116 protein-coding genes, 1 other RNA gene, 1 pseudogene and 1 other annotated feature (2 of these 119 only partly in view) are annotated in these 113,280 nt (G+C 53.6%); of the genes and pseudogenes, 70 read left to right on the top strand and 48 right to left on the bottom strand.

The window, feature by feature from the left end:
* The 5 genes in view from purB to rluE are tightly spaced (at most 54 nt apart) and all read right to left on the bottom strand, a layout consistent with a single transcriptional unit that may run on beyond the window.
* Nucleotides 1-203, bottom strand: partial view of an adenylosuccinate lyase gene (purB, locus tag OGX81_RS15845; RefSeq protein ID WP_012132704.1) — the beginning only. Its footprint begins 1,168 nt before the window's first position; only the first 203 of its 1,371 coding nucleotides appear in the window; its start codon is at nt 201-203; its stop codon lies beyond the left edge, outside the window.
* A 3-nt stretch (nt 204-206) separates the two neighbouring features.
* Nucleotides 207-848 carry a high frequency lysogenization protein HflD gene (hflD, locus tag OGX81_RS15840; RefSeq protein ID WP_286487583.1) on the bottom strand — a complete coding sequence of 214 codons (642 nt, stop codon included), beginning with the start codon at nt 846-848 and terminating at the stop codon, nt 207-209.
* A gap of 35 nt (nt 849-883) precedes the next feature.
* Complete coding sequence (mnmA, locus tag OGX81_RS15835; RefSeq protein WP_024130406.1) at nt 884-1,990, bottom strand: tRNA 2-thiouridine(34) synthase MnmA; 1,107 nt, start codon at nt 1,988-1,990, stop codon at nt 884-886.
* 54 nt (nt 1,991-2,044) lie between these two features.
* A complete protein-coding gene (locus OGX81_RS15830; protein WP_012132701.1) occupies nt 2,045-2,506 on the bottom strand; it encodes an NUDIX hydrolase in 462 nt (153 codons plus the stop codon).
* Nucleotides 2,507-2,515: 9 nt separating this feature from the next.
* The gene (gene rluE, locus OGX81_RS15825; protein WP_081353176.1) at nt 2,516-3,169 is read right to left on the bottom strand and encodes a 23S rRNA pseudouridine(2457) synthase RluE; all 654 of its coding nucleotides are present in this window, start codon (nt 3,167-3,169) and stop codon (nt 2,516-2,518) included.
* A gap of 172 nt (nt 3,170-3,341) precedes the next feature.
* Between rluE and icd the strand changes: the two genes are divergently transcribed.
* The 3 genes from icd (at nt 3,342) to OGX81_RS15810 (ending at nt 6,511) form a co-directional block, all read left to right on the top strand.
* Nucleotides 3,342-4,592, top strand: coding sequence for an NADP-dependent isocitrate dehydrogenase (icd, locus tag OGX81_RS15820; RefSeq protein WP_047457457.1), 1,251 nt, complete (start codon nt 3,342-3,344; stop codon nt 4,590-4,592).
* A gap of 704 nt (nt 4,593-5,296) precedes the next feature.
* The gene (locus OGX81_RS15815) at nt 5,297-6,256 is read left to right on the top strand and encodes a Kdo(2)-lipid IV(A) acyltransferase (RefSeq protein WP_049011760.1); all 960 of its coding nucleotides are present in this window, start codon (nt 5,297-5,299) and stop codon (nt 6,254-6,256) included.
* A 123-nt stretch (nt 6,257-6,379) separates the two neighbouring features.
* A complete protein-coding gene (locus OGX81_RS15810; protein ID WP_012132696.1) occupies nt 6,380-6,511 on the top strand; it encodes a hypothetical protein in 132 nt (43 codons plus the stop codon).
* A 666-nt stretch (nt 6,512-7,177) separates the two neighbouring features.
* Here OGX81_RS15810 and uspF read toward each other — a convergent pair.
* A complete protein-coding gene (gene uspF, locus OGX81_RS15805; protein ID WP_012132695.1) occupies nt 7,178-7,606 on the bottom strand; it encodes a universal stress protein UspF in 429 nt (142 codons plus the stop codon).
* A gap of 531 nt (nt 7,607-8,137) precedes the next feature.
* Here uspF and OGX81_RS15800 point away from each other — a divergent pair.
* From OGX81_RS15800 to OGX81_RS15770, 7 genes are all read left to right on the top strand, one after another.
* Nucleotides 8,138-9,232, top strand: coding sequence for a NapC/NirT family cytochrome c (locus tag OGX81_RS15800; protein ID WP_104868749.1), 1,095 nt, complete (start codon nt 8,138-8,140; stop codon nt 9,230-9,232).
* Between the two features lie 20 nt (nt 9,233-9,252).
* Nucleotides 9,253-11,697 carry a trimethylamine-N-oxide reductase 2 gene (locus tag OGX81_RS15795; RefSeq protein ID WP_047457451.1) on the top strand — a complete coding sequence of 815 codons (2,445 nt, stop codon included), beginning with the start codon at nt 9,253-9,255 and terminating at the stop codon, nt 11,695-11,697.
* Nucleotides 11,698-11,833: 136 nt separating this feature from the next.
* The gene (gene zinT / locus OGX81_RS15790) at nt 11,834-12,484 is read left to right on the top strand and encodes a metal-binding protein ZinT (RefSeq protein ID WP_104868748.1); all 651 of its coding nucleotides are present in this window, start codon (nt 11,834-11,836) and stop codon (nt 12,482-12,484) included.
* A 209-nt stretch (nt 12,485-12,693) separates the two neighbouring features.
* Nucleotides 12,694-13,332, top strand: a complete 639-nt coding sequence (gene leuE, locus OGX81_RS15785) for a leucine efflux protein LeuE (RefSeq protein WP_012132690.1) — start codon at nt 12,694-12,696, stop codon at nt 13,330-13,332.
* A gap of 185 nt (nt 13,333-13,517) precedes the next feature.
* Nucleotides 13,518-13,880: a DUF1971 domain-containing protein YeaR gene (yeaR, locus tag OGX81_RS15780; protein ID WP_024130400.1), complete on the top strand. Its 363-nt coding sequence runs from the start codon at nt 13,518-13,520 to the stop codon at nt 13,878-13,880.
* A 3-nt stretch (nt 13,881-13,883) separates the two neighbouring features.
* On the top strand, nt 13,884-14,066 hold the full coding sequence (locus tag OGX81_RS15775; protein ID WP_012132688.1) for a DUF1869 domain-containing protein: 183 nt from the start codon (nt 13,884-13,886) through the stop codon (nt 14,064-14,066).
* A gap of 231 nt (nt 14,067-14,297) precedes the next feature.
* The gene (locus OGX81_RS15770; protein ID WP_058669016.1) at nt 14,298-14,945 is read left to right on the top strand and encodes a hypothetical protein; all 648 of its coding nucleotides are present in this window, start codon (nt 14,298-14,300) and stop codon (nt 14,943-14,945) included.
* Between the two features lie 63 nt (nt 14,946-15,008).
* On the opposite strand, the gene fdhF is transcribed toward OGX81_RS15770, so the two are convergent.
* Nucleotides 15,009-17,156 carry a formate dehydrogenase subunit alpha gene (gene fdhF, locus OGX81_RS15765; protein WP_104868747.1) on the bottom strand — a complete coding sequence of 716 codons (2,148 nt, stop codon included), beginning with the start codon at nt 17,154-17,156 and terminating at the stop codon, nt 15,009-15,011.
* A gap of 466 nt (nt 17,157-17,622) precedes the next feature.
* Here fdhF and OGX81_RS15760 point away from each other — a divergent pair, with 466 nt between their 5' ends.
* Nucleotides 17,623-17,871: a GlsB/YeaQ/YmgE family stress response membrane protein gene (locus OGX81_RS15760; protein ID WP_012132684.1), complete on the top strand. Its 249-nt coding sequence runs from the start codon at nt 17,623-17,625 to the stop codon at nt 17,869-17,871.
* A 139-nt stretch (nt 17,872-18,010) separates the two neighbouring features.
* Here the strand turns inward: OGX81_RS15760 and OGX81_RS15755 are convergent, their stop codons facing one another.
* A complete protein-coding gene (locus OGX81_RS15755) occupies nt 18,011-18,109 on the bottom strand; it encodes a YoaK family small membrane protein (protein ID WP_024130398.1) in 99 nt (32 codons plus the stop codon).
* A gap of 170 nt (nt 18,110-18,279) precedes the next feature.
* Here OGX81_RS15755 and OGX81_RS15750 point away from each other — a divergent pair, with 170 nt between their 5' ends.
* The gene (locus tag OGX81_RS15750) at nt 18,280-18,534 is read left to right on the top strand and encodes a putative hemolysin (protein WP_024130397.1); all 255 of its coding nucleotides are present in this window, start codon (nt 18,280-18,282) and stop codon (nt 18,532-18,534) included.
* Between the two features lie 55 nt (nt 18,535-18,589).
* On the opposite strand, the gene OGX81_RS15745 is transcribed toward OGX81_RS15750, so the two are convergent.
* Nucleotides 18,590-18,937, bottom strand: coding sequence for a DUF488 domain-containing protein (locus OGX81_RS15745; protein ID WP_104868746.1), 348 nt, complete (start codon nt 18,935-18,937; stop codon nt 18,590-18,592).
* Nucleotides 18,938-19,154: 217 nt separating this feature from the next.
* Between OGX81_RS15745 and OGX81_RS15740 the strand changes: the two genes are divergently transcribed.
* A complete protein-coding gene (locus OGX81_RS15740; protein WP_012132680.1) occupies nt 19,155-19,862 on the top strand; it encodes a CTP synthase C-terminal region-related (seleno)protein in 708 nt (235 codons plus the stop codon).
* Nucleotides 19,863-19,894: 32 nt separating this feature from the next.
* Here OGX81_RS15740 and OGX81_RS15735 read toward each other — a convergent pair whose 3' ends face one another.
* Entirely contained in the window at nt 19,895-21,082 is a 1,188-nt protein-coding gene (locus OGX81_RS15735; protein WP_012132679.1) for a CynX/NimT family MFS transporter, read from the bottom strand.
* Nucleotides 21,083-21,181: 99 nt separating this feature from the next.
* On the opposite strand from OGX81_RS15735, the pseudogene OGX81_RS15730 reads away from it, so the two are divergent.
* Nucleotides 21,182-21,971: pseudogene (locus OGX81_RS15730) on the top strand (AraC family transcriptional regulator); the annotation flags it as partial.
* On the opposite strand, the gene OGX81_RS15725 reads toward OGX81_RS15730, so the two are convergent.
* Nucleotides 21,954-22,400, bottom strand: a complete 447-nt coding sequence (locus tag OGX81_RS15725; protein ID WP_012132677.1) for a DUF441 domain-containing protein — start codon at nt 22,398-22,400, stop codon at nt 21,954-21,956. The pseudogene OGX81_RS15730 and the gene OGX81_RS15725 sit on opposite strands and share 18 nt — an antisense overlap.
* A gap of 209 nt (nt 22,401-22,609) precedes the next feature.
* Here OGX81_RS15725 and yoaI point away from each other — a divergent pair, with 209 nt between their 5' ends.
* Entirely contained in the window at nt 22,610-22,714 is a 105-nt protein-coding gene (gene yoaI, locus OGX81_RS15720; protein WP_096753847.1) for a small membrane protein YoaI, read from the top strand.
* 4 nt (nt 22,715-22,718) lie between these two features.
* Here yoaI and OGX81_RS15715 read toward each other — a convergent pair whose 3' ends face one another.
* Together OGX81_RS15715 and dgcJ are read right to left on the bottom strand one after the other, a co-directional pair.
* Nucleotides 22,719-23,222, bottom strand: a complete 504-nt coding sequence (locus OGX81_RS15715) for a YbaK/prolyl-tRNA synthetase associated domain-containing protein (RefSeq protein WP_104869138.1) — start codon at nt 23,220-23,222, stop codon at nt 22,719-22,721.
* A 45-nt stretch (nt 23,223-23,267) separates the two neighbouring features.
* Nucleotides 23,268-24,755 (bottom strand): diguanylate cyclase DgcJ, encoded by a 1,488-nt coding sequence (gene dgcJ / locus OGX81_RS15710; RefSeq protein WP_104868745.1) that lies wholly within the window; start codon nt 24,753-24,755, stop codon nt 23,268-23,270.
* Nucleotides 24,756-24,925: 170 nt separating this feature from the next.
* Between dgcJ and OGX81_RS15705 the strand changes: the two genes are divergently transcribed.
* Nucleotides 24,926-25,696, top strand: coding sequence for a class I SAM-dependent methyltransferase (locus OGX81_RS15705; protein WP_104868744.1), 771 nt, complete (start codon nt 24,926-24,928; stop codon nt 25,694-25,696).
* Nucleotides 25,697-25,747: 51 nt separating this feature from the next.
* Here the strand turns inward: OGX81_RS15705 and OGX81_RS15700 are convergent, their stop codons facing one another.
* Entirely contained in the window at nt 25,748-27,031 is a 1,284-nt protein-coding gene (locus OGX81_RS15700; RefSeq protein WP_058669020.1) for a YeaH/YhbH family protein, read from the bottom strand.
* A gap of 204 nt (nt 27,032-27,235) precedes the next feature.
* Nucleotides 27,236-29,170 carry a protein kinase YeaG gene (yeaG, locus tag OGX81_RS15695; protein WP_012132672.1) on the bottom strand — a complete coding sequence of 645 codons (1,935 nt, stop codon included), beginning with the start codon at nt 29,168-29,170 and terminating at the stop codon, nt 27,236-27,238.
* A 432-nt stretch (nt 29,171-29,602) separates the two neighbouring features.
* Between yeaG and OGX81_RS15690 the strand changes: the two genes are divergently transcribed.
* Complete coding sequence (locus OGX81_RS15690) at nt 29,603-30,349, top strand: MipA/OmpV family protein (protein ID WP_012132670.1); 747 nt, start codon at nt 29,603-29,605, stop codon at nt 30,347-30,349.
* A gap of 209 nt (nt 30,350-30,558) precedes the next feature.
* Here the strand turns inward: OGX81_RS15690 and OGX81_RS15685 are convergent, their stop codons facing one another.
* Nucleotides 30,559-31,443, bottom strand: a complete 885-nt coding sequence (locus OGX81_RS15685; RefSeq protein WP_047457434.1) for a D-hexose-6-phosphate mutarotase — start codon at nt 31,441-31,443, stop codon at nt 30,559-30,561.
* 84 nt (nt 31,444-31,527) lie between these two features.
* Nucleotides 31,528-32,523 carry a glyceraldehyde-3-phosphate dehydrogenase gene (gapA, locus tag OGX81_RS15680; RefSeq protein WP_012132666.1) on the bottom strand — a complete coding sequence of 332 codons (996 nt, stop codon included), beginning with the start codon at nt 32,521-32,523 and terminating at the stop codon, nt 31,528-31,530.
* A 341-nt stretch (nt 32,524-32,864) separates the two neighbouring features.
* Here gapA and msrB point away from each other — a divergent pair, with 341 nt between their 5' ends.
* Both msrB and OGX81_RS15670 read left to right on the top strand, forming a co-directional pair.
* Nucleotides 32,865-33,278 carry a peptide-methionine (R)-S-oxide reductase MsrB gene (gene msrB / locus OGX81_RS15675; RefSeq protein ID WP_047457431.1) on the top strand — a complete coding sequence of 138 codons (414 nt, stop codon included), beginning with the start codon at nt 32,865-32,867 and terminating at the stop codon, nt 33,276-33,278.
* Nucleotides 33,279-33,319: 41 nt separating this feature from the next.
* The gene (locus OGX81_RS15670; RefSeq protein ID WP_012132664.1) at nt 33,320-33,595 is read left to right on the top strand and encodes a YeaC family protein; all 276 of its coding nucleotides are present in this window, start codon (nt 33,320-33,322) and stop codon (nt 33,593-33,595) included.
* A gap of 104 nt (nt 33,596-33,699) precedes the next feature.
* On the opposite strand, the gene pncA is transcribed toward OGX81_RS15670, so the two are convergent.
* From pncA to sppA, 3 genes are all read right to left on the bottom strand, one after another.
* On the bottom strand, nt 33,700-34,341 hold the full coding sequence (pncA, locus tag OGX81_RS15665) for a bifunctional nicotinamidase/pyrazinamidase (protein ID WP_047457428.1): 642 nt from the start codon (nt 34,339-34,341) through the stop codon (nt 33,700-33,702).
* Between the two features lie 10 nt (nt 34,342-34,351).
* A complete protein-coding gene (gene ansA, locus OGX81_RS15660; RefSeq protein ID WP_049008792.1) occupies nt 34,352-35,368 on the bottom strand; it encodes an asparaginase in 1,017 nt (338 codons plus the stop codon).
* A gap of 127 nt (nt 35,369-35,495) precedes the next feature.
* Nucleotides 35,496-37,352, bottom strand: a complete 1,857-nt coding sequence (gene sppA / locus OGX81_RS15655) for a signal peptide peptidase SppA (RefSeq protein WP_058669023.1) — start codon at nt 37,350-37,352, stop codon at nt 35,496-35,498.
* Nucleotides 37,353-37,532: 180 nt separating this feature from the next.
* On the opposite strand from sppA, the gene OGX81_RS15650 reads away from it, so the two are divergent.
* The 3 genes from OGX81_RS15650 to topB all read left to right on the top strand — a co-directional run bounded on the left by OGX81_RS15650 (nt 37,533) and on the right by topB (nt 41,236).
* Nucleotides 37,533-38,084, top strand: coding sequence for an NAD(P)H nitroreductase (locus OGX81_RS15650; RefSeq protein WP_104868743.1), 552 nt, complete (start codon nt 37,533-37,535; stop codon nt 38,082-38,084).
* Between the two features lie 160 nt (nt 38,085-38,244).
* Nucleotides 38,245-39,288 (top strand): selenide, water dikinase SelD, encoded by a 1,044-nt coding sequence (gene selD / locus OGX81_RS15645; protein WP_024130393.1) that lies wholly within the window; start codon nt 38,245-38,247, stop codon nt 39,286-39,288.
* Nucleotides 39,289-39,292: 4 nt separating this feature from the next.
* Entirely contained in the window at nt 39,293-41,236 is a 1,944-nt protein-coding gene (gene topB / locus OGX81_RS15640; RefSeq protein ID WP_012132656.1) for a DNA topoisomerase III, read from the top strand.
* Nucleotides 41,237-41,338: 102 nt separating this feature from the next.
* Here topB and gdhA read toward each other — a convergent pair whose 3' ends face one another.
* On the bottom strand, nt 41,339-42,682 hold the full coding sequence (gdhA, locus tag OGX81_RS15635) for an NADP-specific glutamate dehydrogenase (RefSeq protein WP_012132655.1): 1,344 nt from the start codon (nt 42,680-42,682) through the stop codon (nt 41,339-41,341).
* A gap of 268 nt (nt 42,683-42,950) precedes the next feature.
* On the opposite strand from gdhA, the gene OGX81_RS15630 reads away from it, so the two are divergent.
* On the top strand, nt 42,951-43,193 hold the full coding sequence (locus tag OGX81_RS15630) for a YnjH family protein (protein WP_172773950.1): 243 nt from the start codon (nt 42,951-42,953) through the stop codon (nt 43,191-43,193).
* Here OGX81_RS15630 and OGX81_RS15625 read toward each other — a convergent pair.
* The gene (locus OGX81_RS15625; protein ID WP_181397036.1) at nt 43,153-43,566 is read right to left on the bottom strand and encodes a pyrimidine (deoxy)nucleoside triphosphate diphosphatase; all 414 of its coding nucleotides are present in this window, start codon (nt 43,564-43,566) and stop codon (nt 43,153-43,155) included. The genes OGX81_RS15630 and OGX81_RS15625 overlap by 41 nt on opposite strands.
* 79 nt (nt 43,567-43,645) lie before the next feature.
* Here OGX81_RS15625 and OGX81_RS15620 point away from each other — a divergent pair, with 79 nt between their 5' ends.
* Nucleotides 43,646-44,215 (top strand): carboxymuconolactone decarboxylase family protein, encoded by a 570-nt coding sequence (locus OGX81_RS15620; RefSeq protein WP_104868742.1) that lies wholly within the window; start codon nt 43,646-43,648, stop codon nt 44,213-44,215.
* A complete protein-coding gene (locus tag OGX81_RS15615; RefSeq protein WP_104868741.1) occupies nt 44,208-44,843 on the top strand; it encodes a CDP-alcohol phosphatidyltransferase family protein in 636 nt (211 codons plus the stop codon). Before OGX81_RS15620 ends, OGX81_RS15615 begins: the two co-directional genes overlap by 8 nt.
* A gap of 35 nt (nt 44,844-44,878) precedes the next feature.
* Here the strand turns inward: OGX81_RS15615 and OGX81_RS15610 are convergent, their stop codons facing one another.
* The 6 genes from OGX81_RS15610 to xthA form a co-directional block, all read right to left on the bottom strand.
* The gene (locus OGX81_RS15610; protein ID WP_104868740.1) at nt 44,879-46,186 is read right to left on the bottom strand and encodes a sulfurtransferase; all 1,308 of its coding nucleotides are present in this window, start codon (nt 46,184-46,186) and stop codon (nt 44,879-44,881) included.
* 87 nt (nt 46,187-46,273) lie between these two features.
* On the bottom strand, nt 46,274-46,906 hold the full coding sequence (locus OGX81_RS15605) for an ATP-binding cassette domain-containing protein (protein ID WP_104868739.1): 633 nt from the start codon (nt 46,904-46,906) through the stop codon (nt 46,274-46,276).
* Nucleotides 46,906-48,441, bottom strand: coding sequence for an ABC transporter permease family protein (locus OGX81_RS15600; RefSeq protein ID WP_104868738.1), 1,536 nt, complete (start codon nt 48,439-48,441; stop codon nt 46,906-46,908). The genes OGX81_RS15605 and OGX81_RS15600 overlap by 1 nt, the downstream gene beginning before the upstream one ends.
* Nucleotides 48,414-49,577: an ABC transporter substrate-binding protein gene (locus tag OGX81_RS15595; protein ID WP_104868737.1), complete on the bottom strand. Its 1,164-nt coding sequence runs from the start codon at nt 49,575-49,577 to the stop codon at nt 48,414-48,416. Before OGX81_RS15595 ends, OGX81_RS15600 begins: the two co-directional genes overlap by 28 nt.
* A gap of 14 nt (nt 49,578-49,591) precedes the next feature.
* Nucleotides 49,592-50,266: a TVP38/TMEM64 family protein gene (locus OGX81_RS15590; protein WP_012132644.1), complete on the bottom strand. Its 675-nt coding sequence runs from the start codon at nt 50,264-50,266 to the stop codon at nt 49,592-49,594.
* A 9-nt stretch (nt 50,267-50,275) separates the two neighbouring features.
* Entirely contained in the window at nt 50,276-51,082 is an 807-nt protein-coding gene (gene xthA / locus OGX81_RS15585) for an exodeoxyribonuclease III (protein WP_012132643.1), read from the bottom strand.
* A 445-nt stretch (nt 51,083-51,527) separates the two neighbouring features.
* Here xthA and astC point away from each other — a divergent pair, with 445 nt between their 5' ends.
* The 7 genes from astC (at nt 51,528) to ves (ending at nt 59,116) form a co-directional block, all read left to right on the top strand.
* Complete coding sequence (gene astC, locus OGX81_RS15580; RefSeq protein ID WP_071258197.1) at nt 51,528-52,748, top strand: succinylornithine/acetylornithine transaminase; 1,221 nt, start codon at nt 51,528-51,530, stop codon at nt 52,746-52,748.
* A complete protein-coding gene (gene astA / locus OGX81_RS15575; protein WP_104868736.1) occupies nt 52,745-53,779 on the top strand; it encodes an arginine N-succinyltransferase in 1,035 nt (344 codons plus the stop codon). The genes astC and astA overlap by 4 nt, the downstream gene beginning before the upstream one ends.
* Nucleotides 53,776-55,254 (top strand): succinylglutamate-semialdehyde dehydrogenase, encoded by a 1,479-nt coding sequence (astD, locus tag OGX81_RS15570; protein ID WP_104868735.1) that lies wholly within the window; start codon nt 53,776-53,778, stop codon nt 55,252-55,254. Before astA ends, astD begins: the two co-directional genes overlap by 4 nt.
* Nucleotides 55,251-56,594, top strand: coding sequence for an N-succinylarginine dihydrolase (gene astB, locus OGX81_RS15565; RefSeq protein ID WP_104868734.1), 1,344 nt, complete (start codon nt 55,251-55,253; stop codon nt 56,592-56,594). The genes astD and astB overlap by 4 nt, the downstream gene beginning before the upstream one ends.
* Nucleotides 56,587-57,555: a succinylglutamate desuccinylase gene (astE, locus tag OGX81_RS15560; protein ID WP_104868733.1), complete on the top strand. Its 969-nt coding sequence runs from the start codon at nt 56,587-56,589 to the stop codon at nt 57,553-57,555. The genes astB and astE overlap by 8 nt, the downstream gene beginning before the upstream one ends.
* 324 nt (nt 57,556-57,879) lie before the next feature.
* The gene (gene spy, locus OGX81_RS15555) at nt 57,880-58,368 is read left to right on the top strand and encodes an ATP-independent periplasmic protein-refolding chaperone Spy (protein WP_047457387.1); all 489 of its coding nucleotides are present in this window, start codon (nt 57,880-57,882) and stop codon (nt 58,366-58,368) included.
* A gap of 172 nt (nt 58,369-58,540) precedes the next feature.
* The gene (gene ves / locus OGX81_RS15550; protein WP_047457383.1) at nt 58,541-59,116 is read left to right on the top strand and encodes an environmental stress-induced protein Ves; all 576 of its coding nucleotides are present in this window, start codon (nt 58,541-58,543) and stop codon (nt 59,114-59,116) included.
* Nucleotides 59,117-59,288: 172 nt separating this feature from the next.
* On the opposite strand, the gene nadE is transcribed toward ves, so the two are convergent.
* Nucleotides 59,289-60,119, bottom strand: coding sequence for an NAD(+) synthase (nadE, locus tag OGX81_RS15545; RefSeq protein WP_104868732.1), 831 nt, complete (start codon nt 60,117-60,119; stop codon nt 59,289-59,291).
* 228 nt (nt 60,120-60,347) lie between these two features.
* Here nadE and osmE point away from each other — a divergent pair, with 228 nt between their 5' ends.
* The 8 genes from osmE (at nt 60,348) to cedA (ending at nt 66,696) form a co-directional block, all read left to right on the top strand.
* Nucleotides 60,348-60,689, top strand: coding sequence for an osmotically-inducible lipoprotein OsmE (osmE, locus tag OGX81_RS15540; RefSeq protein WP_012132630.1), 342 nt, complete (start codon nt 60,348-60,350; stop codon nt 60,687-60,689).
* 300 nt (nt 60,690-60,989) lie between these two features.
* Complete coding sequence (gene chbB / locus OGX81_RS15535; RefSeq protein WP_024130389.1) at nt 60,990-61,310, top strand: PTS N,N'-diacetylchitobiose transporter subunit IIB; 321 nt, start codon at nt 60,990-60,992, stop codon at nt 61,308-61,310.
* 86 nt (nt 61,311-61,396) lie between these two features.
* Nucleotides 61,397-62,755, top strand: a complete 1,359-nt coding sequence (gene chbC / locus OGX81_RS15530) for a PTS N,N'-diacetylchitobiose transporter subunit IIC (protein WP_012132628.1) — start codon at nt 61,397-61,399, stop codon at nt 62,753-62,755.
* Between the two features lie 50 nt (nt 62,756-62,805).
* Nucleotides 62,806-63,156 (top strand): PTS N,N'-diacetylchitobiose transporter subunit IIA, encoded by a 351-nt coding sequence (gene chbA, locus OGX81_RS15525; RefSeq protein WP_012132627.1) that lies wholly within the window; start codon nt 62,806-62,808, stop codon nt 63,154-63,156.
* A 7-nt stretch (nt 63,157-63,163) separates the two neighbouring features.
* Nucleotides 63,164-64,006 (top strand): transcriptional regulator ChbR, encoded by an 843-nt coding sequence (gene chbR / locus OGX81_RS15520; protein WP_012132626.1) that lies wholly within the window; start codon nt 63,164-63,166, stop codon nt 64,004-64,006.
* A 123-nt stretch (nt 64,007-64,129) separates the two neighbouring features.
* Nucleotides 64,130-65,485: a 6-phospho-beta-glucosidase gene (locus OGX81_RS15515; RefSeq protein ID WP_058669037.1), complete on the top strand. Its 1,356-nt coding sequence runs from the start codon at nt 64,130-64,132 to the stop codon at nt 65,483-65,485.
* Nucleotides 65,486-65,497: 12 nt separating this feature from the next.
* Nucleotides 65,498-66,256 carry a chitin disaccharide deacetylase gene (chbG, locus tag OGX81_RS15510; RefSeq protein WP_104868731.1) on the top strand — a complete coding sequence of 253 codons (759 nt, stop codon included), beginning with the start codon at nt 65,498-65,500 and terminating at the stop codon, nt 66,254-66,256.
* Nucleotides 66,257-66,432: 176 nt separating this feature from the next.
* Complete coding sequence (gene cedA, locus OGX81_RS15505; protein ID WP_196050445.1) at nt 66,433-66,696, top strand: cell division activator CedA; 264 nt, start codon at nt 66,433-66,435, stop codon at nt 66,694-66,696.
* Nucleotides 66,697-66,745: 49 nt separating this feature from the next.
* Here the strand turns inward: cedA and tcyP are convergent, their stop codons facing one another.
* The 4 genes from tcyP to hxpB all read right to left on the bottom strand — a co-directional run bounded on the left by tcyP (nt 66,746) and on the right by hxpB (nt 70,535).
* Nucleotides 66,746-68,137 (bottom strand): cystine/sulfocysteine:cation symporter, encoded by a 1,392-nt coding sequence (tcyP, locus tag OGX81_RS15500; RefSeq protein ID WP_012132621.1) that lies wholly within the window; start codon nt 68,135-68,137, stop codon nt 66,746-66,748.
* Between the two features lie 132 nt (nt 68,138-68,269).
* A complete protein-coding gene (locus OGX81_RS15495; protein ID WP_077956894.1) occupies nt 68,270-68,872 on the bottom strand; it encodes a metal-dependent hydrolase in 603 nt (200 codons plus the stop codon).
* 85 nt (nt 68,873-68,957) lie between these two features.
* A complete protein-coding gene (kduD, locus tag OGX81_RS15490) occupies nt 68,958-69,719 on the bottom strand; it encodes a 2-dehydro-3-deoxy-D-gluconate 5-dehydrogenase KduD (protein WP_104868730.1) in 762 nt (253 codons plus the stop codon).
* A 147-nt stretch (nt 69,720-69,866) separates the two neighbouring features.
* Complete coding sequence (gene hxpB / locus OGX81_RS15485) at nt 69,867-70,535, bottom strand: hexitol phosphatase HxpB (protein ID WP_104868729.1); 669 nt, start codon at nt 70,533-70,535, stop codon at nt 69,867-69,869.
* Between the two features lie 148 nt (nt 70,536-70,683).
* Here hxpB and OGX81_RS15480 point away from each other — a divergent pair, with 148 nt between their 5' ends.
* Complete coding sequence (locus OGX81_RS15480; RefSeq protein WP_012132617.1) at nt 70,684-71,220, top strand: YniB family protein; 537 nt, start codon at nt 70,684-70,686, stop codon at nt 71,218-71,220.
* A 79-nt stretch (nt 71,221-71,299) separates the two neighbouring features.
* Here OGX81_RS15480 and OGX81_RS15475 read toward each other — a convergent pair whose 3' ends face one another.
* From OGX81_RS15475 to pfkB, 3 genes are all read right to left on the bottom strand, one after another.
* Entirely contained in the window at nt 71,300-72,160 is an 861-nt protein-coding gene (locus OGX81_RS15475) for a fructosamine kinase family protein (protein ID WP_024130386.1), read from the bottom strand.
* A 110-nt stretch (nt 72,161-72,270) separates the two neighbouring features.
* The gene (locus OGX81_RS15470; protein ID WP_012132615.1) at nt 72,271-72,558 is read right to left on the bottom strand and encodes a type V toxin-antitoxin system endoribonuclease antitoxin GhoS; all 288 of its coding nucleotides are present in this window, start codon (nt 72,556-72,558) and stop codon (nt 72,271-72,273) included.
* Nucleotides 72,559-72,663: 105 nt separating this feature from the next.
* Nucleotides 72,664-73,593, bottom strand: coding sequence for a 6-phosphofructokinase II (pfkB, locus tag OGX81_RS15465; RefSeq protein ID WP_104868728.1), 930 nt, complete (start codon nt 73,591-73,593; stop codon nt 72,664-72,666).
* A gap of 287 nt (nt 73,594-73,880) precedes the next feature.
* Here pfkB and OGX81_RS15460 point away from each other — a divergent pair, with 287 nt between their 5' ends.
* Nucleotides 73,881-74,639 carry a DUF481 domain-containing protein gene (locus tag OGX81_RS15460; protein WP_012132613.1) on the top strand — a complete coding sequence of 253 codons (759 nt, stop codon included), beginning with the start codon at nt 73,881-73,883 and terminating at the stop codon, nt 74,637-74,639.
* A 189-nt stretch (nt 74,640-74,828) separates the two neighbouring features.
* Here the strand turns inward: OGX81_RS15460 and yniD are convergent, their stop codons facing one another.
* A complete protein-coding gene (gene yniD / locus OGX81_RS15455) occupies nt 74,829-74,936 on the bottom strand; it encodes a small membrane protein YniD (protein ID WP_096753848.1) in 108 nt (35 codons plus the stop codon).
* 304 nt (nt 74,937-75,240) lie between these two features.
* On the opposite strand from yniD, the gene thrS reads away from it, so the two are divergent.
* The 16 genes from thrS to selO all read left to right on the top strand — a co-directional run bounded on the left by thrS (nt 75,241) and on the right by selO (nt 88,917).
* Nucleotides 75,241-77,169 carry a threonine--tRNA ligase gene (gene thrS / locus OGX81_RS15450; RefSeq protein ID WP_104868727.1) on the top strand — a complete coding sequence of 643 codons (1,929 nt, stop codon included), beginning with the start codon at nt 75,241-75,243 and terminating at the stop codon, nt 77,167-77,169.
* A gap of 3 nt (nt 77,170-77,172) precedes the next feature.
* Nucleotides 77,173-77,715, top strand: a complete 543-nt coding sequence (gene infC, locus OGX81_RS15445; protein ID WP_047457361.1) for a translation initiation factor IF-3 — start codon at nt 77,173-77,175, stop codon at nt 77,713-77,715.
* A gap of 96 nt (nt 77,716-77,811) precedes the next feature.
* Complete coding sequence (gene rpmI / locus OGX81_RS15440; protein WP_001124225.1) at nt 77,812-78,009, top strand: 50S ribosomal protein L35; 198 nt, start codon at nt 77,812-77,814, stop codon at nt 78,007-78,009.
* Nucleotides 78,010-78,127: 118 nt separating this feature from the next.
* Nucleotides 78,128-78,484 carry a 50S ribosomal protein L20 gene (gene rplT / locus OGX81_RS15435; protein ID WP_000124850.1) on the top strand — a complete coding sequence of 119 codons (357 nt, stop codon included), beginning with the start codon at nt 78,128-78,130 and terminating at the stop codon, nt 78,482-78,484.
* A gap of 119 nt (nt 78,485-78,603) precedes the next feature.
* Nucleotides 78,604-78,727: a sequence feature (Phe leader region), on the top strand.
* Nucleotides 78,609-78,653, top strand: coding sequence for a pheST operon leader peptide PheM (gene pheM / locus OGX81_RS15430; RefSeq protein WP_001386830.1), 45 nt, complete (start codon nt 78,609-78,611; stop codon nt 78,651-78,653). (Overlaps the previous feature by 45 nt.)
* Nucleotides 78,728-78,789: 62 nt before the next feature.
* On the top strand, nt 78,790-79,773 hold the full coding sequence (gene pheS / locus OGX81_RS15425) for a phenylalanine--tRNA ligase subunit alpha (protein ID WP_024130384.1): 984 nt from the start codon (nt 78,790-78,792) through the stop codon (nt 79,771-79,773).
* Between the two features lie 15 nt (nt 79,774-79,788).
* Nucleotides 79,789-82,176, top strand: a complete 2,388-nt coding sequence (pheT, locus tag OGX81_RS15420) for a phenylalanine--tRNA ligase subunit beta (RefSeq protein ID WP_104868726.1) — start codon at nt 79,789-79,791, stop codon at nt 82,174-82,176.
* Nucleotides 82,177-82,180: 4 nt separating this feature from the next.
* On the top strand, nt 82,181-82,480 hold the full coding sequence (gene ihfA, locus OGX81_RS15415; RefSeq protein WP_001229266.1) for an integration host factor subunit alpha: 300 nt from the start codon (nt 82,181-82,183) through the stop codon (nt 82,478-82,480).
* A 100-nt stretch (nt 82,481-82,580) separates the two neighbouring features.
* Nucleotides 82,581-83,561, top strand: a complete 981-nt coding sequence (btuC, locus tag OGX81_RS15410) for a vitamin B12 ABC transporter permease BtuC (protein ID WP_024130383.1) — start codon at nt 82,581-82,583, stop codon at nt 83,559-83,561.
* Between the two features lie 29 nt (nt 83,562-83,590).
* Nucleotides 83,591-84,469: a class A beta-lactamase gene (bla, locus tag OGX81_RS15405; RefSeq protein ID WP_110123529.1), complete on the top strand. Its 879-nt coding sequence runs from the start codon at nt 83,591-83,593 to the stop codon at nt 84,467-84,469.
* A 47-nt stretch (nt 84,470-84,516) separates the two neighbouring features.
* Nucleotides 84,517-85,068 carry a glutathione peroxidase gene (locus OGX81_RS15400; protein ID WP_024130381.1) on the top strand — a complete coding sequence of 184 codons (552 nt, stop codon included), beginning with the start codon at nt 84,517-84,519 and terminating at the stop codon, nt 85,066-85,068.
* Nucleotides 85,068-85,817, top strand: a complete 750-nt coding sequence (gene btuD / locus OGX81_RS15395; RefSeq protein ID WP_104868724.1) for a vitamin B12 ABC transporter ATP-binding protein BtuD — start codon at nt 85,068-85,070, stop codon at nt 85,815-85,817. Before OGX81_RS15400 ends, btuD begins: the two co-directional genes overlap by 1 nt.
* A gap of 78 nt (nt 85,818-85,895) precedes the next feature.
* On the top strand, nt 85,896-86,360 hold the full coding sequence (locus OGX81_RS15390; protein ID WP_012132602.1) for a C40 family peptidase: 465 nt from the start codon (nt 85,896-85,898) through the stop codon (nt 86,358-86,360).
* A gap of 172 nt (nt 86,361-86,532) precedes the next feature.
* Nucleotides 86,533-86,703 (top strand): hypothetical protein, encoded by a 171-nt coding sequence (locus OGX81_RS15385; RefSeq protein ID WP_153257548.1) that lies wholly within the window; start codon nt 86,533-86,535, stop codon nt 86,701-86,703.
* The gene (locus OGX81_RS15380; protein ID WP_012132600.1) at nt 86,700-87,413 is read left to right on the top strand and encodes an EAL domain-containing protein; all 714 of its coding nucleotides are present in this window, start codon (nt 86,700-86,702) and stop codon (nt 87,411-87,413) included. The genes OGX81_RS15385 and OGX81_RS15380 overlap by 4 nt, the downstream gene beginning before the upstream one ends.
* A gap of 61 nt (nt 87,414-87,474) precedes the next feature.
* On the top strand, nt 87,475-88,917 hold the full coding sequence (gene selO, locus OGX81_RS15375) for a protein adenylyltransferase SelO (protein ID WP_104868723.1): 1,443 nt from the start codon (nt 87,475-87,477) through the stop codon (nt 88,915-88,917).
* Nucleotides 88,918-88,920: 3 nt separating this feature from the next.
* Here selO and hemP read toward each other — a convergent pair whose 3' ends face one another.
* From hemP to ppsR, 3 genes are all read right to left on the bottom strand, one after another.
* A complete protein-coding gene (gene hemP / locus OGX81_RS15370) occupies nt 88,921-89,112 on the bottom strand; it encodes a hemin uptake protein HemP (RefSeq protein WP_047457344.1) in 192 nt (63 codons plus the stop codon).
* 153 nt (nt 89,113-89,265) lie between these two features.
* Nucleotides 89,266-90,312 (bottom strand): 3-deoxy-7-phosphoheptulonate synthase AroH, encoded by a 1,047-nt coding sequence (aroH, locus tag OGX81_RS15365; protein ID WP_012132596.1) that lies wholly within the window; start codon nt 90,310-90,312, stop codon nt 89,266-89,268.
* A gap of 165 nt (nt 90,313-90,477) precedes the next feature.
* Complete coding sequence (gene ppsR, locus OGX81_RS15360; RefSeq protein ID WP_012132595.1) at nt 90,478-91,311, bottom strand: posphoenolpyruvate synthetase regulatory kinase/phosphorylase PpsR; 834 nt, start codon at nt 91,309-91,311, stop codon at nt 90,478-90,480.
* A 335-nt stretch (nt 91,312-91,646) separates the two neighbouring features.
* Between ppsR and ppsA the strand changes: the two genes are divergently transcribed.
* Nucleotides 91,647-94,025, top strand: coding sequence for a phosphoenolpyruvate synthase (gene ppsA, locus OGX81_RS15355; protein ID WP_071258186.1), 2,379 nt, complete (start codon nt 91,647-91,649; stop codon nt 94,023-94,025).
* Nucleotides 94,026-94,166: 141 nt separating this feature from the next.
* On the opposite strand, the gene rprA is transcribed toward ppsA, so the two are convergent.
* Nucleotides 94,167-94,274, bottom strand: an RNA gene (gene rprA, locus OGX81_RS15350) — antisense sRNA RprA.
* 191 nt (nt 94,275-94,465) lie between these two features.
* Nucleotides 94,466-95,578, bottom strand: a complete 1,113-nt coding sequence (ydiK, locus tag OGX81_RS15345; protein ID WP_047457341.1) for an AI-2E family transporter YdiK — start codon at nt 95,576-95,578, stop codon at nt 94,466-94,468.
* A gap of 213 nt (nt 95,579-95,791) precedes the next feature.
* Here ydiK and ydiJ point away from each other — a divergent pair, with 213 nt between their 5' ends.
* The 3 genes from ydiJ to OGX81_RS15330 all read left to right on the top strand — a co-directional run bounded on the left by ydiJ (nt 95,792) and on the right by OGX81_RS15330 (nt 99,542).
* Nucleotides 95,792-98,848 (top strand): D-2-hydroxyglutarate dehydrogenase YdiJ, encoded by a 3,057-nt coding sequence (gene ydiJ / locus OGX81_RS15340; protein ID WP_047457338.1) that lies wholly within the window; start codon nt 95,792-95,794, stop codon nt 98,846-98,848.
* Entirely contained in the window at nt 98,845-99,255 is a 411-nt protein-coding gene (gene menI, locus OGX81_RS15335) for a 1,4-dihydroxy-2-naphthoyl-CoA hydrolase (RefSeq protein ID WP_012132590.1), read from the top strand. The genes ydiJ and menI overlap by 4 nt, the downstream gene beginning before the upstream one ends.
* 98 nt (nt 99,256-99,353) lie before the next feature.
* Nucleotides 99,354-99,542, top strand: a complete 189-nt coding sequence (locus OGX81_RS15330; protein WP_024130379.1) for a YdiH family protein — start codon at nt 99,354-99,356, stop codon at nt 99,540-99,542.
* A 92-nt stretch (nt 99,543-99,634) separates the two neighbouring features.
* Here OGX81_RS15330 and OGX81_RS15325 read toward each other — a convergent pair whose 3' ends face one another.
* The gene (locus OGX81_RS15325; protein ID WP_012132588.1) at nt 99,635-100,486 is read right to left on the bottom strand and encodes a Vmh family MBL fold metallo-hydrolase; all 852 of its coding nucleotides are present in this window, start codon (nt 100,484-100,486) and stop codon (nt 99,635-99,637) included.
* A 125-nt stretch (nt 100,487-100,611) separates the two neighbouring features.
* Between OGX81_RS15325 and OGX81_RS15320 the strand changes: the two genes are divergently transcribed.
* The 8 genes from OGX81_RS15320 (at nt 100,612) to ldtE (ending at nt 108,693) form a co-directional block, all read left to right on the top strand.
* A complete protein-coding gene (locus OGX81_RS15320) occupies nt 100,612-101,505 on the top strand; it encodes a LysR family transcriptional regulator (protein ID WP_012132587.1) in 894 nt (297 codons plus the stop codon).
* A 562-nt stretch (nt 101,506-102,067) separates the two neighbouring features.
* Nucleotides 102,068-102,436: a Fe-S cluster assembly scaffold SufA gene (gene sufA, locus OGX81_RS15315; RefSeq protein ID WP_012132586.1), complete on the top strand. Its 369-nt coding sequence runs from the start codon at nt 102,068-102,070 to the stop codon at nt 102,434-102,436.
* An 8-nt stretch (nt 102,437-102,444) separates the two neighbouring features.
* Entirely contained in the window at nt 102,445-103,932 is a 1,488-nt protein-coding gene (gene sufB / locus OGX81_RS15310; RefSeq protein WP_012132585.1) for a Fe-S cluster assembly protein SufB, read from the top strand.
* A gap of 16 nt (nt 103,933-103,948) precedes the next feature.
* The gene (gene sufC / locus OGX81_RS15305; RefSeq protein ID WP_104868722.1) at nt 103,949-104,695 is read left to right on the top strand and encodes a Fe-S cluster assembly ATPase SufC; all 747 of its coding nucleotides are present in this window, start codon (nt 103,949-103,951) and stop codon (nt 104,693-104,695) included.
* The gene (sufD, locus tag OGX81_RS15300; RefSeq protein WP_104868721.1) at nt 104,670-105,941 is read left to right on the top strand and encodes a Fe-S cluster assembly protein SufD; all 1,272 of its coding nucleotides are present in this window, start codon (nt 104,670-104,672) and stop codon (nt 105,939-105,941) included. The genes sufC and sufD overlap by 26 nt, the downstream gene beginning before the upstream one ends.
* Entirely contained in the window at nt 105,938-107,158 is a 1,221-nt protein-coding gene (gene sufS / locus OGX81_RS15295; protein WP_104868720.1) for a cysteine desulfurase SufS, read from the top strand. Before sufD ends, sufS begins: the two co-directional genes overlap by 4 nt.
* 12 nt (nt 107,159-107,170) lie before the next feature.
* On the top strand, nt 107,171-107,587 hold the full coding sequence (sufE, locus tag OGX81_RS15290) for a cysteine desulfuration protein SufE (protein WP_049011812.1): 417 nt from the start codon (nt 107,171-107,173) through the stop codon (nt 107,585-107,587).
* Between the two features lie 101 nt (nt 107,588-107,688).
* Nucleotides 107,689-108,693, top strand: coding sequence for a L,D-transpeptidase LdtE (gene ldtE, locus OGX81_RS15285; RefSeq protein ID WP_104868719.1), 1,005 nt, complete (start codon nt 107,689-107,691; stop codon nt 108,691-108,693).
* Nucleotides 108,694-108,761: 68 nt separating this feature from the next.
* Here ldtE and lpp read toward each other — a convergent pair whose 3' ends face one another.
* From lpp to OGX81_RS15260, 5 genes are all read right to left on the bottom strand, one after another.
* Complete coding sequence (lpp, locus tag OGX81_RS15280) at nt 108,762-108,998, bottom strand: murein lipoprotein Lpp (protein WP_001082307.1); 237 nt, start codon at nt 108,996-108,998, stop codon at nt 108,762-108,764.
* 311 nt (nt 108,999-109,309) lie between these two features.
* Entirely contained in the window at nt 109,310-110,722 is a 1,413-nt protein-coding gene (gene pykF, locus OGX81_RS15275; RefSeq protein ID WP_012132579.1) for a pyruvate kinase PykF, read from the bottom strand.
* Between the two features lie 7 nt (nt 110,723-110,729).
* Nucleotides 110,730-110,924: a protein YnhH gene (gene ynhH, locus OGX81_RS15270; RefSeq protein ID WP_244264181.1), complete on the bottom strand. Its 195-nt coding sequence runs from the start codon at nt 110,922-110,924 to the stop codon at nt 110,730-110,732.
* A 174-nt stretch (nt 110,925-111,098) separates the two neighbouring features.
* On the bottom strand, nt 111,099-112,244 hold the full coding sequence (locus tag OGX81_RS15265) for a trans-sulfuration enzyme family protein (protein ID WP_012132577.1): 1,146 nt from the start codon (nt 112,242-112,244) through the stop codon (nt 111,099-111,101).
* 9 nt (nt 112,245-112,253) lie between these two features.
* Nucleotides 112,254-113,280: the 3' portion of a pyridoxal-phosphate dependent enzyme gene (locus tag OGX81_RS15260; RefSeq protein ID WP_071258175.1), read on the bottom strand. 344 nt of this gene lie beyond the right edge of the window; only the last 1,027 of its 1,371 coding nucleotides appear in the window; its start codon lies off the right edge, out of view — the gene reads right to left on this strand; its stop codon occupies nt 112,254-112,256.

Here is a 113,280-nt window from a genome sequence, read left to right as displayed (position 1 = left end):
TCCAGGAAACCGTTTGCGTCGGCAGCAAAAGCAGGAACTTCCTTGATCGCTGCGTGCGCGGCCAGTTTTTGCAGCCAGCGTACTTCAACCTGTACACGGAATTTCAGCAAACCGTATTCGCTGAAAATCCCGCGCAGCGCGCTGACTTTATCGCCGTAGCGTCCATCGACAGGGGAAACGGCGGTCAGTGAGGATAATTCCATAGATCACAACTCCGGGGTTAAATGAGCAAGAATTTGTTTTGCCTGAGTGGTCAGGCGATTACGAGAAAACATTAATTGCAGGCGGCCACCGCCGACCTGGTGCCAGAGCACTGCGGCACGGATACCGGCCAGAAGCGAGGCGCGAACTTTTGCCTGCACCTGCGGGCTTTGCAGCACGGCGGGTGAGCCCGTCACCTGAATGCGTGGCCCCAGCGGGCTGATGACATCGACATAAATACCGGCCATCGCGCTCATCAGCGTTTCTGATTGCAGGTCAAAATGGTCAAGCTGACGCTGTAAGCCGTTAATGCGCTCGCCCAGCATGTCCAGCGCGCCTTTGGCGGCTGACAGTTTGCGCTCCAGCACCATCAGGCTCAGCGTATAGCGCGTCAGCTCTGCGTTCAGCCCCTGGCGGCTACTGGCATTCAGGACGACGAGCAGGGTTTCCAGACCGAGGCGAAGGTTCGCTTCGCTGCCGCCGAATACGCCCAGCGTAGAGCTGGGGTTCATATCGATAACGCTGTTCAGTGAAACGTGTAGCGCATCGGCATCACAGTGCCCCTGGTGCGCCAGCTGTTGCACCAGGCGTGCTGACTGGCAAATGCCTGCCAGTGCGAGGGTGATGTCATAATAATTCTTTGCCACGATCACTGCTTCCTTGTATCAGTTATAGAGAATAATTATACCGGCAGGGGCAGGCGCTGCTCGATAATACCGCCGCCGAGGCACACTTCTCCGTTATAAAAGACAGCCGACTGACCCGGCGTTACTGCGGCTACCGGCTCATCAAAAATCACTTCAATGCGTTCGTCATCCAGCGCTTTCACGGTGCACGGAATGTCGGTCTGGCGGTAGCGGGTTTTCACCGTGCAGCGCAGGGTGCCGCTAAACGGTTCGCGATCGACCCAGTGAAGCTGTTGGGCAATCAGGCCGACGGACATCAGACGTGGATGCTCATGACCCTGAGCGACAACCAGAATGTTATTCTCGACATCTTTATCGACCACGTACCACGGATCTTCGGTGCCTTCTTTGGTGCCGCCGATACCCAGACCTTTACGTTGGCCCAGCGTGTGGTACATCAGCCCCTGGTGCTGACCGATTTCGTCGCCGTCTACGGTGATGATTTTTCCTGGCTGCGCCGGGAGATAGCGACCGAGGAACTCGCGGAATTTACGTTCGCCGATAAAGCAGATGCCGGTAGAGTCTTTTTTCTTCGCGGTGATCAGACCGAGGTCTTCGGCAATTTTGCGTACCTGCGGTTTTTCCAGTTCACCGACCGGGAACAGGCTTTGGGCGATCTGCTCATGGCCGAGTGTGTAAAGGAAGTAGCTCTGATCTTTGTTACCGTCGAGCCCGCGCAGCAGGCGGCTTTTGCCGTCCACATCCGCGCGACGGACGTAGTGACCGGTGGCGATATAATCAGCGCCCAGATCTTCAGCGGCAAATTCGAGGAAGGCTTTAAATTTGATCTCTTTATTACACAGAATATCCGGGTTCGGCGTGCGGCCCGCTTTGTACTCTTCCAGGAAGAGTTCAAAAACGTTGTCCCAGTATTCTGCGGCAAAGTTTACGGTATGCAGTTCAATGCCAAGTTTGTCGCAAACGGCCTGCGCATCAGCCAGGTCGGCTGCCGCTGTGCAATATTCCTCACCGTCGTCCTCTTCCCAGTTCTTCATGAACAGGCCTTCTACCTGGTAGCCCTGTTGTTGCAACAGCCAGGCGGAAACGGAGGAGTCGACACCGCCGGACATGCCGACGATCACTTTTTTTGGGCTTTCTGACATTGGAATACTCACGACATTGAACTTCAAGGCGGCGTATTCTATCACGCAGCCCTTTTACTTGACACCCTCTGTAAACGGCCAGTTAAATTCGCCGATGATCGCCAGCGGATAACGTTGCCCGTTCTGCCAGCAACGAATGCTCTCGGCAACCAGCGGCGAACGCAGGTTGGGGGCGTTGAGGATCGCGTCGGCGCTGACCCAGCGACAGCAGTCAATGTCGTTGTCGTGAGGTTCAGTGGCGCACATCCTGGTAAGTTCAATGGAAAAGAGGAAACGCAGGAACGGCGTGTTGTCCGGCGCGATCCATTGATGCAGACGAATAAAGTGCTGGGGTTGCGCGGTAATCCCTGTCTCTTCCCAGAGTTCGCGCGCGGCGGCTTCCACCAGCGTTTCGTCGGCTTCCAGATGTCCGGCTGGCTGATTCCAGAGCGCTTTGCCGTTAATGGTCTCTTCCACCACGAGGAATTGACCTTCTGCATGGACGATGCAGGCGACGGTGACGTGCGGTTTGAACATGGTTTTTCCTTAATCGGTAGCGTCTCGCCATTCGCCGTTGGCAAGATTATCCAGCGTGTAGTTGCCCATTGCGTAGCGGATCAGTCGCAGCGTAGGGTAGCCGACGTGCGCCGTCATACGCCGTACCTGACGGTTACGGCCTTCATATAAGGTCACTTTGAGCCAGCGGGTGGGAATACTTTTTCGTTCGCGAATCGGCGGCGTTCTCGGCCACAGCCATTCGGGTTCCTCCACTACCTCAATGCCCGCAGGCAGAGTGGGGCCATCATTGAGCGTCACGCCATTGCGCAGGGCTTCCAGCGCTTCTGCGGTGGGTTCGCCTTCAACCTGAACGTAATAAATCTTACCGGTACGTTTGCCGGGCTGCGTCAGACGAGCCTGCAATGCGCCATCGTTGGTGAGCACCAGAAGACCTTCGCTGTCCCTGTCCAGACGACCTGCTGCATAGACGCCTTGGACAGGAATATAGTCTTTTAATGTGCTGCGCCCGGCCTCATCCGTAAATTGCGGCAAAACATCGTAAGGTTTATTGAACAAAACCACGCGTTTTGGCTGGTTTTCTTTCCGCCGCTTAGTGACTTGTCGTGAGCTGAATCGCTCAACCCGGTGATTTCTAAAAGAAGTTTTTTGCATGGTATTTTCAGGGCTTATCAATTGCCGCATTATAGCCTAATAACGAGTGTCTTTCATGGCAGCAAACAATAGGGTAGTATTGACACGCTCATTACAAATCATTAACAAAAAAGTTGCTCTAATGCATCCGTGTCGCAGGACGCAAACGCACATGCAGCGTGATGACAGACGAGCAAACCAGAAGCGCTCGAAGGAGAGGTGAATGGAAAGCAAAGTAGTTGTTCCGGCGGAAGGTAAGAAGATCACCCTGCAAAACGGCAAACTCAACGTTCCTGAAAATCCGATTATCCCGTTCATTGAAGGCGACGGTATCGGTGTTGATGTAACCCCAGCCATGCTCAAAGTGGTCGATGCCGCTGTCGAGAAAGCCTATAAAGGCGAGCGTAAAATCTCCTGGATGGAAATTTACACCGGTGAAAAATCCACTCAGGTTTATGGCCAGGATGTCTGGCTGCCTGCTGAAACCCTGGATCTGATTCGTGATTACCGCGTGGCCATCAAAGGCCCTCTGACTACCCCGGTCGGCGGCGGTATTCGTTCCCTGAACGTGGCGCTGCGTCAGGAACTCGACCTGTACGTGTGTCTGCGTCCGGTTCGTTACTATCAGGGCACCCCAAGCCCGGTTAAACACCCTGAACTGACCGACATGGTCATCTTCCGCGAAAACGCTGAAGATATTTATGCAGGTATCGAATGGAAAGCCGACTCTGCGGATGCCGAGAAAGTGATCAAATTCCTGCGCGAAGAGATGGGCGTGAAGAAAATTCGCTTCCCTGAACACTGTGGTATCGGTATTAAGCCGTGTTCCGAAGAAGGAACCAAACGTCTGGTGCGTGCGGCGATTGAATATGCCATCGCTAACGACCGTGATTCTGTGACCCTGGTTCACAAAGGCAACATCATGAAGTTCACCGAAGGCGCGTTTAAAGACTGGGGCTACCAGTTAGCGCGTGATGAATTCGGCGGTGAGCTGATCGACGGCGGCCCGTGGGTCAAAATCAAGAACCCGAACACCGGCAAAGAGATCGTGATTAAAGACGTGATCGCCGATGCGTTCCTGCAACAGATCCTGCTGCGTCCGGCTGAGTACGACGTGATTGCCTGTATGAACCTGAACGGCGACTACATCTCTGACGCCCTGGCGGCGCAGGTTGGCGGTATCGGTATCGCGCCGGGCGCGAACATCGGTGACGAGTGCGCGCTGTTCGAAGCGACTCACGGTACTGCGCCGAAGTACGCGGGCCAGGATAAAGTTAACCCGGGCTCCATCATTCTGTCTGCTGAGATGATGCTGCGCCACATGCAGTGGTTCGAAGCCGCAGATCTGATCGTCAAAGGGATGGAAGGCGCGATTGCCGCGAAGACCGTCACTTACGATTTCGAACGTCTGATGGAAGGCGCTAAGCTGCTGAAATGTTCAGAGTTTGGCGACGCGATCATCGCAAATATGTAATCCAGTTTCTGGGTTAAACAAGAACGGGAGCCTGAGGGTTCCCGTTTTTTATTATTAGCATTCGAACTTGTTTTTTGAATGTCGAATTCGCAGAGGACTAAGACGATACTTCGCAAGTCTCCAGACGGGGAAGATGTGCATCTGCCAGTGACTCAGACGATTAGCCCATCAGCGGATGTGGCTACGGAGCATTGTGCAAAACGGGCATGAACAACCTGGAACGGGTGAAGCGTCACAGGTTCCCAAAAATGTTGTTTGCGGCTCAGTACCATGCTGACTGTAAAAACTTCCCAGAATCTTACTTTCGAGTGTGCGAACGTTATCAGGAGCCGTACCGGGTACTACGTTGGGCGGTGATTTGAATGCCAGGCAACTGAACGACGAGGCTGCCAGTGATATGGCGAATATGTTTCTGACTTTCATCTGATGATTACCCTTCTCACTAAAAGTTATGTAATAACATAACCTCAATTGTGCTTAATGAATAGACCTGAAATTGTCCGATCGGTCATGTGGCGGCGAAAAGGTAAATGACGTTTTTACGACCTCGCGGTGAGCAGGGGATAAGTCGCAAAAAATGACAAAACGACTTTTTCGTCTTTTTATAGACTTTTTGTGCTAACCGGGGCTTTAGTTTTCCCCTCTTTGTAATAGTCAGATAGCTAACACCGCAGTTATCAGTAAATCGGAACGTATTTTACTCAATGACGAGACTCCCAACATTTTCATTCGCTTTTTTTCATCCTCGCTACTGGCTGCTATGGCTGGGTATTTTCTTCTTACGATGTGCTGTTTTGCTGCCTTATCCCATTCTGCTCAGGCTTGGCGCTTGTCTGGGGAGAGTGGCCATGCGCGCATTGCCTCGCAGGGTAACAATAGCCCGTCGCAACCTGGAACTTTGCTTTAAGGCGCTACCTGCGAAGGAGCGTGAAAAATTACTGATTAAAAATTTTGAGTCGGTAGGCATGGGGGTACTTGAAACCGGTATCGCCTGGTTCTGGTCAGACAGGCGTTTACGCAAATGGTTTACGGTTACGGGTTATGAACATATGGAAAGTGCGCGAGCTGAAAATAAAGGCGTGCTTCTCATCGGTATGCACTTTCTTACTCTTGAACTTGGGGCGCGCATATTTGGGATGCTCAATCCGGGCATTGGCGTATACAGGCCGAACAATAACGCGCTGTATGACTGGTTGCAGACGCGGGGACGTCTTCGCTCAAATAAAACCATGCTCGATCGCTATGATTTAAAAGGCATGATACGAGTGCTCAAACAAGGTGAGATTGTCTGGTATGCACCTGATCATGACTATGGCGCTCGTAACAGCGTGTTTGTTCCTTTTTTTGATGTTCCCGATGCGGCGACTACCGCCGGCAGTTACATGCTTGTCAGAAGCGCCCGCCCGGCGGTTGTTCCTTTTGTTCCCCGACGCCGAGCGGATGGAAGAGGGTACGAGCTGATCATCCTCCCGGATATCGGCCATGAACTGTATGACGAGGGCAAGGAAACCGTTGCGACCAGAATGAATCGGGCGATTGAACGCGCAATCAACCTGGCTCCTGAACAATATATGTGGCTACACCGTCGCTTTAAGACCCGACCAGCAGGCAAGCCGGCCCTGTATGGGAAGAAGGAAAACGCGATTGAGAGTAACGGCGAATAGCTCGCTTCCTGGTTTCAAACCGCCTCCGGGCGGTTACTGGTCAATAATGCCGTCATAAACCTGTCATGTGTTCGTGCTATTGGGAATTTAGTCATTCATTTTCTGCGGTCAGGGGAGGTGAAAATGGGCACGGAACATGAACGCATTCGGTCAGTATTAACGGGGCTGCTTATCGCGCTGCTGATGCTGCTTGTCATGGCCGGGTGGCCTTATCTTGTGCGTATGATCTCCGGTTATATCGCCGGGTATCTGTAAATATGCACCTGAGGATAAACAAGAACGGGAACCTGTCAGTTCCCGTTTTTTTATGTCAGTAGAATGGCGTGTTGTGAGAGTGACGACTCTGCACCTGCAATCACCAGCCAGGCAGCGTACCCCCGACACTCCACTCTTCGGAGCCAAAATCGGGTTTCTCGCCTCGGATCACACGGTTTCTTTCTTCTTTTGTCGGTTTATGGGTGGCGGCGCGGCTGGGAAGTTTCCCGGGAGTTTTTACGCAGCCGAATCCCTGACAAATTGGGCTGGCGGAAGAGGGCGCGGGTTGTACTTCTGAGTCGACACAAGCCGTCAACAATACGATTGAAATCGTGCCGGCAACTCTCTTTATGTTCATAAATATCCTTTTAATGTTTAACGACTCACATGCCCTTTTCCCTGAGAGCATGAATACTCTGGCAAAAAAAGCCCGCAACAGAGTGCGGGCAAAATCATACTGGAAGCAATGTGAGCAATGTCGTGCTTTCAATACCTGTATTAGGCGCTAAGGTATTTACAGCAAGAGAATGATAACCATTATCATTTAATGATTCAACCATTCGTTTTATAAGGCTGTTTTTATCGGGAGTCATTCATCAGAAAACAGGTGTGATACAAGAACGGGAGCCTGTTGGCTCCCGTTTTCGCCAGGGTTAGCGAGCGGTATTAGCGTACAACCAGAACAGGGCAGTTTGCATGGCGAACAACGGCCGCAGCAGTTGAACCCAGCAGATAGGTGCTGAAACCCGGTTGATGCGACGCAATGATAATCAGGTCGGCTTCTACCGCATCCGCCAGTTTGAGGATCTGATCTTTGGGCGGGCCGTAGACAACATGGGACTGGCTCCTGCCCTCGGGGATATTGAATTGTTTAACAATTTCCTCCAGTTTGACGGCGGCCTTTGACTGAAGACCGCTTCTATCCGGGAACTCGCTGGAGTAGGCCAGACCCAGTGAGGCATAGAACGGGACAGAAGGTATTACGGCCAAAAAATGCACCTTTGCGGTTTTAGCATGCGCCTCAACCTGCGGGATGATCTGACGGGTCAAGCTGGCTTCTGAGATATCAATCGGCACCAGAATAGAACGATACATATTCACCACCTCCTGTTTGTTTTATCTCCACCTTAAGTGTACTGGACTTATCGGTTGTATAAGAAGTAATCAGATCAAAGTTATGTGAACGAGTCCGCAAGTCGTAAGAATGTAGACACAAAACGTCCACCAGAAGGTGTTACTGACATGATGGCTGTCAGGAGAATGATTTTTACCGTGAATATCGTTATGAAGCAGTAATGGGTTCCGTTTTACTTTATTTCATTGTATATTTATTTATATAACGACGGGATATTTTCTCTCTCTTGAATCGCCATCTTAATTATTTGAAACTTTCTCCTGATATTTAATTTAATAATGGTTTAAATATCTATATAATACAGTGTAACTTTCTGTGTTTTAACGATTTTATACTCATATATTCCGTTGTTGTGTAATCTGCGATCCCCTTCAAATTTACTTGCATGCTAATTCTTATTCACATCCACGCTTGATGGATATCAATAATTAACCTGCTCGGTCTAATTATTGTCTACCTCTAAAAGGGTAGTTGTCTGACGGGAATGAAGAATGAGAAAAATAAATAAAACCATTTTATGGACGATGCTGCTTTGCATCGTTCTTGGCGCAGTAATTGTTTTAGCGGGGCAATGGACGTTACATAAAACATCGAGCACTGAATTTTGTCTGTCTTGCCATACGATGCAGGCGCCTTATGAGGAGTATACGGGCTCGGTTCACTTCCAGAATCAGAAGGGGATTCGTGCGGAATGCGCGGATTGCCATATCCCGGAAGGCGGGGTGGATTACCTGGTAGCCAAGCTCCTTGCCTCGAAAGATGTCTATCATCAGTTCATCACCAAAAAAATCGACACGCCAGAGAAGTTTGAAGAGCATCGTCTGGAGATGGCGCAAACCGTTTGGGCGCAGTTGAAAGCCAGCGACTCCGCAACCTGTCGTAGCTGTCATAGCATGGATGCGATGGATCTTGACGCGCAAAGCGCTGATGCCCGCAAAATGCACCAAATGGGCATTCAGGAAAAACAAACCTGTATTGATTGCCACAAAGGCGTCGCCCACTTCCCACCCGAAATAACAATGGACGACAGCGCCCTCAAAGCGCTTGAGGCCCAGTCTGCATCTACCCCCGCATCTGCAAAAACGCTCTATGCCGTAAGCAATACCGCACTTGGCGATCTGGCAACGGTCTATCCGGCCACGCAAATGCATGTCCTGAAATCGACGGAAACGTCACGGCTGGTGGAGATCCGCGGGAGCCAGATGCAGGGGAGCGAGCAGGTTATTTACTACGCGGCAGGCCAGCGGTTGATCCTTGCCAGTCTGAGTGAGAAAGGGCAGCAATCACTCAACATTCTCTCTGACTGGAAAAAAGATGATTACGGTAACGCGTGGCGGGATGTGGCGCTACAGGGCGAGTGGAGCGGCTCTGCGCTCGCCAGCCGCGAACCGATGTGGGACTACGCGCGCAAACTCGACAATGTGTACTGCGCAGGCTGCCATGCGCCGATTCCTGCGAAGCATTTTACCCTCAATGCCTGGCCCTCTGTGGCGAAAGGGATGGGGGCTCGTACCAACATCAGTGAAAACGAACTGGATATCCTGAGCCGTTACTTCCAGTACAACGCGAAAGATATGCATGAATAGTGATAATACCAGGAGAAATCATGAAACTCACAAGACGTGACTTTATCAAGACGGCTGGAGCGGCAACCGGGACTATGGCGATTTCTTCGGTGATCCCAATGCCTGCCTGGGCCGAAAACCAAAATGGCGGCGCCATCCTGACGGCCGCACGTTGGGGGGCCGTATATGTGGAGGTTAAAGACGGCAAGGTTGTCTCTTCAAAAGGCGCATTACCTAAAACCATACCGAACTCATTGCAGCAAACCGCGCCGGATCAGGTACATACCAACGTCCGTGTAAAATACCCAATGGTGCGTAAAAGCTATCTGGAAAATCCAGGTAAAGCGGACGGTAAACGGGGAAGTGATCCCTTTGTGCGGGTGAGCTGGGAACAGGCGCTGAAACTCATTCATGAGCAGCATAGCCGTATTCGTAGCAGCTATGGCCCGTCCTCCATTTTTGCGGGTTCCTATGGCTGGCGCTCCAGCGGCGTCTTGCATAAAGCGCAAACGTTGCTGCAACGCTATATGAGTATGGCCGGGGGATATGCAGGCCATACCGGGGATTATTCCACCGGGGCGGCGCAGGTTATCATGCCATATGTTGTGGGATCGGTTGAGGTATACGAACAACAGACGACATGGCCGATGGTGCTTGAGCACAGCCAGGTGGTGGTGCTGTGGGGGATGAACCCGCTCAACACGTTAAAAATTGCCTGGAGCAGTACGGATGAACAAGGGCTTGAGTATTTTAATCTGCTGAAGAAATCGGGAAAAACCGTTATCGCGATCGACCCAATGCGCTCAGAAACCATTGAGTTTTTTGGCGACAATGCAACGTGGATCGCCCCGCATATGGGAACTGACGTGGCGATGATGCTGGGGATTGCGCATACGCTGGTGAAAAAAGAGCGTCACGATAAAGCGTTCCTGGAAAAATACACCACCGGTTATCCGCAGTTTGAAGAGTATCTGCTCGGCAAGAGCGACAACGTTGAGAAAACCGCTGAATGGGCATCCGGCGTCTGTGGCGTACCCGCAGAACAGATTGAGAAACTGGCGGAAATTTTTGCCAGCAACCAAACCATGCTGATGGCGGGCTGGGGGATTCAACGTCAGCAATACGGTGAGCAAAAACACTGGATGCTGGTGACGCTGGCCGCGATGCTGGGGCAAATTGGGACGGAAGGCGGCGGTTTCGGTTTCTCCTATCACTATTCCAACGGCGGGAACCCGACGCGTACCGGTGGTGTACTGCCTGCGATATCGGCGCAAATTGAGGGGGGATCGTCGGCAGGGAACGACTGGGCGGTATCGGATGCGGTGGTGAACCTGCCTGTGGCGCGAATTGTGGAGGCGCTGGAAAACCCGGGAGGAAAATATCAGCATAATGGTAAAGAGCAAACCTTCCCGGATATCAAAATGATCTGGTGGGCAGGCGGCGCGAACTTTACTCATCATCAGGATACCAACCGCTTAATCAAAGCGTGGCAGAAGCCCGAGCTGGTGGTGATTTCCGAGTGCTACTGGACGGCGGCGGCGAAACATGCCGATATTGTTCTCCCGATCACCACATCGTTTGAACGTAACGATCTCACGATGACCGGAGACTACAGCAACCAGCATCTGGTGCCTATGAAGCAGGTGATTGAGCCGCAGTTTGAGGCCCGTAATGACTTTGACGTCTTTGCTGATTTAGCTGAGATGCTCAAACCCGGCGGCAAAGCGGTCTATACCGAAGGTAAAGATGAGATGGCGTGGCTGAAGCAATTCTACGACGCCGCGCAAAAGGCGGCTCGCGCTCAACGTGTGGCAATGCCTCAGTTCAATGCGTTCTGGCAGCAGAATAAGCTGATTGAAATGCGCGAGAACGAAAAGAACAACAAGTATGTGCGTTATGCCGATTTCCGCCATGATCCGGTCATGAATGCGCTCGGTACGCCAAGCGGTAAGATCGAGATCTATTCAAAAACCATTGAAGGTTATCACTACAAAGACTGTCCGCCTCATGCTTCATGGATTGAACCGGATGAGTGGAAAGGGTCTGCGGATAAGGATCAGCTACAGTTGCTGACCGCCCATCCGGCGCACCGTCTGCACAGTCAGTTGAACTATGCGTCGTTGCGAAAAGAGTATGCCATTGCCGATCGCGAGCCGGTGACGATTCATCCAGATGATGCGAAGGCAAGAGGCATTGCCGAAGGCGACCTGGTACGCGTATGGAATGGTCGTGGTCAGGTTCTGGTCGGGGCGCACGTCAGCGATGGGATCAAGCCGGGGATCATCTGTATCCATGAAGGCGCCTGGCCTGATATCGAGAATGGCATCTGTAAAAACGGCGGCGCCAACGTGCTGACGGCGGACATCCCGACGTCAAGGCTGGCGAACGGCTGCGCGGGGAATACGACCCTGGTATACGCAGAGAAATTTACCGGCGAAGCCCCGACGCTCACGGTATTTGATGAGCCAGAGATTGTCACTCTGTAACGCCGGGGACTGTCAGTTTGTTGGAATAAGCGGGAGCCTGTGTGCTCCCGTTTTTTATGCTTCTCATTCAGAGTTGAATTAATGGTTATGTTATATTATAACATTCCATCTTTACGCACTGATTGAGGGTGATATTTTGGCGATTCATTTTGAAAAATTAGCAGTAGCTCTGGGAATGCTTCTGGTTAGCGGACACGCGCTTGCGCATGGGCACCATTCACATGGCGCACCGCTAACGGAGATGGAGCAAAAGGCGGCAGAAGGCGTTTTTGACGATAAAAACGTGAAGGACAGGGCGCTAACGGACTGGGACGGTATGTGGCAGTCTGTTTATCCGTATCTGGTAAGCGGGGAGCTTGATCCGGTATTTAAAAAGAAAGCGGAGAAAGATAACAGCAAAACGGCCGAGGAGATTAAGGCCTATTACCGTAAAGGCTACGCCACCAATGTGGATACTATCGGCATTGAGAATGGCGTCATGGAATTTCACACCGGTAATCAGGTTGAGTCCTGCCAATACGATTATGCCGGACACAAAATCCTGACCTACGCATCCGGTAAAAAAGGCGTTCGCTATCTGTTTGAGTGTAAAGATGCGAAGAGCAACGCGCCTAAATATGTGCAGTTCAGCGATCATATTATCGTGCCGCGTAAGTCGAGCCATTTCCATATCTTTATGGGGAACACTTCCCAGCAGGCATTGCTTGAAGAAATGGATAACTGGCCAACCTATTATCCGTACCAGCTGAAGGCCGAAGAGGTCGTCGACGAGATGTTGCACCACTAAGATGTTGTCATTATGGCGGGCCCGGCAGGACCCGCCATCGTGTTGCGACGGTGTCCCAAAAGAGCGATATCTGTCATAAGTAAGGCGCCTTTGCCGATAAATATCATGATATAACGCAACGCTATGATTTCCCTTCCCATCATTCAGTTCATTCGTTAGCATATTGTTTCGCAGTAAAGCGTATCTGTTTTTTTCAGGAAGAGGTTAACGTGTTCGCAGAGTATGGAGTTCTGAACTACTGGACGTATCTGGTTGGGGCCATTTTTATCGTGCTGGTGCCGGGGCCTAATACGATATTTGTGCTGAAAAACAGCGTCGGGCGAGGGATGAAAGGCGGGTATCTCGCCGCCAGCGGCGTGTTCATTGGCGATGCGGTGCTGATGTTTCTGGCGTACGCGGGCGTCGCAACATTAATAAAAACAACGCCGGTGCTGTTTAATATCGTTCGTTATCTCGGCGCTTTTTATCTGCTGTATCTTGGTGCGAAGATCCTTTACGCCACGCTCAAATCGAAAGGGAGCGAAGTGGCGCATGATGAGGTTCCGTTTGGCGCAATCTTTAAACGTGCCTTAATTCTGAGCCTGACCAATCCCAAAGCCATCCTTTTTTACGTTTCATTTTTCGTCCAGTTTATTGACGTCAATGCGCCGCACGCGGGGCTGTCATTTTTTATCCTGGCGACAACGCTTGAAGTGGTGAGCTTTTTCTATCTGAGCTTCCTGATTATTTCGGGCGCTTTTGTAACGCAGTACATTCGCACGAAAAAGAAACTGGCGAAGGTGGGGAATTCCCTTATCGGTTTGATTTTCGTTGGTTTTGCCGCACGTCTGGCGACGCTTCAGTCATAACGCCATCAGGCCCGCGCACTCTGTGGGCCTTCTGTTTTTACTTTTTGTTTAAAGATGATGCTCACCGCCACGCGCGACGGAAAAAATAACCAATAAATGGTATTTAAAACACATCTTATGAGGCGTACCCTTTTTACAGCAGCGATTCAGTAAGATCACTGGTTGTTACTGGAAGAGGGAATAAAATGCTTCAAATTCCACAAAATCATATCCATACACGCTCCACTCCGTTCTGGAATAAAGACACCGCGCCAGCCGGAATTTTCGAACGCCACCTTGATAAAGGAACCCGACCAGGGGTTTATCCTCGCCTGTCGGTTATGCAGGGGGCGGTCAAATATCTCGGATACGCAGATGAACACAGCCCGGAACCGGAAAAAGTGATGATCATTGAAGCCGGTCAGTTCGGCGTTTTTCCCCCGGAAAAATGGCACAACATCGAAGTGATGAGCGACGATACCTACTTTAACATCGACTTTTTTGTTGCACCGGAAGTGCTGATGGAAAGCGCCAGCCAACGAAAAGTCATTCATACCGGGAAGGAGTAAATCATGGGCAAAGCGACCTATACCGTTACCGTAACCAATAACAGCAACGGTGTTTCAGTTGATTATGAAACTGAAGCGCCGATGACACTGCTGGTCCCGGACGTTGCGGCAGAAGTGGTGAAAGATCTGGTGAACACCGTGCGCTCATACGACACCGAAAACGAGCACGACGTTTGCGGCTGGTGATCCCGTTCGGGAAGCCTGCGACCGCGATTTTTTAACCGTTACGCTAAACCGCACAGCGCTATCACGACGCTGGGCGGTTTTTTTTCGCCTGATATCAGCATGTACCTGACAACTGAAATTAATTGAAAAGAAATATTAAGGAAACCTTAAGAACATCGCATTGTTTGTTAATGCTCTGGCATTCATAAAATATATGATTGAGCATCAAACACTGAACAGAAAATGACCACCATGAAATTTGATACTCGATTAACCTCGTCGGCTCTCGTCCTTGCGCTTGTTGCGTTGGTTATTCCTTTCACTGCGAACTGGCACGTACCTCTGCTAAATGGCGTCGTGGTGTTATGGATTGAAAATGGGCAGGCGCTATGGCTACTGTTTGGTGCGCTATTTACCGCCTGGTATATCAGGCCGTTGTCTCGCCCTGACGGCGCAAAGCAGTTTTGGCTTTGGGCGGTGGTGTGGTGGCTGGTGTTATTAGGGCGAAGCACCAGCTGGGGGCGCGACTATTTTCCTGATCATCCCAAAATGATCTTCCGGGGGATCTCCGTCGTCCTGATCGCCGCGCTTGTGCTTCCGGTATTGATCTCAAAGACTTTGCGCCAGGAAATTGCGCGTCGGCTGCGTGAAGAATCCCTGCCGCTGTGGTTGCTAACTGTTACTGCCTGTGCGTTTTTAATTTCCGATACGGTGGAGCATCATCGGTTACTGGCGCCGCTGTTCCTGCACAGTAAGCAATACACCGATTTGATTGAAGAACTGTACGAATTGCCGTTCATGATCGGGCTTTTTTTGGTTACGCTGACGTTTATGAAACGCGATAAACAAGATGAATATATTGCGTTGCAGACGGCGGAACCGCAGCATGCGGAATATTGAGGTTCGCGGATGAAAACGCCCGGGTTCTTTTTCCCGAACCCGGGCTAACAAGCACAGCGCGGCTTATGCAATTGCCTCGCATAAACGCGACTTCATATCGCTGTACGATTGGGCAGCATGGTTTTCCGCCCAGCGTTGATCGGTAATGGCTTCGACCTTCACGGCGCAGTATTTGGTTTCAGGCGTTTTCGAAATCGGATCAAGATTATCCTGAGTCAGTTCATTACAGGCGCCTATCCACCATTGATAGGTCATATAGACCGTCCCCTGGTTAATGCGATCTGAAACATCGGCCCGGCTGATGACTTTACCGCGACGTGAACTCACCCACACCAGTTCGCGATGACGAATCCCCAGTTTTTCCGCGTCGTTCGTGTTGATTTGCACGTTGCCAGGTTCATCTGCCAGCGCCTGTAGCGCAGCACAGTTGCCGGTCATTGAGCGGCAGGAATAGTGTCCCACTTCGCGAACGGTACAGAGCACCATCGGGAACGCATCATCAGGAACTTCCGCCGGAACCCGCCACGGCGCGGCGAATAACTTGCCTTTGCCGCTGGGCGTATCAAACTGACTATGTGCGTAAAGATACGGCGTACCGGGGTGATCAAGATCCGGGCACGGCCACTGCACATGCCCCATATCGCCCATTTTTTCCCAGGTGACGCCGTAGAAAAGCGGACACAGTTCGCGCATCTCATCCCAGATGTGCTGGTTACTTTCATAATGCATCGGGTATCCCATTTCGGTCGCCAGCAGACTGATAATCTCCCAGTCGCGCTTCACATCTCCGGTGGGGTCGATGGCTTTTTCAAACCGCTGGAAGCCACGGTCGGCACAGGTGAAGACGCCGCCGTGTTCGCCCCATGAGGTCGCGGGCAGGAGAACATCCGCCATTTCTGCCGTTTTGGTCATGAAAATATCCTGCACCACGATAAAGTCCAGCGCCTCGAAACCGGCCCGCACCAGCCCCAGGTCGGCCTCGGTTTGCAGCGGATCTTCCCCCATGATGTAGTAGGCTTTAATTTTGCCTTCCATCGCCAGGTGTGGCACCTCGGTAATACGCGTGCCGACTTTGTCATCCATCAGGCTGGCATCGATTCCCCAGGCTTGCGCGAATTTCTCTCTGGCGGCTGCATCCGTCACGTCCTGGTAGCCGGGGAACTGGTTAGGCAGAACGCCCATATCGCACGCTCCCTGGACGTTGTTCTGACCGCGTACCGGGCCGACGCCGACGTCAGGACGCCCCAGATTGCCCGTCAGCAGCGCCAGGCTCGACAAACCGCGCACGACGTCGACAGCCTGACCAAACTGGGTCACGCCCATTCCCCACATGACCGTGGCGGAAGGGGCGGCGGCGAACGTTCGCATCGCCTGACGCACCTGCTGGGCAGGGACGCCGGTTAAATGTTCAACGGATTCCGGGGCGTAATCTTTTACGGTCTCCCGGTAGGCCTCCAGTCCTTCCGTGTGCTTTTGTACGTACTCCGTGTCGTAAAGGTGTTCATCAAGCAGAACGTAGCCAAAGGCGTTAACCAGCGCCATATTGCAGCCGTTGTTCAGTTGCAGGTGCTGATCGGCAATACGGGCGGTTTCAATGCGCCGGGGATCGCACACGATAATTTTGGCGCCGTTCTGCCTGGCCTTAATGACTCTGCGCGCGACAATAGGGTGAGAGTCTGCGCAGTTATAGCCGAAAATCAGCAGGCATTTGGAGTTCTCTATATCGCTGATGGAGTTACTCATCGCCCCATTACCCAGCGTCTCCTGCAACCCGGCGACGGAAGGGCCGTGGCATACGCGGGCGCAGCAATCGACATTGTTGGTATTGAGTACGGCGCGGGCGAATTTCTGCATGACGTAGTTGGTCTCATTCCCTGTCCCACGGGAAGAGCCCGTCGTCATAATGGCGCGGGACCCAAAGGTTTCTTTAATGGCGGATAAGCGTTGTGCGGTATAGCGGATTGCTTCATCCCAACTGACGGGGGTAAATTTTCCGCCTTTTTGATAGCGGATCATCGGGCGGGTCAGACGTGGCGTCAGAAGCCGCGTGTCGTTAAGGAAGTCCCAGCCATAGTAGCCTTTCAGGCATAACTGGTTCTGGTTGGTTACACCCTCTGCGCCTTCGGCACGGATAATTTTGTTATTTTCAACAACAAGCTTGAGCTTGCACCCGGCCCCACAGTACGGGCACACACTGGTGATTTTTTTCATCAATAACAGACCTGTTAAAAGCTGAAATAGCGCGAATTGTAGTCGAAGCCGACGCGCGACATGGCGCTGGCTTCGGTTTGTCGTAGCGACGGGCTGTTAAAGCACAAACCGTGCCAGAAACAGAAACTCAGGCGCGGCGGGGTTTGTCTGCGGAAAGATGAAGAAAATGACAGCGGATTCGTCATAAATGACGAGTAAACGTCAAAAAAAAGCCCGCACTCAGTGAGGCGGGCAAAAATACTGGAAGCAATGTGAGCAATGTCGTACTGAATACCTGAGTGATTTGCTCAACTATTCAGTAATGAGAAAGATAATCTTTATCATCTAAACTTGCAACCCCAACTTTTATGGGAGTAAAGAAAAAATAATAAAAGTGACATTTATCACAAATTTCAATTCTCTGATGATGTGCTATTCTTTTTAACGGCGAGTAAACCGCTAACGTACAAACATAAGTGAGGAAAAAATGGGCATTATTTCATGGATTATCTTTGGGCTTATTGCAGGTATTCTGGCGAAGTGGATTATGCCTGGTAAGGATGGCGGCGGGTTCTTCATGACGATCATCCTGGGGATCGTCGGTGCCGTGGTAGGGGGATGGATCAGCACGTTCTTCGGGTTTGGCAAAGTTGACGGCTTCAACTTTGGCAGCTTTGCCGTAGCGGTTATCGGCGCGATTGTCGTTCTGTTTATCTACAGAAAAATCAAAAGTTAAGCGAAGTAGTTCGTAAGACTAAAAGGCTACCGTTGGTGGCCTTTATTATTTTGATAAGCCCGTTACCACCAGCCCAGGTTGGTTCCTGCCACCGCGATAATCGCAATGCCAATCATGATGAGCGTCGTTTTCTTCATCGTTACGCCCCCGGCGTGGCGTAGCCGCCGATGAAAAACCATGCCAAAAAAGTCACCGCCGTAATGAAAATCACGACAGGAAAAATAATGCCTAATTTCATGCTATCACCCGTTCTCGTTATAGGAAGACGAGCAAGGATAGCAGGGCGTCGTGCGTGACAAAAGATGTTTTAACGTCACGCTTTTCATTCTGATACGCATCGCAAGAAAACATGGAGATACAACGGCAGGCGGGTTAACCTGTCGGGGTGTAATGTTAACGGGAGTTCATATGAGATTCATGTTTGTCGCGCTGCCGTGCGCGTTGGCGCTCTCCGCCTGTTCGTCGTCATCCCAGCCCGAGGCGCCGAAACCTCCGCAAATAGGTATGGCAAACCCGGCTGCCGTCTATTGCGAACAGAAGGGCGGTACGCGAGTGCCCGTTCAAAGTCCGCAAGGGGTACGCACGGAATGTAAACTGCCCGGCGGTGAAGTGATCGAAGAGTGGGATCTCTGGCGCAGAGATCATCCTGCCAGCGGTAAGTGACACCCGGCGCATCGCTTTGCGCGTACGCCGTGTTTTGGCGGATTTTGTGTGCGAATCACAATCCGCGTAGCCAGTCGGCCAGGACAAGTGCGTGATTCTGCTCTGTGTTCTTTGCCGCATATAGCAGGGTCAGCGTCTGCTGGCGGGCAATATCCGCCAGTCGTTTACCTTCCTGCTTCTGTTGGTCGAGTTCACTCCGGTATTGCGCAGTAAAATTCTTGAAATCAATCACTTCAGAGTGAAAGGCCTTGCGTAATTCAGATGAAGGCGTCAGCGTTTTATCCCACTCGTCAAAGGCCAGATCGGTTTTTTTGACCCCTCGCGGCCACAGCCTGTCAACCAGTACACGGTAGCCGTCGCTTTTTTCTGCCGGGTCGTAGACGCGTTTACACTGAATTTTCATCCTTTTCTCTCCTCAATCCAGGCCATGACTTCATTAATCTGATTGCCGGAAAATCGTGCCGCGTCATGCTGACGTAGCAGGCTGTTTCTGAAACGTAGAACGTCATCACTATAGCACTTCGAACCTCCTCAATTTAAGGGATTGTGATAACAGTAAAAGATCGGTAGTCTGAGGTTCCTTATGTTGTCCCTCATTGCATTGACATAAGGAACGCCTCATGGAACTTTCCCCTGTTAAAGACACGCTACGTATTGCGCTGGTGGGTGATTACAACCCCGATATCGTGGCGCACCAGGCCATACCCCTTGCTATTGATGATGCGGCCGCCGTGCTGGAGTTAATGGCGGACTATGACTGGCTGACGACGCCCGACATCAATAGTGACGAAGATTTGGTGGGCTATGATGCCATCTGGGTTGTTCCCGGCAGTCCCTATAAAAATACCGAAGGGGCACTGATTGCTATTCGCTATGCCCGTGAAAACAGCATTCCTTTTCTGGGAACCTGCGGCGGATTCCAGCACGCGATCCTCGAGTATGCCCGCAACGTGCTGGGCTGGCGCGATGCGGCGCACGCCGAAACTGATGCTTCCGGTCGGATGGTTATCGCCCCGTTGAGCTGCTCGCTGGTGGAAAAAACGGATGATATCGAACTGAGGGCGAATACGCTGGTCGCCAAAGCCTACGGGCAGGACGTTATCTCCGAAGGGTATCACTGCAACTACGGAGTATCAGAAGATTTTGCCGCTGAACTTGAGAATGGCGATTTGCGGGTTACCGGGTGGGATGAGGCGGGAGACATCCGTGCCGTGGAACTGGTAACGCATCCCTTTTTCGTTGGTACGCTTTTTCAACATGAACGTGGCGCGCTGGCGGGAAAACCCGTTCCCCTGGTACAGGCGATGTTGCGAGCCGCACGGGGATAAAAACAAGGGCAGGTCAATGCCTGCCCGTTCGGTTATTTTGCTGCGATCTCCCGATCGCGTCCGGCATAAAGGCCGAATATTGCCATCGCGACCGCCAGAACCGCCACGCCAATTAGCGGGATGTGCCAGTCGCCGTTGGCATCATGAATCTTACCCATCAACGGCGGCCCACATGCCGCCAGCAGATAGCCGACAGATTGCGCCATGCCCGAAAGCGCCGCCGCCTGGTGTGCGGAACTGGCGCGCAGCCCGATAAACGTCAGTCCCAAAATCATCGTCGCGCCAGAGCCAAACCCAAACAGAATCGTCCACAGCACCGCCTGTTCCGGCACAAACCAGAATCCGGCCGCGCCGAGAGCGCACATGAGCGATACCAGCGCGGCAATACTGCGCTGATCCTTGAACCGGTGCAGGATGAGCGGAATCAACAGTCCCGGCGCAGCCGTCGCCAGTTGCAGCAGACCGTGTAGCGATCCGGCCTGCGCTTCACTGTAGCCGTGGCTGATTAAAATCGCGGGCAGCCAGCCGATGATAACGTAATAGATAAGCGAGTTAATGCCGAGGAATAAGGTGACTTGCCAGGCGAGGGAGGATCGCCAGATGCCGCGCGAGTGTAGCGCGCGGGAGTTGCTCAGGTTGGCGGTAGCCGTGTTGCGCCACTGCGGCAGCCAGATAAGAAAGGCCAGCAGGGGAAACAGCATCAGCATTAACAGCGCGCCGCGCCAGCCAAAGCCATGCAACGCCAGCGGTACGACCATTGCCGAACCCACCGCCGCTGCGGCGCCCATCGTCAATGAATAGGCGCCGGTCAGTTTTGCCACATGCTGCGAATAATCGCGTTTAATCAGCCCAGGGAGCAGCACGTTTCCCAGCGCGATACCGCAACCAATAATGGCTGTGCCGGTAAACAGGAAGCTGGCAGAAGGTAGCGAGCGCACGGCAATACCAAAGCAAATCAACAGCATGGCGGCAAACAGGCTGCGTTCCATGCCGAACCGGCGCGCAATGTTTGCCGCCAGCGGAGAGACCAGCGCGAAAGCCAGCAAGGGAAGCGTGGTCAGGAGGCCCGTTTGTGCGGTAGTTAGCCCGTAATCCGCACGAATCGTCTCCAGTAACGGCGCAGCGCCAGTGAAGGTAACGCGCAGCGTCGTCGCAATCATCAGAATACCGGCAATCAGTAATGCACCGTTTTTGCCGCGTAATGAAGGGGAAATAGTCATTGTTTTCTCATATCAACAGGCGAGGCGATACCTTACCGTTTTTACTCTCTGGATCAATCAAGCTAAAATGACAGTTTATCGCTAAAATCGGACAATATGATGATTGGCCTGAGACTGGATGGCTACGAGCCTGACCTTCACCATGATGCGGCTGTGGCCTTTTGCATTCGCGCTCGCGAAGATGAGCTTTTCAGTCCGCTGCATCACCATCGAAAAGGGCAACTGATCCTGGCGCTGCATGGCGCTATTACCTGCGAGGTAGAAAGCGCCATGTGGATGGTGCCGCCACAGTATGCGGTATGGGTTCCCGGCGAAATTCCCCACAGTAACCACGTCACGGCGGGGGCGGAATTATGTTTTCTGTTTATTGAGCCGGATGCGGTCGTGATGCCGGGTCGCTGCTGTACGCTAAAAATAACGCCATTGTGTCGGGAGCTGATTCTGGCGCTTGCCGCGAGAACGGATATTCAGCGTACCGAGCCAATGACGCAGCGCCTGACACAGGTCTTGTTTGATGAGCTTCCGCAACAACCACAGGAGCAGATGCAGCTTCCGGTTTCCGGGCATCCCAAAATACGTCAAATGGTGGAGACGATGGCGCGTGAACCAGCCCGCTGGCAAACGCTGGGGCAGTGGGCGAGCCTGTTCGCCATGAGCGAACGCAATCTTGCCCGACTGGTGGTAAAGGAAACCGGCCTGAGCTTTCGTCGCTGGCGTCACCAGTTGCAGCTTATTCTGGCGTTGCAGGCGCTGATTGACGGACACAGCGTGCAGCATGTCGCCCAAACGCTGGGTTATGATTCAACGACCGCGTTTATCACCATGTTTAAAAAGGGGCTGGGGCAAACGCCAGGCCGTTATCTGGCCGGGCTTACTGCTTCCCAATAATCAGCGACACCAGGCCTGCGGCAATGAGCGGGCCGACCGGCACGCCCCGGAACAGCGCAACGCCCAGTACCGTCCCCACCAGTAAACCCGCGACCAGCTGTGGCTGGCTTCCCATCAGCGTAACGCCGCGCCCGCCCAGCCAGGAGACGAAGACGCCAATGGCGATGGCAACCAGTGATTTCCAGTTGACGAAGGAGTGAATGAGCGTAGAGGGAGGCAGCGAACCGCTGGCGATCGGCGCCATGACGCCGATAGTCAGGATAATGATCCCGACGGTCAGCCCCTGTTTCTCAATCCACGGGAAAAACGTATTGAGTGGGGTAACGCGGACAATGATCAACACCAGAATTGAAACGGCGACAGTGGTGTTATGGCTGATAAAGCCCAGCGCTGCCAGTCCAAGCAGGATCAGCAGAGTGACATCAAACATCGTGGTTTCCTTGCCAGAGAAAGATAAGCCTGCTTACTGTACGCGTAAATACGTGAGTGAACAGGCTTTTTTATCAATAACGGTACATTTTCAGGCGAATGCCTGAGGCGAATTTTCCGGGCAGGTCAGGCTTGCTGTCATTAAATTGCCATTAATTCGATTTATCAATAACAGGTGAGCCGTTTTCTCTGTCGCAACGGGGTGAAACCATGAACGATCATATGCTGATTGAAACGCTGATCATTACCTCATCATTTTTCGCTATTGCCGCGGTGATTGTGATTTCCGTACTGGTGCTGGAAAGACGTTTCTGAGCCGTTATTGCGCTCGGCGAAAGTTGACCAGTTCCGGCTGCGCAATGCGCAGGTAATCGTCGGTATTCATAATGACTGATTTTTCCAGCACGCCGGCGTTAAACGCGATTTCGTTGAAGCGCTCGAACAACAGCGGATCGGCCACCAGCTTCAGGTTAGGGTGGAAGCTAAAAGGGGGAATCGCGCCAAAGACGCAGCCGGTCAGCGCATCCACCTCGGCAGGGCTGGCAAGTGAAGCTCTTAGTCCGCCGAGATGGTTTGCGAGTTGGGTGAGATCGGCCTGCTGGTCAGCGGAAAGGATCGCCAGGACATGTTGATTGACGCCATTGCCTTTCACTTTACACACCAGCGCTTTTGCCCCTTGGCCCAGTGCGGTGCCGCGAATTTCCGAAACCGCTTCGCACTTACCGACCGCCTCGTGGCTGAGTACACGATAAGTGGCGCCTTCCTGCGATAAAAGGGTAATCAAACGCTGGTGAGCCGTGATCCCCTTAGCGACTTCATTCATCATTCACTCCCAATATTGCGATGAAGTTTCAACGGCAAAAGGGTATCACAAACGTGCATGATTTTGTTGTTTGTTGAGATAGAGTTGCTCATCAGAGGCCTTGTATGCATCCTGGATCGTATCCTCAGGTTGCATATGATAAAGTCCAGCGGAAAAACTAATCGCCTTATCTGGCGCGATGATTCGCAACTTATTGGCAATACGCTCAGGTAAAGTTGTTGCCGGTACAACTGAATCGATAAGAATTACACAAAATTCATCACCTCCCAGTCTTATTGCGTAATCTGTTTTACGCACCGATGCTTCAATGGCTTTTGCCAGCAATGTAATTGTGCGATCGCCTTCCTGATGCCCCTGCGTGTCGTTAATGACTTTCAACCTATCCAGATCGATGGCGATAAACGTCACGGAGGTGCCTGTGTTGACCAGTCGCTGCAAACGCTGTTCAAGCTGCGGTGTCAGGATCTTACGGTTATAGAGGCCGGTCATTGCATCGCTGATATTTTCACGATTAACATTATGGTAAAGGCGAAAATGCATTCTGACCATGTTCAGTAACGTAGCGGTAACGAGCAGGTAAAAGGCGAACAGTTTCCATGATGAGACAATAAAATACAGGATGTCGAGAGATAATGTGACACGGATTCCGCCTGGCAGATCGTGAACATAATTAACATAATTAAAGAGGTTATTTTCGCTCTGATGGACAATGATTTTTTTCTCTGAATTCAGGTCGAACAGAGTCGCGTCCAGATAGCGCCAGACCAGTGGACGATCCTGAGTGTAAAAAATATTCTTCAGGTTATCCTGGTTAATATCCACCATTACTATGCCTTTTAACTTTCCATGTAGATAAACGGGAGTTAAAAAACTCATCACATTTTTTTCCGTAAGATCGTCCTGATAAATGCTTGAGAGCACTGTTCGCCCTGTGAATTGACCATCAATATCGTTATGGTTGATTCCCAGCGTTCCTTTTCGCAGAAAAGACCAGTGGTGCATAAAAAATTGTCTGGAGTCAATCAGGTTATAAAAATAGACGTAGCGTTTTTTAATATCCAGATAGTAGTGGAATTTATCTTCTACAGTGCCCAGCCCTTTACCATAATCCTTCTGGTTACGATTCGCCGCCACCGCCTGATCAAAAGCGAACAACAGAGGAGCGTCGTCAGCTACGATCGCGCAGCTTGCCTCGGCGGTTTGCAGTGTTCCATGTAGCGATGGGTTATTATGAGTGGTGAGATTGATGCCGTGGGTATTGCTGTCTGTTTCAAATCCGCGGCATAACGCATATTGTTGTTCATCGGATGGTGGTGTTTTGGGCTCCGTGAACGTGCGCATTAAATGAGCTGCAATGCTCTGATTCTGGTACTTGTCATACAAAAATGAAGAGTCTGCCTTTTCGATGATATAGCCCATATAGGCATTCATCGCCCTGTCACTGGCGATCAATTCATAAGCCAGAAAAGAGGACGTCAGTACAATGACGCTTGCGGAGATAAAGAGCCTGAGCGCTTTATGATGCAATTTCATGATGAATAACAGTTTTCAAAGGGCGACGCTTCAGTTTATCACAGTGGCGATGTTCTCTCTAACAGCGCCTTCGTCCTCTTTTGTGCTGTGAAATAAAAATCATTCTCATACTTCCCCTTTTTCTCTTAATGTTGTATTTATAATGCAACTTATCAGGAAGGAGGTGCGCGATGAGTGCGAATGAAAAAGCGGGCCATACATTTTTAGCAAGCCTGGGCAAAACCCGTCTGCGTCCGGGCGGCATTGAGGCGACGGAGTGGCTGTTCAGCCAGTCTCAGCTGACGCCGGGCAGCCAGGTGCTGGAAGTGGCATGCAATATGGCGACGACCGCCATTGAGTTGGTGCAACGTTTTGGTTGTTCGGTCTACGCTATCGATATGGATAAAAACGCGCTGGCAAACGCGCGGAACAATGTTGCGGCGCACGGGCTGGAAAATCACATCCATGTCATGGCCGCCAATGCCAACAGCTTACCCTTTGCCGATAACAGTTTTGATGTCGTGATTAACGAGGCCATGCTCACCATGTATGCCGACAAAGCGAAAGCAAAGCTGATCGGTGAATATTATCGGGTTCTGAAGCCGGGTGGCCGTCTCTTAACGCACGATATTATGCTGACCAGCCAGAAGCTGGCGGAAGGTGAGCAGAACCAGCTTCAGCATGTGGTGAAATCGAATGTAAGCCCAATGACCAAACAAGGCTGGCGCGATCTGTTGCTGGATTCCGGGTTTGAGCAGGTTTTACAGCAGAACGGTGAAATGTCGCTGATGTCTCCGCGAGGGTTGATTCGCGATGAAGGGCTGAAAGGGGCGCTTAAAATTGTTTATAACGGGCTGTGCATCCGTGATAATCGCAGCCGTTTTATCAAGATGTTTCGCTTCTTTAAATCACAGCGCCATCAGTTGAATTACATTGCCTGCTGTTCGATTAAGGGGAAATAAAGAAAAGCCAGAACACGGTTCTGGCTTTTTACTGACCTGACGGACTGATTTCTAGTCTTTACTTGTCGTACTTTGTTTCTGGAACAGTTCACGGAAGACCGGATAAATATCATCCTGGTCGCGGATATGCTGCATCGCAAAGTTATCAAAGGTCGATTGTAGATGCTCATATTCGCGCCATAAGGTCTGGTGGGCGCGGCGGGTGATTTCGATATAGCTGTAATAGCGCACCACCGGCAGCAGTTTTTTCGCCAGAATCTCATGACACAGCGGAGAGTCATCTGCCCAGTTATCGCCATCCGAAGCCTGCGCCGCGTAGATATTCCACTGCGCCGGGTCGTAGCGATCTTTCACTACCTCATCCATCAATTTCAGGGCGCTGGAGACGATAGTGCCCCCGGTTTCCTGGGAGTAGAAGAACTCATGCTCATCCACCTCTTTTGCCTGCGTATGGTGGCGGATATAGACCACTTCAACGTTCTTATAGGTTCGGCTGAGGAACAGGTAGAGCAGGATATAAAAACGTTTGGCCATATCTTTGGTGGCCTGATCCATCGAACCGGATACGTCCATCAGGCAGAACATCACGGCCTGGCTGGAAGGGTCAGGGCGCTTTTCATAATTTTTGTAGCGTAAATCAAAGGTGTCGATAAAGGGGACACGGTCGATTTTTGCCCGCAGTTCGGCAATCTCTTTACGTAGCCGCTCCTCTTCCAGCAACTGCGCGGGTTCGCTTTTGGTGATGATGTCCAGGTCGTCCTCAAGCGCGCGCAGCTCCCGACGTTTACCCGCAGTCATCGCCGTGCGGCGCGCCAGAGAGTTTTGCAGGGAACGCACCACGCTGATGTTGGCCGGAACGCCGTTGGAGGTAAAACCCGCGCGGTGGGTTTTATACTCAGTAAGCTGCCGTTGCTGATTTTTTTTCAGGTTAGGCAGCGCTAAATCTTCAAAGAGCAGATCCAGATACTCATCTTTGGAAATCTGAAAGACGAATTCATCCTGACCCTCACCATCCTGACTGGCCTGGCCTTGCCCACTCCCGGAACCACCGCCGCCACCTTGTGGACGCTCAATGCGATCGTTCTGTACGAAATGATCGTTGCCGGGGTGTACGCGATGGCGCAAGCCGCCCCGTCCCTGATGAAACATCGGTTCGCTGATGTCATCTGTCGGGATTGAGACGGACTCGCCGCTCTCTACATCGGTCACCGAACGTTTATTAATGGCCTCGGAGATCGACTGTTTAATTTGCGCTTTATAACGGCGTAAGAAGCGCTGGCGGTTCACCATGCTCTTGTTTTTACCGTTAAGACGCCGGTCAATAAACCAGGTCATAAGCCCCCCGTACTGCATTTGCCAACTTACGCTTCATCCTTCAAGTTGTCTCTGCGTTGGCTGTATTCGCTCACCCCAGTCACGTACTTATGTACGCTCCTGGGGATTCACTCATTTGCCGCCTTGATACCTCTTGAATGATTTCGCGTACAAAAGAATTGTTGGCCCGGTAAACGGATAAAATTTTCCGGGCCATTTATGCTGTTAAGACGATTTACGTACGCGCAGATACCATTCGCACAGCAGGCGAACCTGCTTACGGGTATAACCTTTCTCCATCATGCGGTCGACAAAATCGTCGTGTTTTTTCTGCTCGTCGGTTGAGGTTTTCGCGTTAAACGAAATCACCGGCAGCAGTTCCTCGGTATTCGAGAACATTTTCTTCTCAATAACCGTGCGCAGTTTTTCGTAACTGGTCCAGTTTGGATTGCGACCGCTGTTATTCGCTCTGGCACGCAGAACGAAGTTGACTATCTCGTTACGGAAATCTTTCGGGTTGCTGATGCCCGCCGGTTTTTCGATTTTCTCCAGTTCAGCGTTCAGTGACTCGCGGTCAAAGAGCTGGCCGGTATCCGGGTCGCGGTATTCCTGATCCTGAATCCAGAAATCCGCATAGGTGACATAACGATCAAAAATGTTCTGTCCGTACTCGGAATAGGATTCCAGATAGGCGGTCTGGATCTCTTTGCCAATAAACTCGGCGTATTTCGGGATCAGATAACCTTTCAGGAACTCCAGATAGCGTTCAGCCAGTTCCTGCGGGAACTGTTCGCGCTCGATTTGCTGCTCCAGTACGTAGAACAAATGCACCGGGTTGGCGGCCACTTCGGCATGGTCAAAGTTAAACACGCGGGAGAGGATCTTAAATGCGAAACGCGTGGACAGACCATTCATCCCTTCATCGACGCCGGCGTAGTCCCGGTATTCCTGATAGGACTTCGCTTTCGGGTCGGTATCTTTCAGGCTTTCGCCATCATAGACGCGCATTTTCGAGTAGATGCTCGAATTTTCCGGCTCTTTCAGACGAGAAAGAATCGAGAAACGCGACAGGGTTTCCAGCGTACCCGGCGCGCATGGCGCATGAGTCAGCTCACTGTGATTCAGCAGCTTCTCGTAGATTTTGATCTCTTCGGAAATGCGTAAGCAATACGGTACCTTCACGATGTAAACACGGTCGAGGAAGGCTTCGTTATTTTTGTTGTTGCGGAAAGTCACCCATTCGGATTCGTTCGAGTGGGCAAGAATAATACCGTTAAACGGCAGGGCGGAGATACCTTCCGTCCCGTTGTAGTTACCTTCCTGAGTGGCGGTCAGCAGAGGATGCAGCACTTTAATCGGTGCTTTAAACATCTCGACGAACTCCATGATCCCCTGGTTAGCGCGGCACAACGCGCCGGAATAGCCATAGGCATCCGGGTCGTTTTGCGCGTGGTGTTCGAGTTTACGAATATCCACCTTGCCGACCAGCGCGGAAATATCCTGGTTGTTTTCATCGCCGGGTTCTGTTTTGGCGATAGCAATCTGTTCCAGAATGGACGGCCAGACTTTGATGACGCGGAATTTGGTAATATCCCCGCCGAACTCATGCAGACGTTTCGCGGCCCACGGCGACATAATGGTGCCGAGATAGCGGCGCGGAATGCCGTACTCTTTTTCCAGAATCTGCGCGTCCTCCTGCGGATTAAACAGGCATAACGGGTGATCGTTTACCGGACTACGCTCACCGTTGGCGCTCAGAACATAAATAGGCACATGCTGCATCAAAGATTTCAGTCGCTCGGCCAGCGACGATTTACCGCCCCCTACAGGCCCCAACAGATACAGGATCTGTTTCTTCTCTTCCAGCCCCTGAGCCGCGTGTTTCAGATAAGAGACAATCTGTTCAATCGCGTCTTCCATGCCGTAAAACTCTTCGAATGCGGGATAGCGAGCGATGACCCGGTTCGAAAAGAGTCGAGAAAGTCGAGGTTCCTGGGCAGTATCGACCATGACAGGCTCACCAATAGCCATCAGTAGCCGCTCTGCCGCGTTGGCATAAGCACTGCGATCTTGCCGACAAGTGGTAAGAAACTCCTGCAGTGTGAACTCTTCGTCCTTGGCAGCTTCATAGCGCTGGCGATAGTGATCGAATATATTCATGGTATGCCGTCCTTTCGTTTTTTAGCACATGGTAAGAGCCGTTCATATGAATAGTAGAGGCTCCCGGAAGAGGTAACTGAACGACGTCTCTACTGATAAACAGCAACTCTCATGCCACAACGCAGAGCAAGAGATCAACGTGCCCGGTGATACACCTTCTTAAAATTAAGCGTAGATGGCATTTGCAAAACTTGCCTGTGCGCATAAATGAATTTCAATGGCATATCAATAACTCATCCGCTAAAAGTGCATGGTTATGTAAAGAAAAGAGATGAAAGTCATCCCGCGTTCATCCGACTGCAAGCAAACTGTCATCCACTATTGAGAAATTAACCGGTTACAGAGAGTGAAACGAATAAGTAAAATAGTTGGGTTGAAACGTATTGGCAGTTACACTTTTGGCGCTAAACATTTGAATAAGGAATATGGATTGTGACCAAACTCAAACTTCTGGCATTTGGCGTGCTTATCGCCACATCAGCTGGCGTAGCGCAAGCTGAAAACGACTTGACGCTGGGCGCTGGCGTTGGTGTGGTTGAACATCCTTACAAAGATTACGATGCTGATGTGTATCCGGTGCCGGTTATCAACTATGAAAGTGATAACTTCTGGTTCCGGGGGCTGGGCGGCGGATACTACCTGTGGAACGACAAAGCGGATAAATTGTCGATTACCGCGTACTGGTCTCCGCTGTACTTTAAGCCGGGCGACAGCGACGATCGCCGACTGCGCGAACTCGACAAGCGTAAGAGCACCATGATGGCGGGCCTGTCTTACATCCACAATACCGAATACGGTTTCCTGCGCACCACGCTGGCGGGCGATACGCTGGATAACAGCAACGGCATCGTGTGGGATCTGGCCTGGTTGTACCGCTATACCAATGGCGCGCTGACGCTGACGCCGGGTATTGGCGTGCAGTGGAACAGCGAAAACCAGAACGAATACTACTATGGCGTTTCGCGCAAAGAGTCCTCGCGCAGCGGCCTGCGTAGCTACGATCCAGAAAGCGGCTGGAACCCGTACCTGGAAATCAGCGCTAACTACAACTTCCTCGGGGACTGGAGCGTTTACGGTACAGCGCGTTATACCCGTTTGTCGGATGAAGTGACCGACAGCCCGATGGTTGATAAATCCTGGACCGGCCTAATCTCAACCGGGATCACCTATAAGTTCTGATTGTGCATTTTTACAGTGCAATTCGTGCATCAAAACAGGGCGCTTGCGCTCTGTTTTGCTTTACGGTGGTGCATTGATGGGGAGGATGCGATGACAGGACGTGGTACATGGGTGAGAATGCCAGCGCAGAGATGTACGCAGACAGCTGCTCCGACAGGTTGCAGGCCGGATAAGATGCGTCAGCATCGTCATCCGGCATCAGTCAACCCTTAACGTTTTGCGACGCGAATTGTTTGCACCAGGCGAGACGGTTTTTCTTCGCTGGCTTTTTGCGGCGCGGTGGCGTAAGCCGTTTCCACACAGACAAAGGTTTTGTAGCCATCATCCGGCATGTCGCCCATGCTGGCGGCGAGTGCCGGGCCAGGGTTCCATCCCACAACGTTAATGTTGTGATGGTGGATGACGTCAATGTTGCGGTTCAGCGCATCATCATGGATAACGCTACAGGCTTCCGGGTTCAGGTAAACGCGGTCAGTACGATCCGGGAACGTCTGGACGCCGTCTGCCAGCACATCTTCTTTGGCGTCGTTCACTTTATCAATGAAACGGTCGCCAAGGCCGCTGACCTTAACTGCGGCGATATCGCCGACGTTAAAGTAGGTGTGCAGGGCAGACGTGGTTTCGAATTCGCCGTGGGCTTCCAGTTCGATCTCACAGGTTTTACCCACTTTGAAGCGCGCAAGCAGGGTGAAATCGTGCGGCCAGTACTGGCGAGTCGCCTCACTGCTCTGTAGTTCAAATGTCAGTACCGCGCCGTTGTCGTCTTCGTTGTGGGCTTTCAGCGCCCACGGCAGGTTACGGGCAAAGCCGTGAGACGGCAGACCCTGCTGCGCAGAGGGGCCAAACCACGGCCAGCAGATCGGTACGCCGCCACGCAGCGCAACGCCTGTTTTAAACGGCGTGTTGTTGCTCAGCCACAGCACTTCTTCGGCGCCTGCTGGTTTCCAGGAGAGCAAATGTGCGCCCTGGAGTGCAAAAGACGCCTTAACTTGCGGGTGATCGACGACGATCACGTCAAGCTCGTCGAGCTGGCGGCGGGAGAGGACAGGGGTAATTTGTTCGATGACCGGGAGAGCGAAAATTGTGTTAATCATGATGCAATCCTTGGAGTTGAAAACTCTTAGCCATAAAAAAAGGCGACCGGAGGTCGCCTTTTGGGATCAATTTCTCATCTCAACTTATTTGGAGATGTGAGCAATCAGATCCAGAACTTTGTTGGAGTAGCCGGTTTCGTTGTCGTACCAGGAGACCAGTTTCACGAAGTTGTCGTTCAGCGCGATACCTGCTTTAGCATCGAACACGGAAGTGCACACTTCGCCGTTGAAATCGGTAGAGACTACGTCGTCTTCGGTGTAACCCAGAACGCCTTTCATCGGGCCTTCGGAAGCAGCTTTGATCGCTTTCTTAATGTCTTCGTAAGAAGCCGCTTTTTCCAGACGAACGGTCAGGTCAACAACGGATACGTTCGGAGTCGGAACGCGGAACGCCATACCAGTCAGTTTGCCGTTCAGTTCCGGCAGCACTTTACCTACCGCTTTAGCAGCACCGGTAGAGGACGGGATGATGTTCTGAGCCGCGCCACGGCCGCCGCGCCAGTCTTTGTGAGACGGGCCGTCAACGGTTTTCTGAGTAGCGGTGGTCGCGTGAACGGTGGTCATCAGACCTTCGATGATGCCGAAGTTGTCGTTGATAACTTTAGCCAGCGGCGCCAGGCAGTTAGTGGTGCAGGATGCGTTGGAAACGATGTCCTGGCCTTCGTATTTGTCAAAGTTAGCGCCTTTAACAAACATCGGAGTGTTGTCTTTGGACGGACCTGTCAGAACCACTTTTTTCGCGCCAGCAGTGATGTGCTTACGTGCGGTTTCGTCAGTCAGGAAGATACCGGTAGCTTCAGCAACTACGTCAACACCAACTTCGTCCCATTTCAGGTTAGCCGGATCACGTTCAGCGGTAACACGGATTTTTTTACCGTTAACGATCAGATGACCGTCTTTCACTTCAACGGTGCCATCGAAACGACCGTGAGTGGAGTCATATTTCAGCATGTAAGCCATGTATTCAGCGTCTAACAGATCGTTGATTGCAACAATCTCAATGTCAGAACGTTTCTGAGCAGCACGGAAAACAATGCGACCGATACGGCCAAAACCGTTGATACCTACTTTGATAGTCATATATTCCACCAGCTATTTGTTAGTGAATAAAAGGTTGCCTGTAAAATTACAAAAACCTTACGCAGCGTCAAGCGGAATCGTGTCAATCATTGCGACAAATCAATCCTCTGTACAAGCTTTGCACGGCTGACTCGCCTCACTCTTCCTTTCGGCTTGAAACCACATGGGGGCGGCGCCCCGAATTTTAAAGGGCAACTGAGATAAAAACGTGATTCCGATCACGATTCATAAGCTGCCATTTCGCAAGGATCAAGTTTAGAACAAAAGTTCACACTGGGGTGTTAATGTTTTGTTAGAATCGGTCACGCAATGTGAGTATGGCTAAAGCGAGATGTGAGCAAATGGCTAATCAACCCTCTGCGGAAGATCTGAAAAAAAAGTTGTCCGAAATGCAATTCTACGTGACGCAGAATCACGGTACGGAACCGCCATTTACCGGGCGTTTGCTGCATAATAAGCGTGATGGCGTCTACCACTGTCTGGTCTGCGACGCGCCGCTGTTTCATTCCCAAACCAAGTATGATTCCGGCTGCGGCTGGCCGAGCTTTTACGAGCCGGTCAGTGAAGAATCTATCCGTTACATTAAGGACTTTTCCCACGGGATGCAGCGTATAGAAATTCGCTGCGGCAACTGTGATGCGCACCTGGGACATGTCTTTTCGGATGGCCCACAGCCGACGGGTGAGCGTTATTGCGTCAATTCGGCCTCATTAAGCTTCACCGATGATGAAAACGGCGAACAAACTAAGGGCTGAAAAAACGATTCAGCAAATTATTCCACAGGAGCGGACTTATCATGAATCTTGATGAGATGATCGACAGCATGACGCCGGAAGTTTATCAGCGCTTATCTACCGCCGTTGAGCTGGGAAAATGGCCGGACGGCGTTGCGCTGACGCCGGAGCAAAAAGAGAACAGCATGCAACTGGTGATGCTCTGGCAGGCGCGGCACAATACCGACGCGCAGCATATGACCATTGATACCAACGGTCAGATGGTGATGAAAAGTAAGCAGCAGTTGAAAGAGGATTTTGGCATTGCGCCAAAATCGATTGCGACGCTGAAACTGTAATGTAGCCTTTTTTGTTGGTAGCCTGATGGCGCTTCGCTTATCAGGCCTACAAAGCGATAACCAGTAGGCCTGATAAGCGAAGCGCCATCAGGCAGTAAGAACACCTAACCCTGCGTCTCTTCCCAGTCTGCCAGCGTATACAGCGTGGCGCCGGCGGCCGCCATCTCCATAAAGGCGTGCGCGCTGTCCTGCGGCTGAATATTCACACCACGGCAGCCATCGGTAATCACATTCACCGTATAACCCAGTTGCAGCGCATCCAGCACGGTAAACTTCACGCAGTAATCGGTCGCCAGCCCCATCACGATCAGCGTCTGTACGCCGTTCTCCCGAAGCCAGGCGTCCAGGGCGGTTTTCTGGCGGCGTCCGTTATCAAAAAAGGCGCTGTAGCTGTCCACCTGCGGATTCTCGCCTTTATGGAAAACCGCGTCGATGGCGTTCTGCCTGAGCAGGGGATGCAGGGCCGCGCCGTCGCTATTTTGTACGCAGTGATCGGGCCAGAAGGTTTGCGCTAAACCGTCCAGTTGTCCCTGGCTGTAGGGCTGCGCCTGATGCTGGCTGGCGAAACTGCCGTGTCCGGCAGGATGCCAGTCCTGGCTGGCGATCACTGTGTCGCCGCGCGCTTTACACCAGGCGATAAGACGGTTTGCTACGTCCACGGTGCTGTCACCTTCAGGGACGGCCAGCGCGCCGCCGGCGCAAAAATCATTCTGCAAATCAACCAGCAGTAAGGCCCGGGTCGTCATGAAAAGCTCCTTATTCGTCTGGCGTCAGTTCACCGCGCAGATTTTGCGTCATCGCGGTACGAATGGTCTGTGTATCCAGATTCTGGCTTAACAAGTAGTGCAGCTTAGTCAGCGTTGCTTCAACGGTCATATCCGCGCCGCCGATCACGCCCGCATGCGCCAGCGCGTTGCCGGTGGCATACCCACCCATATTCACCTTGCCGGACATGCATTGCGTCAGGTTAACCACCACGATACCGCGTGAACTCGCATCCTCCAGTTCTTTGAGGAACTCTTTGTTCTGCGGCGCGTTACCGACGCCGTAAGAACGCAGGATCAGCGCTTTTACCGGCTGGCGCAGGAAGTTACGCACCACTTCGGCAGAAATTCCCGGATAAATGGTGACGACGCCAATAGGCTGCGGCGTGATTGGGTGAACAATCAGCTCGCCTTCGCCGTGCGGCGCGGGCGGCGTACTTAAGCGACGGATATGAATTCCGGCTTCCAGTAGCGGCTGAAGGTTGGGGGAGGCGAACGCGTCAAAGCCATCGGCATGCGCTTTTGTCGTGCGGTTGCCGCGAAACAGCCGATTATTGAAAAAGAGGGTGACCTCATTGATGGGGTAATTCGCGGCGACATACAGGGCATTCAGCAGATTAATCTGCCCATCGGAGCGCAGTTCCGCTAGCGGAATTTGTGACCCTGTCACAATTACCGGCTTACCCAGATTCTCCAGCATGAAGGAGAGCGCCGAGGCGGTAAACGCCATCGTGTCCGTGCCGTGGAGGATGACAAAGCCGTCATAGTCGGCGTAACGCGCTTTGATGTCTTCTGCGATATGCTGCCAGTCTTCCGGCGTCATATCGGATGAGTCCATCAGCGGGGCATATTCATGAATGGTGAAGTCCGGCATTTCCGGGCGGTGAAATTCGGGCATCAGCGCCAGCTGGCGCTGGAGATGGCCTGATACTGGAATGTAACCCTGTTCCGAGCGCTGCATACCAATCGTACCGCCGGTATAGGCAACGTAAATCGATTTCTTCTGCATGGCAATGTTCTTACGAAGTGAAGTCTCTTATATTGCCGGAGGCGGTTGCGCCTTATCCGGCCTACAAATTACGCGAAACTCGTAGGCCGGATAAGATGCGATAGCATCGCCATCCGGCAATGGCAATTTAGCGCACGTTCGCGCAGGTCAGGCAGAACGCATAACGGTTTTGCGGATCGTTAAAGGCAGCCAGTTTATCACTCTCTGCTTTTACCGCGCTGGCGGCTGTCGCCAGCGGCGCCGGGAGCATCGCCTGAATGGCTTCCGGCAGCATTGCGCGCACGGAGCCGGACATGCTGTCCATGATTCTGTCGAAGAATGTCGGTTCATCCTGATAATACTCAAGATGCCATTGCTTCAGTTTAGCCAGCTCTGCGGCTTTGGCGATGGCGTCGTCGAAGTCGCCCAGACTGTCTACCAGACCATTCGCTTTTGCATCCTGACCGGTCCAGACATGCCCCTGCGCGATTTTATCAATCTGCGCCGGGGTGCTCTTACGCGCATCGGCAACCAGCGTGATAAAGCGTTTGTAGCCATTCTCAATGCTGAGCTGCATCATCTGCTGCACTTCAGGCGGCAGCGATTTGGTGACAGAAACGTCCGCCAGCGGCGAGGTGGCAACGCCATCGGTATGCACGCCGATCGAATCCAGGCTGTTCTCAACGGTGTTGATAACGCCAAAAATGCCGATTGAGCCTGTCAGGGTGCTCGGGTTCGCCACAATGTAGCTTGCCGGGGTGGAGATCCAGTAACCGCCGGATGCCGCCATTCCGCCCATCGACACCACAACCGGCTTGCCTGCGGCTTTCGCAGCGGCCAGTTCGGAGCGAATGACTTCAGAGGCGCTGACGCTGCCGCCGGGGCTGTTTACGCGCAGCACAATCGCTTTCACTTTCGGGTCCAGGCGCGCATCGCGGATTTGCGACGCTGTCGTGTCGCCGCCAACGTTGCCCGGCGTCTCTTCACCGTCCATAATCGCGCCATTGGCGAACACGACGCCAATACCGTCGCCGGTATCCGCAGGCGTTTTCAGCGAATAATCGTAATAGCTGATGGCCCGATAGTTGTTTTCTGCTTTGCTCCAGCCAAACTGTTTGGTCAGCGCTTTTTCCACTTCGGCGTTAGACGCCAGCGCATCCACCAGTTTGTTGTCGAGCGCGTATTTCGCGGTATCGCCATCCACTTTGCTCAGCCCGTCGAGCATAGCCTGCGCGCCAGGGAAGACCTGCTGCGCGGGGATCTGACGGTTCGCCGCAACGGTGTTCAGGTAGTTTTGCCACAGCTCGCCAATCCAGCGGCTGTCCGCTTCGCGCGCGGCAGGCGACATATCATCGCGGATAAACGGTTCCACGGCGGATTTATAGGTGCCGACGCGGAAAACGTGCGTGGAGACTTTCAGCTTATCCAGCAAGGATTTGTAATACAGGCCGTTGGTTGCGAAGCCGTGCAGATCGACCGTACCCTGCGGAGAAAGCCAGATTTTATTGGCGAAGCTCGCCAGGTAATATTGCCCCTGACTGTAGCTGTCGCCTACGGCAAAGACCGGCTTGCCGCTATCGCGAAATTCGCGCAGCGCTTTCCCGATGTACTGCATGGAAGGCTGATCGGCGCCCGCGAAGTTTTTCAGATCCATCACGATGCCGGTGATATTGCGATCGTCTTTCGCCTGACGAATGGTGTTGACGATATCAAACAGTGAGTTTTCTTGCAGGCGGTCAGAGCTGGCGCCAAACAGCTGTCGGCCAATGACGCCCAGGCGGTTGGTGCTGGACGGTTTATCGACGATCACGCCGGAAATATCCAACAGCAGCGCGCCGCGTGCAGTTTGTTGGCTGGTATTGCCATCGCTAAGCTGCATCCAGATACCGACACCCACCAGAACCAGAAAGATGAAGAACAGGTTGAGCACCAGTTCCCGGACGAAATTCAGCAGTCGCCATGTCCACTTAAAAAATCCGGCAATAAATCGCCACAGGGTTCGCATGTATTCTCCCTACCAGATTAACATTCCGCTATCTCCGTCATACTCAGAGAGAAAGCGTATAAGATGTGGGTATCGTAATGACCAGGCAGGCACTTGTCAGCAGGAATCACTGCCTGTGCTGTAACTAAATCCCCTCTCGTGTTAATTTTGTGAATAAATATCATTGCTGGAGTTAACCAAATGGACGCACTCGAATTACTTGTAAACCGTCGTAGCGCCTCTCGTCTGGCCGAACCCGCGCCTGCGGGTGAACAGTTACAAAATATTCTGCGCGCGGGCATGCGCGTACCCGATCACAAATCCCTGCAACCCTGGCGTTTTTTTGTGATTGAAGGTGAGGGGCGTGAGCGCTTCAGCGCTGTTCTGGAGCAGGGCGCCATTGCGGCGGAAGGCGATGAGAAAGCGATAGAGAAAGCGCGCACCGCGCCATTTCGCGCGCCGCTGATCATCACGGTGGTGGCGAAATGCGAGGAGAACCACAAAGTGCCGCTGTGGGAGCAGGAGATGTCAGCAGGATGTGCGGTTATGGCGATGCAGATGGCGGCGATTGCGCAAGGCTTCAACGGCATCTGGCGCAGCGGGGCGTTAACCGAAAGCCCGGTGGTTCGCGAGGCGTTCGACTGTCGCGCACAGGATAAAATTGTGGGCTTCCTCTATCTGGGCACGCCGCAGCTGAAAGCGTCAACGACCATCAGCGTACCGGACCCGACGCCTTTCGTGACGTATTTCTAAGCGTCATGGCCCCGGCAGGCGGCTTTTTCGGTGAGCGCCTGCCGATTATTCGGCAAAACTGTCTGGATTATGAGCAAAGACGCCGGAATTCAGACACTCTCTCTTACCACGTCATGGAATGAGCGCTACCATAGCCCGATTGCAATGACAGGAGATGTCCATGAGCGAGCACGCTATTCGTTTAACGCAATACAGCCACGGAGCCGGTTGCGGTTGTAAAATTTCCCCTAAAGTGTTGGAAACCATCCTGCACAGCGAGCAGGCGAAGTTTGTCGACCCGAACCTGCTTGTGGGCAATGAAACCCGCGATGACGCGGCGGTATACGACCTGGGTAATGGCACCAGCATCATCAGCACCACCGACTTCTTTATGCCGATTGTCGATAATCCGTTTGATTTTGGCCGTATTGCGGCGACCAACGCCATCAGCGATATCTTCGCGATGGGCGGCAAACCGATTATGGCGATCGCCATTCTGGGCTGGCCCATCAACAAACTGTCGCCGGAAATTGCCCGGGAAGTCACCGAAGGCGGGCGTTTTGCTTGTCGTCAGGCGGGTATTGCGCTGGCGGGCGGGCACTCTATCGACGCGCCTGAGCCCATTTTCGGTCTGGCTGTCACCGGCGTGGTGCCGACCGAGCGCGTGAAGAAAAACAGCACCGCGCAGGCCGGATGCAAACTGTTCCTCACCAAGCCGCTGGGCATTGGCGTGTTGACCACCGCCGAGAAAAAATCACTGCTCAAGCCGGAACATCAGGGGCTGGCGACAGAAGTGATGTGCCGGATGAACATTGCGGGGGCGTCGTTTGCCCATATCGACGGCGTGAAAGCGATGACCGACGTGACCGGTTTTGGTCTGCTGGGGCACCTTAGCGAAATGTGCCAGGGCGCAGGCGTGCAGGCGCGGATCTGCTATCAGGACATTCCAAAACTGCCGGGCGTCGAAGAGTACATTAAACTTGGCGCAGTGCCGGGGGGGACGGAACGTAATTTCGCCAGCTACGGCCATCTGATGGGCGACATGCCGCGCGAGGTGCGTGATCTGCTGTGCGATCCGCAAACGTCTGGCGGTCTGCTGCTGGCGGTGACGCCGGAAGCGGTAGAGGAAGTGAAAGTCACCGCGGCGGAGTTTGGTATTGAACTGACGGCGATTGGTGAACTGGTTGACGCCCGTGGCGGTCGCGCCATGGTAGAGATCCGTTAATTCGATGCGGTTGTTTATTGCCGAAAAGCCGAGTCTGGGCCGCGCCATTGCGGATGTGCTGCCAAAGCCGCACCGCAAAGGCGACGGCTTTATCGAATGCGGGAATGGACAGGTGGTGACCTGGTGCATCGGCCATCTGCTTGAACAGGCGCAGCCGGACGCGTATGACGGTCGTTATGCGCGCTGGAATCTGGCCGATCTGCCGATTGTGCCGGAAAAGTGGCAGCTCCAGCCGCGTCCTTCCGTGACGAAGCAGCTCAATGTCATTAAGCGCTTTTTACATGACGCAAGCGAAGTGATTCACGCGGGAGACCCGGATCGCGAAGGGCAACTGCTGGTGGACGAGGTGCTGGATTATCTGCAACTGTCCCCGGAAAAACGCCAGCAGGTGCAGCGTTGCCTGATCAACGATCTTAACCCGCAGGCGGTGGAGCGTGCGATTTCCCGGCTGCGCGCCAACAGCGAATTTGTGCCGCTGTGCGTTTCCGCGCTGGCGCGTGCGCGCGCCGACTGGCTGTACGGCATTAACATGACCCGCGCGTATACCCTTCTCGGGCGCAACGCGGGCTACCAGGGCGTGCTCTCGGTAGGGCGTGTTCAGACACCGGTTCTCGGGCTGGTGGTTCGCCGCGATGAAGAGATCGAGAACTTCGTCGCCAAAGATTTCTTTGAAGTGAAAGCGCATATCGTCACGCCAGCTGAGGAGCGGTTTACCGCCATCTGGCAACCCAGTGAAGCGTGCGAACCGTATCAGGATGAAGAGGGGCGTTTGCTGCATCGTCCGCTGGCGGAGCATGTGGTGAATCGTATTAACGGTCAGCCCGCGATCGTCACCAGCTATAACGATAAACGGGAATCAGAATCTGCCCCGCTGCCGTTTTCGCTGTCGGCGTTGCAGATTGAAGCGGCGAAACGCTTTGGCCTGAGCGCGCAGAACGTGCTTGATATCTGCCAGAAGTTGTACGAAACCCACAAATTAATTACCTATCCGCGTTCCGACTGCCGCTATCTGCCGGAAGAACATTTTGCCGGACGCCATGCGGTGATGAACGCCATTGGCGTGCATGCTGCGGATTTGTTGCCGCAGCCGGTGGTTGACCCGGACACGCGAAACCGCTGCTGGGATGATAAAAAAGTTGACGCTCACCACGCGATCATCCCGACTGCGCGCAGTTCATCAATTTCCCTCAGCGACAATGAAGCGAAGGTGTACAACCTGATCGCACGCCAGTACCTGATGCAATTCTGCCCGGACGCGGTATTTCGCAAATGCGTCATTGAACTGGAGATTGCGAAGGGGAAATTCGTCGCCAAAGCGCGTTTCCTGGCGGAGGCCGGATGGCGAACGCTGTTGGGCAATAAAGAGCGTGACGAAGAGAACGACGGTACGCCGTTACCGGTGGTGGCGAAAGACGACGAGCTGTTGTGCGAAAAGGGCGAGGTCGTTGAGCGTCAGACCCAGCCGCCACGCCATTTTACCGATGCTACGCTGCTGTCCGCCATGACCGGGATTGCCCGTTTCGTGCAGGATAAAGATCTGAAAAAGATCCTGCGAGCGACCGACGGACTGGGAACCGAAGCGACGCGCGCGGGCATTATCGAACTGCTGTTCAGGCGCGGATTCCTGACCAAGAAAGGGCGTTACATTCATTCAACGGATGCCGGGAAAGCCCTGATTCACTCGTTACCGGAGATGGCTGCCCGACCGGATATGACGGCGCACTGGGAGTCTGTCCTGACGCAAATCAGTGAAAAGCAGTGCCGCTATCAGGATTTTATGCAGCCGCTGGTCGGCACGCTTTTTCAGTTGATCGATCAGGCCAAACGCACGCCGGTACGTCAGTTTCGGGGCATTGTCGCGCCAGGCGGTGGCGGCGAGAAGAAAAAGAGCGCGCCCCGTAAGCGAGCGGCGAAAAAAAGCCCGCCATCAGAAGAGGCGAGCGTATAACGCACAGGCCGGATAAGGCACTTACGCCGCCATCTGGCAATGCCTGATGGCGCTGCGCTTATCAGGCCTACAACGCTTATCAGGCCTGCATGCCACGGAAAATCAAATCACACCCTGCGCCAGCATCGCGTCGGCCACTTTGACGAAGCCTGCGATATTCGCCCCGCGAACATAGTTGGTATGTTTGTTTTCGCCGCCGTATTCCACACAGGCATGATGAATATCCAGCATGATGTGGTGCAGACGCGCATCCACTTTCTCGGCTTTCCAGCTCATTCGCGCGGCGTTCTGCGCCATCTCCAGACCGGAAGTCGCCACACCGCCTGCGTTGGCCGCTTTACCTGGCGCGAACAGCACGCCGGCTTCAAGGAACAGATCGGTGGCTTCAATGGTGGTTGGCATATTGGCGCCTTCCGCCACTGCTTTCACGCCGTTGGCGATCAGCACGCGCGCGGCGTCCACGTCGAGTTCGTTCTGCGTTGCGCACGGCAGGGCGATATCAACCGGCACTGACCACGGCTGTTTGCCTTCCATATAGGGCAGGCCGAACTCGCGGGCGTAATCCGCCACGCGCCCGTCACGGCTGGCTTTGATTTCGCACAGGCGCGCCAGTTTTTCTTCGGTGAAGCCGCTCTCATCCACGACGGTGCCGCTGGAGTCCGAAGCCGTCACCACACGAGCGCCGAACGCCATTGCTTTCTCGATAGCGTACTGCGCCACGTTGCCGGAACCGGACACCGCCACACGCATACCCTCAAAACCCAGACCGTGGCGTTTGAGCATCGCTTCGGTAAAGTACACCAGGCCATAACCGGTGGCTTCCGGGCGAATCAGGCTACCGCCAAACGAGAGGCCTTTCCCGGTGAACACGCAGGCGCTGTTGTTGGAGAGCTTACGCATCATACCGGCCATAAAGCCCACTTCACGTCCGCCCACGCCGATATCGCCAGCAGGTACGTCAGTGTCTGGCCCTAAATGGCGATAGAGCTCCGTCATCAGCGCCTGACAGAAACGCATCACTTCGCCTTCGCTCTTGCCTTTAGGATCGAAATCGCTGCCGCCTTTACCGCCGCCCATCGGCAGCGTGGTCAGCGCATTTTTAAACGTCTGCTCGAAGCCGAGGAATTTCAGGATCGAGAGGTTAACGGAAGGATGAAAACGCATCCCACCCTTATACGGGCCGATGGCGGAATTAAACTGTACGCGCCAGGCACGGTTAACCTGCACCTGGTTACGATCGTCCACCCACACCACGCGGAACTGGATCACGCGTTCTGGCTCGACCAAACGTTCCAGCAATGACATCTGACGATAACGAGGATTTTGCTCAAGGAAAGGCCACAGCGTGGTCATTACTTCACGAACGGCCTGCGCGAACTCGGTCTGATTGGGGTCACGCTGTTGAACATGGTTTAGAAACGACTCCAGAGAACATGTCTGATCCATAGATATAAGAACCTCTTATGTATTGATATGGTTATATTTATAATGTTGTGTTTCGTGTTTATGCAGTTTTTGACTATACCACCAGCAGTGTGACGGTAAGCAAGAAAAAAAATGGCGTGCCAGGGAAATTAATAACGGCGCGCGCGTCATAATAAAAAGCGATGGATGGAGTGGCTAAAGTTTCAGTCGCTTACGACCGTTATACTGAAGGTAGGCTTCATAACAAGGAAACGCTATGCATCGTTTATTTATCGCGGCAGCAGCGGCGATGGTCTCTTTTGCCGCGCTGGCGAATCAGCATTATCGCCCGGATGTGGAGGTTAACGTCCCGCCCGAAGTGTTCAGCTCCAGCGGGCAGCGTGCGCAGCCCTGCAATCAGTGCTGCGTCTACCAGGATCAAAACTATTCGGAAGGGGCGGTGATTAAAGCCGAAGGCGTGCTGCTGCAATGCCAGCGCGACGAAAAAACGCTCAGTACGAATCCGTTGGTCTGGCGTCGCGTAAAGCCATAAACGCCTCTAACAGCGGAATGTCCGCAGGCGCAAGCGGGTAACGCAGCGCCTCTTTTGGCAAACACCAGATCATGTTCTGGTGATAATGCGCGGTGACGGCGCCGGTAAACGCCGGGACGTGCCAGGCGTGCAGATGGATCAGCCGGCCAGAGACTTCGCGCTGATGGCTGGCGATATAGCGCCCGACAACCGCCTCAATACCCAACTCTTCACGCAGTTCGCGAATCAACGCCTGAGGCTGCGTCTCACTGGACTCCACTTTGCCTCCGGCAAACTCCCACATACCCGGCTGATCGGCGTGTTCCGGGCGTTGAGCCAGCAATATTTTGTCGTCACGCTCAATGATTGCGGCGACGACATCAATGGTTTTCATCATATTCATCAAGGTTCAACAACGGAAAGTGACATACTATCCTTATCTTTGCGTGACCTAAAGTCTTCAGGAGCAAGCGTTGAACGATCTACAACCCTGGGTTAGCCCATTGACCCATATCCCTTCCAGTCTGAAACCTCTCGTCGCTACGCAGAAAAAACATTACGGCGACGTTCTGCACCCCACGCGCTGGTGGGGGCGAATGCCGTTTCTGTTCTGGCTGGTGGCGCTGTTTGTCGGGTTTCTGGAACGTAAGCGCGCGCGGGTAACGCCGGTGATGCGCGCGTTGTTGATGACGCGCGTTTCGCAGGTGTGCCATTGCGCCTTCTGTGTGGATGCCAACAGTTTACGTCTGGCCGAACGGAGTGGGGCGCTGGATAAAGTACAGGCCGTTGCCGGGTGGCAATCGTCCACGCTGTTCAGCGAGGAGGAGCGTGTCGCACTGGCTTATGCCGAGGCCGTGACCGCCACGCCGCCGCAGGTTGATGAGGCGCTCAAGGCGATGATGAAACGCTATTTTACTGACGACGCGATTACCGAAATGACGGCGCTGATCGCCTTTCAGAACCTGTCGGCGCGTTTTAATGCCGCGCTGGATATTCCTTCGCAAGGGCTGTGTGACGCATTGAAGGGGGCGCCACATGTTTGACCGGCATCTGCACCCACGGGTTAAACCGCTCCTGCACCGCGGTGCTGCGTATCTCGATAAACCGGCGATCACCCCGGACGGCCTGACGCTGTTCGGATTTGCCATTGGCGTGCTGGCGCTGCCGTTTCTGGCGCTGGGCTGGTATCTGGCCGCGCTGGCGGCCATTGTGCTGAATCGCCTGTTCGACGGGCTGGATGGCGCGCTGGCGCGGCGCAGAGGGTTAACCGATGCGGGGGGATTTCTTGATATCACCCTCGATTTTCTGTTTTACGCGCTGGTTCCGTTTGGCTTTATTCTGGCCGCACCGGAACAAAACGCGCTGGCAGGGGGCTGGCTGCTGTTTGCGTTTATCGGTACGGGCAGTAGTTTTCTGGCGTTTGCGGCGCTGGCGGCGAAGCATCAGATTGATAATCCGGGCTATGCGCACAAATCGTTTTACTATCTGGGCGGGTTAACCGAAGGCACCGAGACAATATTGCTTTTTGTTCTGAGCTGCCTGTTTCCGCGCTATTTTCCCGTTCTGGCGTGGGTATTTGGCGCGTTGTGCTGGATGACCACCCTGACAAGGGTCTGGAGTGGCTACCTGACGCTGAAGGTTATCCGGCCTGGAAAAAGAGCCTCCCTGTAGGCCTGATAAGCGCAGCGCCATCAGGCGCATTACGACTACTTACTGCTGTCCGGGCCGCGCTCGCCGGTGGACACCGGATTTTTCGGATCGCTGCTCCATTCGTACCAACCGCCGTCATACACGGCGACGTTTTTCCAGCCCATCGCCCGCGCGTACATAAACGTTTCGGAGGCGCGCCAGCCGGTGCCGCAATAGTAGGCAACGTGCTGATCCGGCAGGATATCCCACTGCTTCCACATGGCGGCGATATCCTCTGCGCTGCGCATGGTGCCGTCCGGGTTATGGAAATCCTCCATATGCGTGGAGTCGCTGCCCGCATGTCCCCAACGCGCGCCGGCAATTTCGCCTTTTGGCTTGATATAGCTGTATCCGCTGGTGGTGCCGATAAATTCCGGCCAGGAACGGATACTGACCAGCGATGCGTCCTGACGGTGCAGCAGGGCGCGGGCTTGTTCCATATCCAGCATTAACTGCGGCTGCGCCGGGATCGCCACGCCAAAGTCGGGTTCCGGCTTCACGTCAGCCGGCATGCCGCGTTCAACCGGCAGACCCGCATCGGACCAGGTTTGCCAGCCGCCGTCGAGCAGACGAACATCCTTCACGCCCGCATAGAGCATAATCTGCGCAACGCGCGCCGCAGCGTATACGTCGCGGCCATACAGAATAACCGTCGTGTCATGGCGAATACCGTGTTTCGCCAGCATCGCTTTCAACTGCGCGTCAGAGACTTTATTCCACAGCGGTTCGCTTTCCACCTCATTGGTGTCGATGTATCCGGCGCCGGGAATATGGCTGAGCAGATAATATTTCGGCGCGCCCCAGCCTGCTTCAATCACCTTCCAGTCTCCCGCCGGTTTAGCCGTAACCGGCTGGTTTTGTTGAAGGGCATGCAACCACTGTGGGTATGCTAATTGCTCGAAGTGAGGGAGCTTTTGCAGTCGGGAAGGATCGGTCAGTGCATCGCTCAGCGTAGCAATCTGGCTGAAGCCTGCCTTCTGTAAACGTGATTTCACCGCCTGTACGCCACTGTCATTGCCATACAGCGCCAGCGGGGCGTCTTTCCTGAGCTGATGCCGTTGCAGCCAGGCGGCGAGCTGCTCGTCGCTCATTTTATCAAGCCAGGAGGCTGACAGATTCAGTGCGGAAGGTTCGTGACCGGAAGGGCCATTAAGGGTTTGCGGCCAGCCGTTGTAAAAAGCGCTCTGGCGCGTATCAATTGCGGCGCCCTGTTTTTGCTGTAGCTGGCTGAAGGTAAGCGACTGCGCCATATCAGCAGCCCAGGAGGAAGCGCAGGCGAGTCCTGAAGCCAGTGCCAGCGCGGTCATTTGAGAAACACGTTTCATCGAATAGCCCGACGTTAAAATAAGAGGGCGCCATTCTCTGCTGGCTGGCAGGGAAAAACTTTGCGTTAACGCAGTTTGTCGGCATATTCACGCCCACGCCTCCATCTGGAGTACCGTGCCGCCGGCAGGAACATCCTGGATATCGTGCGTCACCTGTACCACCGGAATATTTTGTTGCCGTACTTCGGCAAAGACCCACCGGCGGAAGGTGTCGCGGCGCCCGGCGTCCAGTCGGCTGAACGGCTCATCCAGCAGTAATGCCTGCGGTTGCGCCAGTAACGCGCGAAGCAGGGCCACCCTGGCGCGCTGGCCGCCGGACAATGACGCCGGATCGCGGCGGCTGAACCCGTCCAGCCCGGCGCGCTCAAGAGCATGTCGCACTTCCGTTTGTCTGGCCGCCCCTTTTATTGCGGCAGGCAGCGCCAGCAGTAGGTTCTGCCCGACGCTGAAATGGTCAAACAGCAGGGCATCCTGAAACAAAATACCGATTTGACGTTGCGCGGTGGGGAGCGTATCGATGCGTCGTTCGTTGAGCCAAAGCTCGCCGGAGGCCTGAAACTGAGACGGCAGTGCGCCGACCATCCACGAAAACAGCGAAGACTTTCCGCTACCGGAAGGCCCCATTAACGTGACAATGTCACCTTTTTTGACCTGAAAGGCGACCTGATTCAATAAGCGATGATTGCCCAGGCGCAGCGTGAGATGTTGAACGATGAGCATTAGCGGAGTCCTTGACGATAGTGGCCAATGACGCGTGAACATAGCGCCGTCAGCGCGAAAACCAGCAGGGGTAACAGCAGTTGCCATAGCGCCTGCGACGCAAGAATTGTGGTACTGCCGCCGCTGCTGAGCGCCACGGCTTCTGTGGTGAGCGTAGGATAGCGTCCGGCGCCCAGCCAGAGTGTCGGCATGTATTGGGCGATGCTGACGGAAAAGCCGACCGCGAAGGCAAACAATGCGGGGCGCAGTAAAAGTGGGCACTTGATGCGCCAGAAGATACGAACCCGCGTCCAGCCCAGCGTTTGCGCGATCAGCACCAGCCGTGGGTCAATGCGCCGCCAGGCGGGTTTGAGGACGAATAACATCCACGGGATAACCCACAGCAGGTGCCCCCAGATAACGGTAGCGTACTGGCCGTCTTGCCCGGCGAGCAGCGCCAGAGTGTATTGCCCGGCGACCAACGGCAGCGCAGGCAGCAGTATTGGCAGCCAGACCCAGCGGTGCCCGGTTTGCGGCCCCCATTCCAGCCATAAGAACAGCGTCATCAACCCCAGCACGGCGGACGCCAGCCCCATTTGCAGGCTGTTCACCAGCGCTTCGCGGTTCACCGACGCGGGTTCAGCCATACAAGCCAGCAGCGCCACGCACAGCATGCCGCTTAACGGCAGCGTCAGCGCCAGCGTTTTTCCGCTTCTGCCTGATAAGCGCTGGCGGCGAAGACCGTTGATGGCAGGAAGGGTACGTTGCCATCCCCGCCAGATGAGATAGCCGAACAGAGCAAAAAGCATAAGCAACGCCACGAGCAGTAAACTGGCGAGAGCGCCTTTGGCCTGTTGGTCGGCGTCGCCCTGGCTCAACCATTGCCAGCTTAACACTGCCAGCGTAGGTGGATTGCCCGGCCCCAGAATCATCGCGACATCCACTGCCGATAATGACCAGGCGACAATCGCCAGCATCACCGCGCCTAATCCAGGCGCAACGGCGGGTAACAGCAGCCAGCTCAGGCATTGCAGACGGCTGTAGCCCAGGGTATCCAGCACGATGACCTGCTGTGAAAGCTGTTTTTCACTTAATAATGCCGACAGGACCCAGAGCAGAAAGGCGCTCTCTTTGACGGCCAGCGTGAGCCCAAGCCCGATGCCATAGCGATCCATCTGCGGCGTGAGCGAGGGGAAAAGGCGATAAAGCATCCCGCCTTCGGCAAAAAGCAGCAGGGCGCTGGCGGCAAAGGCCACATGAGGAATGGCCAGTAGCCAGGGGAGGCGGGCGCAAAGACGCGCCCATTTTGCGCCAGGCCACAACGCGACGACGATCGTCAGCGCAATAGCCAGCGCGCCGGTTGCCGCCAGGGTGACGGAGACCAGCGTTGCCCGCAGCGCCTGCGGAAGCTGCGGATCGCTAAACAGCGCCAGCCAGTGCGTAGCGGAGAGCGCGGGCGTGATAAGCGTGAATGCGGCAGGAACCAGCGGCAGCCAGATGACCGCCATCACGCCCCAGACCAGCAGGGTTACTGCGTACCGTAGCGGCGTAGCCATGCCTGTTCCAGCGCGTTCACCCATGCGGAATGCGGTTCCGCCAGCGTAGGCGGCAACCCGTCAGGAATGCGCGACTGTAACGCTTCCCGCTGCCCGGCGGGCAGCTTATGCGGATCAAGCACGGAAGGATCGCCCCAGAACGCCGGATCGGCTTTGCGCAACTGCGCGTCGGGGGAGAGCAGGAAATTGGCAACCACCTTTGCGCCTGCGCTGGCGCGGGCGTTCGCCGGGATCGTGACAAAATGCACGTTGCCAATCGTGCCTTGTGAAAAACCGAAACTGTAGCTGGTTTTGGGCAGTTCGCCGCTGGCGATCTTTTGCTGCGCATGAGCGGGATTAAACGTCAGAGACAGGCGCAGCGAACCGGCTTGCAGCAGCGCGTCCATCCGGGCGGGAGAGGGAGGGAAGTCTTTTCCCTTCCGCCACAGGCTGGGATGCAGCGCATCGAGGTATGCCCAGAGCGGCGCGGTGACGGAATCGAACGTCGCGTCATCCGGCGCGACCCTGAGCGCATCCGGTTGAGGGGTTAACGCCAGTAACAGCTGTTCCAGAAACGCCGTCCCGGTAAAATCCGGCGGCCGTGGATAGGTGACCGTACCGGGATGGGTTTTCGCAAAAGCGAGTAGCGCCTGCGGGCTTTGCGGCGGCTGCGGCGTAATATCCCGGTTAGCAATGAAGGTTAACTGCGCGCCGCCCCAGGGTGACTCCGCCCCTTGCGTCGGCATGGAAAAATCCTCGCGTACCGGTTTGCGCGTATCGACATAGCGCCAGTTTGGCAGCGTTTCCGCCCAGTGGGTTTGCAGCAGTCCGGCTTCTTTCAGCGTGCGGAAGTTCTCGCCATTTACCCACAGCAGATCGACGGAACCATCGGTTTTACGCCCGGCGGCGGACTCAGTCTGAATGCGTTTCACGGCATCGGCGGCATCCGCAAGCCGGACAATCCTGAGGTTAATGGCGTAATGCGTTTTCATCTCGCTGCTGACCCAGTCGAGATACTGATTAACGGCATTGTCGCCGCCCCAGGCGTTAAACCAGACGGTCTGGCCTTTGGCTTCATCTTTCACCGCCTGCCAGTTTTCGACGGCTTGCACATGGCCCGTCAACAGCAGACCCGCCAGTAATAGAGTACGACGCATGATCGCTCCTGAAATTAGGATCGTAAAAAACGCTTAACCAGCCAACGGGAGGCCAGTGGTAACAGCCCCAGCAGGGCAAAGGCCGCCAGCATACCGGGGGAAATAATGTCGCGTATTGATGTCAACTGGCTGAGCTGGCGTCCGGCGTTGAGATAAATCACCGTTGCCGGAAACATGCCCGCCTGACTGATCCACCAGTATTGACGTACGCGGATTGACGTCAACCCGGCGAGTAAATTAACAAGAACAAAGGGGAACAGCGGCATTACGCGCAGCGCAAACAGATAAAAGGCGCCGTCGCGCGCCATGCCATGATTTACGGTTTGCATCTGGCGTGCGAACCGGCGGGAGATCCACTCCCGCAACAGGTAGCGGCTGGCCAGCATGGCGAGCGTAGCGCCGAGGGTTGACGCGAAGGAGACCAGCAGCGTTCCTTGCCAGAGTCCGAATAGCGCGCCGCCGAGCAGCGTCAGCAGCGCAGCGCCGGGAATCGATAAGGCCGCCACCAGCGTATAGACCAGAAAATAGAGACCGGCGCTCAGGAATGGCGACTGTTGCTGCCAGGCCGCCAGCATCGTGTGATAGCGTTTCAGGGTATCAAGGGAGAGAAAACCGGGAGGCAAAGCCCACACCACCCCGGCGATACAGATGATTAAAAAACCTGAGAGCAGTCGTTTTTTCGCGTTCACCTGTGTTTATCAGACCCGGAATTTTGCCCAGACGGGCGCATGGTCGGACGGTTTTTCCATGCTGCGGATTTCATAGTCAATGCCGGTTTCAACGCAGTGTTCGGCCAGCGGATTGCTCGCCAGCAGCAGGTCGATGCGCAGCCCCCGGTTGTCGTCGAAACCTTTTGAGCGGTAATCAAACCATGAAAATTTATCGACCGTTTCCGGGTGCGCGTGACGGAAGGTATCCACCAGCCCCCAGTTAATCAGGCGATCCATCCACTCGCGCTCTTCCGGCAGGAAGGAGCACTTACCGGTACGCAGCCAGCGTTTGCGGTTCTCTTCGCCAATGCCGATGTCCAGATCGGTTGGGCTGATATTCATATCCCCCATGATCAACACCGGATTGTCGCGTTTCAGTTCGTTGTCCAGGTAGTTTTGCAGGTTCTGATAAAACTGCGCTTTTGCCGGAAATTTCAGCGGGTGGTCACGGCTTTCGCCCTGCGGGAAATAGCCGTTAATGACGGTGATACTGCCCAGCGGTGACGGGATCTCCGCCATGATGATACGGCGCTGCGCCTCTTCGCCGTCGTCGGGAAAACCACGGCGCACAGAAACAGGCGTCTCTTTGGTCAGTAGCGCGACGCCGTAATGGCCTTTCTGTCCGTGATAGAAGACGTTATAGCCGAGCTTTGCTACCTCTTCAAGAGGGAACATATCGTCGTGAACTTTTGTCTCCTGCAAGCCGATCACGTCAGGCTGGTGCTTGTCGACAATGGCTGACAGTTGATGAGGACGGGCGCGCAGGCCGTTGATATTAAAAGAGACAAATTTCATAGTCGCTGCCACTTTGCAAGGTGAATAGTGCAAGGATGGTAGCAGAAATTAGACGGGCTGACTGCCACTTGTCGCGCGAATCAAACGATAACTGCCAATGGCCTTAACGATGGAGCAAAAACTGCACTGTTTCAGGGCGGAGTGCGTCATAACGATGCAATAATTTCCGATAAATTTCGTCTACGATCACAATTCCAGAATTATATTTGGCGACTGAATAATATTTCGATTTTTCCTCTTATTTGTTCTTTTCTTCGCAAATATATTCACTTTTTATGCGGCAATAGTGAATACCGGCGGGTTGTAACCCGTTGATTTTTCGTTTCCAAAACCGGTTTATGCATTTTTTCCTCTGGCTGGCACGAACAGTGCAATCTACATTTACAGCGCAAACACTCATTTTATTAACATATAAATAACTTTTTATTTACCGGAAGAGGTCGCTATGTCTCTGTCAATTACGCGTGAAAATTTTGATGAATGGATGATGCCGGTCTATGCCCCGGCACCTTTTATTCCGGTTCGTGGAGAAGGCTCACGCCTGTGGGATCAGCAGGGGAAAGAGTATATCGACTTCGCCGGGGGAATTGCGGTGAATGCGCTCGGCCATGCGCATCCGGCTTTACGCGAGGCGTTGAATGAGCAGGCGAGCAAATTCTGGCATACCGGAAATGGCTACACCAACGAGCCGGTGCTGCGACTGGCGAAGATGCTGATTGACGCCACCTTTGCTGAACGCGTCTTCTTCTGTAACTCCGGCGCGGAGGCCAACGAAGCGGCGCTAAAACTGGCGCGTAAGTATGCGCACGATCGTTTTGGCACGCATAAAAGCGGGATTGTGGCATTCAAAAATGCCTTTCATGGCCGCACGCTGTTTACCGTCAGCGCAGGCGGGCAGCCCGCGTATTCACAGGATTTCGCTCCGCTGCCGCCGGATATCCGCCATGCCGTGTATAACGATCTCAACGCGGCCAGCGAACTGATTGATGACACGACATGCGCGGTGATCGTGGAGCCCATGCAGGGCGAAGGGGGCGTGCTTCCGGCCACGAAAGCATTCTTACAGGGGTTGCGTGAATTGTGCGACCGACACAATGCCTTGCTGATTTTTGATGAAGTACAAACGGGGGTTGGGCGTACCGGCGAGCTGTATGCCTACATGCATTATGGCGTCACCCCCGATCTGCTTACCACTGCGAAAGCGCTGGGCGGCGGTTTCCCCATCGGGGCGCTGTTGGCCACTGAAAAATGCGCCAGCGTGATGACGGTAGGCACTCACGGAACCACCTACGGCGGCAACCCGCTGGCTTCTGCGGTGGCGGGAAAGCTGCTGGAAATCGTCAATACGCCGGAAATGCTGAACGGCGTTAAGCAACGCCATGACTGGTTTGTCGAACGCCTGAACGCCATAAATGAACGCTTCGGATTGTTCAGTGAAATTCGTGGACTGGGGCTGCTTATTGGCTGTGTTCTGGAGGCTGAGTTTGCCGGAAAAGCTAAACTTATTTCACAGGAAGCCGCAAAAGCCGGAGTGATGGTGTTGATTGCGGGCGCTAACGTGGTGCGTTTCGCACCTGCGTTAAACGTCAGCAAAGAGGAAGTGGCAACCGGGCTGGATCGCTTTGCGCTGGCCTGTGAACGCATCAAAGCAGGAGGTTCGTCATGATGGTGATCCGCCCCGTCGAACGACGTGATGTCAGTGCGTTGATGCAGCTTGCCAGTAAAACCGGCGGCGGCCTGACCTCTCTGCCAGCAGATGAAGCGACGCTGACGTCGCGTATTGAGCGCGCGCTAAAAACGTGGCGTGGCGAACTGCCGAAAAGCGAACAGGGGTACGTGTTCGTGCTGGAGGACAGCGATACGGGAAGCGTTGCGGGAATTTGTGCGATTGAGGTGGCCGTGGGGTTGAACGATCCCTGGTACAACTATCGCGTTGGCACGCTGGTGCATGCTTCTAAAGAGCTGAATGTCTATAACGCGCTGCCGACGCTGTTTCTCAGTAACGATCACACCGGGAGCAGCGAACTGTGCACGCTGTTCCTCGATCCCGACTGGCGTAAAGAGGGCAACGGCTATTTGCTCTCTAAATCACGCTTTATGTTTATGGCGGCGTTTCGCGACAAATTTAATGAAAAGGTTGTGGCGGAAATGCGCGGCGTGATCGACGAACACGGCTACTCGCCGTTCTGGGAAAGCCTGGGAGAACGCTTTTTTTCTATGGAATTCAGTCGGGCAGACTATTTATGCGGCACCGGGCAGAAGGCGTTTATTGCTGAACTGATGCCGAAGCACCCTATTTACACCCATTTCTTATCGGAAGACGCGCAGGCGGTGATTGGCGAAGTACATCCGCAAACGGCGCCGGCCAGAACGGTACTGGAGAAAGAAGGTTTCCGCTACCGCAACTATATCGACATTTTCGACGGCGGCCCGACGCTGGAGTGCGACATTGATCGGGTTCGGGCAATCCGTAAAAGCCGCCTGCTGGACGTGGTGGAAGGCCAGCCCGCGCCGGGCGAGTTTCCGGCGTGTCTGGTCGCCAATGAAAATTATCATCACTTTCGCGCCATGCTGATTCGTACCGACCCGGATACGCAACGTCTGGTGCTGACTGCGGCGCAACTTGATGCGCTCAAATGCCACGCGGGAGATCGCGTTCGTCTGGTACGTCTTTGCGCTGAGGAGAAAACCGCATGACTTTATGGATAAATGGCGACTGGGTAACTGGTCAGGGGGAGCGCCGGGTCAAAACGAATCCGGTGAATGGCGAAGTGCTCTGGCAGGGCAGCGACGCGGATGCGACACAGGTCGCTGAGGCTGGGCGTGCGGCGCGTGCGGCGTTTCCGACCTGGGCCAGGCTGCCTTTCGCCGCGCGGCAGGCCATCGTGGAAAAATTTGCCGCCTTGCTGGAGGTTCATAAAGCGGAGTTGACGGCAATTATTGCGCGAGAAACCGGGAAGCCTCGCTGGGAAGCGGCGACGGAAGTGACGGCGATGATCAATAAAATCGCTATCTCGGTGAAGGCATACCATGCCCGGACGGGAGAACAACAAAGCGAATTGCCGGACGGGGCGGCGACATTGCGCCATCGTCCGCATGGCGTGCTGGCGGTGTTTGGCCCGTACAATTTCCCCGGCCATTTACCCAACGGCCATATCGTTCCGGCGCTGCTGGCCGGAAATACCCTGATTTTTAAACCGAGCGAGCTAACGCCGTGGACTGGCGAAGCGGTGATGAAACTGTGGCAACAGGCGGGGTTGCCGCCTGGCGTACTCAACCTGGTGCAAGGAGGGCGCGAAACGGGACAGGCGCTCAGCGCGCTGGACGCGCTTGACGGCCTGCTCTTTACCGGCAGTGCGAATACGGGGTATCAGTTGCACCGTCAGTTATCCGGGCAACCGGAAAAAATCCTGGCGCTGGAAATGGGAGGGAATAACCCGCTCATTATTGAGAATCCAGAGGACATTGATGCGGCGGTACACCTCACGATTCAGTCGGCGTTTGTCACCGCCGGACAGCGCTGCACCTGCGCCCGCCGTTTGCTGGTGAAACGCGGGGAACAGGGCGACGCGTTTCTGGCGCGCCTGCTGGAGGTGAGTCAGCGTTTAACGCCGGGTGAGTGGGATGATGAACCGCAGCCGTTCATCGGCGGGCTGATTTCCGAACCGGCTGCGCGTCATGTGTATGAGGCCTGGCAGCGTCTTGAGGCGATGGGCGGACGAACGCTGCTGGCCCCACGTATGCTGAAAGCGGGAACGTCCTTGTTGACGCCGGGCATTATCGAAATGACCGGCGTGAAGCAGGTCCCGGATGACGAAGTGTTTGGCCCGTTACTGAGCGTCTGGCGCTATGAGCGCTTTGATGAAGCCATTCGTATGGCGAATAACACCCGCTTCGGTTTGTCGTGCGGGCTGGTGTCTCCCGATCGTAAGCAGTTCGACCAGCTACTGCTGGAGGCGCGTGCGGGTATTGTTAACTGGAACAAACCGCTGACCGGAGCGGCCAGCACGGCGCCGTTTGGTGGCGTTGGCGCGTCGGGGAACCATCGCCCCAGCGCCTGGTATGCAGCAGATTATTGCGCCTGGCCGATGGCGAGCCTGGAATCGCCGACGCTTGTACTGCCCGATTCGCTCAGTCCGGGGCTGGACTTCTCTCGCGAGGAACCGGTATGAAAGCGCATGAAGTGAATTTTGACGGTCTGGTGGGGTTAACCCACCACTATGCCGGGCTGTCCTTTGGTAATGAGGCGTCGATACAGCACCGCTTTCAGGTGTCGAATCCCCGCCTGGCGGCGAAGCAGGGCTTACTCAAGATGAAAGCGCTGGCGGATGCGGGATTCCCTCAGGCGGTCATCCCCCCGCACGAGCGGCCGTTTATTCCCGTGCTTCGTCAGCTAGGTTTTAGCGGGCAGGACGAGCAGGTGCTGGAGAAAGTGGCGCGCCAGGCGCCTCACTGGCTCTCCAGCGTCAGCTCCGCTTCGCCGATGTGGGTGGCGAATGCGGCGACGGTATGTCCTTCAGCGGACGCGCTTGACGGCAAAGTGCATCTGACGGTGGCGAACCTGAACAACAAATTTCACCGCGCGCTGGAGGCGCCGACCACGGCGTCTTTGTTGCGGGCCATCTTCCGCGACGCGCAGTTTTTCGCAGTGCACGACGCGCTGCCGCAGGTGGCGCTGCTGGGGGATGAAGGCGCTGCCAACCATAACCGGCTCGGCGGTGATTATGGCGCGCCGGGCATTCAGCTGTTTGTCTATGGGCGTGAAGAGGGCGTCGACACGCGTCCGGTGCGCTATCCGGCGCGGCAAACCCGCGAGGCCAGTGAAGCGGTGGCGCGTCTTAACCAGGTGAATCCGCATCAGGTTATCTTTGCCCAGCAGAACCCAGACGTTATCGATCTCGGCGTATTCCACAACGATGTGATTGCGGTGTCGAACCGCCAGGTGCTGTTTTGCCATGAACAGGCGTTCGCAAAGCAGGGCGAGCTGATGCGCCAGCTCCGGTCGCGCGTGGCGGGATTTATGCCGCTTGAGGTGCCAGCCAGGGAGGTTTCCGTGCAGGATGCCGTCGCCACGTACCTGTTTAATAGTCAGCTTTTAAGCCGCGATGACGGCTCGATGGCGCTGGTTCTGCCGCAGGAGTGCCGGGAACATGCCGGTGTGTGGCGGTATCTGAACGCGTTGCTGGCGGCTGATAACCCCATCAGCGATCTGCGCGTGTTCGACCTGCGCGAAAGTATGGCGAACGGCGGCGGCCCGGCCTGTTTACGCTTGCGCGTGGTATTGACCGAGGATGAGCTGCGGGCGGTGAATCCGGCGGTGATGATGAACGATACCCTGTTCAGCACGCTCAATGACTGGGTGGATCGTTATTATCGCGACCGCCTCACCGCCGCCGATCTGGCCGATCCGCAATTGCTGCGTGAAGGGCGGGAGGCGCTTGATACGCTGACGCAACTGCTTAACCTGGGATCGGTGTATCCCTTCCAGCAGGAGGGCGCAGGGAATGGATAACTTTCTGGCGCAGACGCTGGCAGGAATATCCCCCGATATTACGCAAGGGGAAACGGAGAGCTTTCACTGGCGCTGGCAGATGCCTGGTGTGCTTGAACTTACGCCTGCCGTTGAGGTTGACCGCGCTCTGGTACTCTCTGCGGGCATCCACGGCAATGAAACGGCGCCTGTGGAAATGCTAGACGCACTCCTTTCGGCGCTGTTTGAAGGGAAAATCCCCCTGCGCTGGCGATTGCTGGTGATTCTGGGGAATCCTCCGGCGCTGGCAGAGGGGGTACGCTATTGCCATAGCGATATGAACCGTATGTTCGGCGGGCGCTGGCAGATGTTCGAGGAGAGCGGGGAAACGCTGCGCGCCCGCGAGCTGGAACAACTGCTGGAGGATTTTTATTCCCGCCGCAAAACGCGGATACGTTGGCATCTCGATCTGCATACTGCGATTCGCGGCTCCCGCCACGTTCGGTTTGGCGTTTTGCCGCAACGGCCGATCCCCTGGGATGAACACTTTTTGTCATGGCTGGGGGCGGCAGGGCTGGAGGCGCTGGTTTTTCATCAAACGCCGGGCGGCACCTTTACGCATTTTAGCTGTGAGCATTTTGGCGCGTTGTCCTGCACGCTGGAGCTGGGCAAAGCGCTGCCGTTTGGGCACAACGATCTGACGCAATTTACCCCCACCGCGCAGGCGCTGGCAACGTTGCTGGCGGGAGAAAAGCCGATGGAAGGGGGAACGAGGCCGGTTCGCTATCGCGTGGTGGCGCAAATTACACGCCGCAGCGATGCGTTTGTTCTCTGTATGGATAACCAGACGCTGAATTTCACGCCGTTCAAAGAAGGAACGCTACTGGCGCAGGATGGCGATGAGCAGGTGATCGTTACCCATGATGTTGAATATGTTCTCTTTCCTAACCCTAATGTGGCCTGTGGTTTACGCGCTGGCCTGATGCTGGAAAAACTCGCGTAATTATTTCTCCCCTCAGGCGAACGTCTGAGGGTCTTATTTTTGTGTGCTATCGCGATTTATTACGGATTAATCCTGGTAAACTGCTTTATTAATAGTCATCGGTCAGGTATAGTTCTTCATATTTCCTGCAAAATCATCCGCTTGCAATAAAATATTGCAACTCTCCTCGATTTATTCTTTTTTTCTTCATAATTGACGAAAAATTGTTTTTTACACTTTCATTGTTTTACCGTTGCTCTGACTAATTGACGATTAAGGCGGTAAAGTTTATCTCGTCAACACGGCGCTACGCCGAAAGAATAACTGAAAGGAAGGACATAGATTATGCGTAAATTAACTGCACTGTTTGTTGCCTCTACCCTGGCGCTGGGCGCTGCGAACCTGGCTCACGCGGCTGATACCACTACCGCTGCTCCGGCAGATGCGAAGCCGATGATGCACCACAAAGGCAAATTCGGTCCGCATCATGACATGATGTTCAAAGATTTGAACCTGACCGACGCGCAGAAACAGCAAATCCGCGACATTATGAAAGGTCAGCGTGACCAGATGAAACGTCCGCCGCTGGAAGAGCGCCGCGCAATGCACGATATCATCGCCAGCGACAGCTTCGATAAGGCGAAAGCCGAAGCGCAGATTGCGAAGATGGAAGAACAGCGTAAAGCCAATATGCTGGCGCACATGGAAACGCAGAATAAGATCTACAACATTCTGACGCCGGAACAGAAAAAACAGTTTAATGCCAATTTTGAGAAGCGTCTGACAGAACGTCCGGCGCCGGAAGGTAAAATGCCAACACCCCCTGCTGAGTAATCCCTCAGCGTTACGCTAACGCATTCAAGACCGCCGGTCCTGTTCACAACATCTCTTCTCGATGTGGACAGGATCGGCGGTTTTTCTTTTCTTCTCGTTAAGGTAAATCTTCACTGCTGCCGATAACAACAATGTGCCATATTATGGCGCTGCGTCCTTCTCGGGAGTGATAATGGAATACTTTGATATCCGTAAAATGCCGGTAAACCTCTGGCGCAATGGTGCGGGCGAAACGCGCGAGATTTGTTGTTTTCCTCCGGCGACGCGGGATTTTCACTGGCGCGCCAGTATTGCGTCTATCGCCGGGAACGGGGAGTTTTCCCTTTTTCCTGGGGTTGAGCGCGTTATTACGTTACTGGAAGGCGGAGAGGTGATGCTGGAAGGCGTGAATACGTTTACCCATACTCTCAAGCGACATCAGCCATTCACGTTTGCAGGCGATAGCGTTGTGAAAGCCACGCTGTCGGAAGGGCAAATGTCGATGGATCTCAATATTATGACCCGACGCGATCGTTGTAAGGCGAAGGTCAGGGTTGCCGATCGCACGTTTACGACCTTCGGTTCGCGCGGTGGCGTTGTGTTTGTTATTAGCGGCGCCTGGCAACTGGGAGACAAGCTCCTGACCGCCGATCAGGGCGCCTGCTGGCATGACGGGAAACACACGTTACGGTTGTTGAAGCCAGAAGGACAGCTGTTGTTTAGCGAGATTACGTGGTTGCCGGGTTATACGCCGGACACCGTCCAGTAAGTGCAACAGGACGGCGCCCGATGGCGCTTTGCTTATCGGGCCTACGGGCGTTATGCAGCGATGTAGGCCGGATAAGACGGCACGTTCGCGCCCGATGGCGTTTCGCTTATCGGGCCTACGGGCGTTATACAGTGATGTAGGCCGGATAAGACGGTACGTCGCCATCCGGCGATTATGATTTCTTCCAGAAATCGTCAAATACTGTAATGGGTGTGCGACGTTTGTGTTCCGTTCGGATATACCAACCTTCGATGATTTTCGCGACGCTGGCATCCAGCGTTTTCCCTTCCAGATAATCATCAATGTTGTCATAGGTGACGCCCAGCGCCGCTTCGTCCGGCAGAGAAGGGCGATCGTCTTCGAGATCCGCCGTTGGCGCTTTCTTATATAAATGTTCCGGGCAACCCAGCGCGGCGAGCAGCTGTTTTCCCTGGCGCTTGTTCAGACGGAAAAGCGGGTTAATATCGGTACCGCCATCGCCATATTTAGTGAAGAAACCCGTCACCGCTTCGGCGGCATGATCGGTGCCGACCACCACACCGTTGGTCATTCCGGCGATACTGTACTGTGCCTTCATGCGTTCGCGGGCTTTTTCGTTGCCGCGAACAAAATCGCTTAATTCAATGCCTGCTTCACGCAACGCCTGCTCGCTGGCCAGAACGGCGCCTTTAATATTGACGGTCAGGACTCTGTCCGGCTGAATAAACGCGATCGCATCCTGACAATCCTGCTCGTCGGCCTGCACGCCGAATGGCAGACGCACGGCAATAAATTGCAGGGCGTCGTTCCCTGTCTCTTCACGCAGTTCAGTAATTGCGGTCTGGCACAATTTGCCCGTCAGCGTCGAATCCTGCCCTCCGCTGATACCCAGTACCAGGGATTTCAGGAAGGGATATGTTTTCAGGTACGCTTTCAGGAAATCTACGCTACGGCGAATTTCCTCTTCTGCATTAATGTGCGGTTTTGCGCCAAGCGCCCGGATTATCTCTTGCTGTAGCGTCATTTAACCCCTCCGAAGATTTTCAGAATAAATATACTGCGTTAAAGCTAACGCTTTGCTCTCTAAACGACAAGACTCCACGGCCTGAGTGGCGCAATTTACGGCATTAAAACGACATCGTTTTGTTTAATTGGAATTTTCTGAAAGATTTGTTGCATCGATTGTGGGCTTGAAAAAAGCCCTGATGTATTCCAGGCTTATATAACACGCTGATAAACAAGAGGACGGAAAATGAACAAGAATATAGCAGGAATTCTGAGTGCAGCGGCGGTAATGACTATGCTGGCAGGGTGTACGGCGTACGATCGTACAAAAGACCAATTTGTCCAGCCTGTAGTAAAAGATGTGAAAAAAGGGATGAGCCGGTCGCAGGTTGAGCAGATTGCCGGTAAGCCTTCATCTGAAGTGAGCATGATTCACGCGCGCGGTACTTGCCAGACCTACATCCTGGGTCAACGTGATGGTAAAGCTGAAACCTATTTTGTCGCGCTGGATGACACTGGTCATGTGATTAACTCCGGCTACCAGAGCTGTGCAGAGTATGACACCGATCCGCAGGCTCCGAAGCAGTAACAACTGTATATTGCCTGAGCATATGTATGAACCGGCCTGTGTGCCGGTTTTTTTGTTCCTGGGATAATCTTATTTATTGTCGCGAAATATTTGCCTGAAATGTGAGAGGGGTCATAACACCAGGTCAATGAGAGACAATTTTGTTAGTCAAAGAAATACCATCCGCCAGTTCTATCCCGTATACTCATTTCAGCCACCTAAAAAAGTAAATTCGGTTACGCAAGTTGTCCAGTGCATGGATGCAGGTTAAGGCTTGCGGAATGGCTGGCTAACAGATAATCGCATATGAGGATCGTTTTTATGGAAAAGAAACACATTTATCTGTTTTGTTCTGCGGGCATGTCGACTTCTTTACTGGTATCGAAGATGCGCGCTCAGGCTGAGAAATATGAAGTGCCGGTTATTATTGAAGCATTTCCTGAGACGCTGGCAGGAGAAAAAGGTCTTTCAGCGGATGTCGTGTTATTAGGCCCACAAATTGCTTATATGTTACCCGAAATTCAGCGTTTGTTACCCAATAAACCTGTGGAAGTGATTGACTCGCTGCTGTACGGCAAAGTCGATGGTTTAGGCGTGCTTAAGGCTGCTGTCGCAGCAATTAAAAAAGCCGCCGCAAATTAATTTTTTGTTTTAATTTTTCCCGTCAAAGAGTTATTTCATAAACATTCACCGCAATATTTTATTGCGGTATTTAAGGGTATTTTTCTATGAGTAACGTCATTGCTTCACTTGAAAAGGTACTCCTTCCTTTTGCTGTTAAAATAGGAAAGCAGCCGCACGTTAATGCAATCAAAAACGGCTTTATTCGCTTAATGCCGTTAACCCTTGCGGGGGCCATGTTTGTATTAATCAACAACGTTTTCCTGAGCTTTGGGGAGGGGTCGTTTTTTTATTCTTTAGGCATTCGGCTTGATGCTTCCACCATTGAAACATTGAATGGCTTAAAAGGCATTGGCGGAAACGTCTATAACGGTACGCTCGGTATTATGTCGTTAATGGCGCCGTTCTTTATCGGAATGGCGCTGGCGGAAGAGCGTAAAGTTGATGCGCTGGCGGCGGGGCTGTTATCCGTGGCGGCCTTTATGACCGTTACGCCATATAGCGTAGGCGAAGCTTATGCGGTTGGCGCGAACTGGCTGGGCGGTGCGAATATTATCTCCGGTATTATTATCGGTCTGGTCGTGGCGGAAATGTTTACCTTTATTGTGCGCCGCAACTGGGTCATTAGATTACCGGACAGCGTCCCGGCGTCGGTTTCCCGTTCATTCTCGGCGTTAATTCCTGGCTTTATTATTCTCTCCATTATGGGGATCATTGCGTGGGCGCTGGCGAACTACGGTTCTAACTTCCACCAGATCATTATGGATACCATTTCTACGCCGCTGGCATCGCTGGGCAGCGTGGTTGGCTGGGCCTATGTGCTGTTTGTTCCGCTACTGTGGTTCTTTGGTATTCACGGCTCGTTGGCATTGACCGCGCTGGACAGCGGTATTATGACCCCGTGGGCGCTGGAAAACATCGCCATCTATCAGCAGTTTGGTTCCGTGGATGCGGCGCTGGAAGCCGGGAAGACGTTCCACGTCTGGGCGAAACCGATGCTCGATTCCTATATTTTCCTCGGAGGGAGTGGCGCGACGCTGGGTCTGATTATCGCTATCTTCCTGGCCTCGCGTCGTGCGGATTACCGCCAGGTAGCAAAACTGGCGCTGCCGTCCGGTATCTTCCAGATTAACGAACCGATTCTGTTCGGCCTGCCGATTATTATGAACCCGGTGATGTTTATCCCGTTCATTCTGGTTCAGCCGATTCTGGCCGCCATTACGCTGATTGCGTATTACCTGGGGATTATCCCGCCGATTACCAACATCGCGCCGTGGACGATGCCAACCGGTCTGGGAGCGTTCTTTAACACCAACGGCAGCGTTGCCGCTCTGCTGGTCGCACTGTTCAACCTGGGCGTCGCGACGCTGATTTATCTGCCTTTCGTGGTTGTCGCCAACAAAGCGCAGAATGCAATTGAGCAAGAAGAAAGCGAAGAAGAAATCGCTAACGCACTGAAATTTTAAATTTAATCCGGCATGGTCTCCCCATGCCGGGCTGAACCAGAGGAAAACGTATGTTGGATCTCGAAAACGTAGCGGGTACGCCGTCAGAGGCTGAAGAACTCGAAGAAGTGGTGATGGGGCTTATCATCAACTCCGGTCAGGCGCGCAGCCTGGCTTATGCGGCGCTGAAACAGGCCAAGCAGGGTGATTTTGCTGCGGCAAAAACGATGATGGAGCAGTCGCGGATGGCGCTCAATGAAGCGCATCTCGTGCAGACGAAACTGATTGAAGGCGATCAGGGCGAAGGTAAAATGAAAGTCAGCCTGGTGCTGGTTCATGCTCAGGATCACCTGATGACGTCGATGTTAGCGCGGGAACTGGTTACAGAGTTAATCGAGCTTCACGAGAAGCTGGAACAGTGAGGAATAAATGATGCAGCTACAGGTTAACGCACCGGAGATCGCCACCGCTCGTGAGCAACAGCTTTTTAACGGCAAGAATTTCCATGTGTTTATCTATAACAAAACTGAGAGCATCAGTGGGCTGCATCAGCATGATTATTATGAATTTACCCTGGTGTTAACGGGGCGCTACTATCAGGAAATCAACGGTAAACGTGTGCTGCTGGAGCGTGGTGATTTCGTGTTTATCCCGTTGGGATCGCACCACCAGAGTTTCTATGAGTTCGGCGCCACGCGTATTCTTAACGTTGGTATCAGTAAGCGTTTTTTTGAACAACACTATCATCCTTTATTACCGTTTTGTTTTGTTGCGTCTCAGGTATACCGGGTCAACAGCGCTTTTCTGACTTATATTGAAACGGTTATCGCGTCGCTGAACTTCCGGGGAAACGGGTTAGATGAGTTTGTAGAAGTGGTCACCTTCTACATCATTAACCGGCTGCGCCATCACCGTGAAGAGCAGGTGATTGACGATATTCCGCAATGGCTGAAAGCGACCGTGGAGACAATGCACGACAAAACGCAGTTTGGTGAAAACGCGCTGGAAAATATGGTGCACCTGTCCGCAAAATCTCAGGAGTATCTGACCCGCGCAACGCAGCGTTATTACAGCAAAACGCCAATGCAGATTATTAATGAGATCCGTATTAATTTTGCGAAAAAACAGCTGGAAATGACCAACTACTCCGTAACGGATATAGCGTATGAGGCGGGTTACAGTAGCCCAAGTCTGTTTATTAAAACGTTTAAAAAGCTGACCTCATTTACACCGAACAGTTATCGTAAAAAATTAACTGAATTTAATCAGTAAACAATATTGACCTGACAACACGATTTTATCGCTTGCCCTGAATAGCGCGGGACGTCCGCGCCATACCTGACGAACGGGCAGAGCGTAATACACGCCAGTGTTTTTACACTGAAGGGAGAAAGTATGAGCCAGAAATTAAAAGTCGTCACGATTGGTGGCGGGAGCAGCTACACCCCTGAATTACTGGAAGGTTTTATTAAGCGTTATCATGAATTGCCGGTTTCTGAATTATGGCTGGTGGATGTTGAAGACGGAAAAGAGAAACTGGATATTATTTTTGACCTCTGCCAGCGCATGATCGACAAAGCCGGTGTCCCGCTGAAATTATACAAAACGCTGGATCGTCGCGAGGCTTTGCAAGGGGCGGATTTCGTCACTACGCAACTGCGCGTGGGTCAGCTGAAAGCCCGTGAACAGGATGAACGCATTCCGCTAAGTCACGGGTATCTGGGGCAAGAGACCAACGGCGCAGGCGGCCTGTTCAAAGGGCTGCGCACCATCCCGGTTATCTTTGATATCGTGAAAGATGTCGAAGAACTGTGCCCGAACGCGTGGGTCATTAACTTCACGAACCCGGCTGGCATGGTGACAGAAGCGGTTTATCGCCACACCCGCTTTAAGAAATTCATCGGCGTATGCAATATCCCCGTGGGGATGAAAATGTTCATCCATGACGTGCTGGCATTGCAAGACAGCGACGATCTGTCGATCGACCTGTTTGGCCTCAACCACATGGTGTTTATTAAAGACGTACTGGTGAATGGCGAATCGCGCTTTGCTGAACTGCTGGATGGCGTGGCGTCCGGGCAGTTAAAAGCGTCAACGGTGAAAAATATTTTTGACCTGCCGTTTAGCGAAGGGCTTATTCGCTCGCTGAATATGCTGCCGTGCTCCTACCTGCTTTACTACTTCAAGCAAAAAGAGATGCTGGCGATTGAAATGGGCGAATACTATAAAGGCGGCGCGCGCGCTCAGGTGGTGCAGAAGGTTGAGAAACAGCTCTTCGATCTTTATAAAAATCCAGAGCTGAACATCAAACCGAAAGAGCTGGAGCAGCGCGGTGGGGCTTACTATTCCGACGCCGCATGTGAAGTGATTAACGCTATCTATAACGATAAGCAGACGGAACACTACGTTAATATCCCGCATCATGGTCATGTGGATAATATCCCTGCTGACTGGGCGGTGGAGATGACCTGCACATTAGGGCGGAATGGGGCGACGCCGCACCCGCGCATCACGCATTTCGATGAAAAAGTACTGGGCCTCATCTATACCATCAAAGGGTTTGAAGTCGCAGCCAGTAAGGCGGCGCTGAGCGGTGAGTTCAATGATGTGCTGTTAGCGCTTAACCTGAGCCCGCTGGTGCACTCCGATCGCGATGCGGAAACCCTGGCGCGGGAGTTGATTCTGGCCCACGAGAAGTGGTTGCCGAATTTTGCGGAATGCATCGAGAAACTCAAAGGCGCACAACACTAACAGAGGTTGGGTATGGAACGCTTATTGATTGTGAATGCGGATGATTTTGGCCTGAGCAAGGGACAAAACTACGGCATTGTCGAGGCTTGTCGGAATGGCGTTGTGACGTCCACAACGTCGCTGGTCAATGGTGAAGCCATCGACCATGCGGCGCAATTGTGCCGTGACGTGCCGAAACTGGCGGTGGGGATGCATTTTGTGCTCACCTTAGGGAAGCCGCTGACGGCAATGCCGGGTTTGACGCGTGAAGGGCTGCTGGGAAAATGGATCTGGCAAATGGCCGAGGAAGAGACCTTGCCGCTGGATGAAATTTCGCATGAGCTGGAGTGTCAGTATCAGCGTTTTATCGACCTTTTTGGCCGTGAGCCGACGCATCTGGACAGTCATCACCATGTGCATATGTTCCCGCAAATTTTTCCCATTGTGGCACAGTTTGCGGCAGAACGCGGCGTTGCTCTGCGTATCGATCGCCAGTCGGTGCTTAATGCTGACGATCTGCCGGTAGCGTTACGCAGCTCGCAGGGATTCAGCAGCGAGTTTTACGGCGACGCTATTTCAGAAGCGCTGTTTCTTCAGGTGCTGGATGCCTCTGCTGACAGAGGCGAAAAGTCACTGGAAGTGATGTGTCATCCGGCGTTCATCGACAATATCATCCGTCAGAGCGCCTATTGTTACCCCCGCTTGACTGAGCTTGACGTGCTGACGTCTGCGTCGCTGAAGTATGCGATTGCGGAACGTGGGTATCGTCTCGGCAGTTTTCTTGATGTCTGACTCCTGAGTTTGCGGCGCATTGCTGCGCCGCATTTTTTATGCCGTCAGCCTGACGGCGCTTGTTTTACCCGCCCGTGACCAGACGCGGTGCGTCGCCATCAGCGTAAACCGCACATGCAAGGCGGGACGAACGGGGGCAAAATCAGCTAAGATAGTGTTTTTCTGATTTTTAGCATTTGCCTTTAGTGAAACAACTGATGATGAAACCTCTTCGCCAACAAAATCGCCCGGTTATCAGCTATGTTCCACGCGTGGAGCCCGCGCCGCCAGAACATGCGATAAAAATGGACGCGTTTCGTGACGTATGGATACTGCGCGGAAAGTATGTCGCCTTTATCTTAATGGGGGAGGCATTTCAGCGATCGCCTGCATTTACCGTTCCTGAGTCGGCGCAGCGATGGGCGAATCAGGTTCGCCAGGAAAATGAGATAGCCGAATAATTCGCATAAAAAAACCGCCTGATTAAGGCGGTTTTTTCATCACGCGGGATCAATGATGTGCCAGTTCGGCATCGTCTTCACTATCCAGAAGGGTTTTGTCCGTCTGCTTCAGCCACTGGCTGGTCAGCGTACCGGCAGTCATTGAGCCGCTCACGTTCAGCGCGGTACGACCCATATCGATCAGCGGTTCAACGGAAATCAGCAGCGCGACCAGCGTGACCGGCAGGCCCATCGCAGGCAGGACGATCAGCGCGGCGAAGGTGGCGCCGCCGCCGACGCCCGCGACACCGGCAGAGCTGACGGTCACAATACCGACCAGGGTGGCAATCCAGACCGGATCAAGCGGGTTAATACCGACAGTCGGCGCAACCATCACCGCCAGCATAGCTGGGTACAGGCCTGCACAACCGTTCTGACCAATCGTCGCGCCAAAAGAGGCGGAGAAGCTGGCGATGGATTCCGGTACGCCCAGACGACGCGTTTGCGCTTCCACGTTCAGCGGAATGGACGCGGCGCTGGAGCGGCTGGTAAAGGCGAACGTCAGAACCGGCCATACTTTACGGAAATATTTCAGCGGGCTAACGCCGTTGACGCCCAGCAGGATACCGTGCACCACAAACATGATGATCAGGCCAAGATAAGACGCGACCACGAAGCTACCCAGTTTGATGATGTCCTGTAGGTTAGACCCTGCGACGACTTTGGTCATCAGCGCCAGTACGCCATATGGCGTCAGTTGCATTACCAGGCGCACCAGCTTCATCACCCAGCTTTGCAGGGTATCGATAGCGATTAATACGCGTTCGCCTTTCGGCGCGTCGTCTTTCAGCAGTTTCAGCGCCGCGACGCCGAGGAATGCCGCGAAGATCACCACGCTGATGATGGAGGTCGGGTTTGCGCCGGTCAGGTCAGCAAACGGGTTTTTCGGCACAAACGACAGCACCAGTTGCGGCACACTGAGGTCGGCGACTTTTCCAACATAGTTGGTTTCGATGGCGTTCAGACGCGCGGTTTCCGCGCCGCCCTGCACCAGACCTTCCGCCGTCAGACCGAACAGGTTGGTGACCAGTACACCCACCAGTGCGGCAATCAGGGTAGTGAAAAGCAGCGTGCCAATGGTCAGAAAGCTGATCTTACCCAACTGAGACGCGTTATGCAGACGCGCAACGGCGCTGAGAATAGACGCGAAGACCAGCGGCATGACGATCATTTGCAGCAGTTGTACATAGCCGTTGCCGACGATGTTGAACCACTGAACGGAGTCTTTTAATACCTGACTGTCAGACCCGTAAACGGTGTGCAGGGCGAGACCGAAGATCACGCCCATCACCAGACCGACCAGCACTTTTTTTGCCAGACTCCACTGTTTGTGGCGGGTTTGCGCCAGCACGAACAGCAGTGCAACGAACACCACGATGTTCGCGATTAATGGAAAATTCATCCCCGTTCTCCTGATTTTTTTATACGTATCGCCGTGTGACAGCGATCCTGTTGGCGCAAGGTTAGCAGAACTGTGACCGACCTCTTATATTCAAATGGAATTGTTTATGCCAAAAATGACATTTATGCTGGTTTACTCAGCAATCTGGTGATTTATAAAGCGATCGAACTGCATTTGCAGCATATTAATCATCTGCGACGACCAACGCACTGCACTGTTTTCGGGCATTGTCTGCGGCATCCAGATAGCCCACACGAATAACGCCATGCATAAAAAACGCTCCAGTTGATTGCCTTTTTGCGGAACGAGGATCGGCAGACGAAAGCGCCAGCGGCAGGGCCAGAGCAGGGGAACGCCCGCCGGGGTCAACATATCGGCCAGAATATGGCTTAAATAACCGAGCACCATTCCTTGCAGGGCATCGGCCGGAATAATCCAGCTCTCCGGCACTTTCAGGTAGAAAAGGGCAAGCATAGCGAACACGGCGAACAGGCTGTGCGTAAACCCGCGATGGCCGAATGCGCGCGCGACAGGTTTTGATATCCATTTCAGACGCTGGCCAAGAAATGATTTTGGATGATCAATATCGGGCAGCAGGCAGGTCAGGATGGCCGAAGGGACAATATGCCACCAGTCGCCCTGAGCGAGAACCGGCGTCAATTCCGCATTTTTGGCAAACACTGCACAGGCAATGGAAAAAAGAAGGTGGCCTTCCGCCGTCATGATAAAACCCAATAAACTGTCAATTCATACAGTATAGGGTTTTTATACAGTAGGCGGAAGAGGTGACGTTGTAACTCTATGTCACAAATGACATGAATTAGCGCGCCAGCCAGCCGCCATCGACGGCGAGGGTATAGCCGTGAACGTAATCAGACGCCGAAGAAGCGAGAAAGACAACCGGGCCTTGCAGATCGGCAGGTGTGCCCCAGCGTCCGGCCGGAATGCGGTCAACAATCTCTTTGCTGCGTGCGGCGTCATCCCGCAGCTGCTGCGTATTGTTCGTCGCCATATAACCGGGAGCGATGGCGTTCACGTTGATGTGGTGCTCCGCCCATTCGTTCGCCAGCAACCGCGTGATGCCCAATACGCCGCTTTTCGACGCGGTATAAGAAGGCACGCGAATGCCGCCCTGGAATGAAAGCATTGAGGCGATATTAATAATCTTCCCGCCATCACCTTGCTTCAGGAATTGCCGTGCGACGGCCTGAGAGAGAAAGAACACGGATTTGAGATTCAAATTCATCACATCGTCCCAGTCTTTCTCGCTAAACGACAGCGCGTCTTCGCGGCGGATCGTCCCGGCGTTGTTCACCAGAATGTCGATTCGGTCAAACTGTTCGACCGTTTGCGCGACAATAGCCGGGATAGCGCGTTGCTGGCTCAGGTCGGCCTGGATCGCCATAAAACGGCGTCCGAGCGCCTCCACTTTTGCTGCCGTATCGTGGGGGACTTTGCGATTAACGCCGACGATGTCGCAGCCTGCTTCCGCCAGCGCCAGCGTCATTCCCTGCCCAAGCCCGGTATCGCATCCGGTCACTATCGCGACTTTACCTGCAAGACTAAACGCATCCAGAATCATGTTCACCTCGGCTATCGGTTTTTATCAGTTTTTGCCCTGAGAAAAGGATAGAAGAGGCGGTGAAGGAATACAATAAAAAATGAAACAGTGTTTTATAAAGCAGATGTGCGTAGCAAAACGGGCAATGTCGCCACCGCCCGTCGCTATTTAACCGCGCAGATGCGCTGCGGTCAGTTCAGCCAGCGAAGTCAGTTTGACGTTGGCAAGGGCGAAGCGCGGGTCGTGCTGGCCTTCTTCCGCCGGAACAACAATTGAGCTCATTCGCGCCGCTTTTGAGGCGACCATGCCGTTGACGGAGTCTTCCAGCGCAACACAGGTTAACGGGTCAACGCCCAGTTTGGCCGCGCAATCGAGGTATACCTGCGGATGCGGCTTGCTGTAAGGCAGTTTTTCCGCAGAGGCCAGGGCATCGAAACTTTCACGCAGATCAAACATGGTCAGCACCTTTTCCAGCATATGCAGGGGGGAAGCGGAGGCCAGACCGACCATTAACCCCTGAGATTTGCACAGCGCAACCGCTTCGCGCACGCCGGGGAGCAGCGGGCGAGTTTCTTCAACCAGTGAGATGGCGCGGGTAATGATTCGGTCAGTAACCGCCTGACGGTCTGGCCCATTCCACGGTTGTTGGGCGTACCAGAGGTCAACAACCATATCGATGCGTAAACCCAGCGTATCCGGGAGTTCATGGCGGCGGGTAATATCTACGCCTAAACTTGCCATGACCTCCAGTTCAGCTTGATCCCAAAGCGGTTCGGAATCGATCAGTAGTCCATCCATATCGAAAATTGCAGCAAGAATCTGACGCGGGGTTGACATTACAACCTCTCCTTTTGAGGTAAGAACACAATGGATTAAGCGCTTATTATGGCTAATGACGTATCATAGCGCCTTTAAAGAACAGGCGAAATTGGTTATCAGCAGGTAGACTTAGGCCAAAACGACGCGTCTTTATCAAGGGGAACTCATGACGTATCAACAAGCTGGACGCATTGCTGTCTTAAAAAGGATTCTGGGATGGGTGATTTTTATCCCCGCGCTTATTTCCACACTGGTTTCATTGCTGAAGTTTATGTATGAGCACAGCGAAAAGCAGGAAGGGATTAACGCGGTGATGCTTGATTTTACTCACGTTATGATTGATATGATGCGGGCGAATACCGCGTTCCTGAACCTGTTCTGGTATAACTCGCCGACGCCGGATTTTCAACACAGTCTGAACATTGTTTTCTGGGTGATTTTTGTGTTGATTTTCGTTGGCCTGGCATTGCAGGACTCAGGCGCCAGGATGAGCCGCCAGGCGCGTTTTCTACGCGAAGGGGTTGAAGATCAGCTTATTCTGGAAAAAGCGAAAGGCAGCGAGGGGTTGTCACGCGAGCAAATTGAGTCGCGCATCGTGGTTCCGCATCACACGATCTTCTTACAGTTTTTCCCGCTTTATATCCTGCCGGTGATTATCATCGTGTTGGGCTACGTTTTCTTTTCGCTTCTTGGATTTGTGTAGCAATGAAAAATGCCCGATAGCGCTTCGCTTATCGGGCCTGTGGTTCAGTGCATTTGTAAGCTGTCATCCGGCAAAATGGCTATGCCGCCAGCAACCTTTCCATCGCTTTTTGCGCCACCACCAGGTGTTGCCCGCCAAACAGTCTCGCCCGATTGAGCAGGGTATAGAGCTGATAGATCGGCTGGCGATCCAGAAAATCCAGCGGTAGCGGAGAAACAGACTGGTAGCCATCATAGATCTGCGGAGGTTGGTCGGTATGCAGCGGCAGCATGGCCAGATCGCACTCCCTGTCGCCCCAGTAACAGGCGGGATCGAAAATGTAGGGGCCATCAGGCCCAAGCGCGCAGTTTCCTGACCATAAATCGCCGTGCAGCAGCGAAGGCTGCGGCTGGTGTGAGGCCAGACGCTGCTGAACATGCTCAACGATCGCATCGATATTGCCAAATGCGATGCCTTTTTCTGCCGCCAGTTCGAGCTGCCAGCCAATGCGTTGTTCGGCAAAAAATGTTGACCAGCGTCGTTGCCAGGCATTGGGTTGAGGCGTGGTGGACAGGGCGTTATCAAAATCAAGGCCAAACTGAGGCTGGTCGCTCCATTCATGTAAATGGGCAAGTTGCTGACCGAGGATAAAGGCGTTGTGGGCATCCAGAGGACGGGGAGGGAGATAATCCATCACCAGAAAACTGTAGTCTCTGTCTGAGCCCTGCGCCCAGACTTTCGGGACGGTGACGGTTTTACTGCGGGAAAGCAGCTCCAGTTGGTCAGCTTCCGCCGTAAAGCCGGGAAGGAGCTCTCTTTCATCACATTTGACGAAAAAATCGCGTCCCGCATAGCGTAAATGCCATGCGGCATGGATCTCTCCGCCGGGCAGTTCATTACGCAGTTCGATTTCGCCTTCACCTAATTGCTCGCTTAAAAGACGACTGATAGCCTGCCACATGATGTCTCTCCCCATGTTGTCTGCCAGATCATAAGGTTAGCGCATAAATGCGGTGAAAAAACACGAGCTAACGCACACCGTAGACGCGTTTTTGCACAATGGCACTGATATTATCGGTCTTTAGTCCACTCCTCCCATGTCATGACCGATATTTCTGGTTTCTTATCTAAAGCGCTTTCCGCCAGCCCGGCAGTAAGCGCGGCGATCTCATCTTCGCTCAGGGCGCTGATAAAACCAAATGTGTTGGTACCCAGTTCATGTACATGCCCTTGCTCGTCGGTCATGGTGAGCAGAAAACCGCACCGCGTCAGATGGTTGTTCAACTCGTTAATCTCTGTCAGCGAGTCTTCATGAAATTTCACGGTTATGACATAGCGGATGACATCACCACTGGCCATAAATCACCTCTTTGTAATCACATGATTTTTTAGCATAGTCGGTTAATTCGTATGCTGATAGCTTTGCCGCTGAAACCCCCTCGTAATAAGGAGGGGGATGGCCGATCACTGAGAAAGCCAGGCGTAGATTTTCTGCGTATCGTCCCGGGAACACAGACGTGTTCCTTGATTCAACGTCGCCGCGCTGCCTGCCGAGACGCCGAAACGCACCATCTCTTCCAGCGAGGCGTTTTCCGCCAGTTTTAGCGTCATTGCGCCAACCATGCTGTCGCCCGCGCCGACGGTACTTTGACTTCTGACGGGAGGGGGAACAACCTGGACGCAGCTTTCGCTATCCACCGCTAGCGCCCCCTGCGGCCCCAGAGACACAACGACGCGGCGCGCTTTGCCGCTCTTCACGATTTCCTGCGCCGCTTTGCGCACATCGTCAGGCTGCGTAAGTTCGCGATTGACCAGCGCGCTCAGCTCTTTTTGGTTCGGTTTGACCAGTTCAATATTGCCGAGAGATAACGCCGCGTTGAGCGCATCGCCCGAACTATCAATAATGCAGCGGATGCCCTGTTTCTGCGCGGCGGCAATAAGCTGCGTCAGTTTTTCCAGCTTGACGCCGGGCGGCAGACTCCCGCTGATAACCAAAATGGCGCCGGATTCGATCTCCAGAACCTGTTCTTCAATCTGGCGAAATTCGTCATCATCGAGTGCCGCGCCGGGCATGACAAAGCGATATTGTTCCCCGCTGGACTCCACATGAACATGCAGGTTTTGTCGCGTCCAGTCTTTGGCGTCGATGGTGACGACGGGGACGTTTTCATCGGCCAGAAGTGCGACCAAATGTTCGCCGGTCGCGCCGCCTGCGGGGAAAATCGCGGTTGCGGTTCCGCCAAGATGGGCAATCGCGCGGGCAACGTTGATTCCGCCGCCGCCGGGTTCAAAAACGGGTGATGAACAGCGAAGTTTCCCTTCGGGATAGAGTTGTGGGGTGATTGTTGCGCTATCGAGAGAGGGCGCAAGTGTTAACGTATAGATACGTACCATCTTTACCTCCTGTTAGGCTGACTTCAGTCTGGCACTGAATGCCCGGAAAGGGAAGTAATTAACAATATGATTTACTGGATATTTATTTAAAATTACCGGGAGAAAGATATATAAATAAATATCTGCTTTGGGAACTCTCTTATTCAAAAAATGAAATAAGAATTCATTGCTATGTTATTCGAGCCTTTTTATAATTTGTTACCTTTCCTGGATCGTTTGTCATTGATCCTTATGAAAGTTTCCGGGACCGTAACGGTCTCTTTTTTTGTTGTACGGACTCTTTATAGATGAAGCTTTTGAAGACAGTACCCGCTGCATTAATGTTGGCAGGGGGCGTATTTGCGTCAATGCATGCCGCTGCTGATGATTCCGTTTTTACTGTCATGGATGATCCCGCCACTGCGAAGAAACCCTTCGAAGGTAACCTGAATGCGGGCTACCTTGCTCAGTCAGGCAACACGAAAAGTTCTTCTTTAACGGCTGACACCACGATGACCTGGTACGGTGCAACTACCGCCTGGTCGCTGTGGGGGAATGCCAGCAATACATCCTCCAACGATGAGCGCTCTTCGGAGAAATACGCGGTAGGTGGCCGTAGCCGTTTCAATATGACCGACTACGATTACCTGTTTGGCCAGGCAAGCTGGCTGACAGACCGTTACAACGGTTATCGTGAGCGTGACACACTGACCGCCGGTTATGGCCGTCAGTTCCTCAACGGGCCGGTGCACAGCTTCCGTTTTGAATTCGGTCCTGGCGTACGCTATGACGAACATACCGATGGCAAAACCGAGACCCAACCGCTGGGCTACGCTTCCGGTAGCTACGCCTGGCAGATGACGGATAACACCAAATTTACGCAGGGCGTGTCCGTTTTCGGCGCTGAAGATACCACCCTCAACTCAGAGACGGCGTTGAATGTCGCGATCAACGAGCATTTTGGTTTAAAGGTGGCTTATAACCTGACCTGGAACTCCGAACCGCCCGCAACGGCGCCGGAACATACCGATCGCCGCACGACGGTATCGTTAGGGTATAAGATGTAATCGCCTGCCGGGTTGTTTTAAACACGACCCGGCTTTTTAAATTAGCGTTTTTATCGCGATTGCGCGCTAAGTGAAATTATATTTATATTTTCCGTGGCGAATGCCATTCATAAAAACGCGTTGAACGTGCATATTATTGATGCTTTCTATTCATTCGCAGGAATTAACTTTCGGCGAACGCTTCGGATATTAGCCCCAAATCATCGCCGCCCAGCGGAGCAGCAACATTGCGCCGCAAATGAGGAGCAATACGACAACCATCTTCCAGTGTTTTTTGGCAAAGCGGTTTGTTGGCATTTTCTCTCTTCCTGTCAAAATCGGACTGATGCTCCCAGTGTAACAAAAGCGATGGCGCGTCAGGGAATTGATTTACATCATACAGTTCGGCGTGATTGCGGCTTTGATCGGCAGTCAATGCCGTGTACACTGTCAAACGGTGTTATCAAAAAACGGGTGTAGGTCCAGTCTTGCCATTCAGGCGGGCCGTGACATATTTCGCAGAGTGAAGCGGGAATCAGCCCATAACTTTTTGATAATTTTAAATATTGAAACTTTGTATGTGATCTTTCGTGTGGGTCACCACTGCAAATAAGGATATAACATGCCTGTTATTACTCTTCCTGATGGCAGCCAACGCCATTACGACCACGCTGTAAGCCCCATGGATGTTGCGCTGGACATTGGTCCAGGACTGGCGAAAGCCTGTATCGCAGGTCGCGTTAATGGCGAACTGGTTGACGCGTCCGATCTCATTGAAAACGACGCTCAGCTGGCAATCATCACCGCGAAAGATGAAGAAGGTCTGGAGATCATTCGTCACTCCTGCGCGCACCTGTTAGGGCACGCGATTAAACAACTTTGGCCGAACACCAAAATGGCTATCGGTCCGGTTGTCGATAACGGTTTTTACTATGATATTGATCTCGACCGTACGTTAACCCAGGAAGATGTCGACGCGCTCGAAAAACGGATGCACGAGCTTGCTGAGAAAAACTACGACGTCATTAAGAAGAAAGTGAGCTGGCACGAAGCGCGTGAAACCTTCGTGAAGCGTGGCGAAACCTATAAGGTTTCTATTCTTGATGAGAATATTGCGCATGATGACAAGCCGGGCTTGTATCATCATGAAGAATATGTCGATATGTGCCGTGGCCCGCACGTGCCGAACATGCGTTTCTGCCATCACTTCAAACTGATGAAAACCGCAGGGGCATACTGGCGTGGCGACAGCGACAACAAGATGCTGCAACGTATTTATGGTACGGCGTGGGCGGATAAAAAATCCCTGAACGCCTATCTGCAACGCCTTGAAGAAGCCGCCAAGCGCGACCACCGTAAAATCGGTAAGCAGCTTGACCTGTATCATATGCAGGAAGAAGCGCCGGGTATGGTGTTCTGGCATAACGACGGCTGGACTATCTTCCGTGAACTGGAAGTCTTTGTGCGTTCTAAGCTCAAAGAATATCAGTATCAGGAAGTTAAAGGTCCGTTCATGATGGACCGTGTGCTGTGGGAAAAAACCGGGCACTGGGAAAACTACAAAGATGCGATGTTCACTACCTCTTCAGAGAACCGTGAATACTGCATCAAGCCGATGAACTGCCCGGGCCACGTGCAGATCTTCAACCAGGGTCTGAAGTCCTACCGCGATCTGCCGCTGCGTATGGCGGAATTCGGTAGCTGCCACCGTAACGAACCGTCAGGCGCCTTGCATGGCCTGATGCGCGTACGTGGCTTCACCCAGGATGATGCGCATATCTTCTGTACTGAAGAACAGATTCGCGATGAAGTGAACGCCTGTATTCGTATGGTCTACGATATGTACAGCACCTTTGGCTTCGAGAAAATCGTCGTCAAACTTTCCACTCGCCCCGAAAAACGTATCGGTAGCGATGAAATGTGGGATCGTGCTGAGGCGGATCTGGCCGTTGCGCTGGAAGAAAACAACATCCCGTTTGAGTATCAACTGGGTGAGGGCGCATTCTACGGTCCGAAAATTGAATTTACCCTGTATGACTGCCTCGATCGTGCATGGCAGTGCGGTACGGTACAGCTGGACTTCTCTCTGCCGTCTCGTCTGAACGCCTCTTATGTTGGCGAAAACAACGAGCGTCAGGTGCCGGTGATGATTCACCGCGCGATTCTTGGGTCAATGGAACGTTTCATCGGTATCCTGACTGAAGAGTTCGCAGGCTTCTTCCCGACCTGGCTTGCGCCGGTTCAGGTAGTGGTGATGAACATTACGGATACTCAGTCTGAATACGTTAACGAATTGACGCAGAAACTACAAAATGCGGGCATTCGTGTAAAAGCAGACTTGAGAAATGAGAAGATAGGCTTTAAAATCCGCGAGCACACTTTACGTCGTGTCCCTTACATGTTGGTCTGTGGCGACAAAGAGGTAGAAGCAGGCAAAGTAGCCGTGCGTACCCGTCGTGGCAAAGACTTGGGCAGCCTGGACGTAAATGAAGTTATCGAGAAGCTGCAACAAGAGATTCGCAGCCGCAGTCTTCACCAACTGGAGGAATAAAGTATTAAAGGCGGAAAACGAGTTCAAACGGCGCGTCCTAACCGTATCAATGGCGAAATTCGCGCCCAGGAAGTTCGCTTAACAGGTCTGGAAGGCGAGCAGCTTGGTATTGTGAGTCTGAGAGAAGCTCTGGAAAAAGCTGAAGAAGCTGGAGTAGACTTAGTCGAAATCAGCCCTAACGCCGAGCCGCCGGTTTGTCGTATAATGGATTACGGCAAATTCCTCTATGAAAAGAGTAAGTCTTCTAAGGAACAGAAGAAAAAGCAAAAAGTTATCCAGGTTAAGGAAATTAAATTCCGTCCTGGTACAGATGAAGGCGACTATCAGGTAAAACTCCGCAGCCTGATTCGCTTTCTCGAAGAGGGCGATAAGGCCAAGATCACGCTGCGTTTCCGCGGTCGTGAGATGGCCCACCAACAGATCGGTATGGAAGTGCTTAATCGCGTGAAAGAAGATCTGGCTGAACTGGCAGTTGTCGAATCCTTCCCTACGAAGATCGAAGGCCGTCAGATGATTATGGTGCTCGCTCCTAAGAAGAAACAGTAAGGCCTTCAAGTAGCAATTCCTGTGGAGCCTTCGGGCTTCACAGATTTTGTTCGCCTGGGTTTCGTTTATTAACAATGCGAAGTGGAAGTTATTAAAATGCCAAAAATTAAGACCGTACGCGGTGCTGCTAAGCGCTTCAAAAAAACCGGTAAAGGTGGTTTTAAGCACAAGCACGCTAACCTGCGTCATATTCTGACCAAAAAAGCGACCAAGCGTAAACGTCACCTGCGCCCGAAAGCCATGGTTTCCAAAGGCGATCTGGGTCTGGTAATCGCGTGCCTGCCGTACGCATAAGCCGTTAACGTTTTTTTTAACTTTTTTATGCCCGATAGATTTCGCATGTCGCAAGGCGGTTAACGCCGCGAAAATGTGAAAGATGAAGGGCGAATCAGAATAGATACAGGAGAGCACTATGGCTCGCGTAAAACGTGGTGTAATTGCACGCGCACGTCACAAGAAAATTTTGAAACAAGCCAAAGGCTACTACGGTGCGCGTTCTCGCGTATACCGCGTTGCCTTCCAGGCAGTTATCAAAGCTGGTCAGTATGCTTACCGTGACCGTCGTCAACGTAAGCGTCAGTTCCGTCAACTGTGGATTGCGCGTATCAACGCAGCAGCACGTCAGAACGGTATTTCTTACAGCAAATTCATCAACGGCCTGAAAAAAGCCTCTGTTGAAATCGACCGTAAGATCCTGGCTGACATCGCAGTATTCGACAAAGTAGCGTTCACCGCTCTGGTTGAAAAAGCGAAAGCAGCTCTGGCATAAGCCAGTGAAAAGAGGGAGCCTGGCTCCCTCTCTTTTATTTGTAGTGCAATCAATCAGTTGACAATTTATCCGTAACCCTTTTCAATAAAGGTTGTCCGGTTTTACCACACAAGGTAACGCAAGCATGAATGCTGCTATTTTCCGCTTCTTTTTTTACTTTAGCACCTGACTCCAGGAGGCTAGCGCGTGAAAGAAGAAACGAAAAACAGCGCGAAAAAGCCTCCTGATGGAGGCTTTTTTTGTACCTGAAATCGAGAGATTAAGTCCAACGAACCGGTGTCTTCACCGACACAATGAGGAAAACCATGTCACATCTCGCAGAGCTGGTTGCCAGTGCGAAGGCAGCCATTAACCAGGCGTCAGATGTTGCCGCGTTAGACAATGTACGCGTCGAATATTTGGGCAAGAAAGGGCATTTAACCCTTCAGATGACGACCCTGCGTGAATTGCCGCCAGAAGAGCGTCCGGCAGCCGGCGCGGTTATCAATGAAGCAAAAGAGCAGGTACAACAAGCGCTGAACGCGCGTAAAGCGGATTTAGAAAACGCGGCGCTGAATGCACGTCTGGCGGCGGAAACCATCGACGTTTCTCTGCCTGGGCGTCGTATTGAGAACGGTGGTCTGCATCCGGTAACACGTACCATTGATCGTATTGAAAGTTTCTTCGGTGAGCTTGGTTTTACCGTGGCGACTGGCCCGGAGATCGAAGACGATTACCATAACTTCGATGCGCTGAACATTCCAGGCCATCATCCGGCCCGCGCTGACCACGACACTTTCTGGTTTGATGCCACCCGCCTGCTACGTACGCAGACCTCCGGCGTGCAGATTCGTACCATGAAAGAACAGCAGCCGCCGATCCGTATTATTGCGCCGGGCCGAGTGTACCGTAACGACTACGATCAAACGCACACCCCGATGTTCCATCAGATGGAAGGGCTGATTGTTGACACCAACATCAGCTTCACCAACCTGAAAGGCACGCTGCACGACTTCCTGCGTAACTTCTTTGAAGAAGACCTGCAAATCCGTTTCCGTCCTTCTTACTTCCCGTTCACGGAACCGTCCGCAGAAGTGGATGTAATGGGCAAAAACGGCAAATGGCTGGAAGTGCTGGGTTGCGGGATGGTGCATCCGAACGTTCTACGCAACGTGGGCATCGACCCGGAAATCTACTCTGGCTTCGCGTTTGGTATGGGGATGGAGCGTCTGACCATGCTGCGTTATGGCGTGACCGATCTGCGCTCATTCTTCGAAAACGATCTGCGTTTCCTCAAACAGTTTAAATAAAGGCAGGGTAAAACAATGAAATTCAGTGAACTGTGGTTACGCGAATGGGTGAACCCGGCAATCGACAGCGATGCGTTGTCGGATCAGATTACGATGGCGGGTCTGGAAGTGGATGGCGTTGACGCCGTCGCCGGTGAGTTCAACGGCGTGGTTGTGGGTGAAGTGGTAGAGTGCGGCCAGCACCCGAACGCAGATAAACTGCGCGTTACGAAAGTGAACGTGGGCGGCGAACGCCTGCTGGATATCGTCTGTGGCGCGCCTAACTGCCGTCAGGGGCTGAAAGTAGCCGTTGCAACTATCGGCGCGGTTCTGCCGGGCGATTTCAAAATCAAAGCCGCTAAACTGCGCGGCGAACCGTCGGAAGGGATGCTGTGCTCCTTCTCCGAACTGGGGATTTCCGACGACCATAGCGGCATCATCGAATTGCCGGCGGATGCGCCGATCGGAACCGATATCCGCGAATACCTGAAGCTTGACGATAACACCATTGAAATCAGCGTGACGCCGAACCGCGCCGACTGCTTAGGGATCATCGGTGTGGCGCGTGATGTCGCTGTCCTGAACAAAATCGCGCTGGTTGAGCCGGAGATCGCACCTGTTGCAGCCACCATCAATGACACGCTGCCGATCGCGGTTGAAGCACCGGATGCCTGCCCGCGCTACCTGGGTCGCGTGGTGAAAGGCATTAATGTTAAAGCGCCTACGCCGCTGTGGATGAAAGAGAAGCTGCGTCGCTGCGGCATTCGTTCCATTGACGCTGTCGTTGACGTCACTAACTACGTACTGCTTGAACTGGGTCAGCCGATGCATGCCTTTGACAAAGACCGTATTGAAGGCGGTATTGTCGTGCGTATGGCCAAAGAGGGCGAAACCCTGGTGCTGCTGGACGGCACAGAAGCGAAGCTGAGCACCGATACGCTGGTGATCGCGGATCACCACAAAGCGCTGGCGATGGGCGGTATCTTTGGCGGCGAGCATTCCGGCGTGAATGAGGAAACGCAAAACGTGCTGCTGGAATGCGCGTTCTTTAGCCCGCTGTCTATTACCGGTCGTGCGCGTCGTCACGGTCTGCATACGGATGCTTCCCACCGCTATGAGCGTGGTGTGGACCCGGCGTTGCAGTACAAAGCAATGGAGCGCGCCACCCGCCTGTTGATCGACATTTGCGGCGGCGAAGCCGGTCCGGTTATCGACGTCACGAATGACGCCACGCTGCCGAAACGCGCGACCATTACGCTTCGTCGTAGCAAGCTGGATCGTCTGATCGGGCATCACATTGCCGATGAGCAGGTGAGCGATATTCTGCGTCGTCTGGGCTGCGAAGTGACTGAAGGTCAGGACGAGTGGAAAGCGGTCGCGCCGAGCTGGCGTTTCGACATGGAGATTGAAGAAGATCTGGTCGAAGAAGTGGCCCGCGTGTATGGCTACAACAACATTCCTGATGAGCCGATTCAGGCGGGTTTAATCATGGGGACTCACCGTGAAGCCAACTTGTCGCTGAAGCGTGTGAAAACCATGCTCAATGACAAAGGCTACCAGGAAGTGATCACCTATAGCTTTGTCGATCCGAAGGTTCAGCAACTGCTGCATCCGGGCGAAGAAGCGCTGTTGCTGCCAAGCCCGATCTCCATTGAGATGTCGGCGATGCGTCTCTCTCTGTGGACCGGCCTGCTGTCAACGGTGGTCTATAACCAGAACCGTCAGCAGAACCGCGTGCGTATCTTTGAAACCGGTCTGCGTTTCGTGCCGGATACCCAGGCAAATCTGGGCATTCGTCAGGATTTGATGCTGGCAGGGGTGATTTGCGGCAACCGTTATGACGAGCACTGGAATCTGGCGAAAGAGACCGTTGATTTCTATGATCTGAAAGGCGATCTGGAAGCGGTGCTGGATCTCACCGGCAAACTGGCCGACATTCAGTTCAGGGCGGAAGCGAATCCGGCGCTGCATCCTGGGCAGTCCGCGGCGATTTATCTGAAAGGTGAACGCATTGGTTTTATTGGGGTTGTTCATCCTGAGCTGGAACGTAAACTGGATCTGAACGGTCGCACTCTGGTGTTTGAACTGGAGTGGAATAAGCTCGCAGACCGCGTGGTGCCTCAGGCGCGCGAGATTTCGCGCTTCCCGGCTAACCGTCGCGACATCGCGGTGGTGGTCGCAGAAAACGTTCCCGCAGCGGATATTTTATCCGAGTGTAAGAAAGTTGGCGTAAATCAGGTAGTTGGCGTAAACTTATTTGACGTGTACCGCGGTAAGGGTGTTGCGGAGGGTTATAAGAGCCTCGCTATCAGCCTGATCCTTCAGGATACCAGCCGTACACTCGAAGAAGAGGAGATTGCCGCTACCGTCGCCAAATGTGTAGAGGCATTAAAAGAGCGATTCCAGGCATCATTGAGGGATTGAACCTATGGCGCTTACAAAAGCTGAAATGTCAGAATATCTGTTTGATAAGCTTGGGCTTAGCAAGCGGGATGCCAAAGAACTGGTCGAGCTGTTTTTCGAGGAGATTCGTCGTGCTCTGGAAAACGGTGAGCAGGTGAAACTCTCTGGTTTTGGTAACTTCGATCTGCGTGATAAGAATCAACGTCCGGGACGTAACCCGAAAACGGGCGAAGATATTCCCATTACAGCACGGCGCGTGGTGACCTTCAGACCCGGACAGAAGTTGAAAAGCCGGGTTGAAAACGCTTCGCCCAAAGAAGAGTAATCTGATCTAACTAAAAAGGCCGCTTTGCGGCCTTTTTTCTTTCCTGTGATGGTTACGCACCGTAAAATCAACATCATCCCTTTTCAGCTGAATGGAAAACATGCTGACTTTTGCCTGCCAACAACAGCGCCGTAATGTGCGCTGGTTATCCAGTCTGTCGGTGCTTATGCTGCTGGCAGTGGTATTAAGCCTGTGCGCCGGAGATCAGTGGATAGCCCCTGGTGACTGGTTCAGCGCCCGTGGTGAACTGTTTGTCTGGCAGATACGACTCCCTCGCACGCTTGCTGTTTTGCTGGTAGGCGCCGCGCTGGCGCTGTCAGGCGCGGTAATGCAGGCGTTATTTGAAAACCCGCTTGCCGAGCCCGGGTTGCTTGGCGTCTCCAACGGCGCTGGCGTGGGCCTTATTGCCGCGGTGCTACTGGGGCAAGGTCAGTTACCCGGCTGGGCGCTGGGGTTCTGCGCCATTGCTGGCGCGCTTATCATCACACTTATTCTCCTGCGATTTGCCCGTCGACATTTATCAACCAGCCGCCTGCTGCTGGCGGGCGTTGCGCTTGGCATTATTTGCAGCGCGATGATGACGTGGGCCATCTATTTTTCAACCTCCTTCGACCTGCGCCAGTTGATGTACTGGATGATGGGCGGATTCGGCGGGGTGGACTGGCAGCAGGCCTGGCTGATGATTGCCCTGATCCCGGTTTCACTCTGGATTTGCTGCCAGTCGCAGCCGATGAATATTCTGGCGCTGGGCGAAACGTCCGCGCGTCAGCTGGGGCTGCCGCTGTGGTTCTGGCGCAATTTGCTGGTGGTCGCTACGGGCTGGATGGTCGGCGTTAGCGTTGCGCTCGCGGGTTCGATTGGGTTTATCGGCCTGGTGATCCCACATATCTTACGGCTTTGCGGTCTGAGCGATCATCGCGCTTTGCTGCCGGGCTGTGCGCTGGCGGGGGCGATAGCTCTGCTGCTGGCGGATGTCATCGCCCGTCTGGCGCTGGCGTCGGCGGAACTGCCTATCGGCGTAGTGACGGCGACGATGGGGGCGCCGGTCTTCATCTGGCTATTATTAAAATCCAGGCGCTAGCCAAAATGAGAAACGAGGAAGTCATTAGTATGTGGCAACGGATGAAATGGGGTCTGTGTGTGCTGGCGGCACTCAGCGGTTCTGCGATGGCCGCACCGCTGACGGCGCAATACGTGTCGGCTATCGCGACGCAGGAAGAACAGCGTCTTCATGCCCGGATTGGCATTGCGGTACTTGATACGGCGACCAACAGTATCACCCATTATCGGGGAGAAGAACGGTTCCCGTTAAACAGTACGCACAAGCCGCTGTTATGCGCAGCGTTATTACGCGAAGTCGACAGGAAGGCGCTGGCGCTTTCTGCTTCAACGCAGTTTGAACCCTCACAACTGGTGGAGTATTCGCCGATTACTGAAAAACATGTGGCGCCAGACGCCATGAGCTGGGCGCAATTGTGCAGCGCGGCGGTAAGCTACAGCGATAACACGGCCGCCAATCTCATCGCCAGGAAGCTCAACGGGCCGCAGGCCGTCACGCAGTTTTTGCGTGATTCGGGGGATACAATAACCCGCCTCGATCGCTATGAGCCTGAACTGAACAGCGCCATTCCCGGCGATGAACGCGACTCCACGACGCCTGTCGCGATAGCGCAGACGCTCAATACGCTACTGCTGGGGAACGTGTTGCAGCCATCCTCAAGAGAGCAGCTTATGCAATGGATGCGGGACGACAAAGTGGCTGACGGTCTGCTGCGTTCGGTCTTGCCGGACGGCTGGAAAATCGCGGATAAAACCGGGGCGGGCGACAATGGCTCGCGTTCTATTGTTAGCGTTGTCTGGCCGACATCACAAAAACCTCTGCTCGTGGTTATCTATATTACACAAACTCCGGCGACAATGGCGCAGCGTGACGCCGCGATTGTCCGCATCGGGGAGTCGCTGTTTTCAACACTCGCAGTCTATGATTAAAAGCTGATATTTGATCACTCACATCCGCCTGTTATATGGGAGACGCTATGCAAGATACCATTCTCAACACTGAAGTGACGACGATCGACGGGGATGTCACCACGCTTGAGAAGTACGCCGGAAACGTACTGCTGGTGGTTAATGTGGCCTCGAAATGTGGCTTAACGCCACAATACGAACAGCTGGAGAATATTCAGAAAGCCTGGGCCGATCAGGGCTTTACGGTGTTAGGTTTTCCCTGCAACCAGTTTCTTGGTCAGGAACCTGGCACTGAAGAGGAGATTAAAACCTATTGCAGCACCACCTGGGGCGTCACATTCCCGATGTTCAGCAAGGTTGACGTCAATGGTGAGAACCGCCATCCACTGTATCAGAAGTTGATTGCCGCAGCGCCTGCCGCCGTTGCGCCGGAAGGTAGCGGTTTCTATGAGCGCATGGCGAGTAAAGGCCGCGCGCCGCTTTACCCGGACGATATTTTGTGGAACTTTGAGAAGTTTTTAATCGGCAGGGATGGACAGGTCGTACAGCGTTTCTCACCGGACATGACGCCTGAAGATCCGGGGATGGTGGAAAGTATCAAAATCGCGTTGGCAAAATAATGATCTCGTTGATGCAGTTACAGGATGTTGCCGAAACGACGCGTCTGGGGCCGCTTTCCGGCGACGTTAAGCCTGGCGAGATTCTTCACCTTGTTGGGCCGAATGGGGCAGGGAAAAGTACGCTGCTGGCGCGTATGGCAGGCTTAACCTTCGGGGAAGGCACCGTCATATTCGACGGCGCGTCGCTGGAGGCATGGCCTGCGGCGAAACTGGCTCAACATCGGGCCTATCTCGCGCAGCAGCAGAATCCCCCATTTTCAATGCCGGTCTGGCATTTCCTGACGCTGCATCAACCTGATAAAACGCAAACGGACCTGCTGAATGACGTTGCGCAGGCGCTTGGGCTGAGCGACAAGCTGGGGCGGAGCGCGAATCAACTCTCCGGCGGCGAGTGGCAGCGTGTACGTCTGGCGGCGGTGATATTGCAAATTCACCCTCACGCTAACCCGCGCGGGCAACTTCTGCTACTGGATGAGCCGATGAACAGTCTGGACGTTGCGCAACAAAACGCGCTGGATAGGCTGTTGAGCCAGCTATGCAGCCAGGGTATCGCCATCGTGATGAGCAGCCATGACCTTAACCATACTCTGCGCCACGCGCATCGCGCCTGGTTGCTGAAACAGGGGAAATTGATCGCCAGCGGGCGGCGTGACGAGGTGCTGACGCCGCCAAATCTGGCCCGGGCATACGGCATGAACTTCCGTCGGCTGGACGTTGAAGGCCACAGAATGCTCATATCAACCACTTAAGTTAAATGGGTTCTTGAAAAACACATAATTTCCACGCTAAATAGAAGCAAGAATAAAAAGATAGAGGATTCGTCCTGAATGCGCTTTTGGCTTCTTCTTATCGCAGCACTGTTTTTGGCAGGGTGTAGCAGCCATCGTGCGCCAGCACCTAACGCCAGGCTTTCGGATTCCATTATGGTTATCGCGGGCCTGAACGATCAGCTACAGTCCTGGAGAGGTACACCGTATCGCTATGGCGGAATGAGCCGTAGCGGGGTGGACTGCTCGGGATTTGTGTTGATGACGATGCGCGACAAATTTGATTTACAACTGCCGCGTGAAACGCGCCAACAGTCAAAAATTGGTACGGAAATCGACAAAGATGAACTGCTGCCCGGCGACCTGGTCTTTTTTAAAACCGGATCGGGGGAAAGTGGTTTGCACGTCGGCATTTATGATACCAACAATCAATTTATTCATGCGTCTACCAGCCGCGGCGTGATGCGCTCATCGCTCGACAATGTCTACTGGCGGAAAAATTTCTGGCAGGCGAGACGTATTTAATGCTATCGATGGTAAAGCGGATACCCAGCGGCCGCTTCATCATCTATATTTAAGAAATTGATTTCTCATTGTCTGAATGCCAGGGCTATCGTGAGTTATCAGAAATAGTTTTAACCCTACATTTTGCAAAAGTATTTTTAGTCAAAATGATTTATCCGGTGTCTTGCGGAAAATGCAAAACTGGATATTGGTTTATAATCGAGATAAGCTAAAAAAAGGACCCGGTTTACCGGCTAAAAAGGAAAAAATGAAAGCACCTCCAGTCGTATCAGAAATGACATCTTTCTTCGTTCTTTCTTACAGGATGCCGGATTACACCCATGCAGCGGGGCTGGCACAATGATTGTTTCACTGGACAACTTTTATCATTCTCACCTTTATTTTGTTCCTGCCCGAACCGAGAAAGAGAAACTCGTCGGTCTGGAGATTGTTGCAAACTTTGTCACTGAAGACGGTAATGTCCGTATGCCGACGGAGCTGGTCATGCCGCGCCTGTCAGCAGAAGAACAGCGTTGTCTGTTCGAAGAAAAACTCGCATTGCTGGAAACGTGCCAACATTTTTTTATTCAACATAAACTTATTGCCTGGATTAATTTAACGCCAGCCGTCGTCGCATCATTATTATCAGACGGAGAGTTTGTATCCCATGTAAGGCGCTTTCCATTTTTGGAACTGATGATTAATGAGAATTATCCTGAATTAAGTCTTGGGAAAGAGAATCAAATTCTGGCTGAGTTAGCCGGACGATTTCCCCTCATCCTTGCCAATTTCGGCGCTGGCGATACATCGATAAAAGCGATCTTTGATGGTCTCTTCAAACGCGTCGCGCTGGATAAAAACTTTGTCCAGCAAAGATCCGCAAGTCTTTCTTTTGAACCCTTTATGCAGGCTATTATTTCGCAGATATCACCGTGCTGTGATTCGATAATGATTGCGGGTATTGATACTGAAGAGATGCTGGCGCGGATATCATCAATGGGATTTAGCGCGCTGCAAGGATGTTTATGGCCTGCCGTGCCAGCGAGCCAGGTTACGACGCTGGTTCAGGGATAACCTTTTTATTTGCTGGTGTTTAAGCGGGTATTAACCGTCTACACTACAGGCAGGAGGCCCTATGACCCTGTCTTTTACATCCCGCTGGCGTGACGAACTGCCAGCCACATATACAGCACTTTCTCCAACTCCTCTGAGTCATGCCCGCCTGATTTGGCATAACGATGCGCTGGCGCAGCAGCTGGCGATACCACCTTCGTTGTTTGCTATGGAAAACGGCGCAGGCGTATGGGGCGGCGAGTCATTACTGCCCGGCATGTCGCCTCTGGCTCAGGTTTATAGCGGCCATCAGTTTGGCGTCTGGGCCGGCCAGCTCGGTGATGGACGCGGTATTCTGTTAGGCGAACAACTGCTGGCGGACGGCAGTACGCTTGACTGGCACCTGAAAGGCGCCGGACTAACGCCATACTCCCGCATGGGCGACGGGCGAGCAGTGCTGCGCTCAACGATCCGTGAAAGTCTGGCCAGCGAGGCGATGCACTATCTTGGCATCCCCACAACGCGGGCGCTGTCTATCGTCACCAGCGACACGCCTGTTTACAGGGAAACGGTTGAATCCGGCGCGATGCTCATGCGTCTGGCGCAAAGCCATATGCGTTTCGGTCATTTCGAACATTTTTACTATCGACGTGAGCCGGATAAAGTCCGTCAGCTGGCCGATTTTGCGATTCGCCATTACTGGCCGCAATTTCAGGCGGAAGAGGACAAGTATGCGCTCTGGTTCCGGGACGTTGTGGCGCGCACGGCGAGGTTGATTGCTGACTGGCAAACGGTAGGTTTTGCGCATGGCGTGATGAACACCGATAACATGTCTGTACTGGGGCTGACGATAGATTATGGTCCTTTCGGTTTCCTGGATGATTATCAGCCAGGGTTTATCTGTAACCACTCCGATCACCAGGGGCGCTATAGCTTCGATAATCAACCGGCTGTCGGATTGTGGAATCTGCAACGCCTGGCGCAAACCCTGTCGCCGTTTATGCCGGTCGATACGCTGAATGATGCGCTGGATGGCTATCAACTGGCGTTGCTCACGCGCTACGGGCAGCGCATGCGGCAAAAACTGGGCTTCTTTACCGAGCAAAAAGAGGACAATGCGCTTCTCAACGAGCTTTTCGCCCTGATGGCGCGCGAAGGCAGCGATTATAGCCGAACGTTCCGTATGTTGAGTCAGACTGAGCAACAGAGCGCGGCATCGCCGCTGCGTGATGAATTTATCGATCGCGCGGCCTTTGACGGGTGGTTCAGCCGTTACCGGGCGCGTTTACAGCAGGAGCAGGTGGATGACGCAACGCGTCAACAGCACATGCAGCGCGTGAATCCTGCGGTGGTGCTGCGCAACTGGCTGGCGCAACGCGCGATAGCCAGCGCTGAGCAGGGGGATATGGGCGAATTACATCAACTGCATCAGGTTCTGCGCGACCCCTTTACCGACAGAGATGACGATTATGTCAGCCGTCCGCCGGACTGGGGTAAACGGCTGGAAGTCAGTTGCTCAAGTTGATTGCTACTTGGTCAACAGCAACTTACCTGCCTGCGTCTTGCGCAGCAGGTATTCCTGGCCGTCATGATCGATGATGACTTTGCCTTCAGGGCCTAGCAATGTCTGGCTGCTGATACGCCGCTCGGCAGCAGGGGAAGGGGGCACGCTGTCTCTTTCCTTAAAATGAAGTAACTCAATGTCGTCCATATGTGGCATATCGCTAATTAATAATAATCAGTTTAACAATGATTATTATTATCAATATTGTGTATAGCGACAGCAAGTGTTAATTCTGGTAGCAAATCAGGCGAGTGGGGAATGCGTGGAGGGGAAAGAAGCGCGCCCATCCCCGCGAGGATGGGCATGATGTCAAAAACGGCTATCAACCGCTGAGGCAAGTTTTTCTAACAGTAATTCAGTATCTTCCCAGTTCAGGCAAGGGTCGGTAATGGACTGACCGTACACCAGCGGCTGACCGCTGACGATTTTCTGCGTACCTTCACGCAGGAAACTTTCGGCCATGATCCCGGCAATTGCGGTAGAACCGTTACGGATTTGCTGGCAGATATCATCACAAACTTCTAACTGGCGGCGATGCTGCTTCTGGCAGTTACCGTGGCTGAAGTCCACCACCAGGTGTTCCGGCAGACCAAACTCATGCAGCGTATCGCAGGCGGCAGCGATGTCTTCCGCGTGGTAATTCGGTTTTTTACCGCCGCGCATGATGATATGGCCGTACGGATTCCCGCTGGTCTGATAAATCGTCATCTGGCCAGTTTTATCCGGCGAGAGGAACATATGGCTGGCGCGCGACGCGCGAATCGCATCAACGGCGATGCGCGTGTTGCCATCGGTCCCGTTTTTAAACCCAACCGGGCAGGAGAGCGCGGAAGCCATTTCACGGTGAATCTGGCTTTCCGTCGTGCGCGCGCCAATGGCGCCCCAACTGATCAAATCGGCAATAAACTGGCCGGTGACCATGTCGAGAAATTCGGTGGCGGTGGGGACACCCAGCTCATTGACCTGCAACAGCAGCTTGCGCGCCAGTTCGAGGCCATGATTTACGCGGTAACTGCCATTTAAATCGGGATCGGAGATGAGGCCTTTCCAGCCCACAACCGTGCGCGGTTTTTCAAAATAGGTGCGCATAACGATTTCCAGACGCGCCTGATGCGTGTTGCGCAACGTTTGCAAGCGCGTTGCGTATTCCATCGCAGCGTCCAGATCGTGAATCGAGCAGGGGCCGATGATCACCAGCAGGCGGCGATCTTCACCATTTAATATTTTTTCAATCCGGCGTCGGGAGTCAGTAACGTGGCTGGCGACGGAGGATGATACAGGATGACGTAGCGCTAGCTCAGCAGGGGTGACCAGGCTGTCAATACGCGCGGTACGCAGTTCGTCGGTTCTGTTCATTACAAGTCTCAGAAATTTGTTGCTTCAACGGCAGGACTACCGGGAAGTGATGGGCATCACAATAACACACTTCAACCTTCACCTGCTGATTTCAAATGCGAGGCATTTCACACCTCGCAAGCAGAGCGGCATGATAGCAAAAAATTGAACTCTTGCACTAGTTTGTTAGTACATTCGACGATTCAGCCCCATGATGTCGAGAATCTTGGTGGCAATTTCTTCTACCGAATAGTTAGTACTGTTCAGGCAAGGGATCTGATTTTTACGGTAGAGCGCTTCAACTTCCGCAACCTCCATCCGGCACTGGCGTAGCGATGCGTAGCGGCTGTTTTCACGGCGTTCCTCGCGGATTGCCGCCAGACGTTCCGGGTCAATGGTCAGGCCAAAAAGCTTATGCTGTAGCGGTTTAAGCGACGTGGGCAACACCAGGTTATCCATATCGTCAGCAATAAAGGGGTAGTTCGCCGCCCGGATGCCAAACTGCATCGCCAGATAGAGGCTGGTCGGCGTTTTTCCGCAGCGTGAAACCCCCAGCAGGATCACCTGCGCCTGATCCAGATTGCGCAAAGAGATCCCATCGTCGTGCGCAAGGGTATAGTCGATTGCCGCGATACGCGCGTCATACTTGTTGAGGTTCCCGGGGTTAAGCCCGTGGGTGCGATGCGCGATTGGCGTTGGGTCGAGCTTCATTTCCTGCTGTAGCGGCGCCACCAGCGCCTGCACGATGTCCTGACAGAACCCTTCGCTTTGTAAGATGATGGCGCGAATTTCCGGCAGAACAATCGAATAGAACACAAGCGGACGCACGCCAGTTTGCTGATAAATCGCGTCGATCTGATCTTTCACGGCCCTGGCGCGACTCTCGTTTTCAACGAACGGCAGCGTAATGCTGCTGATGGTCACAGGGAATTGCGACATCACCGCATGACCCAAAACCTCGGCGGTGATGGCCGTACCATCGGAAATATAAAAAACATGGCGATCAACAACATTATCCATTTTGTTTATCCTGAGGAGCAAACATAATTATCTGAAAGCATAAATTAAAATTTGCCAGAAGCGTATATCACGATGCTTATTTTATAAAATGAAACGCTATTTTTATATTAAGTGAAAAGTGCATTTCATTTTTCGGAACTTATGTTTATACCGACAGTTTTTGGGGAGATCGCCCGTCGCCCGCGGGTTTGCGCAAATGCGTAAACAATCTGAAAAAATAAAAAATAAATCTGCTTGAACGATTCACCGTTTTTTTCAGGGGGTTAAATATGCAAAGATAAATACGCAATAATGTAGTTTCTAAACTCGTTCATTTATCACAAAAGGATTGTTCGATGTCCAACAATGGCTCGTCACCGCTGGTGCTTTGGTATAACCAACTCGGCATGAATGATGTAGACAGAGTTGGGGGCAAAAATGCCTCCCTGGGTGAAATGATTACTAACCTTTCCGGTATGGGTGTTTCCGTACCGAATGGTTTTGCAACGACCGCCGATGCGTTTAACCAGTTTCTGGATCAAAGCGGCGTAAACCAGCGTATTTATGAACTGCTGGATCAAACGGATATTGACGATGTCACCGCGCTGGCGAAGGCCGGCGCGCAGATCCGCCAGTGGATTATCGACACTCCTTTCCAGCCAGAGCTGGAAAACGCTATTCGCGATGCTTATGCACAGCTCTCTGCGGATGATGCGCAGGCGTCTTTCGCCGTGCGCTCGTCCGCAACGGCTGAAGACATGCCGGATGCCTCTTTCGCCGGCCAGCAGGAAACCTTCCTCAACGTGCAGGGTTTCGATGCGGTGCTGGTGGCGGTGAAACATGTTTTTGCCTCGCTGTTTAATGACCGCGCTATCTCTTATCGCGTTCACCAGGGGTATGACCATCGCGGCGTCGCGCTCTCCGCTGGCGTACAGCGGATGGTGCGCTCCGACCTGGCTTCGTCCGGGGTTATGTTCTCTATTGATACCGAGTCCGGTTTCGATCAGGTGGTGTTTATCACTTCAGCCTGGGGTCTGGGCGAGATGGTAGTGCAGGGCGCAGTCAACCCGGATGAATTCTACGTGCATAAACCGACGCTGGCGGCGAATCGCCCAGCGATCGTTCGTCGCACGATGGGGTCGAAAAAAATCCGAATGGTTTACGCGCCAACCCAGGAGCACGGCAAGCAGGTCAAAATTGAAGATGTGCCGCAGGAACAGCGCGACATCTTCTCGCTGACCAACGAAGAAGTGCAGGAACTGGCGAAACAGGCCGTACAGATTGAGAAACACTACGGTCGCCCGATGGATATCGAATGGGCGAAAGACGGCCATACCGGCAAACTGTTTATTGTACAGGCTCGCCCGGAAACCGTCCGTTCTCGTGGTCAGGTAATGGAGCGCTACACGCTGCATGCGCAGGGGAAAGTGGTCGCGGAAGGCCGCGCCATCGGACATCGCATTGGCGCGGGGGCGGTTAAAGTCATCCACGACATTAGCGAAATGAACCGTATCCAGCCTGGCGACGTGCTGGTGACTGACATGACCGACCCGGACTGGGAACCGATCATGAAGAAAGCGGCGGCCATCGTGACCAACCGTGGCGGTCGTACCTGCCACGCGGCCATTATTGCCCGTGAGCTGGGGATTCCGGCGGTTGTCGGCTGCGGCGATGCGACGGAACGCATGAAGGATGATGAAAACGTCACCGTTTCTTGCGCCGAAGGCGATACCGGCTATGTCTATGCAGACCTGCTCGACTTCAGCGTCAAAAGTTCAAGCGTGGACACCATGCCCGATCTGCCGTTGAAAGTCATGATGAACGTCGGTAACCCGGATCGCGCCTTTGACTTCGCCTGCCTGCCGAATGAAGGCGTTGGCCTGGCGCGTCTCGAATTTATTATCAACCGAATGATTGGCGTGCATCCTCGCGCACTGCTGGAATTTGATGACCAGGACGCGAAACTGCAAAACGAAATCCGCGAGATGATGAAAGGCTTCGATTCACCGCGTGAGTTCTATGTCGGTCGTCTGACAGAGGGCATTGCGACGCTGGGCGCGGCATTTTATCCGAAACGCGTTATCGTGCGCCTGTCGGATTTCAAATCGAACGAATACGCCAACCTGGTGGGCGGCGAGCGTTACGAACCCGATGAAGAGAACCCGATGCTGGGCTTTCGTGGCGCCGGTCGCTATGTCTCCGACAGCTTCCGCGACTGCTTCGCGCTGGAATGTGAAGCGGTGAAACGCGTGCGCAACGATATGGGGCTGACCAACGTGGAGATCATGATCCCGTTTGTGCGTACCGTTGAGCAGGCGAAAGCGGTAGTTGACGAGCTGGCGCGTCAGGGGCTGAAGCGGGGTGAGAACGGGCTGAAGATCATCATGATGTGTGAGATTCCGTCCAACGCCCTGTTGGCTGAACAATTCCTGGAGCACTTTGACGGCTTCTCGATTGGTTCTAACGACATGACGCAGCTGGCGCTGGGTCTGGATCGCGACTCCGGTGTGGTTTCTGAACTGTTCGATGAGCGCAACGATGCGGTGAAAGCGCTGTTGTCAATGGCGATCCGCGCCGCGAAGAAACAAGGCAAGTATGTCGGCATCTGTGGTCAGGGGCCGTCCGATCACGAGGACTTCGCCGCCTGGCTGATGGAGGAGGGAATCGACAGCCTGTCGCTGAACCCGGACACCGTCGTACAGACCTGGTTGAGTCTGGCTGAACTGAAAAAATAAGCGTCAGCGCTGATCCTAATCCGCAACGGCTCCCGTAAAAAGGAGCCGTTTTTTTTTGCGATACGCGCTATCACACCCGACGTTATGCGTGGGCATATCAGAATTGTTGGCGGTGGAGAAAAGGTGTGTGAGGGCAGGCACTTAAAAAAAGGCCCATCGTGGGAGATGGGCAAAGACTACACACAGCAATTCGTTGTTTCACTCAGGGGATTTCCATGCTTATAAATCAAGGCGTTGATTTATAACCGTGCTCTAATAGTAGGCGTGGAGATTTTTTGCGTCGATCAGATTCGTCCCAATAGTTTAAAAACTATGAAGAATTTGCGACGTAAATGAATTACGTAAGGAGGATTACGCCATAAGGTAGGTTGGTCAGGATGCTAATTGATGAGCAATGCTAAAGTATCGGCCGACCGAATGCGTCGATCGGCCGATGGGGTTTATTTATGGCTGTCCTCAATCTCCCCCAGTTCTTCGAGGAGTTCGTCAGGGTCGTTTCCCGGCGCGGGCACTTCATGCACCCATGCGGAGAACAGACGCCAGGAAACCGCCAGCAATACCGGGCCGATAAACAGACCGATCATTCCAAAGGCAATCAGCCCGCCGATAACGCCAGAGAGAATCAGGATCAGCGGCAGATCTGCGCCCATACGAATCAATACCGGGCGAATCACGTTATCCAGCGTTCCGACCACGCAGCTCCACACCAGCAGTACCGTGCCCCAGGTCGTATCGCCCGTCCAGTACAGCCAAATGATTGCCGGGATTAACACCGGTAACGGCCCCAGTTGCACCAGGCAGGAGAGGATCATGACGACCGTCAGCAGCGTTGCGTAAGGCACGCCGGAAATGGCGAGGCCAATCCCGCCGAGAATTGCCTGAACCAGCGCGGTGACAACCACACCCAATGCAACGGCGCGGATGGCCTGGGCCGCCAGTAGCACGGCGGCATCACCGCGTTTCGCGGCCAGACGACTGGCGAAGTGGCGGATGCCCAATGCCACCTGTTCGCCGCGCCAGTACAGCAGGGCGCTGAACAGCAGCATCAGACCACAGTGCATCATAAAGCGACCGATATGCGCGGCCTGACCCACAAACCAGGTCGTGGTGGTGCCAATATAAGGACGCACTTTCGCCATGATCGCCGTGCCGCCCATATCCAGCAGGTTGTGCCACCCGGCATACAATTTGGCGCCAATCAGCGGAATACTGTTTAACCAGGCCAGGTCGGGCAATGTCATGTCGCCGGCGGTGACGGCGTGGATGAGCGGGCCGCTACCGTCCACGATACTGTTGACCAGCAGGGCGATGGGAATAATGAACAGCAGAACCAACAACAGCGTCATAACCAGAACGGCCAGAGAACGGCGGCCCCAGAGTATTTTCTGTAAACGTAACAAAACGGGCCAGGTCGCAATAACGATCGTTCCCGCCCATGCAAAACCAAGGACAAAGGGACGCACAATCCACAAGCAGGCCACGATCATGATGGCTAAAAACAGCACCGACAGCAGCACTTGCGCGATATCCCTGGGCTGACGAAGATTTACCATAAATACCTTTTCACCTTTTCTGTGCGTCAGAACGTTGACGCGACGCGAACACGCGAACCTTACCCCATAATGATGAGCAATTTCAGCGGTTTTTAACAGGCGGATTCTGCCTGTAATTCTGCTGGGCGTGTAAGAAAAAAATGTGATACAACAAACAGAGCAACACGCAAACGATTAAATTCACAATACAGACCGCAGGAAAGGGTCACTATAATGATTCCACAGATTTCTCAGGCACCTGGCGTCGTTCAGCTGGTGCTCAATTTTTTGCAGGCGCTGGAGCAGCAAGGGTTTACCGGCGATACGGCAACGAATTACGCCGATCGTCTGACAATGTCGACAGATAACAGTATCTATCAGCTTCTTCCTGATGCTGTGGTTTTCCCGCGTTCAACGGCGGATGTGGCGCTTATCGCCCGTCTGGCGGCAGAGTCGCGCTTCGCCTCATTGATTTTTACCCCGCGCGGCGGCGGCACCGGCACCAATGGTCAGGCGCTGAACCAGGGCATTATCGTTGATATGTCCCGCTATATGAGCCGCATTATTGAAATTAACCCGGAAGAGGGCTGGGTACGGGTCGAAGCCGGGGTGATCAAAGATCAACTCAATCAGTATCTGAAGCCGTATGGCTACTTCTTTGCCCCGGAGCTTTCGACCAGTAACCGCGCAACCCTCGGGGGGATGATCAATACCGATGCGTCCGGTCAGGGGTCGTTAGTTTACGGTAAGACATCCGATCATGTGCTGGGCGTTCGCGCGGTATTGCTGGGGGGCGATATTCTGGATACCCAGGCAATGCCGGTCGAACTTGCGGAAACGCTCGGTAAAAGCAATACCGCGATCGGTCGCATCTATAACACCGTATACCAGCGTTGTCGGGAAAACCGACAGCTGATTATTGATAAGTTTCCCAGACTCAACCGCTTCTTAACGGGCTACGACTTACGCCATGTCTTTAACGATGAGATGACGGAGTTCGACTTAACGCGCGTGCTGACCGGTTCTGAAGGCACGCTGGCGTTTATCACGGAAGCGCGTCTGGATATTACTCCGCTGCCTAAAGTTCGCCGTCTGGTGAACGTCAAATATGACTCTTTTGATTCCGCGTTGCGTAACGCGCCCTTTATGGTCGAGGCGCGGGCGCTCTCGGTGGAAACCGTCGATTCTAAAGTGCTTAATCTGGCGAGGGAGGACATCGTCTGGCATTCCGTCAGTGAGCTGATTACCGATGTGCCTGATAAAGAGATGCTGGGCCTGAACATCGTCGAGTTCGCCGGGGATGACGAAGCGGCTATTGATGCTCAGGTGAGCGCGTTGTGCCAGCGTCTGGATGAGCTGATTGCTCGCCAGGAAGCCGGGGTGATCGGCTGGCAGCTGTGCGCGGAGCTGGCGGGCGTGGAGCGTATCTATGCCATGCGGAAAAAAGCGGTTGGTCTGTTGGGTAATGCCAAAGGCGCGGCCAAACCGATTCCGTTTGCGGAAGATACCTGCGTGCCGCCGGAGCATCTGGCCGACTATATTGCTGAATTCCGCGCGCTGCTCGACGGTCATGGCTTAAGTTATGGCATGTTCGGGCATGTTGATGCCGGGGTGCTGCACGTCAGACCCGCGCTGGATATGTGCGATCCGCAACAGGAAATTCTGATGAAGAGTCTTTCCGATGATGTGGTGGCGCTCACCGCGAAATATGGCGGTCTGCTGTGGGGCGAGCACGGCAAAGGTTTTCGCGCTGAATATAGCCCGGCGTTTTTTGGCGAGCAGCTTTATGGCGAACTACGCAAAGTGAAGGCGGCGTTCGACCCGCAAAACCGCCTGAACCCCGGAAAAATTTGTCCGCCGGAAGGCATTGATGCGCCGATGATGAAGGTCGATGCGGTGAAACGCGGTACTTACGATCGGCAGATTCCACTGGCGGTGCGTCAGGTCTGGCGCGGGGCGATGGAGTGTAACGGCAATGGCCTGTGCTTCAACTTTGACGCCAAAAGCCCGATGTGCCCGTCAATGAAAATCAGCCTGAATCGCATTCACTCTCCCAAAGGGCGCGCGACGCTGGTGCGTGAATGGTTGCGCCTGCTGGCCGACCGTGGGGTTGATCCGCTACAGCTGGAAAAAGATCTGCCGGAAAAACGCGCCAGTCTGCGGACGTTAATTGCCCGTACCCGCAACAGCTGGCACGCTCGTAAAGGCGAATATGATTTCTCCCATGAGGTGAAGGAGGCGATGTCGGGTTGCCTGGCGTGCAAAGCCTGCTCGACACAATGTCCGATTAAAATAGACGTGCCGGAGTTCCGCTCACGCTTCCTGGCGCTTTACCACACGCGCTACCTGCGTCCGCTGCGCGATCATATGGTGGCGACGGTCGAAAGCTATGCGCCATTAATGGCGCGGGCGCCGAAAACCTTTAACTTCTTTCTCAATCAGCCGTTGGTGCGAAACCTCGCGAAGAAACATATCGGCATGGTGGATTTGCCGCTACTTTCGACGCCGTCGCTGCAACAGCAAATGGTCGGGCACCGTTCCGCCAATATGACGCTGGAACAGCTTGAACTCCTGAGCCAGGAGCAAAAAGAGCGTACGGTGCTGGTGGTGCAGGACCCGTTTACCAGTTACTACGATGCGCAGGTGGTGGCGGATTTTATCCGGCTGGTGGAAAAGCTCGGCATTCAGCCTGTATTGTTGCCGTTCTCGCCAAATGGCAAGGCCCAGCACATCAAAGGGTTCCTTAACCGATTTGCGAAGACGGCGAAGAAAACGGCCGAATTTCTCAATCGGGTGGCGCAGCTGCGTATCCCGATGGTCGGTGTCGACCCGGCGCTGGTGCTTTGCTATCGTGATGAATACAAACAAACCCTCGGCGAACAGCGTGGTGATTTCCACGTACAGCTGGTGAATGAGTGGCTGCCGACGGTGCTGGCGTCCCGACAGCCTCTTGCCGTGAGCGGTGAGCCCTGGTATTTCTTTGGGCATTGTACCGAAGTGACGGCATTGCCTGGCGCACCGGCGCAGTGGGCGGCCATTTTTGCGCGCTTAGGGGCGAAGCTGGAGAGCGTCAGCGTAGGCTGCTGCGGCATGGCGGGTACTTACGGCCATGAAGTGAAAAATCATGAAAATTCGCTGGGGATCTATGCGCTGTCGTGGCAACAGGCGATGGCGCGACTGCCGCGCAATCGCTGCCTGGCGACCGGTTACTCTTGCCGCAGCCAGGTAAAACGCGTTGAAGGCACCGGGGTTCGCCATCCGTTACAGGCACTACTGGAGATTATTGGATGATCTGGAAACGTAAAGTCACGCTCGAAGCGCTGAACGCTCTGGGCGAAGGGAACATGGTGGGGCTACTGGATATTCGCTTTGAGCATATTAGCGACGATACGCTGGAAGCAACAATGCCGGTGGATAGCCGTACAAAGCAACCTTTTGGTCTGCTACACGGCGGCGCGTCCGTTGTGCTGGCTGAAAGTATCGGCTCGGTTGCGGGCTATCTGTGCACGCAGGGCGAACAGAAAGTCGTGGGGCTGGAGGTGAATGCCAACCACGTTCGCTCAGCGCGCGAAGGGCGCGTCAGAGGGGTGTGCAAAGCGCTGCATACCGGCTCTCGTCATCAGGTCTGGCAGATCGATATTTTTGATGAGCAGGGGCGGCTGTGCTGTTCTTCACGTCTGACAACCGCCGTTGTGTGACGTTGTCACAAAATATCTTTATCGCAGACTGCTTTTGGTCAAAATGTGTGCAGAAAAAGTGTTATACTGTGCACGTTTTGAACATAAGCGAGGATGATATGTCTACCGATTTAGACCCAACCCAACTGGCAATTGAATTTTTACGCCGTGATAAAACCGAGCTTTCTCCAGCCCAGTATTTGAAGCGCTTAAAACAATTAGAGCTGGAATTTGCCGATTTACTCACGCTCTCTTCCTCTGAGCTAAAAGAAGAGATTTACTTTGCCTGGCGTCTGGGCGTTCATTGATTCCGCACTGTTTTATCGCTCGGTGAATTAACACCAACAGAAAACCCCGACACGCTCTGCCGGGGTTATTTTTTTTGGCTATGAGCGGCGGTTTACCACTTCATTTCACCGGTATTCACTTTCGCGCTCAGCGTCAGGGAACTTTCGTCAGCGAGGCCAGGCCAGGCGGCGGTCATCGTTTTGATGACATACTCTGACCCTTTTTTCGCCTCAAGCGCTTGCTCAAAGGATTGCAGATAATCCTGCGTGAAGCGTATAGCGGCATCGCCTGCGGGACGTTCACCGATATAGTGACCCGGAATCACCTGGGTCGGCTGCAAACTGTGCATCTCTGTCAACACATGACGCCAGGCCGCACGCTGCTCAGGAGACTGGGTATCCGCCGTCCAGACATGGATACCGGATGCGATTCCCGTTCCGCCAAGTATTGCGCGGTTAGCCGGGACCCAGACGTAAGCGGCGTAATCGTTCGGGTGGCGCAGTTCCAGCGTTTCCCCATCAATCGTAAATTGTGTCTCGGTGGTTGCCTGCGGGATGGTGAGCGCCGCTGGCGCGCCATCTTTCATTTGCGGGCCCCAGTATTGCAGTTTGGCGTCTTTCGTTGCGCGAATGTGTTCCACCACATGCGGCGTCGCCAGAACTTTCACGTTCGGGAAGGCTTTTACAATCGGTTCCAGACCAAAATAGAAATCTGGATCGCCGGAGGTAATCACGATGGCTTTCAGCGATTTGCCGCTCTTTTTAATCATTTCGACCAGCTTTTCCCCGTCTTTGGTACTGAACTGCGCGTCGAATAAAATGGCTTCTTTAGGGCCAGAGACCAGCGTGGAAGAGACCGGGAAAATCGCGTTTTCCTGCGGATTATAGACGTCGAGTTGCAGCGGGGCGGCGAACAATGGCGCGCTAGTCAGCGACAGCAGAAGTGCCAGCGTTTTGATTTTCATTCTGAGTGACCTTATCGGCAGATGATGTTGATTTATTTACGTGGCTTATTTTAAGCAAATCTCGATCTGTTAAAATTCCCCTATCAGGACATGCTGAGTTTCATAAAACGATCGGATGGAAGGTTATGGACAGAGTGATGGCGGCAACGGTGTTTAACCATATCTGCGATTTGGGTAGCCTGAGCGCGGCTGCGCGCGCATTAGGGATCTCCAGGCCGATGGTGAGCCGTTATCTGGATGAAATGGAGAAATGGGCCGGAGCCAGACTTATTCATCGTTCGTCGCGCCGCCTGACGATCACGCCTGCCGGAGAAGACGCGTTGATGAAAACGCGAACGCTGGCGCGGCTTTCCCTGGATATTGCGGGGGCGACCGGGCGAGAGGTGCCGTCCGGCACGTTGCGCGTCGCCTGCGCCCATTTCACCGCGATGCATATTCTTGCCCCGATGCTGCCCGCTTTTTTAGCGCGTTATCCTGAATTGCGCATTGAAGTGGAGATTAATAATCAGCCTGTCAGTTTAGTGGGGGAGCGTATTGATGTGGCGATACGCATTACCGATAACCCTGAGCCAGGGACAATTGCGCGTCGGCTTGGTGACTGTGAGTCTGTGCTCTGCGCGTCTCCTGACTATCTGCATCGCTATGGCACACCGCAGACGCCGGAGGCGCTGGCGCAACACAATTGCCTCTATTACAGCGGATTTGCTGGAAAATCCTGGCATTTTCTGGATGAGCAGGGAGAACCGATCTCCGTTGCGATCAAGGGCAACCTGAGCGCCGGAATCTCTTCGCTTTTGTGTGAAGCGGCGCTGGCAGGGATGGGGATTGCGCTGGTGCCGGAAAAAGAGGCGCGAGAGGGGCTGGCGCAGGAGAAACTGGTTCGTTTGTTGCCCCATCTACAACCGCGGCAATTGGCCGTATACGGGTTATACCTTTCCCGTGAGCATCAGCCCGCCGCGCTACGCCTGTTTCTTGAGGCGGTGCAGGGCGCGATGCGCGACGGTGAAGCCTGTTCCTGACGCAGCATAAAGCGTATAAAAATTGTGCAGAAAGCAAGATCTGTTAAATACGCGATGCAAACTTATGAGAATATTCTTACACCCCTTCAAGAGCTAAGCCTGAAATGAGTGCCGGAGATAAGCGCCGGGTGGGGCAACGAACGATCGGTGTTATTCATACAATACCGATCGTTCGTTGTTAATTACTCCGTTCTTTCCGTTCTTTCTTTTTCACGTTAGTGGATTTGCTAATCCGACGGTTGTTTGAGCTCTTGTTTAGCACCGTCATCGTCCGCTTTTGACCCCCATTTTTATTGATAACCCTATCTCAAAAATAGGCATTTTCGATACATATTTAATTTTTTAACCTGCCGCGCTGTTTACTCTTCTTAAATGCTTTATCTATCAATGTATTGAATAAAATAATCCATCACTGATAACCCTCGTAACAAGGTCTATGCTTAGTAAAAGTGGTCAAAAAGGGCGGTTAACCCGAATGACCCTTCTGTCAGAGGGTTGAAGTGATAATCATTATCACTAACATGGTGTTATGCCCTGGTGGCTTATTACACGAGGTGGACCTATGGAATTGCATTCAGGAACATTTAATCCAGACGATTTTGCATGGCGTGGTCTGACGCTAACGCCTGAGGCGGCGGCGCATATTCGTGACCTGGTCGCGAAGCAACCCGGCATGCTTGGCGTGCGTTTAGGCGTGAAGCAGACGGGGTGCGCGGGATTTGGTTACGTGCTGGATACCGTCAGCGAGCCGGAAAAGGACGATCTGTTATTTGAAACGGAGGGCGCGAGGTTGTACGTGCCGCTTCAGGCCATGCCGTTTATTGACGGGACAGAGGTCGATTATGTGCGCGAAGGATTAAACCAGTTATTTAAATTTCATAACCCGAAAGCCCAGAACGAATGCGGCTGTGGCGAAAGCTTCGGGGTATAGGCGGTACTATGTCTCGTAATACTGAAGCAACTGACGATGTCAAAACCTGGACCGGTGGTCCACTGAATTATAAAGAAGGCTTCTTCACCCAGTTACAGACTGACGAGCTGGCAAAAGGCATCAGCGAAGAGGTCGTGCGTGCGATTTCCGCCAAGAGAAATGAGCCGGAGTGGATGCTGGAGTTTCGCCTTAATGCGTACAAAGCCTGGCTTGAGATGGAAGAGCCGCACTGGCTGAAAGCGCACTACGATAAGCTGAATTATCAGGATTACAGTTATTACTCTGCGCCATCGTGCGGTAACTGCGATGAGACGTGCGCGTCAGAACCGGGTGCAGTACAGCAAACCGGTGCGAATGCGTTTCTCAGCAAAGAGGTGGAAGACGCCTTCGAACAGCTTGGCGTACCGGTACGTGAGGGTAAAGAGGTGGCGGTGGATGCCATTTTCGACTCCGTTTCCGTTGCCACCACCTACCGGGAAAAGCTGGCGGAACAGGGCATCATCTTCTGTTCGTTTGGCGAGGCGATTCACGATCACCCTGAGCTGGTGAAGAAATATCTGGGCACCGTGGTGCCGGGTAATGACAACTTTTTTGCTGCGCTGAACGCTGCGGTAGCGTCTGACGGCACCTTCATTTATGTGCCGAAAGGCGTTCGTTGCCCGATGGAGCTGTCAACCTATTTCCGAATCAACGCGGAAAAAACAGGGCAGTTCGAACGCACCATTCTGGTGGCGGATGAGGGCAGCTACGTCAGCTACATCGAAGGGTGTTCTGCGCCAGTGCGCGACAGCTACCAGCTGCACGCGGCGGTGGTAGAGGTGATCATCCACAAAGATGCCGAAGTAAAATATTCCACCGTGCAAAACTGGTTCCCCGGCGATAACAACACCGGCGGGATACTGAACTTCGTCACCAAGCGCGCGCTGTGCGAAGGTGAAAACAGCAAGATGTCGTGGACGCAGTCCGAAACAGGGTCGGCTATCACCTGGAAATACCCGAGCTGCATTCTGCGCGGCGATAACTCCATCGGTGAGTTTTACTCTGTGGCGCTAACCAGCGGTCATCAGCAGGCCGACACCGGCACCAAAATGATCCACATCGGTAAGAACACCAAATCGACCATTATTTCAAAAGGGATCTCCGCCGGGAATAGCCAGAACAGCTATCGCGGGCTGGTGAAGATCATGCCGACGGCAACCAACGCCCGTAACTTTACCCAGTGCGACTCAATGCTGATTGGCGCGGACTGCGGCGCGCACACCTTCCCGTATGTCGAGTGTCGTAATAACAGCGCCCAGCTTGAGCACGAGGCGACGACGTCGCGGATCGGTGAAGATCAGCTCTTTTACTGCCTGCAACGCGGCATCAGCGAAGAGGATGCCATCTCGATGATTGTTAATGGCTTCTGTAAAGACGTCTTCTCTGAACTGCCGCTGGAATTTGCCGTTGAAGCGCAAAAACTGCTGGCGATCAGCCTTGAACACAGCGTCGGTTAAGTATTAAGGAAAGCACATGTTAAGCATTAAAGATTTACAGGTCAGTGTGGAAGATAAAGCGATTCTGCGCGGTCTGGACCTCGACGTCAGACCCGGAGAAGTGCATGCCATTATGGGGCCGAACGGTTCCGGGAAGAGTACGCTCTCCGCGACGCTGGCGGGCCGTGAAGATTATGAAGTGGTTGGCGGCGCTGTCGAATTTAAAGGCAAAGATTTACTGGAACTGTCGCCAGAGGATCGGGCGGGCGAAGGCATCTTTATGGCGTTCCAGTATCCGGTAGAAATTCCTGGCGTCAGCAACCAGTTTTTCCTGCAAACAGCGCTGAATGCCGTGCGCAGCTATCGTGGTCAGGAGTCGCTGGATCGTTTTGATTTTCAGGATCTGATGGAAGAGAAAATCGCGCTTTTGAAGATGCCGGAAGATTTGCTGACCCGTTCGGTGAACGTGGGCTTCTCCGGCGGTGAGAAGAAACGTAACGATATTCTGCAAATGGCGGTGCTGGAGCCGGAACTGTGCATCCTTGATGAGTCTGACTCCGGGCTGGATATTGATGCGCTGAAAATTGTCGCGGAAGGCGTCAACTCGCTGCGTGACGGTAAACGATCATTCATTATCGTGACGCACTATCAGCGTATTCTGGACTACATCAAACCTGATTACGTCCACGTCCTGTATCAGGGGCGGATTGTGAAGTCCGGCGATTTCACTCTGGTCAAACAACTGGAGGAGCAAGGATATGGCTGGCTTACCGAACAGCAGTAACGCGCTGCAACAATGGCACCATCTGTTTGAGGCGCAGGGCGAATCCCGCTCGGCGCACGCGCAGCAGCATTTACAACAGATGCTGCGCCTGGGGCTGCCGACGCGTAAGCATGAAAACTGGAAATACACGCCGCTGGAAGGGTTGGTCAGTAGCCAGTTTGTCAGCCGTTTTGCCGAGGTTACTCAGGAACAGCGCGACGCGCTGGCGCTGGATATCGACGCTTTGCGTCTGGTGTTTGTTGACGGCCAGTTCAGCCCGCAGCTTAGCGACAGCGCTACAGCCAGCGGTTTCGACATTGCGATCAACGACGAACGTCAGGCACTGGGCGCACCGGTTCAGCCGGAGGTTTTCCTGCATCTGACGGAAAGCCTGGCGCAGAGCGTGACGCACATCAGCGTTAAGCGCAACCAGCGGCCCTCTAAGCCGTTGCTGCTGATGCACATCACGCAGGGGCTGGAAGGCGATGAGGTCAACACTGCGCACTACCGTCACCACCTGGAACTGGCGGAAGGGGCAGAGGCGACGGTGATAGAGCACTATGTCAGCCTTAACGCGGCACGGCACTTTACCGGGGCGCGTCTGACCATGAACGTGGCGGCGAATGCGCATCTGCACCACATCAAACTGGCGTTTGAAAACCCGGTGAGCCATCACTTTGCCCATAACGACATTCTGCTGGCGGCGGATGCAAGCGCGCACAGCCACAGTTTCCTGTTGGGCGATGCCGTGCTGCGACATAACACCAGCACCCAGTTAAACGGTGAAAACACCACGCTGCGGATTAACAGTCTGGCGATGCCGGTGAAAAACGAAGTGTGTGATACCCGTACGTGGCTGGAGCACAACAAAGGTTACTGCAACAGCCGTCAGTTGCATAAAACCATTGTCAGCGATAAAGGTCGGGCGGTATTCAATGGCTTGATCAACGTGGCGCAGCACGCCATTAAAACCGACGGACAAATGACCAATAACAATCTGCTGCTCGGTAAACTTGCCGAGGTGGACACCAAACCGCAGCTGGAGATTTACGCCGATGACGTGAAATGCAGCCACGGGGCGACGGTAGGACGGATTGATGACGAGCAGATGTTCTACCTGCGTTCACGCGGGATTGGAGAGCAGGATGCCAGACAGATGATTCTCTACGCGTTTGCCGCTGAGTTGACGGAAGCCCTCGGCGATGACGCGCTTAAACAACAGGTGTTGGCGCGAATAGGGCTTCGCCTGCCGGGAGGCATAGCATGACATTTCCCATCGAAAAAGTGCGGGCTGATTTTCCCGTCCTGACGCGTGAAGTCAACGGGCTGCCGCTGGCGTATCTGGATAGCGCGGCCAGTGCGCAAAAGCCCAACCAGGTGATTGACGCTGAGGCGGAGTTTTACCGTCATGGCTATGCGGCGGTGCACCGGGGCATCCATACGCTGAGCGCGCAGGCCACCGAGAAGATGGAAAATGTGCGTAAACAGGCATCGCTGTTCATTAACGCCCGTTCAGCGGAAGAACTGGTGTTCGTGCGCGGGACGACAGAGGGCATCAACCTTGTTGCCAACAGCTGGGGGCCGGAGAATGTTCGGGCTGGCGATAACATCATCATCAGCGAGATGGAGCACCACGCCAATATCGTCCCCTGGCAGATGCTGTGCGCGCGTACAGGGGCGGAACTGCGCGTCATTCCGCTCAATACGGACGGCACGTTGCCGCTGGATACGCTCCCGTCGCTGTTTGATGAGCGTACCCGACTGCTGGCTATCGCGCATGTGTCGAACGTGCTGGGAACGGAAAACCCGCTTCCTGAAATGATCGCGCTGGCGCATCAGTATGGCGCGAAAGTGCTGGTCGATGGCGCGCAGGCGGTAATGCACCATGCGGTGGATGTTCAGGCGCTGGATTGTGATTTTTACGTTTTCTCCGGGCATAAGCTGTATGGCCCCACCGGTATCGGCGTGCTGTATGTCCGGGAGGAACTGCTTCAGGATATGCCGCCGTGGGAAGGCGGCGGTTCGATGATTGCGACCGTTAGTCTGACGGAAGGGACGACCTGGACCAAAGCGCCCTGGCGTTTTGAGGCGGGGACGCCGAACACGGGCGGAATTATCGGTCTTGGCGCCGCCATTGAATACGTTTGTGCGTTAGGGCTGGCGGAAATCAGCGAATATGAACAAAACCTGATGCACTATGCGCTGGAACAGCTGGCGGACGTGCCGGAGTTGACGCTATATGGCCCGGCTAACCGGCTGGGGGTCATCGCCTTTAATCTGGGCAAACACCACGCCTATGACGTGGGTAGCTTCCTCGACAATTACGGTATCGCCGTACGAACCGGCCATCACTGCGCAATGCCGCTGATGACGTATTACAACGTTCCCGCCATGTGCCGGGCGTCGATAGCAATGTATAACACCCATGAAGAAGTGGATCGTCTGGCAACCGGGCTAAAACGTATTCACCGCTTACTGGGATAACAGGGAGACGCTATGGCTGCGCTACCAGATAAAGAAAGATTGCTGCGTAATTTTCAGCGTTGCGCCAATTGGGAAGAAAAGTATCTGTACATTATTGAACTGGGGCAGCGTCTGGCGGAATTAAATGAGCAGGATCGTCGCCCGGAAAATAGTATTCAGGGATGTCAGAGTCAGGTATGGATTGTTATGCGTCAGAACGCTGACGGCGTTATTGAATTGCAGGGCGACAGCGATGCAGCAATAGTAAAAGGGTTAATTGCCATCGTCTTCATTTTGTATCATCAGATGACGCCACAGGATATTGTGAATTTTGATGTGCGGCCGTGGTTTGAAAAAATGGCGCTGACGCAACATCTCACGCCCTCCCGTTCACAAGGACTGGAAGCAATGATTCGCGCGATCCGCGCCAGAGCCGCAACTCTTAGCTAAACTGAAAAGACGTAGAACGCCAGATGGCGTACAGCTCTACGTGACTCGTAGGCCGGATAAGGCATTTAACCGCCATCCGGCAAAACGCCAGGGGGGTGGATATGAAACGTGCGTCTCTCATTGCAGTTACACTTTTCGGCGCTTACAGCGCATTTCAGGCGGCCTGGGCAGTGGATTACCCCTTGCCGCCAGCAAACAGTCGCCTTGTCGGGCAGAATCAAACCTATACCGTGCAAGCGGGGGATAAAAACTTACAGGCGATTGCCCGGCGTTTTGATACTGCCGCAATGCTGATCCTGGAGGCAAATAATACCATCGCGCCGGTCCCTAAACCGGGGACGCCGATTATCATTCCATCTCAACTGTTATTACCCGATGCGCCGCGTGAAGGCATTATTGTGAACCTGGCGGAGTTACGACTCTATTATTTCCCGCCGGGTGAAAATAGTGTTCAGGTTTACCCTATCGGTATTGGTTTAGAGGGGCTGGAAACGCCGGTAATGGCGACGCGCGTCGGGCAAAAAATCCCGAATCCGACCTGGACGCCGACGGCAGGTATCCGCAAACGCTCGCTTGAACGCGGCATTACGCTGCCGCCGGTGGTGCCCGCCGGGCCAAATAACCCGTTAGGACGCTTCGCCCTGCGCCTGGCATACGGCAACGGTGAGTATCTCATTCATGGCACCAATGCCCCGGACAGCGTCGGGTTACGCGTCAGTTCCGGCTGTATTCGGATGAACGCGCCAGACATTAAAGCTCTGTTTGCGCAGGTCAGAACGGGAACGCCGGTACGGGTGATTAACGAACCGGTGAAATTCGCCGTGGAACCAAATGGAATGCGTTACGTTGAAGTACATCGCCCGCTGTCGCCTGAAGAGGAGCAAAACGTACAGACGATGCCGTATGTGCTGCCAGCAGGCTTTACGCAGTTTAAGGCGACTCAGGAGGTGGATGAGCGTCTGGTGGAAAACGCGCTGTATCGCCGGGCGGGATATCCAGTTGCCGTTACATCAGGGCAGGCGCCGGTAGCTTCTGGTCGCTCAGTGGTGGAGTCCGCGCAAAACAGCCAACCCGGAAGCGGCGTTGAAACCCGGGCAACGCAGTAGCAGAGAAGGGAAAACACAGGCAAAAAAAATGGCGCACAATGTGCGCCATTTTTATTACACAGGTACTATTACTTACGGTATTTAGTAGCCTGGTTGTCCAGACGCTGGTTAGCGCGAGCTGCGTCGTCTTTAGCAGCCTGAACGTCGGAACGCATTGCGTTCACGTCGTTGCTCAGCTGGTCAACTTTAGCGTTCAGAGTCTGAACGTCAGAAGACAGCTGATCGATTTTAGCGTTGCTGGAGCAACCAGCCAGCAGAGTAGAACCCAGGATTACCGCGCCCAGTACCAGTTTAGTACGATTCATTATTAATACCCTCTAGATTGAGTTAATCTCCATGTAGCGTTACAAGTATTACACAAACTTTTTTAGGTTGAGAATATTTTTTTGACGGGAATGCACTTATTTTTGATCGTTCGCTCAAAGAAGCATCGAATTGAGCTAAAATGGCTAAAAAACCGAGTGAAAACAGAATCCTTCCATCGGATTCGTCTTAGATAATCTGCGATTAGATAGTGAAATCCGATTTGATTTTTTATTAAGAGTGGCTATCGATTAAATAAAAAAAGCGCCGCGAGGGCGCTTTTTATTCAGAAAATTAATTCACACAGGAATTATTACAGGACGTGAACAGATGCGGTGTTGGTCGTGCCGCTCGGTACCAGCGCGCCGGAAACCATGACCACAACGTCGCCTTTCTGGCCCAGACCGCTCTGTAGAGCGACTTCTTTACCCAGACGGTAGAAGTCGTCAGTAGAGTTAATTTCTTTCACCAGCTGCGGCACAATGCCTTTGCTCAGCACCAGCTGACGCGCGGTCACTTCGTTGGTGGTCAGCGCCAGGATGGTAGCGTCCGGGAAGTATTTACGCACTGCGCGAGCAGATTTACCGCCCTGAGTTGCAACGACAATGACCGGCGCTTCCAGTTTTTCGGCAGTTTCAACCGCGCCGCGGCACACTGCTTCGGTGATGCGCAGTTTACGGCTGTCGTTATTGAAATCCAGACGGCTGGTCATTACGCGGTCAGTACGCTCGCAGATGGTCGCCATGATGGTGACGGCTTCCAGCGGGTATTTTCCTTTTGCGGATTCGCCGGACAGCATCACTGCGTCGGTGCCGTCGAGGATGGCGTTCGCCACGTCGCCAGCTTCTGCGCGGGTCGGACGCGGGTTCTTGATCATGGAATCCAGCATCTGAGTCGCGGTGATAACGACTTTACGTGCGCGGATACATTTTTCGATGATCATCTTCTGCGCGAAGATAACTTCTTCAACCGGGATCTCAACGCCCATGTCGCCACGAGCAACCATGATGCCGTCAGACGCTTCGAGGATCTCATCGAAGTTGTTCAGGCCTTCCTGGTTTTCGATCTTGGAGATGATCTGGATGTTCTCGCCGCCGTGCGCTTTCAGGTGCTCACGGATTTCAACAACGTCAGAACGCTTACGGATAAAGGACGCGGCAACAAAGTCAACGCCTTGTTCGCAGCCGAAGATCAGATCCTGTTTGTCTTTTTCAGCCAGTGCTGGCAGCGCGATGGAAACGCCCGGCAGGTTAACGCCTTTGTTTTCGCCCAGGTCGCCGTTGTTCAGCACTTTACAGATAACCTTGTTACCTTCGATCGCGGTGACTTCCATGCCGATCAGACCATCGTCGACCAGTACGGTGTTGCCTACGGACAGGTCAGAAGTGAAACCTTCGTAAGTGACGGCAACCATTTCGCTGTTGCCGATAACGGATTTGTCCGTTGTGAAAGTGAAGGTCTGGCCCGCTTTCAGGGAGACGTCATTACCACCTTCCAGCTTAATGGTACGGATTTCCGGGCCTTTGGTATCGAGCAGGATTGCGGCTTTTTTACCGGTTTTGCTCATTACGTTGCGCAAATTCTTGATGCGCTGACCGTGTTCTGCATAGTCACCGTGAGAGAAGTTCAGACGCATAACGTTCATGCCTGCGTCCAGCATTTTGGTTAACATCTCTTCAGATTCGGTTTTCGGACCGATGGTGCAAACAATTTTCGTCTTTTTCATGACAGTCTTAGTCTTTAAGTTGAGAAGGATATGGAAATCTGGCTTCAGGGGCGCACGGCCTTGAAGCTAAACCTGTGTTGCGAAAGTGGTGTTGCCTCGCTCTAAGGATAGGTGACATCGAAAGAGCGTGCAGAGGAATGTGTGCTCGTGTTTCAGCCCAACGGGATGGCGTGTTTTTTAGTCGTTGAGTTTTGCAGTCCAATGCGCTGAAACCATTCAAGAGACAATTGGCGCGCATTATACGCTGAAATTTACACAAAAGGAAAATGAAAACAGCGTTTCAAAAAACATCTGTGCAGATTCACAACAAATTGTTATTAAAGCGTTAATTATGATCCTTGCGTTATGCCGCCCGGGAAAGGGCGGCGTTGCGCAACTACCCGGCGAGCGCCTGAGCTAAATCGTCCTGCAAATCCTGAACATCTTCAATGCCCACTGACAGGCGAATCAATTGCGGGGTGATGCCATTCGCCAGACGCTGCTCAAGCGGAATAGAGGCGTGAGTCATGGTAAACGGCTGGCTGACGAGGCTTTCAACACCGCCCAGGCTTTCCGCCAGGGTGAATAATTTCAGCCGCGTGATAACGTCAGTGGCGCGCTGGTCATCGCCTTTTATGACGATGGAGATCATCCCGCCGAACTGTGACATCTGCTGGCGCGCAAGGGCGTGCTGAGGATGCGACGCCAGCCCCGGATACCAGACGTGTTCTACCGCCGGATGTTTTTCCAGCCATTGCGCCAGCGTCAGCGCATTGCCGCTGTGCCGCTCAATTCGCAAGGCCAGCGTGCGAATACCGCGTAATGTCAGAAAACTGCTAAATGGGTCCAGTACGCCGCCGACGGCGTTTTGCAGATAACCCAACTGTTGTGCGAGCGCCGGGTTGTCCCCGACGACCGCCAGTCCGGCGACGACGTCTGAATGGCCGTTCAGGTATTTTGTCGCGGAATGCACCACGATATCGAACCCCAGATCAAGAGGACGATGGATCAACGGCGAAGCGAAGGTGTTATCGGCCACGCTGATAAGCTGGTGGCGACGCGCGATATCGGCAATGGCCGCCAGATCGGCCAGTTTTAGTAACGGATTTGTCGGCGTTTCTACCCAGATCATGCGGGTATCAGGACGAATCGCGGCTTCAATACCGGCCAGATCGTCAGGTTTCACCCAGCTTACCTGTAATCCGGCGCTGCGACGGCGCACATTTTCAATCAGTCGATAGGTGCCGCCATAGACATCGTCAATCGCCACCAGATGGCTGTCTTTATCGAGAAGTTCAAGCACGGTAGCGATGCCCGCCAGACCGGACGCGAAGGCATAACCTTGCGTACCGCCTTCCAGCTCGGCAATGGCGGTTTCCAGCGCATGGCGCGTTGGGTTGCCGCTGCGTGAATATTCATATCCGGTATGCTGACCCGGCGCGGGTTGCGCAAACGTCGATGTCGCATAAATCGGCGGCATAACGGCGCCGTGCGCGTCAGAAAAGGTTCCGCTATGGACGCTAAGTGTGGAATACGATTTCATGAGAGTTCCTTATTTATCCAGGCGGTTGCGCCAGTGGGTGAGCACATCGCTACGGGTGACCAGACCGAGGAACTGGTCGTTGTCGACAATCACAGCCACCTGGCCGCGATCAAAAATAGGTTTCAGCGCGCTTTCCGGTTCACGTTTATCAAGCCGGACTACCTCGCGCGTCATCGCTTCTTTTACCGGGAGGGAAAAACGCGGGTTATCGCCCTGAATATGCGTAATCAGATCCCATTCGTCGATAATGCCGATAAGCTGATCCTCCTGAAGAACCGGCAACTGCGAAATATCGTACAGGCGCATACGCGCCAGCACGGTTGCCAGCGTATCGTCCGGCGCAGCGGTCACGGTTGCCCCTTCGTCATGACGTAAGGCGATGAAGTCGCTCAGATCGCCAGCCTGTGGCCGGGTGATGAGCCCTTGCTGGCGCATCCAGTCATCGTTAAACATTTTCGAGAGATACTTATTGCCGCTATCGCAGGCGAAGGTCGCCACGCGCTTTGGCTGCGTCTGCGCCTGGCAGTAGCGCAGGGCGGCGGCGAGCAGCGTACCGGTCGATGAACCGGCAAGGATGCCTTCGGTTCTGAGCAACTCGCGCGCCGTGGCGAAGGCGTCTTTATCGCTGATGCGAAAGGCCTGTGAAACGGATTCGATGTGGGCGAGCGGCGGAATAAAGTCCTCGCCAATCCCTTCAACCAGCCAGGAACCGGCGGTGCCGAATGTGCCTGTCTCGACCTGATCGGCAAGGATTGAACCGGCGGGGTCGGCCAGCACGAACTCCGTGTGCGGGGAGTGTTCGCGAAACCATGCCTGTAAACCGCCCAGCGTGCCGCCGGAACCGACGCCGACTACGATGGCGTCAATGCGGCCATCCATCTGGGCAAACAATTCGGGGGCGGTGGTGGAAGCATGCGCCAGCGGGTTCGCGGCGTTGTTGAACTGATCAATATAGAAGGCGCCGGGCGTCTCCTGCGCCAGACGGCGTGCGTAATCCTGATAATAGGCCGGATGACCTTTGTTGACGTCTGAGCGG

The sequence above is a fragment of the Citrobacter sp. CK206 genome, assembly GCF_030333125.1.
GTDB classification, from domain to species: Bacteria; Pseudomonadota; Gammaproteobacteria; order Enterobacterales; family Enterobacteriaceae; genus Citrobacter_B; species Citrobacter_B koseri.
Note: the sequence above shows the minus strand (reverse complement) of the source record. Positions and strands in the feature narration are given on the sequence as shown.

Bases quoted from the DNA above. Each gene is read 5' to 3' on its own strand.
- mnmA (WP_024130406.1), bottom strand. From the start codon at position 1,990: ATGTCAGAAAGCCCAAAAAAAGTGATCGTCGGCATGTCCGGCGGTGTC.
- OGX81_RS15830 (WP_012132701.1), bottom strand. From the start codon at position 2,506: ATGTTCAAACCGCACGTCACCGTCGCCTGCATCGTCCATGCAGAAGGT.
- rluE (WP_081353176.1), bottom strand. From the start codon at position 3,169: ATGCGGCAATTGATAAGCCCTGAAAATACCATGCAAAAAACTTCTTTT.
- icd (WP_047457457.1), top strand. From the start codon at position 3,342: ATGGAAAGCAAAGTAGTTGTTCCGGCGGAAGGTAAGAAGATCACCCTG.
- OGX81_RS15815 (WP_049011760.1), top strand. From the start codon at position 5,297: ATGACGAGACTCCCAACATTTTCATTCGCTTTTTTTCATCCTCGCTAC.
- OGX81_RS15810 (WP_012132696.1), top strand. From the start codon at position 6,380: ATGGGCACGGAACATGAACGCATTCGGTCAGTATTAACGGGGCTGCTT.
- uspF (WP_012132695.1), bottom strand. From the start codon at position 7,606: ATGTATCGTTCTATTCTGGTGCCGATTGATATCTCAGAAGCCAGCTTG.
- OGX81_RS15800 (WP_104868749.1), top strand. From the start codon at position 8,138: ATGAGAAAAATAAATAAAACCATTTTATGGACGATGCTGCTTTGCATC.
- OGX81_RS15795 (WP_047457451.1), top strand. From the start codon at position 9,253: ATGAAACTCACAAGACGTGACTTTATCAAGACGGCTGGAGCGGCAACC.
- yeaR (WP_024130400.1), top strand. From the start codon at position 13,518: ATGCTTCAAATTCCACAAAATCATATCCATACACGCTCCACTCCGTTC.
- OGX81_RS15775 (WP_012132688.1), top strand. From the start codon at position 13,884: ATGGGCAAAGCGACCTATACCGTTACCGTAACCAATAACAGCAACGGT.
- OGX81_RS15770 (WP_058669016.1), top strand. From the start codon at position 14,298: ATGAAATTTGATACTCGATTAACCTCGTCGGCTCTCGTCCTTGCGCTT.
- fdhF (WP_104868747.1), bottom strand. From the start codon at position 17,156: ATGAAAAAAATCACCAGTGTGTGCCCGTACTGTGGGGCCGGGTGCAAG.
- OGX81_RS15760 (WP_012132684.1), top strand. From the start codon at position 17,623: ATGGGCATTATTTCATGGATTATCTTTGGGCTTATTGCAGGTATTCTG.
- OGX81_RS15755 (WP_024130398.1), bottom strand. From the start codon at position 18,109: ATGAAATTAGGCATTATTTTTCCTGTCGTGATTTTCATTACGGCGGTG.
- OGX81_RS15750 (WP_024130397.1), top strand. From the start codon at position 18,280: ATGAGATTCATGTTTGTCGCGCTGCCGTGCGCGTTGGCGCTCTCCGCC.
- OGX81_RS15745 (WP_104868746.1), bottom strand. From the start codon at position 18,937: ATGAAAATTCAGTGTAAACGCGTCTACGACCCGGCAGAAAAAAGCGAC.
- OGX81_RS15740 (WP_012132680.1), top strand. From the start codon at position 19,155: ATGGAACTTTCCCCTGTTAAAGACACGCTACGTATTGCGCTGGTGGGT.
- OGX81_RS15735 (WP_012132679.1), bottom strand. From the start codon at position 21,082: ATGACTATTTCCCCTTCATTACGCGGCAAAAACGGTGCATTACTGATT.
- OGX81_RS15725 (WP_012132677.1), bottom strand. From the start codon at position 22,400: ATGTTTGATGTCACTCTGCTGATCCTGCTTGGACTGGCAGCGCTGGGC.
- yoaI (WP_096753847.1), top strand. From the start codon at position 22,610: ATGAACGATCATATGCTGATTGAAACGCTGATCATTACCTCATCATTT.
- OGX81_RS15715 (WP_104869138.1), bottom strand. From the start codon at position 23,222: ATGAATGAAGTCGCTAAGGGGATCACGGCTCACCAGCGTTTGATTACC.
- dgcJ (WP_104868745.1), bottom strand. From the start codon at position 24,755: ATGAAATTGCATCATAAAGCGCTCAGGCTCTTTATCTCCGCAAGCGTC.
- OGX81_RS15705 (WP_104868744.1), top strand. From the start codon at position 24,926: ATGAGTGCGAATGAAAAAGCGGGCCATACATTTTTAGCAAGCCTGGGC.
- OGX81_RS15700 (WP_058669020.1), bottom strand. From the start codon at position 27,031: ATGACCTGGTTTATTGACCGGCGTCTTAACGGTAAAAACAAGAGCATG.
- yeaG (WP_012132672.1), bottom strand. From the start codon at position 29,170: ATGAATATATTCGATCACTATCGCCAGCGCTATGAAGCTGCCAAGGAC.
- OGX81_RS15685 (WP_047457434.1), bottom strand. From the start codon at position 31,443: ATGATTAACACAATTTTCGCTCTCCCGGTCATCGAACAAATTACCCCT.
- gapA (WP_012132666.1), bottom strand. From the start codon at position 32,523: ATGACTATCAAAGTAGGTATCAACGGTTTTGGCCGTATCGGTCGCATT.
- msrB (WP_047457431.1), top strand. From the start codon at position 32,865: ATGGCTAATCAACCCTCTGCGGAAGATCTGAAAAAAAAGTTGTCCGAA.
- OGX81_RS15670 (WP_012132664.1), top strand. From the start codon at position 33,320: ATGAATCTTGATGAGATGATCGACAGCATGACGCCGGAAGTTTATCAG.
- pncA (WP_047457428.1), bottom strand. From the start codon at position 34,341: ATGACGACCCGGGCCTTACTGCTGGTTGATTTGCAGAATGATTTTTGC.
- ansA (WP_049008792.1), bottom strand. From the start codon at position 35,368: ATGCAGAAGAAATCGATTTACGTTGCCTATACCGGCGGTACGATTGGT.
- sppA (WP_058669023.1), bottom strand. From the start codon at position 37,352: ATGCGAACCCTGTGGCGATTTATTGCCGGATTTTTTAAGTGGACATGG.
- OGX81_RS15650 (WP_104868743.1), top strand. From the start codon at position 37,533: ATGGACGCACTCGAATTACTTGTAAACCGTCGTAGCGCCTCTCGTCTG.
- selD (WP_024130393.1), top strand. From the start codon at position 38,245: ATGAGCGAGCACGCTATTCGTTTAACGCAATACAGCCACGGAGCCGGT.
- topB (WP_012132656.1), top strand. From the start codon at position 39,293: ATGCGGTTGTTTATTGCCGAAAAGCCGAGTCTGGGCCGCGCCATTGCG.
- gdhA (WP_012132655.1), bottom strand. From the start codon at position 42,682: ATGGATCAGACATGTTCTCTGGAGTCGTTTCTAAACCATGTTCAACAG.
- OGX81_RS15630 (WP_172773950.1), top strand. From the start codon at position 42,951: ATGGTCTCTTTTGCCGCGCTGGCGAATCAGCATTATCGCCCGGATGTG.
- OGX81_RS15625 (WP_181397036.1), bottom strand. From the start codon at position 43,566: ATGAAAACCATTGATGTCGTCGCCGCAATCATTGAGCGTGACGACAAA.
- OGX81_RS15615 (WP_104868741.1), top strand. From the start codon at position 44,208: ATGTTTGACCGGCATCTGCACCCACGGGTTAAACCGCTCCTGCACCGC.
- OGX81_RS15610 (WP_104868740.1), bottom strand. From the start codon at position 46,186: ATGAAACGTGTTTCTCAAATGACCGCGCTGGCACTGGCTTCAGGACTC.
- OGX81_RS15605 (WP_104868739.1), bottom strand. From the start codon at position 46,906: ATGCTCATCGTTCAACATCTCACGCTGCGCCTGGGCAATCATCGCTTA.
- OGX81_RS15600 (WP_104868738.1), bottom strand. From the start codon at position 48,441: ATGGCTACGCCGCTACGGTACGCAGTAACCCTGCTGGTCTGGGGCGTG.
- OGX81_RS15595 (WP_104868737.1), bottom strand. From the start codon at position 49,577: ATGCGTCGTACTCTATTACTGGCGGGTCTGCTGTTGACGGGCCATGTG.
- xthA (WP_012132643.1), bottom strand. From the start codon at position 51,082: ATGAAATTTGTCTCTTTTAATATCAACGGCCTGCGCGCCCGTCCTCAT.
- astC (WP_071258197.1), top strand. From the start codon at position 51,528: ATGTCTCTGTCAATTACGCGTGAAAATTTTGATGAATGGATGATGCCG.
- astA (WP_104868736.1), top strand. From the start codon at position 52,745: ATGATGGTGATCCGCCCCGTCGAACGACGTGATGTCAGTGCGTTGATG.
- astD (WP_104868735.1), top strand. From the start codon at position 53,776: ATGACTTTATGGATAAATGGCGACTGGGTAACTGGTCAGGGGGAGCGC.
- astB (WP_104868734.1), top strand. From the start codon at position 55,251: ATGAAAGCGCATGAAGTGAATTTTGACGGTCTGGTGGGGTTAACCCAC.
- astE (WP_104868733.1), top strand. From the start codon at position 56,587: ATGGATAACTTTCTGGCGCAGACGCTGGCAGGAATATCCCCCGATATT.
- spy (WP_047457387.1), top strand. From the start codon at position 57,880: ATGCGTAAATTAACTGCACTGTTTGTTGCCTCTACCCTGGCGCTGGGC.
- ves (WP_047457383.1), top strand. From the start codon at position 58,541: ATGGAATACTTTGATATCCGTAAAATGCCGGTAAACCTCTGGCGCAAT.
- nadE (WP_104868732.1), bottom strand. From the start codon at position 60,119: ATGACGCTACAGCAAGAGATAATCCGGGCGCTTGGCGCAAAACCGCAC.
- osmE (WP_012132630.1), top strand. From the start codon at position 60,348: ATGAACAAGAATATAGCAGGAATTCTGAGTGCAGCGGCGGTAATGACT.
- chbB (WP_024130389.1), top strand. From the start codon at position 60,990: ATGGAAAAGAAACACATTTATCTGTTTTGTTCTGCGGGCATGTCGACT.
- chbC (WP_012132628.1), top strand. From the start codon at position 61,397: ATGAGTAACGTCATTGCTTCACTTGAAAAGGTACTCCTTCCTTTTGCT.
- chbA (WP_012132627.1), top strand. From the start codon at position 62,806: ATGTTGGATCTCGAAAACGTAGCGGGTACGCCGTCAGAGGCTGAAGAA.
- chbR (WP_012132626.1), top strand. From the start codon at position 63,164: ATGATGCAGCTACAGGTTAACGCACCGGAGATCGCCACCGCTCGTGAG.
- OGX81_RS15515 (WP_058669037.1), top strand. From the start codon at position 64,130: ATGAGCCAGAAATTAAAAGTCGTCACGATTGGTGGCGGGAGCAGCTAC.
- chbG (WP_104868731.1), top strand. From the start codon at position 65,498: ATGGAACGCTTATTGATTGTGAATGCGGATGATTTTGGCCTGAGCAAG.
- tcyP (WP_012132621.1), bottom strand. From the start codon at position 68,137: ATGAATTTTCCATTAATCGCGAACATCGTGGTGTTCGTTGCACTGCTG.
- kduD (WP_104868730.1), bottom strand. From the start codon at position 69,719: ATGATTCTGGATGCGTTTAGTCTTGCAGGTAAAGTCGCGATAGTGACC.
- hxpB (WP_104868729.1), bottom strand. From the start codon at position 70,535: ATGTCAACCCCGCGTCAGATTCTTGCTGCAATTTTCGATATGGATGGA.
- OGX81_RS15480 (WP_012132617.1), top strand. From the start codon at position 70,684: ATGACGTATCAACAAGCTGGACGCATTGCTGTCTTAAAAAGGATTCTG.
- OGX81_RS15475 (WP_024130386.1), bottom strand. From the start codon at position 72,160: ATGTGGCAGGCTATCAGTCGTCTTTTAAGCGAGCAATTAGGTGAAGGC.
- OGX81_RS15470 (WP_012132615.1), bottom strand. From the start codon at position 72,558: ATGGCCAGTGGTGATGTCATCCGCTATGTCATAACCGTGAAATTTCAT.
- pfkB (WP_104868728.1), bottom strand. From the start codon at position 73,593: ATGGTACGTATCTATACGTTAACACTTGCGCCCTCTCTCGATAGCGCA.
- OGX81_RS15460 (WP_012132613.1), top strand. From the start codon at position 73,881: ATGAAGCTTTTGAAGACAGTACCCGCTGCATTAATGTTGGCAGGGGGC.
- yniD (WP_096753848.1), bottom strand. From the start codon at position 74,936: ATGCCAACAAACCGCTTTGCCAAAAAACACTGGAAGATGGTTGTCGTA.
- thrS (WP_104868727.1), top strand. From the start codon at position 75,241: ATGCCTGTTATTACTCTTCCTGATGGCAGCCAACGCCATTACGACCAC.
- rpmI (WP_001124225.1), top strand. From the start codon at position 77,812: ATGCCAAAAATTAAGACCGTACGCGGTGCTGCTAAGCGCTTCAAAAAA.
- rplT (WP_000124850.1), top strand. From the start codon at position 78,128: ATGGCTCGCGTAAAACGTGGTGTAATTGCACGCGCACGTCACAAGAAA.
- pheS (WP_024130384.1), top strand. From the start codon at position 78,790: ATGTCACATCTCGCAGAGCTGGTTGCCAGTGCGAAGGCAGCCATTAAC.
- pheT (WP_104868726.1), top strand. From the start codon at position 79,789: ATGAAATTCAGTGAACTGTGGTTACGCGAATGGGTGAACCCGGCAATC.
- ihfA (WP_001229266.1), top strand. From the start codon at position 82,181: ATGGCGCTTACAAAAGCTGAAATGTCAGAATATCTGTTTGATAAGCTT.
- btuC (WP_024130383.1), top strand. From the start codon at position 82,581: ATGCTGACTTTTGCCTGCCAACAACAGCGCCGTAATGTGCGCTGGTTA.
- bla (WP_110123529.1), top strand. From the start codon at position 83,591: ATGTGGCAACGGATGAAATGGGGTCTGTGTGTGCTGGCGGCACTCAGC.
- OGX81_RS15400 (WP_024130381.1), top strand. From the start codon at position 84,517: ATGCAAGATACCATTCTCAACACTGAAGTGACGACGATCGACGGGGAT.
- btuD (WP_104868724.1), top strand. From the start codon at position 85,068: ATGATCTCGTTGATGCAGTTACAGGATGTTGCCGAAACGACGCGTCTG.
- OGX81_RS15390 (WP_012132602.1), top strand. From the start codon at position 85,896: ATGCGCTTTTGGCTTCTTCTTATCGCAGCACTGTTTTTGGCAGGGTGT.
- OGX81_RS15385 (WP_153257548.1), top strand. From the start codon at position 86,533: ATGCAAAACTGGATATTGGTTTATAATCGAGATAAGCTAAAAAAAGGA.
- OGX81_RS15380 (WP_012132600.1), top strand. From the start codon at position 86,700: ATGATTGTTTCACTGGACAACTTTTATCATTCTCACCTTTATTTTGTT.
- selO (WP_104868723.1), top strand. From the start codon at position 87,475: ATGACCCTGTCTTTTACATCCCGCTGGCGTGACGAACTGCCAGCCACA.
- hemP (WP_047457344.1), bottom strand. From the start codon at position 89,112: ATGCCACATATGGACGACATTGAGTTACTTCATTTTAAGGAAAGAGAC.
- aroH (WP_012132596.1), bottom strand. From the start codon at position 90,312: ATGAACAGAACCGACGAACTGCGTACCGCGCGTATTGACAGCCTGGTC.
- ppsR (WP_012132595.1), bottom strand. From the start codon at position 91,311: ATGGATAATGTTGTTGATCGCCATGTTTTTTATATTTCCGATGGTACG.
- ppsA (WP_071258186.1), top strand. From the start codon at position 91,647: ATGTCCAACAATGGCTCGTCACCGCTGGTGCTTTGGTATAACCAACTC.
- ydiK (WP_047457341.1), bottom strand. From the start codon at position 95,578: ATGGTAAATCTTCGTCAGCCCAGGGATATCGCGCAAGTGCTGCTGTCG.
- ydiJ (WP_047457338.1), top strand. From the start codon at position 95,792: ATGATTCCACAGATTTCTCAGGCACCTGGCGTCGTTCAGCTGGTGCTC.
- menI (WP_012132590.1), top strand. From the start codon at position 98,845: ATGATCTGGAAACGTAAAGTCACGCTCGAAGCGCTGAACGCTCTGGGC.
- OGX81_RS15330 (WP_024130379.1), top strand. From the start codon at position 99,354: ATGTCTACCGATTTAGACCCAACCCAACTGGCAATTGAATTTTTACGC.
- OGX81_RS15325 (WP_012132588.1), bottom strand. From the start codon at position 100,486: ATGAAAATCAAAACGCTGGCACTTCTGCTGTCGCTGACTAGCGCGCCA.
- OGX81_RS15320 (WP_012132587.1), top strand. From the start codon at position 100,612: ATGGACAGAGTGATGGCGGCAACGGTGTTTAACCATATCTGCGATTTG.
- sufA (WP_012132586.1), top strand. From the start codon at position 102,068: ATGGAATTGCATTCAGGAACATTTAATCCAGACGATTTTGCATGGCGT.
- sufB (WP_012132585.1), top strand. From the start codon at position 102,445: ATGTCTCGTAATACTGAAGCAACTGACGATGTCAAAACCTGGACCGGT.
- sufC (WP_104868722.1), top strand. From the start codon at position 103,949: ATGTTAAGCATTAAAGATTTACAGGTCAGTGTGGAAGATAAAGCGATT.
- sufD (WP_104868721.1), top strand. From the start codon at position 104,670: ATGGCTGGCTTACCGAACAGCAGTAACGCGCTGCAACAATGGCACCAT.
- sufS (WP_104868720.1), top strand. From the start codon at position 105,938: ATGACATTTCCCATCGAAAAAGTGCGGGCTGATTTTCCCGTCCTGACG.
- sufE (WP_049011812.1), top strand. From the start codon at position 107,171: ATGGCTGCGCTACCAGATAAAGAAAGATTGCTGCGTAATTTTCAGCGT.
- ldtE (WP_104868719.1), top strand. From the start codon at position 107,689: ATGAAACGTGCGTCTCTCATTGCAGTTACACTTTTCGGCGCTTACAGC.
- lpp (WP_001082307.1), bottom strand. From the start codon at position 108,998: ATGAATCGTACTAAACTGGTACTGGGCGCGGTAATCCTGGGTTCTACT.
- pykF (WP_012132579.1), bottom strand. From the start codon at position 110,722: ATGAAAAAGACGAAAATTGTTTGCACCATCGGTCCGAAAACCGAATCT.
- OGX81_RS15265 (WP_012132577.1), bottom strand. From the start codon at position 112,244: ATGAAATCGTATTCCACACTTAGCGTCCATAGCGGAACCTTTTCTGAC.